Raw genomic sequence first — 114681 nt, 5'->3', positions numbered from 1 at the left:
AACCACGGCATCCTCTTCGTCGGACATGGCAGCCGCGACGCGCAGGCCATCGCGGAGGTGCACCGCTTCGTGGACGCCTACCGCGAGGCCCATCCGGAGCGGCGCGTGGGCCTGGGCTTCGTGGAGCTCACCGAGCCGGCCCTCCCCGAGGCGCTGGATGCCATCGCCTCCGAGGTGCCGGAGGTGCTCGTCGTCCCGCTCTTCCTCTTCACGGCGAAGCACGTGAAGAACGACATTCCGCTGGCGCTCGCCACGGCGCGCAAGAATCACCCGGGCGTGCGCTTCCTCGCGGTGAAGGCCTTTGGCGTCCATCCGGATCTCGCGCAACTGGCCTTCGAGCGCACCCAGGCCCGCACCGGACCGCTCTCCCCCCAGGAGGCGGCGCGCATGGTGGTGGTGATGCTGGGGCGTGGCTCGTCGGATCCAGACGCCAACGGTGACTTCTGCAAGCTGACCCGCCTCTACGCGGAGGGCAGGGGCTTCGCCCAGGTGCAGCCGGCCTTCGTCGGCATCGCGAAGCCCTCGCTGGAGGAGGCGCTGGAGTGGGTGGCCCGGGCCCGACCGGAGCGCATCCTGGTGGCGCCCTACCTGCTCTTCTCCGGGGTGCTGTTGCAGAAGATCCACGCCCAGGTGGCCCTCTTCGCCGAGCGCTATCCCTGGTTGCGCGCCGAGGTGGCACCACACCTGGCGGATGGCAGCATGTCGCCGCTCGTCCAGCACGTGGACCGGCGCATCGAGGAGGCCCTCGCGGGCGGGGTGCCGCTGCCGTGCGATGGCTGCCAGTACCGCGTGCCGCTCACGGGCCTCCAGGAGAACGTCGGAGGCCTCAAGGCGCTGCTCTGGAGCATCCGCCACCGGGAGACGCACACCCAGGCGGCGCCCCATCCGCACGCCCACCGCGCCATGGAGAAGCACGTGCTGGTCTGCGGCAACGCCGACTGCGCCGAGCGCGGCAGCGTGGCGCTGATCGAGGCGCTGCGCCGCAAGCTCAAGGAAGTGGGCAAGGGGCGCACGGTGCGCATCACCCGGACGGCCTGCATGGGCCGCTGTGGCGAGGGGCCCACCGTGGCCGTCTACCCGGATGGCATCTGGTATCGCGGCGTCACGGAGGCGGATGCCCGGGAGCTCGTGGAAGAGCACCTGGTGGGTGATCGCCTCGTGTCCCGTCTGGTCGACAACATCATGCAGTAGCGAGGAGAACACACATGGCCTGTCATGAACTGGCGGCGTTGCGGTTGTCGCTGATGAACATCCTGGGCGTGGAAGACGACGCCGAGCGGCAGCACGAGCTGGCCGAGCTGGGCAGTGCGGCGGAGAAGCCAGGGCCGGTGCGCTCGCTGATGCAGGCGCGCGACATGGCGAACATGCTGCGCTTCTTCGATGCCTCCCTGGTGGAACTGCAGGAGAAGGTCTCCACGACCCGGGCGGATGATCCGAAGATGCCCTACCTGCGCTCGCTGCTCGTGCTGACCAAGTCGGTGGAGCTGGAGCTGCGGCGCCAGAACGAGTCCCTCCAGCGGCTGTGGCGTGACCTCGAGGAGGTGCACGACTTCACCCACGAAATCTACCCGAGGGACTAGCACCATGGCCGTCTCCCGCACCGCTCGCATCCTCTCCTCCGCGCCCGTGGGCGAGCGCGGGAGGCTCCTCCACCTGCAACTTCAGGGCGAGGAGGAACTCGGCTTCACCGGGGGCCAGTACCTCATCTTCAACACCGGCGTGCCGCGCGCCGATGGCAAGGCGCACAAGCGCGCCTACTCGCTGGTGTCGAGCGACGCGGACCAGCGCACCTTCCGCATCTGTGTCTACCGGCTCGCCGGGGGCCCCGGCTCGGCGATGTTGCACGAGGCCCCGGTGGGCGCGGAGCTGCCGTTCAGCGGACCGTGGGGCAGCTTCCTTCCGGATGACTCCACGCCCCGGAGCACGCTGGTGGTGGCCACCGACAGCGGCATCACCGCCGCGCTGGGGCTGGTGCACGGCCGCGCCTTCGCCCCGCAGCGCGAGCGGACCCGGCTGCTGTGGTTCTCCGAGTCGCCCACGGTGTTCCTGCCCGCCGACAAGGCCCGCGAGGAGGTGGAGGCGCTGGGCTGCCACTTCCAGCACCGGGATTGCCCGCCGCCGGGTCATCCGGAACGCATCGCGCACATCCAGGCGCTGGCCCTGGAGGCCGCGCGAGCCCATGTGCCCGAGCGCGTCTACCTCGTCGGGGATGGGGCGGTGTTGAGCCCGCTGCGGCAGGCCCTGGTGGAGTCCGGACTGGCGATGGAGGCCATCCGGATGGAGTTCTTCTTCAACAATCCCTCGAAGAAGGCCGCGGGATGAGCGAGGCACCTCCGCCCCGGGACAAGCGCGGCTCACGCACCGGTTTCACCACCGGGGCCTGTGCCGCCGCGGCCGCCAAGGCGGCCACTCGCGTGCTGGTGCGCGGCGAGCGTCTCACCCACGTGGAGACGACGCTGCCCAACCGGCAGCCGGTGACGTTCGCCCTGCACCGCTGCGAGTCGGACGGGGAGAAGGCCCTGTGCAGCGTCATCAAGGACGCCGGGGATGATCCGGACTGCACCCACGGCGCGGAGATGGTCGCCGAGGTGCGGTTGACGGACGACGACGGCCGGGTGGTGCTCGAGCGGGGCGAGGGCGTGGGGATCGTCACCAAGGAGGGGCTGGGGCTCGAGGTGGGCAGTCCGGCCATCAACCCGGTGCCGCGCCGCAACATCACCGACATGGTGCTGGAGGAGCTGCCCGAGGGGCGGGGCGCCATCGTCACCCTCCACGTCCCCCGGGGCGAGGAGATGGCCCTGCAGACGCTCAACGCGCGCCTGGGCATCCTCGGCGGCATCTCCATCCTCGGCACCAGCGGCATCGTCCGGCCGTATTCCACGTCCGCCTACAAGGCGAGCGTGGTGCAGGCCATCGACGTGGCGCGCACGCGCGGCAACACCGAGCTCGTCTTCACCACGGGAGGCAAGTCGGAGAAGTACGCCATGGGCCTCTTGCCCCACCTGCCGGAGGAGACCTTCATCCAGGTGGGCGACTTCATCGGCGTGGCCATCCGCCATGCCGCCCGGCGCCAGGCGGCGTGCGTCCACATCGTGGGGATGATGGGCAAGCTGTCCAAGATGGCCGATGGGCGCATGCAGACGCACGCGGCCGGCTCCGAGGTGAACATGGAGCTGCTGGCCACCCTGGCCGCCGAGGCGGGAGCACCGGAGACACTGGTGGCCAACATCCGGGGCGCCAACACCGCCCGCCACGTGCTCGAGCTGTGCGCGGCCAACGGCCTCACCCACATCACCGGACTGGTGTGCCAGCGCGTCGTCGAGCAGTGCACCCGTCACGCGGGGGGACCGCTCGAGGTTCGCGCCGTCCTCGTGGATTTCAACGGCACCTTGCTCGGGCAATACCCCGAGAGGAGACACGCGGCATGAACGACATGCGTCAGATGACGACGCTCGGGCGTCGCATCGAAGACGAGAGCTTTTCCATCATCGACAACGAGGCCGGTCCGCATTCCTACTCGCCGGGCGAGTGGCAGGTGGTGCGGCGCATCATCCACGCCACCGCGGACTTCGAGTTCAAGGAGCTGGCCCGCTTCTCGCCCGATGCCATCGCCGAGGGCATCCGCGCCCTGCGTGCCGGCAGCCCGGTGCTGGCCGACGTGAAGATGATCCTCGCCGGCCTCAACGAGGAGCGACTCGCCTCCTATGGCTGCCGGACGCACTGCTTCATCTCGGATGAGGACGTCATCGCCGCGGCGCGCGAGGCGGGCTCCACCCGGGCCATCGAGTCCATGCGCAAGGCGCATCGGCTGGGACTGCTCAATGGCGCCATCGTGGCGGTGGGCAACGCGCCCACCGCGCTCCTGGAGGTGGCCCGGCTGGTGAAGGAGGAGGGGGCTCGTCCGGCGCTGGTGATCGGTGTGCCGGTGGGCTTCGTGTCGGCGGCGGAGTCCAAGGAGGCGGTGCTCGAGTTGTCCGTGCCGCACATCGCGGTGCGTGGCCGCAAGGGAGGCAGCACCATCGCCGTGTCCATCATCCACGCGCTGCTGATGCTCAGCGCGGATGGGGTGAAGGCATGAAGCCGGTGGTGGTGGTGGGCATCGGAGACGACGGTTGTCTGGGTTTGTCGGCGCGCGCGGCCAACGCGGTGGCGCAGGCCCGGGTGCTGGTCGGCGGCAAGCGTCACCTGGAGTTCTTCCCCCAGTTCTCCGGAGAGCGCCTCTCCTTCAGTGGAGGCATCGGCCCGACGCTGGAGCGGGTGGCCGAGCTCGCCCTGGAGAACCAGGTGTGCGTGCTCGCCTCGGGAGATCCGCTCTTCTTCGGCATCGGCGCGCAGGTCGCCCGGAGGGTAGGGGCCGAGCACGTGGAGTTCATTCCCCATCCGTCCTCGGTGCAGCTCGCCTTCGGACGCATCGGCGTGTCGTGGGACGATGCCGAGATCATCTCCGTGCACGGCCGCCCGCGCGAGGGGTTGTGCACGCGGCTGCGCCTGCTGGCCAAGGTGGCCCTGCTCACCGATGGTGAGAACTCGCCCCCGGCGCTGGCCCGCCACCTCCTGGAGCACGGCGTGCGCGGCTTCACGGCCTGGGTCTGCGAGAGCCTCGGCAACCCGGAGGAGCGCATCCGCTGCTTCTCGCTGGACGCGCTCGCGGAGTGCACGGACATCGGGCCCCTCAACGTCCTCGTCCTCCTGCGCACGGATCCGAGCTGGCGCCCACCGCCGCGCATGTCCTTCCTCCACGAGGACGCCTTCGCCAAGCGCATGCCCAAGAAGGGGCTCATCACCAAGCGCGAGGTGCGTCTGCTGTCCCTGGCCCAGCTGGAGATCCGTCCCGACAGCGTGGTGTGGGACATCGGCGCGGGCTCGGGCTCGGTGGGCATCGAGGCGGCGATGCTCGCTCCCAAGGGGAGGGTCTTCGCCATCGAGGTGGACCCGGAGGGCGTGAGCTTGTGCCGGGAAAACGCGCTCGCCCATGGGGTGGACAACGTGCGCGTCATCGCGGGGCGCGCCCCGGAGGCCCTCGAGGGACTGGATGCGCCGGACGCCGTCTTCGTCGGCGGCAGCAAGGGCAGCATGCGCGACATCATCGACGTGGCCTTCAACCGCCTGCGCGAGGGCGGCCGGCTGGTGGTCAACGCCATCACCCTGGACAACGTGGCCGAGGCCTACGCGGCCTTCCGCTCGTACGGAATCACTCCGGACGTGACGATGCTCAACGTGTCTCGCGGCGAGCCGCTCGCGCACTACCTGCGTTACGAGGCGCAGAACCCCATCCACATCTTCGCGGCCACCCGGCCGGCGGCAGCACAGGGAGAAGCAACATGAGTGGCGTGTTGATTGGCGTGGGAGTGGGGCCGGGGGCGCCGGATCTGATGACGCTCCGGGCGGTGAACACGCTCCGCGCGGCGGACGTCATCGCCATTCCCCGGCGCTCCGTCTATGACGAGTCGCTCGCCTGGCGCATCGCCAAGGAGAACGTGGGCGAGGTGCCCGGTCAGGAGCGGCTCTTCCTCACCTTCCCGATGACGAAGGATCCCGAGCGGCTGCGGCCCGCCTGGGAGGAGGCCTACGCGCAACTGGCTCCTCGCCTGGCCGCGGGCAAGAAGGTGGCCTTCATCACGGAAGGGGATCCGCTCGTCTACAGCACCTTCATCTACCTGCTGGCCGAGGTCCCCCAGCGCTTCCCCGGGACGCGCACCGAGGTGGTGCCCGCCGTCTCCTCGATCACCGCCGTGCCCGCGGCGGTGCAGGTGCCCGTGGCGGATGGGCAGGAGCGCATCGCCGTCCTGCCGGCCACCTACGGGGTGGAGGACCTCACCCGCGTGCTGCGCGACTTCGACACCGTGCTGCTGATGAAGGTGAGCTCGGTCATGCCGCAGGTGGTGGAGGCGCTCGAGCGCGAGGGGTTGCTCGAGCGCGCCGTCTACGTGTCGCGGGCCTCCACCGGGCAGGAGAAGGTGGTGCGTGACCTGCGCAGCATCCGCAATGACAAGTGCGACTACTTCTCCATGGTGATGGTGGCGAAGAAGGATCGCAGCGGCGTGCTCGCCGGCCGCTTCGCCCAGGCGGCGGAGGTGGCCCGGTGAGCCTCCCCCCGGCACGCAAGCCCTACGCCGTCTACGCCATCACCCTGCACGGGCTGGGCATCGCCCAGCGGCTCCTCTCGGGGCTGCCGGGCGCGGAGCTGTATGTCTCCGAGAAGCTCATGGCCAAGGCTCCCGCGGGTGCCCTGCCGATGCCCCTGCCCATGGGGCCCACCCTGTCGCGCACCTTCACCGCCTACGACTGCCACATCTTCATCATCAGCGTGGGCGCGGTGGTGCGGATGATCGCCCCGCTGCTCGAGGACAAGAAGGTGGACCCGGCGGTGGTGTGCGTCGATGACGCCGCGCGCTTCTCCATCTGCGTGCTGTCGGGACACGTGGGCCGGGGCAATGCCTTCACCGAGCGGGTGGCCAGCGTGCTCGGCGCCACCCCGGTGGTCACCACCGCCTCGGATGTGCGGGGCACCCTCACGGTGGACATCCTCGGACGGGAGCTGGGCTGGCGACTGGATGATCTGGAGCGCAACGTCACCCGTGGCTGCGCCGCCGTGGTGAACGAGGCTCCGGTGCTCTTCGTCCAGGAGGCGGGCGAGCCCTCCTGGTGGCCGGAAGACAAGCCGCTACCTCCGGGCGTGCGGTACACGCGTACCCTCGATGGGGTGGACCCGGCGGCGTGGGAGATGCTCCTCATCGCCACCGATCGCGACATCCGCGAGACGCACCGCTCCCAGTGGGAGAAGGCCGTCATCTACCGGCCCCGCAGTCTGGTGTTGGGCATCGGCTGTGACCGGGGCACCCCGGAGGAACTGGTGGAGCGGGGCGTGGCCCAGATGCTCGCCCAGGCCCTGCTGTCTCCCGCCTCGGTGAAGGCGGTGGCCACCGTGGACTTGAAGGCCGATGAGCCCGCGCTGCTGGCGTTGTGCCAGAAGCATGGCTGGGCGCTCCAGACGTACCCGGCCGCCGAGCTGGACGCGGTGCCCGTGCCCACGCCGTCGGAGACGGTGAAGAAGCACGTGGGCACCCGGGGGGTGGCCGAGCCCTCGGCGTTGCTCGCCTCCGGAGCCTCCGAGTTGCTCGTCCGCAAGCAGATCTACACCGAGCCCGGCGCCGGACGCTCCATGACGTTCGCCGTCGCGCGCATTCCCCATTCCCCTCGAAAGGAGCTCGTCCATGGCTGAGGGAGGAATCCTGTCCGTCGTTGGCATCGGGCCGGGCGATGGCGCTCACGCCACCCCCGCCGCCCTGGAGGCCATCCGCGATGCCCAGGTGGTGGTGGGCTACCGCACCTATATCAAGCTCGTGCGCCACCTCCTCGAGGGCAAGGAAGTGGTGCAGACGGGCATGACGGAGGAGATCGGCCGCGCCCGCGCCGCGGTGGAACGCGCCCGGGCCGGTGCCAACGTGGCGCTCGTCTCCTCCGGGGATGCGGGCGTCTACGGCATGGCGGGGCTCGTCTTCGAGGTGTTGCGGGAGATCGGTTGGAAGCGCGGGGATGCACCCACGCTCAACCTGGTGCCCGGCATCACCGCGGCCAACTCCTGCGCCTCGCGCGTGGGTGCTCCGCTGGTCCACGACAGCTGCACCATCTCCCTGTCGGATCTGCTCACGCCGTGGGCCGTCATCGCCAAACGCATCGAGGCCGCCGCGTCGTCCGACTTCGTCATCTCGCTCTACAACCCCGCGAGCGGGCGGCGCACCCGGCAGATCGTGGAGGCCCACTCCATCATCCGCCGCTACCGCGAGGGCTCCACCCCGGTGGCGCTGGTGAAGGGCGCCTACCGCGAGGCGGAGAAGGTGGTGATGACCGACCTGGATCACTTCCTCGACTACGAGATCGGCATGTTGACCACGGTCATCGTGGGCAACTCCCACACCTTCTTCTTCGAGGGCTACATGGTGACGCCCCGTGGCTACACGCGGAAGTACACCCTCGAGGGAGATGTGCTCCCGGGGCAGCAGCCGGGCCGTTCACTCGTCGTTCGCGAAGAGGAGGTCTGAACCATGGCGCGTGTGGGACGTCTGGCGGGTGCGTTGCTTGCTTCCACCGAGGGGGCGTTCTTCCTGGTGGGAGATCTCAAGGAGCCGTGTGACTGGGCCGCGGCGGGCTTCGAGCCTCCCGCCCAGCTTCCCGGCGTGGAGTTGCCCTTCGTACGGCTCTCGCCGGTGCGCCCGGTGGAGGTGGCCGCGCCGCTGCTGGTGATGGAACTCGAGGGAGAGGCCCTGGCGCGGCTGCTCTTCGAGCGGCTGGTCATCCGCCGCAACGGCTCGGTGTCGGAGCGGCTGTGGCGGCTGGTGACCGAGCACGAGGCGAAGCCGGAGACGGACGCCCGCTGGCTCGGCCTGGTGCCCGGACATGTCTGGGATCTGGTGCGCGACTCCGTCCTGCGCTGCTCGTGAGGAGAAGACAATGAAGGTCTACATCATCGGTGCCGGACCCGGAGATCCGAAGCTCATCACCGTGCGCGGAGCCGAGCTCGTCGAGCAGTGCCCCGTGGTGCTCTACACCGGCTCGCTCGTCCCGCAGGCGGTCATCGCCCGGGCCCGGCCGGATGCGCGGGTGCTCGACTCCTCGTCCATGACGCTCGAGCAGATCATCGACGTCCTCAAGGAGGCCCATGCCGCGGATCAGGACGTGGCCCGCGTGCACACGGGAGATCCGTCCATCTTCGGCTCCACCGCGGAGCAGATCCGCAGGCTCGTCGAGCTCGGCATCCCCTACGAGATCATCCCGGGCGTCTCCTCCTTCACCGCCGCGGCCGCGGTGCTGGGCAAGGAGCTGACGCTGCCCGAGCTGTCGCAGACGGTCATCGTCACCCGCGCCGAGGGACGTACCCTCATGCCGGAGGGAGAGAAGCTGGAGGATCTGGCGCGCCACCGTGCCACCCTGGCGCTCTTCCTCAGCGCCGGCCTCATCCGCGACGTGGTGGAGAAGCTGCTGCCCTCCTACGGACCGGACTGCCCCGTGGCGGTGGTGCAGAAGGCCACCTGGCCGGATCAGAAGGTGGTGCGTGGCACCCTGGCGGACATCGGAGACAAGGTGCGCGCCGAGCGCATCAACGCGACCGCGATGATCCTGGTGGGCGAGGTGCTGGAGGCGAAGGACTTCGCCAACTCGCGCCTGTACGACCCGACCTTCACCCACCGCTTCCGCAGGGGCACGGACGATGCGCGCTGACCGGCCATTGCGCATTGCCATCACCGGCGCGGCCGGGGTGGGGAAGACGACGCTCGTGAACGCGCTGGCGAGCCGCCTCGGGCTGCCCATCGTCCCCGAGGAGACGCGGGAGTTCGTCCTGCGCACCGGCAAGCGCCTGGCGGAGTTGCCCGTGCCCGAGCGCGCGCAGGTGCTCCGGGAGCTGTGGGCCGTGCGCCAGCGGCGAGAGGCGGAGCGGAGCGAGGGCTTCGTGGCGGACAACTGCGCCACGGACTTCGCCGCCCATGCGCTCCAGCACGGGTGCGCGGAGCTCGTGCCGGAGTTCTTCGAGACTCCGGCGCTCGGGGGGCACTACGACGCCCTCTTCGTCCTCCCCCGGGGCGTCATCCCCTACGAGCGGGACGGCGTCCGCGGTGACAGCCCCATGGACGAGATGCGCTACCAGCTCGTCCTCGAGTCGCTCCTGCGCCGCTCCGTCTCCGCCGCGCGGTTGCACTTCGTTCCGGACGCCTGCGCCTCGCTGGAGGAGCGGGTGCGCTTCTGCGAGGGGGTCCTCGGGCGTGGGCGGGACGAACGCCGGGGCGGTTTCGTGTCCCTGGTGGGAGCGGGGCCGGGAGATCCGGGACTGCTCACCGTGCGCGCGCGCACCCTGCTGCAACAGGCGGATGTGGTGGCCTACGACGCCCTCATCCCCCCGGCGGTGCTCGCGGAGATCGGCCCCCAGGCGGAACGCATCCTCGTGGGCCACCGCAATCAGGGCTCCACCCAGGCCGGCTACCGGCTGCACCCGGCGGTGCTCGAGCGAGCCCGCGCCGGGCGGCACGTGGTGCGCTTGAAGCAGGGAGATCCGTTCATCTTCGGGCGAGGCGGTGAGGAGGCGGAGGAGTTGCTGGAGGCGGGCATCGCCTACGAGGTGGTGCCCGGCATCTCGGCCGCGCTCGGCGCCGCCGCCTACGCCGGCATCCCGCTCACCCACCGGCAGTACGCCTCCGACGTCTCCTTCGTCACGGGGCACGACATCGAGGGGCCTCGCAGCCTCACGCACTGGGAGAAGCTGGGCGCGGCCGGAGGCACGCTGGTGCTCTTCATGGCCACCCGGAAGCTGGAGGCCAACCTGGCCCGGCTGGTGGAGTGTGGACGCAGCCCCCAGACGCCCGCGGCCTACATCGCCGCGGCCACCTCGTCCGAGCAGGTGGTGGTGGTGGGCACCCTGGAGACGCTCGCCGAGCGGGTGCGGGAGCACAACGTGCTGGGGCCGCCGGCCCTGGTGGTGGTGGGCGAGGTGGTGCGGCTGCGCGAGCGCCTCGCGTGGTTCGAGCGACAGGAGCGTGGAACGTGAACGCGAGGCCGACGAAGGGACTGCTGGTCGTCTACACGGGAGATGGCAAGGGGAAGACCACCGCCGCGCTCGGCGTGGTGTTCCGCGCGCTCGGCCGGGGGATGAAGCCCGCGGTGGTGCAGTTCATCAAGGGCAAGTGGAAGACGGGCGAGCGCACCTACGCGGAGACCATCCCCGGGCTCGTCTTCCTCACCATGGGACGCGGTTTCACCTGGGAGAGCGAGGACATCTCCCGGGACAAGCGGGCCGCCCAGGAGGCCTGGGCCGAGGCCCGGCGGCTGATGACGAGCGGTGAGCACGAGGTGGTGGTGCTCGATGAGCTGACGTACGTGCTCAACTACGGCTTCGTCCCCGTGGACGAGGTGATGGAGGCGCTGGCGGCACGGCCCGCCCACGTGCATGTGATCATCACCGGGCGCTCCGCTCCGGAGCCCCTGGTGGCGGCGGCGGAGCTCGTCACCGAGATGCGCAACGTGCGCCATCCCTTCGAGAAGGGCATTCCCGCCCAGGTGGGGCTCGACTTCTGATGGACGGAGCTCCCTTGATTCCCCGGCTGGTGGTGGCGGGCACGTCCAGCGGCGTGGGCAAGACGACCGTCATGGTGGCCCTCACCCGGGCGCTCCAGGCGCGCGGCCTGAAGGTGGCCACCTTCAAGTGCGGTCCGGACTACCTCGATCCGAGCTACCACGCGCGCACCACCGGGGCGCCGTGCCACAACCTCGATGGCTGGCTGATGGGCCGCGATGCCGTCGTCTCCACCTTCCGGCACGCCACTCAGGGCCACGACGTGGCGCTCATCGAGGGGGTGATGGGGCTCTATGACGGGGCCTCGCCGGACTCGGAGGAGGGCTCGGCGGCGCAGGTGGCCAAGTGGCTGGCGGCGCCCGTGCTCGCGGTGGTGGATGTCTCGGGCATGGCGCGCACCATCGCCGCCATCGGCACCGGGTTGGCGGCCTTCGATCCGGAGCTGAAGGTGGCGGGCCTCTTCGCCAACCGCGTGGGCAGCCGCAGCCACCTGGAGCTGCTCCAGCGCGCGGCTCGTGGCACGGCGGTGCCCGTGGTGGGGGGACTGCCCGCCCAGGAGGCACTCGCCTTCCCCGAGCGCCACCTGGGACTGCTCACCGCTTCCGAGGAGAGCATCCCCTCGGGGCACTTCGACGCCTGGGGCACGCTCCTCTCCGAATGGAATGACACGGAGGCCTTCCTTCGCCTCGCGCGAGAGGCCCCGGCCCTGCCGGAGGCACCGGAGGAGGATCGCTCCGAGGCCCCCGTCACCTGCCGCATCGCGGTGGCCCAGGATGCCGCCTTCCACTTCTATTACGCGGACAACCTGCGGCGGCTCGAGCGGCTCGGTGCCCAGTGCGTGCCCTTCTCGCCGCTCGCGGACGCGGCGCTCCCTCCGGACGTGCACGCCGTCTACCTCGGAGGCGGCTACCCGGAGCTGCATGCACAGAAGCTGGCCGACAACCAGTCCCTGCGGCGCGCCCTCTCCGACTTCGCCGCGCGCGGCGGCCCCATCTACGCCGAGTGCGGCGGGATGATGTACCTCAGCCAGGCCATCCGCACCCTCGAGGGCCGGGACTTCCCCATGGTTGGGCTCGTGCCCGGGGTGGCGGTGATGGCGCCCAAGCTCCAGGCGCTCGGCTACGTGGAGGTGGAGACGACGGTGCGCACCGTGCTGGGCGGAGCGGGGCTGCGCTTCCGTGGGCACCAGTTCCGCTACTCCACGTTGGAGGGAGTCCCCGAGCAGGGTGGAGTCCTGCGCATCCGCAAGCGTCGCGGCGGCACCATCCATACCGAGGGCTTCGGCCCGCCCAACGTGCTGGCTTCCTACGTCCACGCCCACTGGGCCTCCAACCCCCTGGTCGCCGAGGGACTCGTGGCCTCTGCGCGCGCCTTCAAGGAGCAGGGGACATGACGGCCGCCCTCGCCACGCTGGAGGGGGAAGCGCCCTCCCTGGAGCGAGGCGGGCGGGTGCTCGTGGTGCGCTTCGCCCGTCCGCACGCCGTCCTCTCGTGGGCCATCCTCAACGGGGGTCGCCGACGCGCCCGGGCGGTGGTGTGGCGGCAGGTGCGTGACGACGATCTCGTCCCGGGCGTGGATCCGCTGGCGCTCCTCACGGCCAGCCTCGGGGAGGAGTCGCCGGAGGAGACGGTGGGCCTGCTCACCTCGCGTGACGTGTCCACCTTCGATGACGTGCACCTCGCGTCCGGTGCGTTCTCGGCGCGCTGCGTGGCCACCGTGGGGCTGGGCAACGCGCTGGCGGCCGGGGATGAGCCCGGGCCCCTGCGGAGCGTGGGCACCATCAACCTGCTGTGCCAGGTGTCCCAGCCCCTCTCGGAGAGCGCGTTGGTGGAGGCCATGGCGCTCGCGGCGGAGGCCCGGACGGCGGCCCTCATGGAGGCGCGAGTGCCCAGCCGCCGCTCGCTGCGAGTGGCCACCGGGACGGGCACCGACTGCATCGTGGTGGCGGCTCCGGAAGGGCCTGGAGGAGAGGAGTACATGGGCAAGCACACCCGGCTCGGCAGCCTGCTGGGAGGCGCGGTGCGAGAGGCCACCGCGCGCGGGGTGCGCCGTTGGCTGGAAGAGCGAGGTGCGCGGTGAGCGGGAAGATCGTCCTGGTGGGCGGCGGCGTGCGCTGTGGCAAGAGCCGCTTCGCGCTCGAGCTGGCACAAAAGCTGGGCACGCGGCGCACCTTCGTCGCCACCTCCGAGCCCTTCGACGACGAGATGCGCGAGAGGGCGCGGCGCCACCGGGAGGAGCGGGTCGGGCTCTTCGAGACGGTGGAGGAGCCGCGCCGGCTGTGCGAGGTGTTGGAAGAGGACACGGCGGACGTGGCGGTGGTGGACTGCGTGACGCTGTGGCTGTCCAACCTCCTGCTTCGGGGGGATGGCGCGGAGACCATTCTCGGCGAGGTGGATCGGCTGGTGGGGGTGCTCCAGCGGCGGCGGAGCGCCACCATCCTGGTGACCAACGAGGTCGGCATGGGCCTCGTCCCCGAGACACCGCTGGGACGCACCTTCCGTGACGTGAGTGGTGGAGCGCACCAGCGCCTGGCGGCCGCGGCGGACGAGGTGTACTTCGGCGCGCTCGGGCTGTTGCTGCGGATCAAGCCGGGCGACTGGGTGGTGGGGGCGGGCGGATGATGGACGGGGGACTGCACGCGGTCCTGGTGCTGGTGGCCGCGCTCGTGGTGGACCTTGCCTGGGGCGAGCCCCCCACGGTGGTGCACCCCGTGGTGTGGATGGGACGCCTGCAACGGCGCCTGCGCCGGCTGGCGCCCCGTGCGCCCGTTCCCGCCTTTCTCCACGGCCTGGTGATGGCGGTGACGGGTCCCGTGCTCTTCGGACTCGGAGCGTGGGCACTGCTCCGCCTCGTCTCCTCCTGGCCCCTCGTGCAACTGGCGCTCGAGGTGTACCTCCTCAAGAGCGCCTTCGCGGTGCGGGCCCTCGCCGAGGCGGGCCTGGCCGTCTTCCGCGCGCTGCGCGAGGGGGATGCGCCCGCGGCTCGCTTCGCCTTGCGCAGCCTCGTGTCGCGCGACACCTCGGGCCTGGAGCCCCCGCTGTTGGCGGCGGCGGCGGTGGAGTCGGTGGCGGAGAACACCTCGGACTCGGTGGTGGCACCGCTGCTCTTCTACGCGGTGGCGGGAGTCCCCGGGGCGCTCGCGTACCGGGCGGCCAACACCCTGGATGCGATGATTGGCTACCGCGGAGAGCTGGAGTGGTTGGGCAAGGCCGCCGCCCGGCTGGACGACGTCCTCAACCTGGTGCCCGCGCGCTTGTCCGCCGCGCTCCTCGTGCTGGCGTGCGCGCTGTGTGGTGCCTCTCCGGCCCGGGCGGTGCTTTCCTGGTGGCGCGACGGCGCCGCCACCGAGAGCCCCAACGCGGGCCGCCCCATGGCCGCGGTGGCCGGAGGACTGGGAGTGGAGTTGGAGAAGGTGGGGCACTACCGGTTGGGAGCCGGAGGACGCCAGCCGGGAGCGGAGGACATCCGCCGGGCGGTCTTCCTCATGGTGGCGGCCTCGTTGCTGGCCGCGACGCTGACGGCCGCCTATGTCTATGGGGAGGGGTTCCGTGTTGCCCTCGCCTCGCCCTGAGTTGTGGCACCTGGAGCCCTCTCCGCATGGCGGGGACGCGGCGCCCGGGTGCGTGGACTTCAGCACGGGCATCTCCCCGCTGCCTCCCCCGGAAGCGGTGCTCGAGGCCGTCCGTGCCGCGGACGTGCGGCGCTACCCGCACCCCACCGGGCTCCCCCTGCGCGAGCGCGTGGCCGGGCTGCATGGGCTGCCGCTCGATGGGGTGGTGGTGGGCAATGGCTCGGTGGAGCTCATCTGGGCGCTGGCTCGCGCCTTCGCCGGACCGGGACGGAGCGCGGTGGTGCTCACTCCCGCCTTCACGGAGTACGCCCAGGCGGTGCGCGCCAGTGGTGCCACGGTGCTCTCCCTGGCCGCCGAGGGGCCGCCCTTCGCGTGGAACCTCGAGGCGTTGCTCGCCATGCTCCGCCGCCACATGCCGTCACTGCTCTTCGTGTGCCGGCCGAGCAATCCCTGCCTCTCCGTCTTCCCGATGGAGGCGCTGCGGGCCGTGGCGGAGGCCTCGCCCGAGACGCTGGTGGTGGTGGACGAGGCCTACCAGCCGCTCTTCGAGGACGTGCCCGCCATGAGCCCGGGCGGCAATGTCGTGGTGCTGCGCTCGCTCACCAAGGTGTTCGCCCTGCCGGGGCTGCGGCTCGGCTATCTGCTGGGAGAGCCACGGCTGCTTCGCGCGGTGCAGGCGTCCCTTCCGCCCTGGAACGTGTCGGTGCCGGCGCTGGCGGCGGGCCGCGTGGCGCTCGACTGTCTCGGGCAGGTGGACGCGGTGAGGGCGGAGGTGTCCCGGCTGCGGGGCGCGCAGCAGTTGCTCCTGGCCGAGGCCGGCGCCCGGGTGGACGCCTCCGGGGGCACGTTCCTCCTGTGCCGGGTGCCCGAGGCTCACGCCTTCGCCACGGCCGCGGCCCAGGCCGGCATCCGGGTGCGGGACTGCACCAGCTTCGGCCTTCCGCATCACATCCGCCTCGGCGTGAGACTCGAGGCGGACCATCCCCTTCTGCGCGCTGCCTGGCGGCGCGCCCGGGAGTCGCTCGAATGAAGGCCCGTACCCTGATGATCCAAGGCACCGCCTCCAGCGTGGGCAAGAGCCTGCTGGTGACGGCTCTCTGCCGCATCTACGCGCGGCGGGGTTTCAAGGTGGCGCCCTTCAAGTCGCAGAACATGGCGCTCAACTCCGCGGTGACGCCGGATGGAGCGGAGATTGGCCGGGCCCAGTACGCCCAGGCCGAGGCGGCGCGAGCGGTGCCGTGCGCGGAGATGAATCCCATCCTCCTCAAACCCGAGACGACGTCGGGCTCCCAGGTGGTGGTGATGGGCCGGGTGCTGGGGAGCATGCACTTCCGGGACTACCACCGGCACAAGCCCGAGCTGCGCGAGGTGGTGGGGCAGGCGTTGGACTCGCTTCGCGAGCGCCATGAGCTGGTCATCATCGAGGGGGCGGGCAGCCCGGCGGAGGTGAACCTCAAGGATCGCGACCTCGTGAACATGTGGGTGGCCGAGCGAGCCGACGCCCCGGTGGCCCTGGTGACGGACATCGAGCGGGGAGGGGCGCTGGCGGCGCTGGTGGGGACGCTGGAGCTGCTCGAGCCCTCGGAGCGGGCGCGGGTGCGAGCCCTGGTGGTGAACAAGTTCCGCGGAGATCCAACCCTCTTCGAGGGCGGGGTGCGCTTCTTGGAGAAGCGGTGCGGCATCCGCGTGGCCGGCGTCATTCCCCACCTGGGAGACACGGGCATCGCCAGTGAGGACTCGCTGGACCTGCGCAAGGGTGAGCCGGAGGCGCGGGGAGAGGCGCTCGTGTGCATCCTGAGACTGCCGCGCCTGTCCAACTTCGATGAGTTCGAGCCACTGGCGCGCGAGCCGGGAGTCGAGGTGCGCTGGTGCGAGCGGCCCGAGGAGCTGGAGGGAGCGCGGCTCGTCATCATCCCGGGCACCAAGTGCACGGCGAACGATCTGGGCTGGCTGCGGCGCACGGGGTTGGCGGGAGCGCTGATGCGGCGGGTGCACGAGGGGCAACCGGTGCTGGGCATCTGCGGTGGCTACCAGATGATGGGCGAGCGCATTTTGGATCCGCTGGGCGTGGAGTCACCGGAGCCGGATGTGGCGGGGCTGGGCCTGCTGCCGGTGGTGACGCGCTTCGAGAAGGAGAAGTCCACCGCGCCGGTGTCCCTGCGGCTCGGGGAGGGGCTGCCCGGGATGCGCGCCGCGGGAGGTGCCGAGGTGCGGGGCTATGAAATCCATTGTGGGCAGGTGACGGTGGCGCCGGGCGCACAACCCTTTGGCCTGCGGGTGCGGCCTGGCGAGCAGGCGAACCAGGTGCCCGAGGGCTGCGTGGCACGGGGAGGAAAGGTGGCGGGCACCCTCGTGCACGGCCTCTTCGAGAACGTTCCGGTGCGGCGGGCGCTGCTGTCGGAGCTCGGCGTGACGACGGCGGGTCTCGCACCGGCCGACCCGTACGAGGTGCTCGCCGATCACTTCGCGAGTGCACTGGATCTCACGCACCTCGACCAGATGGTGGGGCTGTGAGCGCTCGGGACAACGAGACGAGCGCGCGGGCGGTGGAGTCGGCGCGGGGACGTTGGAACATTCCGGCGCCGGACCTCGCGGCGGCCGAGCGCGCACGGGAAAGACAGTCGCGCCTCACCAAGCCCCCGGGCAGCCTGGGGGCACTGGAGGAGGTGGCGGTGAAGCTGGCCGGGTTGCAGGGCACGACCCTGCCTCGGAGCCGGCCCGCGGCGGCCCTGCTCTTCGCGTCGGATCACGCCGTCACCCGTCACGGCGTCTCACCCTATCCGTCGGCCGTCACCGGGGCGATGGTGGAGAACTTCCTTCGGGGTGGCGCGGCCTCCAGTGTCCTGTGCCGGCATCTGGGTGTGCCGCTGCGCGTGGTGGACGTGGGGGTGATGCGGCCGCTGTCGCCCCGTCCCGTCGAGGGCGTCTCCTTCCGGCGCGACCCGGTGGCGGACGAGCCGGGAGGGGACCTGCGGGTGGAGGATGCGATGAGCGAGGCCACCTTCGAGCGCGCGCTGGCGGCGGGAGCGGCGGAGGTGGACACGCTCCCGGACGAGGTGCGCCTGGTGGTGCTGGGAGAGATGGGCATTGGCAACACCACCGTGGCGGCCGCGGTGGCGGCGCTGCTGCTCGGGCGGGAGGCGGAGGAGGTGGTGGGCCGGGGCACGGGCGTGGACGAGGCGGGACTGGCGCGCAAGGTGGAGGTGGTGCGCGATGCGGTGCGGCGGCTCCGGGGCGCGAGTCCCGAGCATGCCGTGCGGTCCGCGGGGGGACGGGACATCGCCGCCCTGGTGGGCGCGGCGGCGCGAGCCATCGAGCGGCGCAAGGCCGTGCTGGTAGACGGCTTCATCGTCTCGGTGGCCATGCTGGCGCTGGAGCGGATGGTGCCGGGAGCGCGGGAGTGGATGCTGTTCGCCCACCGCTCGGCGGAGGCGGGCCACCGGCACGTGCTGGAGGCACTGGGCGCGAGGCCGCTGCTCGAGCTGGGAATGCGGCTGGGGGAGGGCAGTGGCGCGCTGACGGCACTGCCGCTGGTGGACGCCGCGTGCGCGCTTCACGCGGGCATGGCCACCTTCGAGGAGGCCGGGGTTCCAGACAAGGGGCGGGGCTGATGCCGCTGCCTTCCGTGCTTCGGGGCGCCCGTGCGGCCTTCGCCTTCTACACCCGCATTCCCGTGGGAGGCTTTCCCTACGCCCCGGCGGACTGGCAGTGGGCCTCGGGCTGGTTTCCGCTGGTGGGCGCGAGCCTTGGTGGGTTGCTGGCGTTGATCTGGCTGGCCGTCGAGCGCGCGGGGCCGCTGGTGGCCGCCACGTTGGTGGTGGGCGTGGGGATGCTGCTCACGGGAGCCCTTCACGAGGACGGCCTGGCCGACACCGCCGACGCGCTCGGGGGCGCGTACGAGCGCACGCGCCTCTTCGAGATCCTCAAGGATAGTCGCATTGGCACCTTTGGCGCGGCGGCGCTGTGCGTCGTGCTGGTGCTGCGCATCGCGCTGCTGGCGAGACTCGATGAGGCAGCACCCCTGGCGCTCGTGCTGAGCCAGTGCCTGGCGCGCACCCCTCCCATCTGGCTGATGGTGAGCCTTCCCTACGTGTCGAGCGATGCGACCTCACGCAGCCGGAGCATGGTGCGTGTCTCTGGCGCCCAGGCGATGCTGGCCACCGCCTGTCCCGTCCTGCTGATGGGCGCGCTGCTGTGGCGGGGAGGGCTGGAGGCGACCACGGCGTGGGCCCTCCTGGCGGCCGCTGGCCTCACCGCGCTCGTGTGCGGCTGGCGCTTCTGGGTGCGCGCGGGAGGCATCACCGGGGACTTCCTGGGGGCCACGCAGCAGGTGGGGGAGTGTGCCCTGCTGCTCGTCCTGGCGCTGGCACGCGGCGAGGTGGCCTGAGCGAGGTCGTTATAGGGACCGATGAAGATGATGGGGAGCCATGGCTCACTCCTTTGAGTGATTCGGCAGGACTCGGCGGTGATTAGGGTGGCTGCCGCTTGCACCGTCTTTTGTACAGATGGGTCGATTGACCTGAACCTTGGTATGGGGCCTTTCAAACCCCGGTACGATGGAGGGTCGAAGCCCAGACGTGCAGGATCACGGTTGCTTGTTCCCTCACACGCTGAAAGGAAACATCCATGAATACCCAGACGGACTCTCTCACCGAGCGCGCTGGCAAGATTTCTGGCAGCTATCTCACCACCCGGGATGGCACCCAGATCTACTTCAAGGACTGGGGCCCGAAGAATGGCAAGCCCATCGTCTTCTCTCATGGCTGGCCGCTCACCGCGGATGCCTGGGAGGATCAGATGCTGTTCCTGTCGGCGCGGGGCTACCGCACCATCGCCCACGATCGCCGCGGTCACGGCCGCTCGTCACAGCCGTGGGACGGCCACGACATGGACACCTATGCGGATGATCTCGCCCAGTTGACCACCGCGCTCGGCCTCGAGAAGGCCATCCATGTCGGCCACTCGACGGGAGGCGGCGAGGTCACGCGGTATATCGGCCGTCATGGGACTTCGCGAGTCGCCAAGGCCGTGCTCATCGGCGCCGTGCCACCGATCATGCTCAAGACCGACTGGCACCCGAACGGCCTGCCCATCGACGTGTTCGATGGCATCCGCGCCGGAGTGCTCGGTGACCGCTCGAGCTTCTTCAAGGAGCTGAGCGTGGCGTTCTACGGCTTCAACCGCCCGGGCGTGAAGGTCTCGGAAGGGCTGCGCGACAGCTTCTGGATGCAGGGCATGATGGGTGGGCTGAAGGCCGAGTACGACTGCATCAAGGCCTTCTCGGAGACCGACTTCCGCGCCGATCTCGCCAAGTTCGACGTACCGACCCTGGTGATGCACGGCGACGACGATCAGATCGTGCCGATCGACGGCGCGGCGAAGCTCACGGTCTCGCTGGTCAAGGGCGCGCGGCTCAAGAGCTATCCGGGCTTCAGCCACGGCATGTGCTCGATCAACAAGGACGTCATCAACCGCGACCTGCTGGCCTTCATCCAGGAGTAGGGCAGGAGAGGACGTCTCCTGCTTGTTCGACGGGCCGCGCGGATTTCCCCACAGGAGTGAGTGGAGGGCGGCGCGGGTGCTCGATGGTCGGCAGCATGGGCTGGCCTCCTGGCGGATGCGATGGAGGCCACCTTGCGTCGTGCATACCTCTACGATGGGGTAGGTGTACGCGGTATCGACCTGTCGTCTGGCGGACAGCCGCGGCAGCCTCGTTTATTCCTGCGCGAAAAATTCACTGTCATGTGGCGTCCTGAACGTAGCCCTAGCCTTGCAGGTCTTTTCAACTCACGCCTATCCTCCGTGCCCAAGCCACGGCCTAGGTGCTCATGCCCAATCCTCATACGGTTAATGACAAAGATGGTTTGAGTTCCCTGTGGCTCATCGCCAAGCACTACCGGGTCTCGCTCGATGACCTCAAGCAGCGGAACTCGCTCATCATGAACCGGTTCCCAGTTGGACATCCGCGCCATGGATGGTTGAAGCTTGGAGACAAGGTCCTCATTCCCGCGGCACATGGCGGTGGGCGGGCGATGGGGCCGCAGATGAGTTCCAGCAACACACTCATTGACGACAACCCATGGCGGGCCTTCCTCTTCGTTCTGGCGGATGAGGTTCTGCCTTCGGGTAAGCTAGTGAGAAAGGTCCTGGAATTTCCAGGCCCCAGCCAAGCTCAATATATTCAAGCGAATCCAGAGATTTTTGGAATGAAGCCTCCCAATTCCAAGGCGACCTTCTCATTGGGAGAGCATGCGCTGGGGCAAAACCAGAGCAGGTTCCTGTCCGCGAGCACCAGAAGAGGCGGAGCCCCCAATATCGCGGGCCGTCCTGTTTATATTGACATCAAGAAAGCCACGGCCGCCGGGGTGAAGATCCACTCGACAGAGGCAATCCTCGCTGACCTTGCACGGATTCAGAAATCAACCCCCAGTCTCCAGCCTCGCATCGAGAAGCTCAAGACCGTCATTGCCTCCGTAGAGGGGGAGGTTCTGCTGGAGGGGAATATCCCCGCGTCGGCCATCAAGTCGAAAAATGCCATGATGATGACTCGGAGCTTACGAGGGGTCCAGGTCGTTGGAATGGCATTCACGGTCTATGATATAGGAAAAGCCACGTCCAAATCCGTGAAGCAGGGCTCCGTCAAGCCCATAGCGGCGGAGGGTATTCGTCAAGTCGGCGGGTGGGCTGCGGCCGTCGCGGGGGCGAAGGCTGGCGGTCTGCTCGGTGCTGCGGCGGGGGTCGAAACGGGACCTGGAGCCATTCTCACGGGGTTCGCGGGCGCACTCATCGTTGGAACGGCGGGTTATTTTGGAGCGGACTGGGTCGCGGACTTCATTGATGAAAATTAGCGGCTTTCACTCCTGAGACTCATGAAACTGGACCGCCAGATCCGGCGTATCTTCGGACTCAAGAAGCGCTCGGGTCCTCCGCTGAAACATCCCCTGGCCGAGGACGAGACAACCCTGGCCTACGCGGGCTATCCCATGCTGCGGCAGGCTGACTTGTTCTTGACCCTCCCCGTGTTGGAGCGTTGGCGGGCGGAGCGCACGCTTTCATTCCCACCAGGCTGCTGCGTCTGCACACGAACCGCTCATCAGTATCTTCCGGCCTACGCCCATTCGGGCTGGCTGGGTTTTCTCCGCCGAGAACAAGTTCTCACGCGCATTCCTCATTGTGAGGATCATGGGCATGGCGGCGAAGCGCGACTCCTGGTCCTGGTGACGTCTTGGAGTGAACTGGTCTGCCATCTCTCCCTGATTGGACTGAATGAAGTCTTCCTCTCGGAGACTCGGAACCTCAATCAGGGAGGGGACATGCCCCCTCCCTGGCGGGCGTTTCCTGGGTATGAGCCCGCTTCTTCGGGATGGCGGCAGGGCAATGGAGAATATTGGTTTCTTCACGCCTGGTCCCCGTTCTGGAAGAACTTGCCAGAGGTGGAGCGGGAGCAATACCTACGACGCTGGGATGCTCCCACGGAGTGGCGCTCCTGGATGGTGGATGTCGTGTGAGTGCCACCGGTAGATGTCGCACCCGTCGCTCTCCATGCCCAACCAGAGGCCGGCCTCGATTTGGACAGCTCCGTGCGCTAGACCACACCGCACACGGAGCCGCGTCCGAACTCCAGCTTGGGGAAGGAGACGTCAGGTGGTGGCCTCGCGCACCTCGCACACCGGGCAGGAGGACCCCGTCAGGGCGTTGGTACTCACGGGCACGGCATGTCACACCGTGGACCGGCGCACGGGCATGCTCTCACTTGAGGATCTCGTACTGCACGGGGATGACGCCGAGGTCGGTATTGGCGATCTGCGTGAACGCTCCGTAGGTGAGGTCCAGGCACGTCGCGCCGCCAAAGCCTCCGCGATCATTGATGGTCACGGTGACGGACCGGCCCTGGTAGGACACCTTGACCCGGGTGCCGAACGGCAGGGAGTTGTGCGCGGCCTTGAGCGCCATTCGGTGGAAGGGCTCACCGCTGGCGGTCGGCCATCCCTCGGGGATTTCGCCCACCGCTCCGTACCAGGTGGCGTTGCAGGTGGCGAGGGTACTTGCCTGGGAGGCATTGGCGGAGGGCACGAGCAGGGTTCCCGCCAGGCCGAACAGGCCCATGACGGTCGCGGTGACGGCGGTTCGACGAACGAGCTTCTTGTTCATACGGGCCTTCCTCTCTTGCTACCGGGAATCAGGGTGGGTCGGGTCTCGCTGCTTCGAGCAGGGACGCGATGCCGCCTAGGAGCCATCGGCGCATTTTTTCGGGTTTAAGCGCGTGCTTCCGTGAGGGCAGGACACGAACTCCACCTTTTTGCGACGGTGCCGCCATGAGTGTCCGATACTCGCCGCGGGCATGAACTCCCCCTTGTCTTCCTTCCGCCCGTCCACCTCGCGGTGGCTGCTGATGAGCCTGCTGGCCTCCGTCGACGGCTGCGTCAACAACGAACCCCGGCAGCCCGGCGCCGAGTGCTCAGGATGATCGCCGAAGAGGTATGTACCCCGGGGTCACTGCTCCACCGGCTGGCGACGAAATCTCAAGACTGAGGCTGGAGTGGAAGACATCTCCAGGTACTACGAGTTGGCTGCCCCCTGGCCCTTCGAGGACTTCCCCAACGCACGTGGGCGATGTAGCAAAGCACGTCGCGGCGTACAGGCCACGGGAGGTGGAGTTGAAGAACTCTTCTCATGCAACGACCGGCTTCGCTGTCCCGGGGACCTTCTGGGATGGCTACCTCCGCGCTCACCCGCTGAGCAGGCCCGCGGTGGTGCGGCGTCCGTTCCCCGAGCCCCTCACGACACCGGAGGCGCTCTTCCAGGGCCTCACCCTGGCCGCGGCGGATGCACGCGCGGGGAGGCCGAATGAACTCCGGCTCTACCTCGGGGACCCGAAGATGGTCTACCGGCAGACCTCCGAATACCTGGGAGACAGGTACTGGGAGCTGCTGCCCCGGGCGGAGGATGGCTCGCTCGGAGGGTACGCGGAGCGGCTCCGCGCGCGGCACGGCTACACCTGCTTCGCGCTGATGCTCAACAACTGCCAGACGGTCGTGCCGGGGCTCTGGTTCCGCCTGCGGGACTTCTACAGTGGCCTCTTCGAGCGCACCGGCTTCCTCCGGGGCGGCACGGACTGCAATCTGTTCGCGGGGAACTACCGGGCGACGCCGTTCGGTGCCCACACGGATGCCCAGGATGTCTTCACGGTCATCATCGAAGGGCGCAAGAGGCTCCTGGCCTGGCCACCGAAGGTCTTCCAGCAGATGGAGCAGCCGCTGAGCGAGAACCCTCACGACTACCAGCGCTACCGCTCGCGCGCGCGTGTCCTGGAAGGGAAGGCGGGGGACCTCCTCTACTGGCCCCGAGAGTACGGTCACGTCGCGGAGTCGGTGGATGAGGGGCTGGTGACGACGCTCTCCCTGGGGCTGGACCGCGGCTCGACGGCGGCCTCCTGGGTGGAGGCCGCCCTGTCCGAGGTCATCGGCGAAGCCCTGTCCATGGAGGAACAGACCGCGCCGCTGCCCTTCCGGAAGAGCGAGCGCTCCAGGGCCGCACGAGCGCTCCCACGCGACTTCTCCGTGGCGCTCGAGGCCGCCCGGAGCCCGAAGGCGGCACCTCGACTCGAGCGTGCGCTCCGCCTGCGCTGGTTGGGATGGGTGACGGGCCTGGGGCTGAAGCCGCCGCCTGAAGGTCCCGCCCCGGAGCTCGCGAAGAACGACCGGGTGCGGGCGGACGCGGCCCACCCCATCCTCTGTGTCCCCTGGCGCGACGAGCTGCACGTCGCCGCCAACGGGTTCTCGGTGGCACTCCCCGGCGCGAAGGGGCACGCGGCGCTGATCCGCGCGCTGAACCGAGGCAAGCCGCTCGCCGTGGGGGATGCGATCGAGCGCTTCTCGGAGCGCCCGACGCGCGCGATCACGCGGCTGCTCCTGCGCAGGCTGATGGCCTTCCGCGCCATCGAGAAGCTGCCCGCCGGGGAATGAGCGCGCGAGCCGCCACTCAATCCGAGACGTGTGCCGCCAGCGGCTCCATGCTCACGCGCAGTTCCCGGCGGCTCCAGGAGTACGTCAGGCGCTGGCCCACCTCCCTCCAATCGAAGGACACCGCTCCGCGCCGCGCGTCCCGCAGCTCCATGCGGACGCCCCGGCGTGGATCCTCCGCGACGCGATGGCGAACATCCTGGAGGACGAAGGTGACGGCGTCGCGAACGGCCACGCCGAGGTTGACCAGGGTGATCTGCCCCCCGTCCAGCACACGCTTCGAAGGGGGAGGGTGGGGCTCGAGGAACCGCTGCTGTCCTGCTCGCTTCCGCCCGAACGGCTCGGGAGGTGGTGCCAGGTGGAGCAAGGGCCCCCCTTGCGCCTGCCGGAAGAAATACGGCACGTCGAACCGGTGGAGTTGTTCCCACTCCGCTCGGCTGAACCGGCTCCGGCCTCGCGCATGCCCGGCCGGCGATCGTCCGGGAGACAGCAACAGCCGATCCAACTCCTCGACGTACATGGCCGTGGGCTTGACCAGGACGCGGACGAAGCGCCGCCGGGAGGTGCGCTTCAGGAACCGGACGACCTTCGACTGCTCGAGCAGCAGCAGCGTCCAGAGGTCGAACATGCCGCGGAGGTAGGGGAGGAGATAGGCGCCGTAGCCAATGTTTCCCTCCGTATCGGCCACGACGGAGCGAGCCTCCTCGCGGGCCCAGGGCTGTGTCCGTCGTCGCAGGCTCAGCCCGCCACCCCGCGACGGGAAGAAGCACGCCAGCGGGCCTCCGGCGGTACACCACCGCGCCAGACGCTCGAACCCCACATGGTGGTTGCCACGCTCTCTCTCGTCCGAGATCAGCCCCGTCTCCGGGAGCCTGCCGATCGGAGCGAAGAAGAGTTCCAGGTCCACCGGGTAGGGCAATGGCTGTCGTGTCCCCCGCCGGGTGCCCACCAGGACATTGCCCGCGTGGAGATCCGTGGCTCCCATGGCGAAGCACGCGGCGGTGAGTGAACCGGCGTGGTGCCAGAAGCGTTCGGCTTCGGAGGGGGTGAGCCGGCAGCCCTCGAGCCGAACGCTCCCGGACTGTCGGAGGATCCCCCACTGGCGGGGCCGGGGAATCCATTCCTGCCAGCTATAGGCCGACCGGTCGCGGCCCTTGCCCTCGAGAATGCGCATCGTGGGAAGGCGCACGGTGCCGGACGCGGCGGGCAGACGGTTGAGCCACTCGAAGAGCGAGCGCGCGACTCCACCGCGGCCTTCCTGGAGGAAGAGGGCCTCCCCGCCGGCGGGTCGGGGCTTGTAGGCCAGTGCGCCTCCCTTGCGAAAGCGCAGCCGCAGCACGCTCTGCCGCCCGTTGTGCGTCTCCTCGGGGTGGGCCCACAGGCCGACAAGGGGCCCGTGCAAGCCTTCCTGACGAAACACTCCCGCGCGCTCGTCGCGGGCGAGCCGCTCGAGGAAGAGCGAGAAGAACGCCTGGAAGCCCTCCAGCAACGTGCGCAGGCCCGGATGAGGAAGGCCTTCGTCGGCCGCGGCGCACAAGAGGAAGGCGTCGGAGATCAGCGGACCGAACAGCTCCCCGTTGGTGACGGTGAGCAGGCGCGGCGAGAGCAACTCCGGGTGCCGTCGCGCCGCGCGCCGACACCAGCCGCCGAGTTCCTCGAGGAACTCTCGCAGCGGACGAAAGCGGGGCAGTGCCAGCGTGGAGCGGAGGAGCCGGGCGTCCTCCTCGCCCTGAAGGAGCCTCGCGGCTCGAAGCACCCCTCCGGGGCCGCGTTGGGCCACGGGAGGGAAGAAGGAAGAAGCACGGCCCTTTCTCACGGCCTCCACCAGACGGTGGGATTGCGGAGGCAGGGAAGGGGCCGGCCCTGAATGCGACTTCGGAAGCTCCAGCAGCAGGTCAGCCTTCCGGGCCATCGAGCGGCTGGGCTCCACGAGCCGTGTCAGACGCAGTAAATCCGAGCGCAGGACCCACGGGCCGTCTTGGACGAAGGCTGCTTCGTCGTCGTCTTCTCCACCTCGCGCATCATCGCGACGAGCTTCTGCTTGGCCTGCTTCGACGACCGGGGGGCCTTTACCTTCGCATGAGCCTTGGGCATGACAGTCTCCGTGGGACCGCGAGTTGGAGCAGCAAGCATGTTCTCCTTCGTGCACCCCCGTCAAGCGAGCCACGCCGCTAGGGCGGAGAGCCACGTCCAAGTCGGATCAGCGCCCGAAACCCCTGGAGCCTCTCCAGCACGGCTCTCATGTCATCGCGCGTCACGCCTCTCACTCGTCCCGCGCCTGGTGCCCTCGGCGCGCGAGAACGAAACGGCCGCAGAAGCTCTCCGACACGAACCTCGTGTCCCGAGTTCAATGTCTCGAACAGCCGAGCCACGGTCCTCGCGCTTCCCGCCTCGAGCAGCGCATGCCCGTTGCCGGAGCAGATCCAGTGCCCTGCATCCACCTGCTCGAAGAGGATCGGAAACCGCGGGTCCACACGGATGCGGTCTTCATCCTCCAGCCGTCGCCTGCGCGAAGGGAGAGGCACGGGCTCGAAGCCGCCCGCGGTGAGGCGCTTGAGCCAGATGGCCTGGATGTGCCTGCGCGTCTCCCGGGGCCGGCTCACGTCACGAAACGCGTCCACGGCCTCGAGGAGCGCGCGCGGTAGCTCGGGAGAGAGGGGCCCCGCGCGCGTGAGCACGCCGCGCGCCAGGGGTGAGGCGCTCACCTTCGCCAGACGGGTGTTCCGCCACTCCTGCTCGGAGAGCGAGAGTTCGTCGATGGTGCCACGCAGCAGGTCGTCGACGTAGTAGACCGTGGGGTGCTCCGTGCGAGGGATGCCAACGTTCACGCTGGTGGCCACCTCCTCCCCCGCGCTCTCCCCCACGTGGTAGTAGCTCGAGGGCCAATACAGGATGTCCCCGGGTTCCACCTCGGCGACGAACGACTCCTTCAGGTAGGGCACGTAGTCCAGGATCGTGCTCACCGGCGCGCTCCAGGGCTTCTTCGGCCAGAACCGCATCCGCTTGCGTCCCTTCAGCGCGAAGAGAAAGGTCGTGAAGCGGTCCAGGTGGACGCCCACCGGGCTGTGCTCATAGTTGCCGTGGAAGAGCGTCGTGATGGCTCCGGACAGCGGCATGCCGACGCGCCGCCACAGCTCCGAGAAGAAGGCCCGCTCCTTGGACCAGAGGCCGAATCCCGAGGAATACAGGCTCGCGATGATGAGGGCATACTTCCGCGAGCCCAACCGCTCCAGGACGCGGGCCTCATAGGCTTCCAGGGCACCGTCGGACGCTCGCGGGAGCCAGGGCTCGAGGAAGAGCTGCTGCTCCCGGTCGATCGTGAACTGGAGGTTCGAGCGCGAGTCCGTGGAGTAGCTCTGCTTCGAGTAGCTCCGGGTCGCACCGGCCGCCGCGTCGAAGACATCCGCGAGCTCGAAGGGTGACGCGGACGTCCCCTTGTAGAGCACCGGGCGCTTGTTCCAATAACGCCGCACGAAGGTATCCCAGTCGAACCTCTTCGCGACCTCGATCCGCGGCATCCGTCAGGCCCCTTTCTCGGACACGAGCTCGATTCCGCGGAGCGCGAGGAGCGTCTCCAGAAGCTCGCGGATCTCCGTACGCCGGGCCCCTCGCCGCGCCACCCGGCGGAGTTCGCCCACCCGCAGCGCGGCTCCAGACTCCAGCGACTCGAGCACCTGGACGGCCTCGGCGCTGCCCGAGCCGGGGAACACGTGGCCGTTGACGGCCCAGATCCATTGCCCCGAGCTGTCCAGCATCCGCACGATGTGACCGCGTGGCGCTCCTCGAACGAGGGAGGAGTCGTCCAGGGGCTGGAGCTCCCGGGGAGGCGGAGCCGGTTCTAGCCCACAGGCGCTGACGCGACGGGCCCAGATGATGCGCAGCGCTTGCGGGAGATCCGGGCTCCGCGCCACCTCCTCGAATGCACGGGCCGCACGTTCCAGGGGCTCGACCGGGGAGCGGGCCCCCTTCCGGCGGCGTCCCGAGTATTCGAGATAGGGAACCGTGTGATCATGCGCGAGCCGGTGGTCCATGAGCTTCGTGAGCAGCTCCTTGACCACAAGGGTCGGGCGGCTGCCCCGAGCGGGAATCCACAACCGCAAGGCCATGCACGGCTCCCTGCACTCCTCGAGATGGAAGGAGCGCGAGGGCACATACAGGATGTCTCCCGCCTGGGCCTCCAGCGTCGTCGCTTCGGAGAGGTGCCGGTCGAAGCCGACGGTCTCGTTCGGTGGATCGCCCCAGAGCTTCTTCCAGACACGGATCCGCATCCGACCGTGGAGGACCAGGATGAAGACCGAGTGATGGAGTCGCTTCGCGACGCCCTGCGGTGAGCGGGCGAAGTTGCCCACGAGCAAGTCACTGACGATGGGGAGCACGGGGACACCGACGCGCTCCAGCAGGCCCCGGACGAAGTCCCGGACGTCATTCCAGAGGGAGAAGTCGAGCAGGAGCGGCTGCTCGACGAGGAGCTGGAACGCCTTGTGCCCCAGCAGGGCGGAGGCGCGGCGGATGTAGCGCTCCACATCCCGCTCCCGAGCTCCGGGGAGGAGCTTGCCAGGGGCGCGCAGTTGGGCGTTCTCGACGAAGAACCGCACGTCGGGCAGGGCCCTGAAGCGCGTGCCGTGCCGGAACGGCTCGCTCGCCGTGACGAGGCTTCGGAAGGCTTGCGCCGGCGGGACGACGGGATGACCAAGGGAGAGGAGGGCGGGGGCCTTCTCCCAGTTGCACCGCACGAACGTCTCCCAATCGGGTCCGCTTCTCATCGCTGCCTCGTGGGCGACGGCAGATAGGTGCGCTCGAGTCGGCGAGCGTATGCGCGCAGAGGCTCGAGTTCCATCTGTTTGCGTCGCTCGTCGACCTCGGACTCCCTCTCGATGGGGTACGGGACGAGCCTGCCCCTCTGCTTGCGGAACTTCGTCCCGAAGAGCTGTTTTCTGCCTGTCCGCATGCGCAGCACGTCGGTGAGATAGGCCACGTGCCGCGGGGGAACCTCACCTCTCGCCGCGGCCTCCTTGAGCAGACGCAGACACCGTTGTTGGAAGGCCAGGGAGCAGTCGGCATGCTGGATGAGCCGGCTCGCGGCATCCGCCGCCGCACGCCCCACCAGGCTTCGCCCAGGCCACCCGTGGAGCGCGATCACCTCGCGCAGCCAGTCGATCGCCGTGGTGTTCAGCGCCTCGAGCTTGCGCTCGAGTGCGCGATCCTTGAAGCCGGTCGCGACCCATTGGGAACGCAGGACGCTGTCGATGCGGTCGAGCCGCAGCAACTGGGCACGCACCTCGCGGTTCAGTCCGCTGTCCTCCTTGCGTGGCTTCCTGTCACGTCCCGGCGGCTGGTGCCGTTTCGCCGCAGCGCTGCGCATCCCCTGGGAGCTCCTCCGTCATCACCGTTGGACCGGAGAAGATAGCCTACGAGTCCCCCATGGAGGGAGAGGGGGTCTGCCCGGCTGCACTCACAGGGGAGAGGCCTGGTAGGCTCCCCAGCAGGTGATGCTCCCGTCGAGCTTGACCCCACAGGTATGGAATTGTCCCGTGCTGACGTGGAGGAAAGTCCCTGGGGGAGGCAACGCCTCGCCGTAATTGTTCATCCCCCAGCAGGACAGGTTCCCATCGGTCTTCACGCCACAGGCGTGGTGTTCAGCCATGCTGACCTGGGTAAAGGTGCCCGCGGGAGGCAAGTGCTGACCGTAGTCGCTGTTCCCCCGGCAGGTGAGGGTTCCATCGGTCTTCACCGCGCAGAAGACGCTGCCGCCGCTGGCGGCCTGGGTGAAGCGGTCCTCGGGAAAGTTCCAGGTGGAGAAGGGGGCGCGGCACGTCAGGGTTCCGTCAACCCTCAATCCACAGGTGTAGCCGGAGCTGGTGCTGACCTGGATGAAGGGGTTCGGTGGGTCGAAGATACCGTGCAGGCCGGAGTTCCCCCAGCAGGCGATGATCCCGTCGGTCGTCACTCCGCAAGTCCGCTCCCAGCCCGCACTGACCCGAGTGAAGGAGCCGCTCGGGGGCGAGGCCTGTCCAAAGAGGTTGTCTCCCCAGCAGGCCAGGCTCCCATCCGTCTTCACTCCACAGGTATGAGAGTAGCCCGTGCTGACTTGCGTGAACGTGCCCGCCGGAGGCGAAGCCTGGCCCTTCGAATCGTCTCCCCAGCAGACCAGCGATCCATCCGCCTTCACGCCACAGCCGTAATTGATGCCCATGCTGACCTGGGCGAAGACGCCGGTCGGAGGCGAAGCCTGGCCCTCCCAATTGGCTCCCCAACAGGCCAGCGTTCCATCCGTCTTCACTCCGCAGCTGGTCCACCCGTTCGTACTGACCTGGGTGAAGGTCCCGGCGGGTGGCGAAGCCTGGCCCTCCCAATTGGCTCCCCAGCAGGCCAGGCTCCCATCCGCCTTCACTCCGCAGTTGGAATTCCAGCCCGAGCTGAGCTGGGTGAACGTGCCCGTCGGAGGTGTGGCCTGGCCGTCGTCATTGGATCCCCAGCAGGAGAGAGTCCCATCGGTCTTGAGCCCACACGAGTGGATCTGACCCGTGCTGATCTGAATGAACGACCCTTCCGGCGGTAGGGTGTGTCCTTGATAATCTTCTCCCCAGCAAATGGGAGTGCCGTCTATTTTGACGGCACAGTTATGCGCGTAACCCACGCTGAGGGAGGGTCCAAACTTGATGGGTCCAATCGAGAGACCCTGCTCCACGCTCACGTTCTCGTCATCCCCTCCACTGGAGGACTGCGTCGCTTCATTGGTAGAGCATCCCAAGAGCTGAAGTGAGAGGGCCAGGGTTACGAGACCGTTTCCAAACAGGGTGGTTTTCCAAGGAGCACATCTTTTGTCTGGCATGTTCATGGAGCCTTCTTCCAATGGACGAGGTCCACCACCCGGCCGTTTTCCATCCTGTCCGGGTGGGGTCGTGCGCTCCCGACGCGATGCTCATTTTGAAATTCAACGAAAGAGCGCGACCCGGCCCCGGCTTCGGAATGACTTCCCGTGGCCTCCTACGTGACGGCGCGAAGACCTCACCACCGGCCCTGGGAGGCTTTATGGTGGGAGAGCGGGTTCACAGCGCGAGGCCTTCCTTGAGCAGGGCGAGGCCGAACCCCCAGTGGCCGTCCGCCGTGCCGAGCTTCAGCGCGCCGGCCTGCATCCGCTGATAGAACTCGCCGAGCGAGGGCGTGGAGTCGAGCGTCTCCGTGCCGGTGGCCCCCGTGTGTTTCATCTGGCGGGCGAAGTAGAGCTGGAACGCTCCGGCGAGCGCCGCCGCCAGCCGGCGGGTGTAGAGGAAGCGCCTGGGCAGCTCGACGAACTCCTTGCCCTCGTAGGCCGACAGCAGGCGCAGGCTGGTGCCCTCGTCCATGCGCAGGAAGACGGAGAGCACCGCGAGATCGTAGAAGGCGTCCATCGTCCCGGCGGCGGCCCAATCGAGGATCAGGATCTCCTCGCCGTCGTAGATGAGGTTGGTGGGGTTGAGGTCGTTGTGGCCGAGGACCAGGACGCGTTCGTGGAGCAATGGATCCTCGGCGAGCACGAGCCGCACCACGTCGACCGTGAAGCCCGGGAGGGCGAAGCCGGCCAGGAGGCCGTCCCAGATCTGGGCGAGCAGGTCGCGGGGATCGCGCGCGATCGCGTCGGCGGGCAGGGGGAGCGCGTGGATGCGGCGCACGGTGCGGCCAAGCTGGGTGAGCGCGGCCTCGTGGGTGCGCGGGTCCCTGTAGAAGGTACTGAACGAACGATCGGCGACGAAAGCGGTCAGGACCGCGCGTCGCGCCTCATCGACGTGGACGATGCGGGGTGCGAGCCCCGCGTCGGCGGCGAGCCGCTGGATGTGGAGCGCGCCGCGCCAGTCGGCCTCGTTCTCGGCCTCGCCGGCGATCTTGAGCACGAAGGACTGGCCGGAGGCCTCGACGCGGTAGACGGCGGCGCCCGAGAGCCCCGCGGCGATCCGGGTGAGGGTGGTGGTGGATCCTCGGAGGTGCGTGGGCAGGCAGTCTTCGACGGTCATGTTCGACTCCAGCGCGTGGGAGGCGGGGCAGCCGCGCGAGGCGGGGTCCAGACCATGACATGGGCCGAGTGTCCTCCTGCATCCCCTTTTCCCCTGGATTCTGTTGAAGGCGCGTCCCGGTGCGTTAGACACCTCCGGCTCGAACTGGAGGTGGCGCGTGGCCGTGCAAGCTGTCGACATCAAGACCCCAGAGGGAACGCTGGACGCCAGGCTGTATCACCCTGACGGAGAGGGACAGTGGCCGGCGGTGCTCCTGATCACGGACGCCATGGGCATCCGTCCCGCGTTCGAGGCCATGGCGAACCGGCTGGCGGCGGCGGGCTACGTCGTGCTGCTGCCCAACGTCTACTACCGGGAAGGTCGCGCGCCGCTGCCTGGCCTGGCGGAGGGCTCGTTCACGGACGAGGCGGTCCGCAAGCGCATCTTCGGGCTCATCTCCGCGCTCACGCCCGAGCGCGTCAAGACGGATGCCGCCGCGCAGCTCGACTTCCTCTCCGCACAGTCCCAGGTGAAGGGGTCTCGCGTGGGCGTGGTGGGCTACTGCATGGGAGGCGCCATCGCCGTGCGCTTGATGGCCGACTTCCCGGACCGGATCGTCGCGGCGGCCTCGTACCACGGCGGGCGGCTGGCCACGGATGAGCCCTCCAGCCCCCACCTCCTCGCCAGCAAGCTCAAGGGCGAGGTCTATTTTGGCCATGCCGATCAGGACGTCTTCATGCCCGCCGAGGCCATCGCGCGGCTGGAGGCGGCCCTGAAGTCGGCGGGCGTCAAGCATCAATCCGAGCTCTACGTCGGTGCCCGCCATGGCTTCGCGGTGGAGGGCATGCCCGTCTACGACAAGGATGCCTCCGAGCGGCACTGGCAGACGCTGCTCTCGTTGTTCGGCCGGACGCTCAAGGGCTGAGGCGCTCAGTCCCAGGCGAGCAGGAGCTGCTCTTGGTGGCGCACCGGGCCAGGGACCAGCCGGGGCGGTTCCACGATCCGAAGCCCGGGCAGTCTACGGGCGAGCACCTCCAGCATCACCCGGGCCTCCAGCCGGGCCAGGCCCGCTCCCACGCAGACGTGGATGCCCCGGCCGAAGGCCAGGTGCTGCCCCAGTTGGGGCCGCTTGGGGTCGAAGCCCTCCGGCTCGGGGAAGCGCCGCTCGTCCCGGTTCCCCGAGAGCACCACCAGCAGCACCCGCGCTCCGGCCGGGATCGTCACCCCTCCCAGCTCGGCCTGCGTGGCGGTATGGCGGGCCAGGATGGCCATCGGCGTCTCGTAGCGCAGCACCTCCTCGACCACCCGCGGAAGGGTGTGCGGCTCCTCGCGGAGCTGTCGCCAGCGCTCGGGCTGCTCCAGCAGGACGCGTACCGCCATTCCCATCAGGCTGGAGGTGGTCTCGTGGCCGGCGGAGATCAGCAGCATCACCATGGCCGCCAGATCCGCCGCGTCCAGGGTGGTGCCCTCCCTCAGCGACTGGGCCAGCACGGTCAGGCCATCCTCGCGCGGGTGCGCCACGCGCTCGGAGATGAGCTCCGCCACGCAGCGCTGCATGTCCGTCACCCCGCGCACGCACTCGTTCTGCAGCTCCAGCGTCCGGGCCTGGAGCGACAGCATCAGGGTGAGATGGCGGGACCACTTCTTGAAGTCGTCCATCAGCTCCAGCGGCAGGCCCATCCACGCGAAGATGACCCGGATGGGCAGCGGGTAGGCCAGTCGGCTGACCAGCTCCACCTGCCGGTCCTGGGCGAAGCCGTCCACCAGCTCCTCGGTGATGCTGCGCACGAGCGGCTCCAGCGCGGCGAGGTTCTCCTTGGAGAAGAGCCGGGCGACGATCTGCCGGGAGCGCGAGTGCTCGGGGGGATCATCGTAGATCATGGGCATCTTGCGGTAGCCCGCGTCCGCCAGGTACGCCCGGGGCTCGGGCAGGAGTGCCTCGAAGATCTGCGAGTCGAGTTTCGAGGAGAAGCGCTGCGTATCCTCTACGGCGGCGCAGATGTCCTCGTGGCGCGTCACCACCCAGGCGTTCATGGCCTCACTGAAGAAGACGGGCTGCTCGCGCCGGGCCTGGGCGAAGAGGGCCTGCATGTTCTCGTGCTGGGGGGGCGCGAAGGGGTTGAAGGACCTGGCCGAGAAAGGGCAGCCGGATGCGTTCGCGGCCTCTGGACGTGGGGACGACGGGGAACTCATGGCTTCTCCTGGGGTCGGCCCGGCGTGGATGAGAAGAAAGCCGGGCTCGTCTCGGGACGTCAGTATGGACGTGGGTGGCCGCTGCCTGAAACGAGAGAAGAGCCGAAGCCTCGGTTCTTCTCTCCTGGCCGGGGACGGGCTGGTCGCTCGCCGGGAGGACTAGGGGGCGCGTGTCAGCCGCAGCTCCGAGCCCGCGCGATCGGCGGGAATCGAGATGCGCAAGGTGCGCGTCGCGGCGTCGTAGCGGACGGAGGGGGAGCCTCCCCGGGCGAGGGTCGCGGAGGTGCGGGCCTCGGGCCAGTCGTGGACCACGATGTCCACGGTCTTCCACCACGCCGGGTAGCTGCCCGTGGGCCTGGCCAGCGTCACCTTCAGCCCGCTCGTCTCGACCTGGCAGGAGAAGCGCTGCCGCAGCCAGGCGCCCTTCTTGTAGGCGAGGCTGTGGCCGTCATCGAGGTAGAGGTCGCCCTGGCAGTCCGGCCCCGGGTAGACGCGCAGCTCCAGGGGGCCCTGGGGCACCTGCGCCGTGTGCTGCACCAGCGGCTGTAGGGGAAGGATGCTGCCGGCCCGGACGAACACTGGCAGCTCGTCCAGCTTGGGCGTCACCTTCAACGTCGAGGGCGTGGAGGCATTGGTCGGCGCGGTGCCGTTCCGGGTGCCCTCGGCCTTGTGGCCCGTCCAGAAGTCGAACCAGTCACCGGGGGGCAGGGTGACCGGGTACACATCCGGGTTCTCGGGGAAGGGCGGGGGCGCCACCAGCAGGGCGCGGCCGAGCATGAACTCGTGGCCGGCATCGAGGTCCAGCGGATGTTTGTCCTCGGTGGCCGTGGGGAACTCGAGGAAGAGGGGACGCATCATGGGCAGGCCCGTGCGCGAGTTCTCCTCCGCCAGGGTGTAGAGGTAGGGCAGCAGCCGGTAGCGCGTCTCGATGTAGCGGCGGCGCACGGCCTCGGGCGCGGGGCCGTGGGCCCAGACCTCGTGGTCGCCGGTGCCCTTCTCGGCGTGGCCGCGGTAGAGGGGATTGAAGGCGCCGACTTCAAACCAGCGCGTCAGCAGCTCTTCCGGGGGCGTACCCGAGTAGCCCCCGACGTCGACCCCCGCGAGCGAGAAGCCGCTGAGCCCCAGGTTCAAGAGCATGGGCGTGCTCAGGCGCAGGTGGTTCCAGGTGGCGCTGTTGTCTCCCGTCCAGGTGGCGCCGTAGCGGTGGCCTCCCGCGTAGGTGGCGCGGGTGAGGACATACGGCCGTTCCTCGGGCTGGAGCTTCGACAGTCCCTCATAGGTGGCGCGCGCGTTCAGCAGGCCGATGACGTTGTGCACCTCGGCGTGGGTGGCGTTCCGGCTCTCGAAGCCGGGCTCCTCGATGCGGTGCACCGAGTCGAGCGGCAGGGTCTTGAGAGGGGAGAAGACCGAGGGCTCGTTCATGTCGTTCCAGTGGCCCGCCACGCCCTGCGCCACCAGCTCCTTGTACTGCGAGCCCCACCAGTCGCGCGTCTGGGCGCGGGTGAAGTCGGGAAACACCGAGTCGCCGGGCCAGACACGGCCGGCGAAGAGGCTGCCGTCCGGGTTGTGGACGAAGTGGTTGCCGGCGACCCCCGTGTCATATGGCGCGTACCCGGCGTCGGGCACCCGCGCGATGTGCATGTCGGAGATGGTGATCACCCGGAAGTTCTGCTGGCCCAGGTCGCGGATGAGCCCGGGCAGATCCGGGAACTTGCTCTTGTCGGCGGTGAAGGCGCGGAAGCGATCCAGGTAGTCGATGTCCAGGAAGAGCACGTCCGAGGGGATCTGATCGGCCCTCAAGCGCGAGGCGATTTCCCGCACGCGCGACTCGGGCTCGTAGCTGAAGCGGGACTGCTGGAAGCCGAGCGCCCAGCGTGGAGGCAGGGGCGCGGGCCCGGTGAGGAAGGTGTAGCCCTCGAGCACCTTCTTGGGCTCGGGCCCGTGCAGGAAGTAGTACTCGAGCGGGCCACCCTCGGAGCCGAAGGTGTAGGCGTCGTGCCACTGCTTGCCGAAGTCGAAGTGGGTGCGCCAGGTGTTGTCGAGCAGGATGCCGTGGGCGCGGCCGGCGCGAACGGCCATGAAGAACGGAATGCTCTTGTAGATGGGATCGGTCGATTCCTGATGGCGGTAGGCGTCGGTGTTCCAGAGGGTGAAGGCCTGGTCGCGGCGGTCGAGTGGGCCTGCCTTGTCGCCCAGGCCGAAGTAGTGCTCGTCCGCGGGCATCTGCCTGGTGAGCTGGAACCCTCCTCCGAGGAACTGCGTGGGACGGCCCACCGCGTCGGCCGAGAGGAGGTTGCCCTGGAGATCGAGGATGAGCAGCCGCAGGGGATTCTTCTCGACCCGGACCTCCAGCGCCGCCGTGCGGAAGCCCACGGAAGCCTCGCTCTCCGGCAGCGCCTTCACCTTGACGCTCCGAGCACGGGCCTCGCGGAGCACGGCCCACGAGGCGTCTTCCGGCAGGGCCGCCCCCGGGCTGACGCGGATGCGCAGGATGTCGTCACGCAGGGCGGAGATGCGCAGGGTCGCCTCTCCCGCGCGCAGCTCGAGTCCATCGGACAGGGCACGGGAGGAGGTGACGGACGTGAGTGATTGCGGAGCCGCGGGGAGCGGGGCCGCGGTGAGCCAGAGAGCAGCGAGGAGAGGGAGCATGGGGCTGCTGCCTACCAAAACCCCCCATCCCCAAGCACCACGGTTCAGGTGGATTGCCAGGAGGAAAACGCTGCCTCAGATCGGGTGGGCCTCCGCCCCCGGGGCCCGTTCCTCGGGTCGCGGGGTCTGTTGCCGCGCCGGGTGGCTGTGGCTGCCGTGGCTGCGGGCGTACACCTGGGTGAACTCGGCCCCGAGGAAGAGGATCTGCGCGGAGTAGTAGACCCAGAGCAGCACCACCGCCAGCGAGCCCGCCGCGCCGTAGCTCGACGCCACGGCGCTGCGGCCCAGGTACAGCCCGATGAGGAACTTGCCCAGGCTGAAGAGCAGCGACGTCACGGCGGCCCCCAGCCACACGTCCCGCCAGGACACGTGGGTGTCGGGGAGCAGCTTGTACATCATCGCGAAGAGCACGGTGATGACACCGAAGGAGATGAGCAGGTTGACGCCCTGCCACATCACCGTCCAGCCAGGCAGCAGGTTGGAGAACCACGCGCCCAGCGCCGCCAGCACGGCGCTCACCACCAGCGACACCAGCAGCAGGAAGCCAATCACCAGCACCATGGCGAAGGACAGGAAGCGGCTGCGCAGGAAGGCGATGACACCGTTGCGCGGCTTGGGCTTCACGTTCCAGATGTGGTTGAGCGCGTCCTGCAACTGCACGAACACGCCCGTGGCGCCGAAGATGAGGGCGACGAGGCCGATGGCGGTGGCGAGGATGCCTGCTTCCGGCTTGCGCGCGCTGATCATCATCTGCCCGATGACCTCGGCGCTGCCGCGGCCCACCAGGTCCTCCAACTGCGCCTGGATCTGCCCCCGCGCCGCCTCCTCGCCAAACACCATGCCCGCCACGCTCACGGCGATGACCAGCAGCGGGGCGATGGAGAAGAGGGTGTAGTAGGAGAGCGAGGCGGCGAACATCGGAGCGTTGTCCTCGCTCCACTCCGAGACCGCCTGCCTGCCGAGCTTGAAGATGTTCCGGGCGCGATGCGCGATCGTCATGCCCGAGCGTTCAGCACGTCGCGTGCCAGCGCCCGGTGGTCCCGCTCGTGCCTCGCGTCCGAGGGAAGCCCCGCCCCCAGGTCCGAGGACTCTCGCGCGAGGTCGTAATTCTTTCAGGCCTCTTCCAACACTTCGACCGCATCGCCCACGCGCAACACGCCCGTGCGGCGCGCGATGACGTTCTGGCCGAACATCACCTTGTTGCCGTCCTTGCGGTACGTGGCGAGGGTGCGCAGGGGCTGCTGGGCGGGGTCGGGCCGGGCCGTGCGCGTATCCACGTTGACGAAGACGCAGCGGGCGCACGGCTTGACGAGCTCCAACTCCACCTCGCCGATGCGCAGCCGCTTCCAGCGATCCTCGGCGAAGGGCTCGCAGCCGCTCACCACGAGGTTGGGGCGGAAGCGGTTCATCTGCACGGGCTGGGGCAGACGCGTGTTGAGGTCGGCGAGCGAGGCCTCGGTGGCGAGCAGGAGCGGAAAGCCGTCGGCGAAGCCGACCCGGTCCTCGGGCGCGGCGTACTTGGGATCCACCGGACGCTGCATGCGCGTGTCCACGTACACGAGCCGCGCGGGCTCGCGCAGGTACGCGGAGAGCCACCGGTCCGCGTCGTCCCCGATCCAGGCGGCCGAGCAGGTGTCGTCCCAGACGGTGATGTCGAGGCGGGGCGCGTCCGCCGGAGGCACGGACACCACGAGCTCGGGCATGCCGGGCGCCGACAGGTGGAGTCCCTCGGGCACCGGCACGGCCCGCAGGTGCACGAAGCCGGGCAGCTCGCGTCCCGTCATGCAGGAGCCATCCGACCGCACCGCCATCCAGCGGCGATCCTGTTGCAGCCCGAGCGGCTCCACCGTGGCCTGGGTCAGCGGCAGCTCCGCGCAGGACTTGAGCGGGTAGATGGAGAGGGAGGAGAGCGTGAGCACCTGCCCCTTGTGCCCGATTTCACGCCCAGACGCACCTGGATGCCTCCCTACCAGGAGGGCAGGAGGCGTCCGTCCGTCATATTGGCGTTCCCTCCACCTTGACGGAGAAAGGCCCGGGCGGTAATTACCGCGCTACTCCTGCTGTAGCGCGCTTCGCTGGCCGCCGAGGCTCAGGGGCGCGGGTGGGGAATCATCGCCGAGGGCATCGGTCCACGGGGCCGTTGTGCGGCGACACGTACGGCCCGGCCTCGCTCGAGGGGCGGGCCGTTCTTTTTTCCGTCGGGGTCCGCCATGTCCGCGTCTTCCTTGTCATCGCCCGCGTTCTCGCCCGAGGAGCTGCGTGCCACCTCCGAGGAGCTGCTCGACGCCCCCGCCGAGCGGGTGCTCGCGTGGGTGGAGCGGCGCTTCGGGGCCCGTGCGGTCATCGCCTCGAGCTTTGGTGCGGAGGACATGGTCCTCATCGATCTGGCACGAGCCCACGCACCGAGCGTGCGTTTGTTCACGCTGGATACGGGGCGGCTGCCGCCGGAGACCTACGAGGTGATGGACGTGGTGCGCCGCCGCTATGGCGTGGAGATCGAGACGTTCTTTCCCGAGCGCGCGCGGGTGGAGGCGCTGGAGTCCACCAAGGGGTACTTCTCGTTCAAGCAGAGCATCGAGGAGCGCAAGGAGTGCTGCGGCGTGCGCAAGGTGGAGCCGCTCAGGCGCGCGCTGACGGGGCGGGAGGCGTGGGTGACGGGGTTGCGGCGCGAGCAGTCCGTCACGCGCACGGAGGTCCAGGCGATCGAGGCGGACGTGACACATGGTCTGCTCAAGGTGAACCCGCTCGCCCGGTGGACGTCCCGGGAAGTGTGGGCGTACATCAAGGCCCACGGAGTCCCCTACAACGCGCTGCATGATCGCGGCTACCCTTCCATCGGCTGCGCGCCCTGTACGCGCGCGGTGAAGCCGTACGAGGACGAGCGTGCGGGCCGCTGGTGGTGGGAGTCGCCCGACAACCGCGAGTGCGGTCTGCACGTGAAGCGCTGAATGAATTCCAGGATCCAGCTTCGAGTGGTCTCATGAGCACGCCCGTGGACTTTCCCATCTGCCTTCGTCTGGAGGGCCGGCGGGTGCTTCTGGTCGGAGCCGGCACCATCGCCGAGGAGCGGAGCCGGCAGCTCGTCGAGGCGGGAGCCCGGCTGCGCGTGGTGGCGCCGGTGGTGAGCAGCGGCATCCGCCAGCTCGCGGACGCGGGCCGTCTGGAGTTGCTCGAGCGCGCCTGGCGGTCCGGGGATACGCGGGGGCAGGAGCTGGTGTTCGTGGCCACGGATGACTCGCGGGTGAGCGAGGCCGTGGCGGCGGAGGCCCGCGCGAGCGGCGTGTGGCTCAACACGGCGGATGTGCCGGAGCTGTGTGACTTCACGTTGCCGTCAGTGGGTCGGCGCGGGCCCATCGTGGTGGCGGTGTCGACCTCGGGGCAGGCGCCCGCGCTGGCGCGGCTGCTGCGGCAACAGTTCCTGGAGCAGGTGCTGCCCGGGCACGTGCGGCTCGCGCGGCTGATGGGGTGGCTGCGCAGGCGTCTGCCGCAGGGGCCCGCGCGGATGCGGCTGCTCAAGGAGCTGGTGGAGGGTGAGGCGGGGAAGTTGCTGCTGCGCGGGCAGCGCCGGGACGCCTTGGCCCGGGTGCGCGCCGCGATCGAGGCTCTTGGAGAGAAGAAATGAGCCAACACGTCGAGGGCATCGTGTACCTGGTGGGCGCGGGTCCGGGAGATCCCGGCCTGCTCACGCTGCGCGCGGCCCGGCTGCTCGCGAGCGCGGACACGGTGGTGTACGACCGACTCATCCACCCGGAAGTCCTCACGCATGCCCGGCCCCACGCGCGGCTGGTGTTCGTGGGCAAGGAGGGTGGGGGCGAGTCGGTGGCGCAGGAGGAGATCCACGCGCTGCTCATCGCCCAGGCACGGCTGGGCCGCTCGGTGGTGCGGCTCAAGGGGGGAGACCCCTTCGTGTTCGGCCGGGGCGGGGAGGAAGCGCTCGCGCTGGAGGCGGCGGGCATCGCCTACGAGGTCGTCCCGGGTGTCTCCAGTGGCCTGGCGGCGCCGGCGGCGGCGGCCATTCCCGTCACCCACCGGGGCGTGTCGGGCTCGGTGACGTTCGCCACCGCGCACCGCACGGGTCAGGCGCCGGACTGGGCGCACCTGGCCGGCGCGGAGACGCTGGTGCTCTTCATGGCGGGCCGCCGGCTGGAGGAGGTGACGCTCGCGCTCATCGCCGCGGGCCGCGCTCCGTCCACCCCGGCGGCGATCGTGGAGGCGGGCACCTGGGCGCACCAGCGCGTCCTCGAGGCGCCGCTGGCGTCCATCGCCGCGCGTGCCCGGGAGGAGTCCGTGGGTTCTCCCGCCCTGTTGGTGGTGGGCGAGGTCGTTTCCCTCCGGGCCCAGCTGCCCACGCTGGCCAGGACGCGGCCGGGCGGGGCCGGGCCGGAGCCATTTCTCAAGGTCGAGGCGGGACATGAGTGAGACGTTGGCGGCGAGGCACTCGCACCTCGCGGTGCTCGAGGCGGAGAGCATCCACATCCTCCGGGAGACGGCGGCGGAGTTCGCCCGCCCGGTGATGCTCTACAGCATTGGCAAGGACTCGCAGGTGCTCTTGCACCTGGCGCGCAAGGCGTTCCATCCGGCGCCCCTGCCGTTTCCCCTGCTCCACGTGGACACCACGTGGAAGTTCCGGGAGATGTACAGGTTCCGGGACGAGTTCACGGCGCGCCACGGGTTGAACCTCCTGGTGCACCAGAACAAGAAGGCGCTCGCCGAGGGCATCAACCCCTTCGACCATGGCAGCCAGAAGTACACGCACGCCATGAAGACGCAGTCGCTGCTCGAGGCGCTCGCGCTGCACGGTTTCGACGCGGCCTTCGGCGGCGCCCGCCGCGACGAGGAGAAGTCCCGGGCCAAGGAGCGCGTGTATTCCTTCCGTGACCGGCACGGGCAGTGGGAGCCGCGCAAGCAGCGGCCCGAGCTGTGGAACCTCTACAACGGCCGCATCGACGCGGGCGAGAGCATGCGCGTCTTCCCGCTGTCCAACTGGACCGAGCTGGACGTGTGGCATTACATCCTCAAGGAGCGCATCCCCGTGGTCCCGCTGTACTTCGCCGCCGAGCGCCCGGTGGTGAGCCGCAATGGCCAGTGGATCATGGTCGATGACGAGCGCATGCGGCTGCGGCCGGGCGAGAAGCCCGTGCTCAAGCGGGTGCGCTTCCGCACCCTGGGTTGCTATCCGCTCAGCGGCGCCGTGGAGTCCTCGGCGGCGTCCGTCGAGGACATCATCACCGAGATGGTGGAGTCCCGTGTGTCCGAGCGGCAGGGCCGGCTCATCGATCACGACGAGGAAGGCTCGATGGAGCTCAAGAAGCGCGAGGGGTATTTCTAGGATGAGCGCCGAGACTCAGGTTCAAGACAGGACGGACGTCCAGGGCTTCCTCGCCGAGCACGCCGAGAAGGAATTGTTGCGCCTGGCGGTGGTGGGCTCGGTGGACGATGGCAAGTCCACGCTCATTGGCCGGCTGCTCTACGAGTGCAACGGGCTCTTCGAGGATCAGGTGGCGGCGGTGAAGCGCGCGAGCGCGGGCGGTGAGATCGACTTCTCGCTCTTCACCGACGGGCTGCGCGCCGAGCGTGAGCAGGGCATCACCATCGACGTGGCGTACCGCTACTTCTCCACGAAGCGGCGCAAGGTGATCGTCGCGGACACGCCGGGACACCTCCAATACACACGCAACATGGCCACCGGGGCCTCCACGGCCGACGCGGCCGTCATCCTGGTGGACGCGCGCCTGGGCATCCTCCCGCAGACGCGACGGCACGCGTACATCGCCTCGCTGCTGGGCATTCCCTACCTGGCGGTGGCCATCAACAAGATGGACTTGATGGACTTCGACCGGGCGGTGTTCGAGCGCCTGTCCACGGAGTTCGAGGCCTTCGCCCGCACGCTCGGCTTCGAGCAGGTGCGCTTCTTCCCCATCAGCGCGCGCACGGGCGACAACATCACCCAGCCGAGCGCCCGCACTCCGTGGCACGACGGCGAGACGCTGCTCGGGTGGCTGGAGACGCTGCCGCACGAGCGCCGGCAGGAGGACGCGGCCTTCCGCTTCCCCGTGCAGTACGTGCTGCGACCGGACCTGGACTACCGCGGCTTCGCCGGGCAGATCGTCTCCGGCAAGGTGCGCCTGGGGGACGAGGTCGTCGTGTATCCCTCCCGGCGGCGCACGCACATCGCGTCCATCGACACCTTCGACGGCCGCCTGGAGGAGGCCAGCGCGCCCGCCTCGGTGACGCTGCGCCTGACGGACGAGGTGGACATCAGCCGGGGAGACCTGATTGCCCACGCCGAGCAACCGCCACGGGTACTCCAGGACATGGAGGCCATGCTGGTCTGGTTCGGCGAGGAGCGCCTGGACACCTCGCGCCGCTACCTCGTGAAGCACACCTCCAAGTACGTCCCCGCCCACATCGAGCAGGTGCTCTGGCGCAAGGAACTGGAGGACCTGTCCGAGCAGCCCACCCCGACGCTCGGGCTCAATGACATCGCCAAGGTGCGGCTCGTCTGCAAGCGGCCGGTGGTGTGCGATCCCTACCGGGACAACCGCCGCACCGGGGCCTTCATCGTCGTGGATCCGCTCACCAACGACACCGTCGCCGCGGGGATGATCCTCGGCGGCGCGGGCGGGCAGGGGGAGGGGGAAGCGCGCTCCCTCGTCTCCGCTGGCGAGCGGCGCGCGCGCCTGGGCCAGTCCGGAGCGGTCCTCCTGCTCACGGGCACCCCCGAGGTGCGTGACGCCGCGCTCCGCCTGGAGCGCGCCCTCTTCGATCAGGGCCGGCACACCGCCACCGTGCGTGGGGATGCGGAGAACGCCCTCGCGCTGGCCGAGGCGGGCCTGCTCGCCATCCTCTACACCCCGGTTCCCCAGGCGCGTCTGGTCTTGAGGGATCAGCTTCGTGGCGCCGGCGTCCCCTGGCTCGAGTTGGAGCCCTCGGAGGACGTGGACACGCAGGTCAAGCGCGTCCTCGACGCGCAGGAGAAGACGCCTTGAGTGCCTCCGTGAATGCATCCTCCGTCGCCGTCCTGGCCACGCCGCTGGGCGCGGACAAGGGCGCGCTGCTCCAGCGCCTCGTCGAGGGGCTCGATGCCTCGTCGCTCAACTGGCTGAGCGGGTACTTCGCCGGGCTCGCCGCCCGGTCCCTGCCGGTGTCCGTGCCTCAGTCCCAGCCGACGGCCGTGCCCCAGGCCTCCCCCCAGACGCCGGCGACCGTGGTCTATGGCACCCAGACGGGCAACAGCCGGCTCCTGGCCGAGCGCCTCAAGCAGCGCCTGGAGTCCGCCGGGGTCGCCGTGCGCGTCTTCCGCGCCGGGGAGTACCCCACGCGCGAGCTGAAGAACGAGCGGGTGTTGTACGTGGTCATCAGCACCCAGGGGGATGGCGATCCCCCGGATGACGCGCGTGGCTTCTTCGAGTTCGTGATGGGCAAGCGCGCCCCGGCGCTCAACCAGCTCCAGTTCTCGGTGCTGTCGCTCGGGGACTCGAGCTACCCCAAGTTCTGCGAGGTCGGCCGGGTGCTCGACGAGCGCTTCGCGCAGTTGGGTGCCGCGCGGCTGTTCTCGCGAGCCGACTGCGACGTGGACTTCGAGCCGGTCGCCGAGCCCTGGCTGGGACAGGCCCTGGAGCGCGCGCGCACGGAGCTGGGTGCTCCCGTCGCCACCGTCACGCATCTGCCCACCGCGTCCGTCGCGCCCACCTTCAGCCGGGAGAATCCCTATCCCGCCCAGGTGCTGGCCAACCAGCGCATCACCGGCCGCGACGCCCTCAAGGACGTGCGCCACGTGGAGCTGTCGCTCGAGGGCTCGGGCCTGCGCTACGAGCCGGGAGACGCGCTCGGGGTGGTGCCGCGCAATCCGCCCGAGCTGGTGGACGCGGTGCTCTCCACGCTGAAGCTCGACGGCGCCACCGAGGTGTCGCGTGACGGCCGCGCGCTGCCGCTGCACCGCTGGTTGTCCGAGGGTCTGGAGATCACCCGCCTGAGCCGGCCCTTCCTGACGAGCCACGCCTCGCGCTCCGGAGACAAGGAACTCGAGCGGCTGATCGCCCCCGAGAACGCCGCGGGCCTGCGCAAGCTGCTCGACAGCCATCAGGTCATCGATCTGCTCCGGGCCCATCCCGCCGAGTGGAGCGCGCAGGAACTGGTGGGCGCGCTGCGCCGCCTGACGCCGCGGCTCTACTCCATCGCCTCCAGTCAGAAGCGGGTGGGGGACGAGGTGCACCTGACGGTGGCCCGGGTGGACTACGAGGCCTTCGGCATCCGGCACTTCGGCGCCGCCTCTTCCTATCTCGCGACGCGTACGGCGGAGAAGGACGTGGTGGAGGTGTTCATCGAATCCAACGAGCGCTTCCGCCTGCCGACGGATCCCTCGCGGGACATCCTGATGATCGGCCCGGGCACGGGCGTGGCACCGTTCCGCGCCTTCGTGCAGGAGCGCGCCGAGACCGGAGCGAGCGGCCGCAACTGGCTCTTCTTCGGCGAGCAGCACTTCCGCAGCCAGTTCCTCTACCAGGTGGAGTGGCAGGAGGCGGTGAAGAAGGGCGTGTTGCACCGTCTGGACGTGGCGTTCTCGCGGGACCAGGGCCAGAAGGTCTACGTCCAGCACCGCCTGCGCGAGAAGGGGCGCGAGGTCCACGCCTGGCTGGAAGGCGGCGCCTCCCTCTACGTCTGTGGCGAGGCCCAGCGCATGGCTCCGGACGTCCACGAGGCGTTGATCGACATCTACGTGGCCCATGGTGGCAAGAGCCGAGAGGATGCCCGGGCCCATCTCGAAACCCTGCGCGAGCAGCAGCGTTACCTGCGCGACGTCTACTGAGGGAAGATCTCCCATGAGCAAGAACCCGACGAACGCCCCCCTGGCCGAGGTGGAGCACATCAAGGCGCGCAGCCGCCACCTGCGCGGCACGCTGGTGGAGAGCCTGGCCGATCCGCTCACCGGTGCCATCGCTCCGGCAGACACCCAGCTCATCAAGTTCCACGGCAGCTACCAGCAGGACGACCGGGACATCCGCGAGGAGCGCCGGCAGCAGAAACTGGAGCCCGCCTACAGCTTCATGCTCCGTACCCGCCTGCCCGGCGGGGTGTGCACCCCCAAGCAGTGGCTCGTCCTGGACGAGCTGGCGCGCACCCACGCCAACGGGACGCTGCGGGTGACCACGCGTCAGGCGTTCCAGCTCCACGGCGTGCTCAAGGGCGATCTCAAGCCCACCATCGCGGCCATCAACGCCACGCTGCTCGACACGATCGCCGCCTGCGGCGACGTCAACCGCAACGTGATGTGCAATCCCAACCCGGTGGACTCGCGCGCGCACGCGCTGGTGCATGAGTGGACCCAGCGTCTCTCCGAGCACCTGCTGCCCAAGACGCGCGCCTACTACGAGATCTGGCTGGACGAGGAGAAGGTCGCGGGCGGCGAGGAGGAGCCCATCTATGGCTCGACCTATCTGCCGCGCAAGTTCAAGGCGGCCGTCGTGGTGCCGCCCCTCAACGACGTGGACGTCTTTTCCCAGGACCTGGGCTTCATCGCCATCCTGGAGGCCGGGGAACTGGTGGGCTTCAACGTCACGGTGGGCGGTGGCATGGGAGCCACCCACGGTGACAACGCGACCTTCCCCCGGCTCGCGGACGTGATTGGCTTCATCCCGCCCGAGCGCCTGCTCGTGGTGGCCGAGAACGTGGTGAAGGTCCAGCGTGATTACGGCGACCGGACCAATCGCAAGCACGCGCGGCTCAAGTACACCATCGAGGATCGCGGCATCGCCTGGTTCGTGGGCGAGCTGGAGCAGCGGCTCGGCTTCAAGCTGGAGCCCGCGCGCCCCTTCAAGTTCGAGCACAACGGGGACCGCTTCGGCTGGACCGAGGGGTACGACGGCAAGTGGAACCTCACGCTCTTCATCGAGAGCGGCCGGGTGGCGGACCGCGACGGCAGCAACCACCTGACGGGCCTGCGGGAGATCGCTCGGGTGCACCGGGGTGACTTCCGGCTCACGCCCAACCAGAACCTCATCATCGCGGGCATCGCCTCCGAGGATCGGCCGGCCATCGAGTCCCTGGTGGAGGCGCATGGCCTCGCGGGCTACCAGCGCGCGAGCCCCCTGCGCCGCAACGCGCTGGCCTGCGTGGCGCTGCCGACGTGCGCCCTGGCCATGGCGGAAGCCGAGCGCTACCTGCCCGACCTGGTGGGCCTGCTGGAGGCACGCATGGCGGTGCACGGGCTGGAGAAGGACAACATCCACCTGCGCATCACCGGTTGCCCGAACGGGTGTGCCCGGCCCTACCTCGCGGAGATCGCGCTCGTGGGCAAGGCGCCGGGCCGCTACAACCTCTTCCTCGGCGGAGACGTGCGCGGGCAGCGCCTCAACCGGCTGTACCGGGAGAACATCGACGAGGCGGGCCTGCTGGAGGCGCTCGAGCCGGTGTTCGCCGCGTACGCCAAGGACAGGCGGCCGGGAGAAGGCTTCGGCGACTTCACCGTGCGCTCGGGCCTCGTCGCCAGCCCCTCCCGGGAGTTGAGCGGGTAGGGCGGGCCGCCCGGCATGGCACGGCCAACTCCGGGCAGACCTTGCGATTGCACGCATTCGCGGGCATGGGGCTTCGTCAATTCCCAGCGCGCCCGATGTGCGCGGGTCAAGCCCCAGGGCGGTGCGAGGTGACGGTGTTGCAAGCAGGTGCCGAGCGGATGGAGCCTGGCGCGGCTTCTTCCGCGTCTTCGAGGGAGGGATAGCGGTATGGCACTCAATACGGGCTATGCCTACCGGGAACAACTGGGCGAGCGGGTACGGGGAGCGAGCACGCTCTCCTATCTGGTCGGCGCCTACCGTCACTCCTCGGAGGAGGTGTGGCGGGAGCGGTGCTCGCGGGGCGAGGTCCTGTTGGATGACGTCCCCGCGACGGGCGAGGAGCTGCTGAAAGCCGGCCAGTGGCTCGTGTGGAACCGGCCGCCCTGGGAGGAAAAGGAGACGCCGCGCGACTACTCGCTCGTGCACGAGGACGAGGCGATCCTGGCGGTCATCAAGCCGGGCGGCCTGCCCACGGTGCCGGGCGGAGGCTTCCTCGTGAACACGCTGCTCAGCGTCGTGCGCGAGCGCTTCCCGGAGGCGAGCCCCCTGCATCGGCTGGGACGTGGCACCTCGGGCCTCGTGCTCTTCGCGCGCACGCGCGACGCGGCGGCGAAACTGTCCCGAGCCTGGCGCGAGCATGAGGTGGAGAAGCGCTACCGGGCCCTGTCGCTCAACGTGGCCGCCCAGGAGTTCTACGAGATCACCGCGCCCATCGGCGAGGCGGTGCATCCAGGCATGGGCATGGTCCCCATGGCGACTCCAGGCGGAAAGGCGTCCCGAAGCCTGGCGCGCGTGCTCCAGCGGCGCGTGGCGAGCACCCTCTTCGAGGTGGACATCCAGACGGGCCGCTCCCAGCAGATCCGCATCCACCTGGCCTTCATCGGGCATCCGCTCGAAGGAGATCCCGTCTACATCGAGGGAGGCGTGCCGCGCGCCGAGCATCCGGGACTGCTCGGGGATACCGGCTACCTGCTGCATGCGGAGCGGCTGTGCTTCGTGCATCCGCTCACGGGAAAGCGCTTGGAACTCCACGCCTCCATCCCGCGAGAACTGCGGGTGCAGTAGAACTGGCGGAAGCCCGTCAGTGTCTCGTGCGCTCTTGGGTGATGGACACGACCTGGGGCGATTCGAGCGCCAGGAAATCCTCGACGCTCACCGACAGGGCCTCCTCGTGCGAGCCGGCGCGCAGCAGCATGTCCTCCGTCCCCCTCAGCCCCTCATCCAGCAGCACCGGCAACCCATACAGCGTGCCGAAGGGGGGCTCCGCTCCCAGCTCGCATTCCGGAAAGCGATTCGAGAACTCCGCCTCGGTGGCCAGACGAACCTCCTGGGCCCCGAGGGCCTCCCGGACCTTGTCCAAATCCAACGTCTCCGAAGCAGGCAACAGGCAGATCCACAAGTGCTGCTCTGCCTGGATGATGACCGACTTGGCTACGCGGTAGCCCGTCACGTGCACCGACTGCGCCAATTCCTGCGCTGTCACCGCACGCGGATGTCCATGGCGCGAAAAGGGAACATGCTGCTGCTGGAGGAAATGTTGGATGGATTCCGGGATCATGACGGTCTCCTCTTGACCCCTCAAACTTGGAGCGCCCCGGCGCCATCGGCCACATCGAAGCGGACGTGCGCATGCCCAGCCACCACGGGAGCCGAGGCATTGCCCGCCAGGCCCAGGCCCCCTGATGCATCCCGGCTATCCCTCCGGCACCCCGCCCGGACGAGCCGCTACCCAGCAAGAGGGAGCCGAGTCGCTCTGGCGAGGCCGAGTCATTGGAGGAGCTCCGTCCGGAATGGATGGTGTAGTTACCGATGCCAGCGGCGCTCGCTCTTGACGAATTCGTACCACTTGTCCCAATCGACCTGACCCTCCTCGTCGAGCAGCTCTTGAAGGAAGACGTCGCCGTCGGGGGTTTCCGGGTGTTGCGTCTCCTCGTTCTCGGACGTCACCATGCCGTGCGAGCTGTAGAAGATCTCCGCCTTCAGCTCGCCGATGACGGTCATCGAGTGGCCTCGCTCGACCAGCTCCCTGACTTCCAGGGTGTCGCAGACCAGCATGTTGTTGCAGCCCGACTGGCCGACGACGCGGTTGGCACGGAGTGCTCCCGAGACGAAGATCCACCCCGAGGTCCACAGCTCGCTGCAGCGCAGGTTTCCCGCCACGAAGATGAACTGGCGATTCTCGAGATCATGGAGCACCGCCTCGGGGACTTCGAGATCGCCCATCACCAGGTGCACGCCCTCTCGCTCGAAGTCTGGTCGCTCGCCCGGCTCGTACACGAACGTCGGGAGCGCGAGGTACTTCTCGAGGTAGCAGAACGCCTCGGCAGCTGGCTCGAGGTTGGAGACGAGGCGATCCACCAAGGCCTTGGCTTCCGCGTTCTCATTGGCAGGGGGCAGCGTTTTCATGTGTCGCGCAGTACGCGAGGCGCACATCCGGGGTCAAGACTTGACCCTCTCCCGGGAGGCGGCCGGGGAGGGCTGGCCCACCACGTACTCGTTTTCCGCGAATGGGTGGCAGGGTTACGGAGCGGGCTGTGCCGCGGACCATCGCAACGGCACGCCGTCCTCGATCCACGTGCCTGCCGTGACGCGGAAGCGCAGCAGCCGCTCCGCCCCCGAGAAGGCCTCGACCTCGGGCCCATCCCAGACGATCTCGGTCTCACCGGTCAGCGACAGGAGCCCACCGGTGGCGAAGTCGACGAACAACAGACCCGCACGCGGGTTGAGGACCAGGTTGCCAAACGTATTGAAATGAAAGTTGCCGCTGAAGTCCGGGGCCGTCAGGACGGTGCGGCCGTCCTCCTCCGTCACTCGCACGAAGCCGGGCTTGCCACCGCGATGCGAGACATCGACACCTTCGACCGGCTCGTCCCCGCGCGCGGCCGGTGACGCCGTGGCGATGAAGAACGTATCCGCGCGGTCGATGAGCTCGACGCTCGCACCGGACAGCAGCGGGCCTTCCTTCCGCACGGGTCGCGGCTCCGTGACACGGGAGGGCTCGGCCACGAAGGCGGGCTCCCGTGCCTGGATGTACCGCGGGCAATTGCCGAAGCTCTGCTCGACCCGGACGACGAATCGGCCCTCGCTGCTCTCCACCACCGTTCCGTTCATCCGGTTGCGGCGGCGCGTCTCGAGCTGGATACCGAGCAGGCCCAGGGGTGCGCCCGGGAGGAGGTTCTGGCCCAGGGCATCTCCGAAGCCGGGGAACGCGGAGACCACGAGCGTCCGCGGGTCGGGCGAGGCCACGAAGCCCGGTCGGCCCACGAGGAGGGAGGCCCATGGACGCCGCTCACCATCCAGACTGCCCACGAGCAGGAAGGGCAGCTTGCGGAACAGCTCGCGATGCTGCTCCGGCATGGACGAGCGGATGACCTTGCGCCCGGTCTGCTCGAGGCGGGCACGCATCCCGACCCGCTCCTGGACGGCCTGCTCGCCGGCGTGGAAGGGCGATTGCTCGTGGGACCAACCCGGCAGCGGTGCACCGGGGACGTTCTGTGCGGTGTTCTGGGACATGGCACGCTCGATGGCTCAGGCCGCGAATTGCGTCGGTGTCCGCCGCATCGGCACGAAGCCGGGCAACGCCTCGATACGCGCGAGCCACGCCCGGATGTTGCCGTAGGGCTCGAGGGACACGCCACCCTCGGGGGCGTGGGCGGTATAGGAGTAGAGCGCCACGTCGGCGAGGGTCGGTGCCTCCCCGACGAGGAAGCTCCTGTTGGCCAGAGACGGGTCGAGCACCGTGTAGAGCTGGGTGGCGATCGCCTTCGCGCGCTCGGTGTCGAGCTTCGTGCCGAACACGACGGCCAGGCGCGCCGCCGCGGGACCCGACGTGAGCGGCCCGGCCGCGACCGAGAGCCACTGCTGCACTCGCGCGGCCGCGACCGGCTCTCGCGGAAGCCAACGCCCCGAGGGGTCGTACCGCGTCGCGAGATAGACGAGGATGGCGTTGCTGTCGGCCAGCGTCACCTCCCCGTCCTCGAGCACCGGCACCTGACCGAACGGGTTCCTGGCCAGGAACCCGGGGGTCTTGTGCTCCCTCTTGGCGAGATCGACGTCGATGAGCTCCGACGGGAGCTTCAGCAGGGACAGGAACAGCTCGACCCGGTGCGAATGGCCGGACAGGGCGTGGCGATAGAGACGGAGGGGACGGACGGGGACGGTCATGGGCAATGAGCCTCGCTTTCGAAGGGAAAGATGCTCGTTGCCGCCCGCGAGCGGAATGCGCGTCCTTGACAATGAACCGTTCCACATCGCGGAATGATCGTGTGGACCGACTCGAGACCATGCGTGTGTTTGTCGCGGTGGCGGAAGAAGAAGGCTTCGCGCCCGCGGCCCGGCGCCTCGCGATGTCACCGCCAGCCGTGACGAGGGCCATCGCCGCGCTCGAGGAGCGGATTGGCACTCGCCTGCTTCACCGCACGACGCGCATCGTGCGCCTGACGGAGGCGGGCAGCCGGTTCCTCACGGACTGCAAGCGCATCCTTGGGGAAATCGAGGAGGCCGAGGCATCAGCGGCGGGCTCCCATACCGAGCCACGCGGGCAACTCGGGGTGACCGCGTCCATGATGTTCGGGCGGATGTTCGTCGCGCCCATCCTCCTCGACTTCCTGGCCCGCTATCCGCACGTCATGGCGAGAACGCTGCTCGTCGATCGCGTCGTGGACCTCGTGGATGAGGGGTTCGACGTCGCCGTGCGGATCGCTCATCTATCGGATTCGTCGTTGAGCGCGGTCCGGGTGGGTTCGGTGCGGCGGGTGGTCTGCGCCTCCCCCCGGTATCTGGCCGAGCACGGCGTTCCACGGACCCCGGCCGAGCTGTCGCGTTTCGACGCGCTCACGTTCTCGTCCACGGCCTCACAGCAAGCCTGGTCGTTCGCTTCGGGGACGAGAGTCCAGACGGTCAGCCCACCCACGCAACTGATTGTCAACACCGCCGAGGTTGCGATCGCGGCAGCGGTCGCCGGGAGGGGGTTGACCCGGGTGCTCTCCTATCAGATCGCCCCGGAGCTGCTCTCGGGGAAGCTCCAGATCGTGCTCGTGGATTTCGAGCCTCCGCCCATTCCGATCCACGTCGTGTACCTGGAGGGCCGGCGTGCCCATGCGCGGGTGCGTTCCTTCGTCGATTTCGCGGTCGACCGGCTCCGGTCCGAGAAGTCCTTGAACGGGTGAGCTGGCTTGATCATGGGAAGGAGGGAAGTCGTGATGCGTTGGCGTACGCTCCTTGCCGTTCTGCCAGGTCTTTTCCTGGTCCTGCCATTGGCCTGGGTCATCTATACGGCCATGCTGGGAGGATTGCGGTCGGCTCCCGCGGCGAGGCTTGTCCCGATGCTCTCGCCCGGAGAGCGCCAGCGTCTGATGACCTACGAGCGCCCCTGCGCGGGCCGCAAGGACTGCGAGCCACCGCTCGCCTGCTTCTTCAATGCACGGTCCATGTGAACGGGGCCTCCTCTGCCAGGACCGCCGGTGTGGCCGGCCGTGCCGGGTGGAAGAGCCCGGGAGCTGTCCGGAGGGATTCTTCTGCCGCGAGGGCCTCGATGGGCCTTCCTGCCTGCCCACGTGTGAGGGCCGTACGTGTCCCGAGGGCCAGGACTGCATCCGGCCCAACAGCGAGGAGGGCGTGTCGGTCTGCACGCAGGTGTATGGCCAGAACTGCCAGGAGACCCCCTGTCCCGAGGGCCAGAAGTGCCATATGTGGAACACCTACGGCCACCCCCGCGAAGCCTGGGGGACGTGTCTCATCCGTTGTGGTGAGGAGCACACGCCTGCCTGCCCCGAGGGCTTCGTCTGCCAGATGAGCTATTGCAGGAAGGCCTGTGACCCGGCCGTCACCGAGGTCTGCGGCCCTCATTACAAATGTGACCGTTACTACGAGAAGTTCGCCTGGACGTGCGAGCCGGACATGTGAGGCACGCGAGGGCAGCTCTCTACTGGCGCCGGAGACGGTGTCCCGGAGACGGTGTCCGGAGAAGGAGCGCCGAGTGGCCGGGCCTCACGTGTCTGCCGCAATTGCTGGGGCCGGCGCGGCGAGTGTTCCAGTGGTTCAATTGGACAAAACGCTGGAACCTTTGACACCCTCTCGGAGCAGGCGCTCAAGCTTGAAGAGAGGAGGCAGGGCGGCGACGGCGGCTGCCCTGCCCGGGATGCGCTAATGCGACGTGTTGAGGAGGACGCTGCTGCTACCGCCGGTGTAGTTCGCGGTGACGATGTCGCGCTTGCTGTCGCCGTTGAGGTCGCCCACCGCCAGGAAGAAGGGGCCGGTGCCCACGGCGAAGTTGGTGGCGGACTGGTGCGTGCCGTCGCCGTTGCCAAGGAGCACGCCCACGGCGTTGGAGCTGTAGAGGGTCCCGGCGATGTCGGCTCGGCCGTCGCCGTTGAAGTCGGCGATCTCCAGGTCGCCAGCACCGTTGGCCACGGGGTAGGTGATGGCGGACTGGAGCGTGCCGTCGCCATTGCCAAGGAGCACGCCCACGAGCTTGTCGTTGAAGAGGCTGGCGGCAACGTCGGGCTTGCCGTCGCCGTTGAGGTCGCCCACCGCCGCGACCTGCACGAACCTGCCCCCCAGTGAGGTCGTCGCCGCCGACTGGAACGTGCCATCGCCGTTGCCGAGCAGCACGCCCACGCTCCTGCCGTTGTAGTTGCTCGTGACGAGGTCGAGCTTGCCGTCGCCGTTGAGGTCGGCCGCGGCCACGGAGCTGGGAGTGCCGGGCATGGAATAGGTGACGGCGGTCTGGAACGTGCCATCTCCGTTGCCGAGCAGGATGCTGACCGTGCTGCCGACGAAGTTGGCGGTGGCGATATCGCGCTTGCCGTCGCCGTTGTAGTCCGCCACCGCCACGCCGTTCGGGTCGTTGCTGTTCACGTTGTAGTCGGCGCGGCTCTGGAACGTGCCGTCACCGTTGCCGAGCAGGATGCTGACGTAGTGCGTCGAGCCGGTGCCGCCCCCCACGGCGAGGTCGGCGTTGCCATCGCCGTTGAAGTCGGCGATCGCCACGAACTTGGGGTTGCTGCCCACCGCGAACGTGCTGGCGGCCCCGAACGTGCCGTCGCCGTTGCCGAGCTGCACGCTCACGAGGGCGGAAGTGATGAGGGTGAAGGCGACGTCCGGCCTGCCGTCGTTGTTGACGTCGCCCACGGCCACGCCGTAGGGCCGGGTGCCGGCGGGGAAGTCCTGGTGGCTCTGGAAGTCGAGGACCGGCGCGCGGCATATCCCGGCGTCGCAGAACCCGCCGCTGCAGGCCGTCCCGTCGTCGGCGGTGGGGTTGGAACACTGGCCGGTGGCGGGATCGCAGGTGCCGGCCACGTGGCACTGGTCGCTGGCGGTGCAGACCACGCCGGCGCAAAGGTCGGTGCAGACGCCGTTCTGGACGACCAGATTCTCGCAGCACGGAAGTGTCGGATCCCACGGGGAACCCGCGGGTAGGCAGCCGCCGCCCTGGCAGGTGGGATCGTCAACGGCCACATAGTCGCCGGTGTGCTGCGAGTGGTCGTTGACGCACGCCTGCTCGCTGATCTCGATGACGGTGTAGGGCTTCTTGGTGGAGCGGGTCTTGTGGCAGATGCGGACCTTGCCTTCGACGCCGAAGTATTCGCACTGCGCGGCGGTGAGGGGGGCGTCGGCCGAAACGACGTGCGCGTCATTTTCTTCGACAGAGGTCACGCTGCAACCGCCGATGAGGCCGAGCAGACCGGCCCCCGTGAGAATGACGAGGAGAGAAGAAGACATACGTTTCATTGATTTCCCCCTGAAGACACACCACGGCCTCGCACGGCTTGCGCGGAGACCGCGGGCATCCAATAGATTGCTGTTGAGTGCGGGTTGCTCTTGCTTCACCCGCAGAACGAGAGATTACAGCATTCATGGCAATTTTGACAAATACTGCATCATGACCGCGGTCGGATTCCTGCCGATCCGGCACAATGACCGCGGTTTTCGCACAACGAAGCTCGTGCAGGCTCCGGCGCGAACCCATCACGTTCGACGTGAGGCCGGACGCGCGTCGGCGGCGACGAATGGTTTGTGAATGAAATGAATGGAGCGGCGGGGCTCAGCGCGCGCTGGGGGAGCGCTTCGTCGTCGGCCCCGCGGGCCCGCGCGAGGCTGCGAGGGTATCCGACGGGCTCTCGTCGAAGAGCTTCTTGTATTCGACGCTGAATCGCCCGCCGGACACGAAGCCGAGCGAGGCCACGACGCCGGCGACGGTCGTCCCTGGCGCGCCTGCGAGCAGCCTTTGTCGCGCGATCTCGAAGCGACGGCGGCGGAGGAACGCACCCGGCGGCATCCCCCGAGCCGCGATGAACGCAGCGCGAAGCGAGCGCTCCGGCACCCCGACGGCAGCGACGATATCGGCCAGGGAGATGGGCTCGCCTGCGTGCGCCTCGATGAACTCCTCTGCGCGACGCACGGAAGCAGGCGCCGCGCGGCGCGGGGGAGCTTCGAGGAGGCTCGATGCGCTGTGACGCGTGCCCGTGAGGAGCGCTGTCAGGAGCGCGTCCCGCAGCGAGGCCACGAGGAACGACGAGATGGAAGGCAGCTCCAGGCCCTCCGCGAACAACTTCAGGATCGGACCGACCCCGGCGACCGACGTGAGATCCAGCGCGACGTCGAACACGAGCGGCCCGCGGAGCTCCCGGCCCGTGAGCGCCGTGAAATGGGACTCGAGTGTGGCGCGCTCGAGCGCCACGGAGCGACCCTGGTAGGCCGGCGGGCACTCCAGCGTGACGGGGCGCTCCGGCGAGAGTACCGCGCTGCGCCGCTCGGGCTCCAGCTCGTAGGGCTCGTTCGCGTGGAGCCCGTGGGCCTTGCCGTGCAATGCGCCCGTGATGAGGTAGCGCCCGAGGACCCGAGGAATCGTGCACCGGCCGCCGGTGGGCCAGATCCCGTGGACGAAATGAATCGACCCGCAGGTGATGACCTTCAGCTCGCACGAGAAGGCAAGTCCCCGTGAAGGCTCCAGCTTCGACTCCGAGTAGATGCCACTGAAGACGGCGCGCGCCTCCTCCAGATCCGCCATGTGGTGGACGCGGCGCTCGGGGACCAGCCACACGTCCGTCTTGCGCATGTGCTCCGAAGACGGAGCCGCCTGTTTATTCGGCGGCTCCGAAGCAGGTGGTCGCAGCATGTTCATCCAGGACCGCTCTCCGTCCATCGTTCATCGCCGCCGGCCATGACTCCCCCCCGCCGACCTTGCAGGAACCACCATGAACCTTTGAGCGACTGTATCAGGTTCGATAAAGGCATTGCCTCATGCTCAAGAGATAGCATTCACTACTATACATCTTGAGTTTGACAAAGACCTACTCAATTGGGCACGGCGTGCACGTGGGCGGCATGAGTGCTGCAACGGGGTCCGGGCAACGGCGGCAAAACCCCTCGCTCAATTAGACATTGACCACAACAATTGAGGCCGATAACCTACACGGAACGCCACCACTCGATACCAATGAGTGGCACGTGCGCAATGAGGGGGAGCAAATGGCAGACTACCAGGTTCAAGTCAAAACGGGTGATGTCCACAATGGCGGCACAAACGCCAACGTATTCATCACCTTTCACGGCAGTGACGGTACCAGTGGTCCCTACGAACTGGACACGCCCGTCGAGAACAACTTCGAGCAAGGCAACCTCGACGCGTTCACCCTGCAAGTCGACAACGCCGGGAAGCTCCAGAGCATCAACATCCAGATGGACGACACCGGAACGGCCAGTGGCTGGTACCTGCAATGGGTCAGGGTCACCGATCCCAGCAACACCCAGTACTGCTTCCCCTACAACGGCTGGATGGGCGGCGGCGACGGACCGCTCGAGGTCAGTCTGACGCCATCCGACATGGGCAACTGTTCCTGACCCCATCACCGAGCAGGCCCCCGCGCCCGCGGCGCACCGCCGCGGGCGCCCACCACTGGCCCAGCGGAGTGCACGCGGGGGAGGGGGATGGACTGGCCGTTGAGGATGTTCCAGGCGGAGAGTCCCTATTCCGTGTTTGTCGCGTACGCGGAGGACAGGCGGCCGGGAGAAGGCTTCGGTGACTTCACCATGCGCTCGGGCCTCGTCGTCACCCCGGGCTCCTCCCGTGAGGTGAGGCGCATCCGCCCATCCATCAGCCACCCGTCGGGCGGGCCCAGCCATACCATTCTCATCCGACGTGCTGGGGCGGATGGATGCGTCATGACGTCTGACAGAGGGCTGGCATAGGCTGTCCCCGTTCACGCTTCAACGAAAGGACCGTCCGTGAAGGCTTCCTATACCCTCAGCCACCCCGTGCTCCCGCAGGGAGCTGCCTCCAAGATCGATCTGCTGGTGACGTTCTCGGCGGAGGACGCCGCGGCGGCCACGCGGCGCTCGCTCAACCTGAGCGTGGTCATCGACCGCTCGGGCTCCATGGCGGGGGCGCCGCTCAAGCACGCGCTCCAGGCCTCGCGCGAGCTGGTGGAGCGCATGGGCCCCGAGGACTCGCTGTCCATCGTCACCTATGACGACGCGGTGGCCACGGTGCTCGCCCCCACCAAGGTCACGGACAAGGCGGCCATCGGCAAGGTGCTCTCCCAGGTGCGCGCGGGCGGGTGCACCAACCTGAGCGGCGGCTGGCTCAAGGGCGTGGAGCACGTGAGCAGCCAGAAATCCGACGAGCGCATCAACCGCGTGCTGCTGCTCACGGATGGGCAGGCCAACGCGGGCGTGCGGGATCCAGGCCAGCTCACGAACATGGCGCGCGAGAAGTCCAACGCGGGCATCATCACCACGACTTTGGGCTTTGGCGCCAACTTCAACGAGGACCTGCTCATCGGCATGGCCAACGCCGGCGAGGGGCACTTCTATTACATCCAGTCGCCCGAGGACGCGGCCGGGGTGTTCGGTATCGAGATGGAGGGCCTGGGCTCGCTGGTGGCGCAGAACCTGGAGGTGGTGATCAAGCCGGCCGCCACGGTGAAGGTGGCGAGCGTGCTCAACCGCTACCGCTTCGAGTCGCGGGGGCAGGAGGTGGCGGTGGGGCTGGGGGACGTGTACGCCGCGGAAGCGCGGCAGTTGGCGGCGGAGCTGTCGGTGGAGGCCTCGTCGGCGGCCGGGCCGGTGACGCTGGCCACGCTGGCGTACCGGGCGCAGGTGGTGGTGGACGGCAGCGTGCGCGAGGTGGTGGGGGAGATTCCCATCGTCGCGCGGCTTGCCTCGGGGATGGACGTGGCGGTGTCCCCGGACAAGAACGTGCTGGCGCAGACGAGCCGCCTGCGTATCGCGCGGGTGAAGGATCAGGCCATCGAGCTGGCGGACAAGGGCGAACTGGCCTCGGCGGGCAAGCGCCTGCGCGAGATCATCTCCGAGGTATCGCAGTACCTGGACAAGGCGTCGTATGAGATCGCGGAGGAGATGGAGCAGCTGGCGCACTACGCGCAGCGGCTGGAGTCGAGCAAGTACGACGCGGTCATCCGCAAGGAGTTGAGGGATCAGTCGTACCAGGCGGGCACGCGCAACCGGGGGGACCTGGCGTTGCGCGGGACGGCGGGAGGCTCGGCGGACAGCCTGGAGGCGGTGAGCGACGCGGGGGGCGGCATCGTGCTGGAGTGCGTGCGCGAGGGCGGCAAGCTGCGCGTGCACGCGACGTCCGCGGGGTATGACCCGGGCTTCAACGTGCAGTTCCCCCGGAGCGTGCGCGAGGAGGGCGTGCGCTACGTGGTGGAGAAGCTGGAGACGAGCGGGGACGGCACGTTCTACCGGGTGGGTGGGAGCATCAAGCGGCTGGTGGTGCCGGGACAGGAGCGGGTGGCGCGAAGCCAGGACGCGGCGACTTCGGCGAGGAAGGGCAAGCCCTCGGCGTCGAAGGTGACGGCGGGCTCGGCGGCGGACCTGCCCACGACGAACTCGGTGGGCACGGGCGTCATCGTCCAGTGCATCAAGGAGGGGAGCAAGCTGCGCGCGCGTGTGGTGTCGGACGGGTACGACCCGGATCTCAACATCCGCTTCCCGCGCGACATCCGCGAGGAGAACGTCCTCTACGTGGTGGATGAGATCATCACCATGGCCAACGGCACCTCCTACATCGCCTGCGGCGACATCAAGCGGCTGGTGCAGTAGGCGTGCTCCTCAGCGCACCAGCCGTTCGAGCCAGTTCACACCCACGACGGGCACAGTGAAAAACGCTCCCGTGGTCCTGTCCCCAAGGGGTTTCCTTGGGGAAGGAGTCCTCCGCCCGGCGTTGTGACGGACGCCCGGGTCCCCGGATCACCACTGCTTCGTGGCGCACTCTTCCTGATGTTTCTCGAAACTATGGGTCAACCGAAGTGGGCGACCTGGGCGTCTCACGAACAGGGACATAGCACTGGCCCTGGTGCTCATAGAACTGGCCGCAGGGTGGCCGTTGCTCCATACGACTCCAGCATCCGCCATTGATCTCCACCTGCCCACCAGGGGGCGGGGTACACGGCGGGGCCTGCTGGCGCTCCAGACGCTTCGGCGGCATGGGCACGGCGACGGCGCCGCCATCACGAGTCAACCAATCGGTCGCGATGTCCTCGGGCATGGGCCGCTCTCGCGAGGGAGCGACGCGAATGGGTTTGGGAGGGAGCGAGAGCACGCCCCAGAGCGCGATGCCCACGGCGAGTGCCTCCAATGCGCGTGGTGCCCACGTGGGTGGCATGCGCCACGCCGAGCGCACCCTCTGCCCTCGAGTGGGCTTGATCCGCAGCACCACACGCAGGGCCACAAAGACGGGCACCACAGTACCCAGATGACTCGCGCATTCGACGGAGAAGAGGATGATTCCCAGCCTGCTCAAGCCCTGGTGTCCAGCACCGATGAAAACTCGGGTCCACTCCCGCTTTTTTCTGAGGGTCATATTGATGGGGTGACTTAGCGCGTAGTGCGAGTGCTCGTCCATGGTCCACGCTGGTGGACGCCGTACCGGACCTTCATCGCAGCGTTCCGGGAGGCGGCGGCTCGCTGGGGACGGGGGATTTCTCAGCGCCCCTTCCTCCTTCCCTCCGCGGGTGGTGCCAGGTCGCGTCGCTCGAATTCTTTGACACCCTCTCGGGGGCGTCCACGAACGGGAACGCCCGTTCGAGAAGGTTTTCACTGGAATTCAAGCAAGACCTGGAAGCATACTCTTCCTCGAACCCCCGACGCCATCTGCTTCGAGGAGAACGACATGTCGCTGCCCCCACCGCGCGCCCTCGCGCTCACGCTTTCGTTGGCTCTCGCCTCCGCCACCTCCGCCCCCGCGGCCTCGGGCGCATGGGAAGGCCAGACCTACAACGGAAATGCACCGGGGCTCGAGTCCAATCCCCTCAAGGGCTTCGTGCCGTTCGGAGCGGCCACCAATGGCTTCCCGTACAGCATGGAGTGGTATTATCTGCCATTGAACTCACTGATGACGGGAGGCAGCTCTTCGTCGGGGACCTACTCGTATAACTGGGCCGGGCTCGACAGTGCGATGGCGGCGGCGGCCAGCCGGGGCAATCAGATCGTCTTTCGCATCTACCTCGACTACCCGGGCCAGGCCGTGGCCACGCCCCAGTTCCTGATCAACGAGGGCCTGCCCATGCGGTCCTACTCGGACTATGGGAACTCGAGCAGCAAGGCGCCGGATTGGAATAACGGCAATCTGATCAAGGCGCTGGAAGCTTTCATCGGCGCGCTCGGCCAACACCTCGATGGGGATGCGCGGGTCGCCTACGTGACGGCGGGCCTGTATGGGTACTGGGGCGAGTGGCACACCTACCCGCAGGACTCGGACACGTCCGATGGCAAGCCGAACTGGGAGATGTCCCAGGCGAACAAGGATCGGCTGCTGGCTCGGTACAAGTCCGCCTTCACCCGGACTCACGTGCTGGTGCGCGACCCGTTGGCCAGCGCGACCTACAAGAATGACTTCGGCTACCACGATGACTCGTTCGCCTATGAGACGCTGCCAGGTGTGAGCTGGCACTTCTGGCCCAAGATGCAGAGCGCCGGCCTCTCGGAGAACTGGCGCCGCCGGCCGATGGGGGGAGAGCAGCGGCCGGAGATGCAGCCCACGATGTGGAACAGCTGGCCCAATCCGGTGGAGTACTACTACGGCACGCCCACCGAGAACGAAGAGACCGCGATCAAGACCACACATGCCACGTGGCTGCTCAACAACTGGATGTTCAACAACGCGCTGAACTCCACGCAGTGGAACAACGCCCTCCGGGCGCAGAAGCTGCTGGGATACGAGCTGTTCGTCTCCTCGGTCCGGCTGCCCAACCCCACGACATCCACCCCTCTGTCCGTGGACATCAACCTCGAGAACCGGGGAGTCGCCCCCTTCTATTATGACTGGAAGTTGGAGTTCATCGTCTTGAACGCGTCCAACACCTGGCTGAAGACCCTGGGGACGACCCAGGTGAACCTGCCCGGGATCCAGCCTGGAAGCGCGGCCTCCACGAAGAGCTTCAGTGCGTCCCACGGGCTGAGCGCGGGCACCGGCTACAAGCTGCTCATGCGGGTCGTGAATCCGATGACCAATGGCAAGTCCGTCAGCTTCGCCAATGCGAAGCAGGGCCAGGACTGGGGGGGCTGGTTGACTTTGGGTTCCTTCGACGTGACGAAGTGAAGACAGGACCCGGAAGGGAGAGTGACCCCGGCCCGAGTCTCGCAACGCGGGCCGGGAGGCGCTCAGGGGTTGTCAGGGAGTGATGTGGATCCACCCTCCGAGCAGGGAGTTGTTGTCCTCGAGGAGCTCCGGGATGTCTCCATGCGGATCCACCACGGCGCCCAGGCGGAAGGTGCGTGTGTCGGGCGAGCCCATGGGGGGGAGGATGACGGGTCCGTAGGTGGAAACCGTGGTGCATCCGCCCGGCGCGAGCGGCGGCACCCACGCGTCACCCACGAGGGCATCCTCGAGAGGCCCCGAGAAGGGCACCTGGAGATGCTCGTCCTCGGACAGGAGCAGGAGCACGTGGGTGCTCATCACCCGGGTCCCCTGGTTGCATACGGTCACCTCGGCGCTCAGGGGGTGGTGGAGTCGCGCGCTCTCGGGGCCCGTCACCGAGGTGATGACGAAGTCCGCCCCGGCGGCCACGCGCGCCACGTAGCCCGGATGCGTGTTGTTGTCCTTGAGGATCTCGAAAACGTTGGAGGTATCCAACACGGCGCCCACGTGAAGCGTGCGCGTGTCGGGCGGAAACACCGGCGGAACGCTTCCGGTGGACGACAGCGTGGCGCACGTCCCGCTCGGGATGGAGGTGGACACCGGAGTGCCCAACATGAAGTCCCCGGGCCCGGAGGACGAGGGGAGGTCGAACCGCTCGTCCTCGGACACGAGGAAGAGCACGCGGGCGTAGTCGACCGCGTTCCCCTGATTGCAGACGGTCACCTGGGGGGTGATGGGCTGTCCGAACTCCATGACGGCGGGGCCCGTCACCGAGGTGATGACGAAGTCCGCCGCGACGCCCAGTCCCAGGAACTCACCCGGGTACGCGTTGTTGTCCTCGTGGAGCTCCGGGGTTGAGCCGTCCGGATCCACCACGGCGCCCAGGTGGAGGGCCCACCCCCAGGCGTACGCGGGGGCCGAGGGAGGACGTTGGGCGGTGCCGGAGATGGACACGGTGGTGCATTGGCCGGCGGCGAGCGATGTCACGGGCGCGTCCCCCAGGAGGAGATCCTCGGGAGGCTCGGTGGTCGAGGGAACGCGGGGGTGCTCGTCCTCGGAGAGCAGCAGGGCCACGCGAGTGGTCCCGGACCGGGAGCCCTGGTTGCAGACAGTGACCTGGGCGGTGAGGGTCTGTCCGGGCTCCACGCTCTTGGGACCCGTCACCGAGGTGATGACGAAGTCGGCCTGGTCACCGCTTTCCGTGAGCGGGCTGACGCGCGTGGTGCCGTTGGCCGGGCTCTCCTCTCCGAAGGAGGAGACCTCCGGGGGCTGGCATCCCGCGAGGGTCATCAACGCAAGGGCACCCAGGCCCGCCTTCATCCGATGTTTGTTCATGGTGTCTGTTTCCTTTTCCGGGGAGTGGAATGCGCGGCTCCAATCCAGCTCGAGCCGCGTCGCACCAGACGCGCATGCTGAACGGCTATTCATTCATGGACACGAAAAAACAAAACCAGGAGCGCACGAACACCTCGAGCCTCCTCCAGTTTATATGTTTGTCTTCATGGGGACATGTGCCAGAAGTCACGGTCCCGAGGCGGTGGGTGTCTTTCAGCGGCTCCTTGCTGGCCAGTAGGCTCGCGGAGGAACTCGGCCTGCTGCCCAGGGTTGGAACCGCTGTCATCACCTGATGACTCCAGTCACCATGGACGAGCGGTGGTTGGGTGCATCCCCCCTCGGAATCCGCCCGAAAACAGAGCCTTCCACGGCTGGCACGGCGAATGCTCTGGAGCGGAACGTCCCTGTCCTCCCTCAGGTTCGCCATGTCCTCCATCTCCGGTACCCGCTCCCCCCAGTCCTCCTATCCCGTCGCGGGGAACAACTCCGCCTCCTCCGCCCCCAAGGAGGAGAAGAGCGGCTTCCTCGACAAGAACCAGCCCAAGAACCAGGTGGGCAAGCAATGGGGCGACGACGTCTTCGACCCGAAGAAGGACCCCCGCCAGGTGTCCCAGAGCAATACCAGCACGGGCCAGGTGGACGGCAACCACGGTGGCAACTACGTCGAGTGGCAGCGAGACGTGGCGGAGTTCAAGACGGGCACGGGCTTCAGCGCGGAGGGAACCGGCGCCGGGTTCGAGGCGAGCGCTCTGGAGGTGCAGGGTGACGCGAACTACGTGTTGATGCCGACCAAGATTGGCGCCAGCGCCGGCGCCGAGGCCAACCTCGCGAGCGTGCGTGGGGACGCCGGCTTCGGCAAGGATCTGGACGCGCTGGGTCTGGGCAAGGTCGACGGCAAGGTGTACGGCGGCGTCCATGGCGAGGCGCTGGTGGGTGCCAACGCGGACGCGAAGGCCTCGATCGGCAAGGACGGCGTCGAGGTGGGCGCGGGAGCGCTCGCGGGCGCCGAGGCGAGTGGCACGGCCAAGGGCGAGTTCGGGCCCGTGGGCGGCTCGGTCACGGGCAGCGCCATCGCCGGCGTGGGCGGCGCGATCAACGGCAAGGCCAGGTTCGAGGATGGCAAGCTCACCATCGGCGCCAGCGCCAAGGGCGCGCTGGGCGTGGGCTTCGGCGTCGGGACGTCGTTCACCATCGACTTCAACAAGGTGAAGAACACGGCGGACAACATCACCGGCGGCAAAGCCAGCGAGGCCGTCCACACCGTCACGGATGGCGCCAAGGGCGTCACCGACAAGGTGGCCGAGGGGGCCAAGGATCTGGGCAAGGACATCAAGAAGGGCTTCTCGAGCATCTTCGGCATCTAGGTCCCCAGCCCGTTCACGTGTCACCGATCTGGCGAGGCCCGTGGGCCACGCGGGACTTCGGTGCGCCCGCTCAGGCCGCGAACGGCTGAAGCTAGACGGACTTCTGGGCCACGAGCCGGTTGAGCGGGTACTTGCTCCAGATCTGGACGGCGTGGGCCTTCTCGTCGTACTTGAACACCAGCTTGCCGTACTTGGTCTTCGTCTCGGACCCCTCAATGATGCTGACCTTGGCCCGCTGGTGCCGGAAGTCGATGGCCGCCCGCTGCTGGGGGAGGAGATGGGTCTGCTTCAGTTGCGCGGCCTTTGATTTGAGCACGGGGATCAGCTCCTCGCTCTGCTCGGCCGAGTAGAGCAGCTCGATGTACTCGGAGAAATCCACGGAGCCGAGGGCGGCCTCCGGGTCGTTGCCGAGGGCCTTGGCCAACTCGTCTCGCTTGATGATGTTGGAGACCAGGCGCTCGGACTCGACCTTCGAGTGCCCCGAGAGGTCATCGAAGGAGAGGGCCCCGGTGCGGGCGGTCATCGTGACCTTCATCTGCTTGCACAGCAGGCAGTAGAACTGGAAGGCGAAGCTGGTGGTGAGGTCCGGCCCGGAGCGGGTGCCCAGCTGCTCGGGGGCGTGGGACTCGAGGTAGTCCTTGGAGCGGCCGCCGTAGCACATCACCAGCGTGAGCTTCAGGGGCGTGGACTTGTAGCGATCCTCCACCAGCATCATGAAGAGCTCGTAGAGCTGGAGGTAGGAGATCTTCACCGTCCCCGACAGCAGCTTGCAGCTGCCGTGGGTGACGTCATCGTAGTTGCCGTGGATGCTGAGGAAGATCTTGTCGACCCCCGCGTTGAGCGCGGTGTTGACCTGCTGCTTGATGCGGTTGAACTCGGGAGTCCCCTTCTCGAAGTCGGGGTTCTTGGCCGACAGGAAGGAGCGCACCTCGCCGTAGCAGCGCCACACGTCCACCTCGGTCACCGTGGACGGACCGTAGATGAGCTTGGAGAGGAAGGTGTCCTTCCCCGGGTACTTCTTGCGCAGCGCCTTGAGGGCCGTTTCGTTCGCGGTTTCCTTCTCGCCAGCCAGGTTGAGGAAGAGGATTTTCATGAGCGTCCCTTTCCCCGAAATCCTAACATACCACAGGCCTATCCTTCCTATGCTTGTTGGCGAGAGGTGCCGAGTTCCTTGATGGCTTCCGCCAGCTCGCCTCGGTTCAGAAGTCCCATCAACCTGTGCCCGCCAGCGTTCACAGACCTGAAATCAATCCCCGAGCCGCGTGCAAGCTCGACACTGTGCTGGTGCGGAACAGTCTCGTCGGACGGATCATGGAAGACCACGATGGGCATCTGCATGCTGCGAGCCCGGATGCGTGCCATCTTGTCCGCGGAGTCTGTCTGTCCCATCCACTCGCAGGCCTTCAGGACCGCGGGGGCCAGCAGGAGGGTGGGGCCGCTCCACTCCCCCAGGATGATCAGCTCCGCTGCAATGGCACCGCCCCAACTGGAGCCCACGACGACGTCCGGTTTCTCATGTCGCACCGCCGCGCGTTGAACCTCGACGCATGCGGCAAAACTCCGTGTGAACGCCTTGGCGACGAGCGCTCTGCCGCGGACCGCGCCCCAGAGCAGGCCCAGGAGAATCGTCGCGATGAGCCCGCGCGCCGATGAGCCCACGATGCACAGGGCCGAGAGAATCCCGACGCCGGCACTGGCGAGCCACGTCTCCGGTACGCGGAGCAGTTGGCGGACGACCGAGTTCCGCCTCTTGAATTGCAGGACCGCCATCTGCATGTCGGGCGCCACCACGTCGAACCCTTGTTCGCGGAGAAGGCGGACCTTGCTCCCCTGAGGATGGCTTTCGAGACCGTGGATGAAGAGCACTCGGATGGGGGACATACCGGTTCACGGCATTGAGCAAGAGCAGGAAGGCAGGCCGAGTATAGGCGGAATGGGGGCCGTGTTGCCGGGCTGCGAGCCGGTGCAGGAGGGAGGAGGAGAGGGCTGGTGCGGCGCGATGCATCAGCCCCTCCCGGGCGGTCGCGGGCTGGGGCAGGATGCCCGGTATGGCACGGATCGCCGTACTGGGAGCGGGTGGAGTGGGCAGCGCGACGGCACGGTTCCTCGCTCGCGAGGGACACGTCGTCACCGTCGTGGAGCAGTTCTCGCCCGATCATGATCTGGGCAGCTCGTATGGCTCCTCGCGCATCATCCGCAAGACGTACCCGGATGGCTTCTACACGTCGCTGATGCGCGAGGCCTACCCGCTCTGGGCGGAGCTGGAGCGCGAGGCGGGGGAGAAGCTCTTCGCGCGCACGGGTGGCCTGTTCTTCGCCCCGGTGGGGCACCCGGACCTGACCGCCATCCGCCGGGCACTCGCGGACAACCAGGTGCCTTTCGAGGAACTGGATCCCACCGCGTGCGCGCGGAAGTTCCCCGGCTTCCGGCTGCGCGAAGGGGAGGTGGGGGTATTCGAGCCCGAGGCGGGCTTCCTCCGTGCCTCCGCGTGCGTGCGCGCGCAGCTCCGCCTCGCGTCGGCGCATGGGGCGCAGGTGCGCGCGGGCGTGCGGGTGGCGGCCCTCGAGCCTCGGCCGGGGAGCGTTGCCCTCGTGCTCGCGGATGGCGAGGTGCTCGAGTTCGACCGGGTGGTGGTCTGCGCGGGGCCCTGGACCGCCCGGCTGCTGGCGGGCTTCGTCCCGTTACCGTTCACGGTGACGCGGCAGGTGTACTGCCACTTCGAGCCGACGGAGCCGCTCGCGCGGTTCAGCGCGGAGCGCTTCCCGGTGTGGATCGACTTCGGCACGAACTTCTACGGCTTCCCTCACGACGAACACCTGCCCGGCGTGAAGGTGGCGCTGCACGAGTCGGGTACGCCCACCGAGCCCCACCAGGTGGATCGGGAGGTCCACGAGTCTGACCGCGAGCCCCTGCGCCGGGCCTGCGCGCAACACCTGCCCGGGTTGTCGCCGCGCGTGGCGTTCGAGAAGGTGTGCCTCTACACGATGACGCCGGACCACGACTTCGTGGTGGACCGTCTGTCCGGGGAGCCCCGGGTGACGGTGGTGGGGGGATTGAGCGGGCACGGCTTCAAGTTCACCGTGCTGCTCGGCCGGATCGCGGCCTGGATGGCCACGGACCAGCAGGTGCCCTGGGGCCTGTCGCGCTTCGCCCTGGCCCGCTTCGTGTGAGCCCGCGTGCGGTTACGGGGCCTTCTTCTCGGGAACTGGAGCGGGGGCCTTCGCCGAGGTGGCGTCCACGCTGACGAGCTGCCGCTCGTTGCCGACGATCTTGTAGGAGACGCGGACCTCGTCGCCTTCCTTCAACTCGGAGATGGTCGCGGGCCGGGCGTCCTTGACGATCTTGGACTGCGCGTCCACCTTGAGGCGGTCCATCTTGCGGTTGGCCTTGCTGGGGATCCGGATCGTGAGGCTGTCACCCGACACGGACTCGACCTTCCCGATCTCCTCTTGCGTCTTGGCGCCGGACTTGTCCGCCGCCTTGGCGGCGTCGTACTCCTTGTTCATCCGGTGGGCTTCGTCGATCTCCGCGTCCGTCGCGCCCTGTTGGGTCTTGGCCGCTTCCGACCCCTGCTGCTGCGGCGCGTTCTTCGCCTCCGCCGTCGGATAGCCCACCATCACTCCGAGTGCGGCCACCGTCATCACCATCAGCTTGCGCATGTGTCCTCCCTTTCGAGCAACCACCGCATGAGGGTTTGCCAGTCATGCGGAGGGATGTCTTTCGCGCTCGAGGGTGATGCGGAGGTTCCGGGTGAACAGTTCGCCGGGCCGCTCGCGGAGCGGGGAATCATCCAAGTGGTCAAAAAGGTTTGACCAGATGGAAGAATTCCTCCTCCTTCTTCACGCTTTACCCGAGTTGCTTCTGGGTGGAGACTCCCGCCATGACGACGACCACCGCTGCTTCGCTTCCGTCCTACGATCTGTTCACGCCGGAGATGATGGCCAACCCGATGCCCACGCTGCATCGGATCCGCGCCGAGAATCCGCTGGTCTGGAGCCCCCAGCTCAATGCCTATGTGCTCACTCGCTACGCGGACATCCTCGCGGCGTTGAAGGACCGGCGTCTGGCCTCCTCCAACATGGCGAACTGGATGGATCTGCTGACGCCGGAGCAGCAGCAGGAGCTGCTTCCGGTGCGCCAGTCCATCCAGTTGTGGATGGGCCACACCAACGAGCAGGATCACCTGCGCTTCCAGCTCCTGCTCAAGCGCTACTTCACGCCCGGCACCGTGGATGCGCTTCGCCCGCGCGTGCGCCAGCTCACCGAGGAGCTGCTCGACGCGGCCGAGCCCCGGGGCGGCATGGACGTGGTGGAGGAGCTGGCCTACCCGCTGCCCGCCAACGTCATCGCCGAGATGCTGGGCATGCCCACGCGCGACCGGGAGAAGCTGCAGGCGTGGTCGCGTGACATCACCGCCCTCTTCCAGCGCTCGGACATCCACCAGCTGCGCCGCTCCCAGCGCAGCGTCCTGGAGATGCAGGACTACCTGCGTCCCCTGCTCGAGGAGCGCCGCCGCGCGCCCAGCGAGGATCTCATCAGCGTGCTGCTGGCCGCCTCGAAGGAGGGCACCCTGAGCGAGGAGGAGATCGTGTCCAACTGCGTGCTCCTGCTCTTCGCCGGGCACGAGACGACGGCCAACCTCATCGCCAACGGCCTGGTGCTGCTCTTCGAGCACCCCGACCAGTTCGAGGCCCTCAAGGCGCGGCCGGAGCTGATGGCCACGGCGGTGGAGGAGATGATGCGCTGCGATGGTCCCGCGAGCGTGATCTCCCGGGTGAGCATCGAGCCGGTGGAGGTGTGTGGCCGCTCGTTCCCCGCGGGCCAGACCTTCTACCTGGCCCTGGGGGCCGGCAACCGCGACCCCGAGGTGTTCCCGGACCCGGATCGCTTCGACATCACCCGCAAGCCCAACCGGCACCTGGGCTTCGGCATGGGTGCCTTCTACTGCCTGGGCGCGGCGCTGGCGCGCATGGAGGCGGATGAGTGCTTCCGCATCCTGCTGCGCCGCTTCCCGAACGTCCGGCCCGCCTACCAGCAGCCGGACTGGCAGGTGTCGCCGCCCCTGGGCCACAACCTGAAGTCCCTCCAGGTGAAGTTCTAGGAGCACGTGGGCGTAACGCGGCTCGGCCTCGTGGGTCGAGCCGCGCGCCTCTCGGACGTTGCCGCCACTCACGTGAGAGCAGACCCCTGCCTGGGCGCGGGCCGGGGACGCTCGCACTGCTCACGTTGACACCACTACCCAGTGGTGTTAATCAGGGTGACACCACTGGGAAGTGGTGTTGAGCCGGGGAGTCGGCGACAGCGTCCGGGAGCGACAGCGGTGAAGACAGGGACAGAGGTGGAGGCTTCGAGCACGGACCTGGCGAGCCTCGGGCTCAACGCCTACGAGAGTGGCGTCTACCTCGCGTTGCTCTCCCGGAGCGGCCAGGGCTCCACGGAGCTCGCCGAGCGGGCGCGGGTGCCGCGGCAGCGCATCTACGACGTGCTCCGCTCGCTGGAGGCCAAGGGCCTGTGCGTCGCGCGTGACACCACCCCGCGCACGTTCTTCCCCACGGATCCGACGACGGCCCTGCCCGCGCTCAGCGCGAAGCGAGCCATGGAGCTCGAGCGCGAGCGCGAGCGGACGGCCGCGGTGGCCCTGGCGCTGGCGGCGCAACTGGGCCCCCTCTTTCAGTCAGGGAAGGGGGAGAACGATCCGCTGCAGTATGTCGAGGCCCTGGCCGACCCCGCGCGCATCGCCGTGCAGGCCATCGCCTTCGCGAGCGCGGCGAAGCACCACGTCCACTCGCTCATCAAGCGCCCCCTCATCCTCTCCTCGGAGCAGAACCGCCACTTCCTGCACGTCCCGCTCGAGCGAGGCGTGCGCTACCGCGCGCTCTATGAGCGAGAGGCACTGGACGATCCGGAACTGCGCGAGTGGATGGGCACGCTGAGCAAGAAGGGGCAGCGGATCCGGGTCGTCCACACCCTGCCGGTGAAGATGCAGGTCTTCGACGACGAGGTCGCGCTGCTCTCGATGCAGGACCCGGTGGGCGGTCCGCCCAGCTTCACCGCCGTCGCCCTGCGCCACCGGGGCGCCGTCGCCCTGCTGAACCTCGCCTTCGAGCGGCTCTGGGACGAGGGCACCCCCTACGAGGACCTATGACCCCCATGGGAGATGAGCACATGAGAACCGAGCACACGAGTACTACGTACGTGGGAACCGAGTACGTCGAGGGCTACCGGCCGGGCCTCCTGGGCCGGATCGCCGAGCTGCACGGCATCTACTACGCCAAGGCCTGGGGCTCGGGCGCCGAGTTCGAGGGAATGATGGCGCAGGAGCTGCGCGAGTTCCTCGCGCACTACCAGGCCGGCCGCGACCTCCTGTTGACGGCCCACCTCGACGGCCGGCTCGTCGGTTCCATCGCCGTCGAGGGCTCGCAGACGGATCAGCCGGGGGCGCGCCTGCGCTGGGTCATCGTCGAAGAGGCGTACCACGGCCGGGGCATTGGCAAGGAGCTCGTGCGGCGCGCGCTGGAGTTCTGCCGTGCCGCGGGCTTCTCGCGCGTCTATCTCTGGACGGTCGAGGGGCTGCCTCAGTCGCTTGGGCTTTACCTGAACGCGGGCTTCCGCATCGTCGACCGCCTCCCCGACGACCGCTACAGCGTTCCGCTCGTGAACCTGCTGCTGGAGCGCGACCTGCCCTGAAGGGTGGAGGGCCTTTAGGGGCACCACTTTCAAGGTCATGTGGAGGGTGCTACCATAGCGGTCAGGTGGGGGCATGAGCGCCCATCTGAGCGGAGGTGGGTCCGAGATTTCGGACGAGCAAGACCAACTCCAGCTCGCCCTTTCGCCGAGGAGAGAGAGCGTGGCCCTGGAAGCCATCGTGGAGCGTTTGTCGAAGCGCAGTCCTGTAACAGTCATGGTGCGCCAGGCGCTCCAGTATGCGTTGGATTCGCAGTGGGTTGACACGTTGTTCGAGGAGCAGCGCGACAAGCAATACACACGCGAGTTGCTCTTCTCCACAGTGGTGGATTTGATGGGGCTGGTTGCGGTGGGATTGCGGCCCTCCCTCCATGCCGCGGCGCAGGCGGACGAGAACCTGCCCGTCTCATTGGCTGCGCTGTACGACAAAGTCAATCGCACGGAGCCTCACGTGGTACGCGCCCTGGTGCAAGGAAGCGCGGAGAGATTGATGCCGGTGGTGGAGCCCATGAAGAAGAAGGAAGAGTGGGCGGCGGGCTACCAGGTGCGCGTGTTGGATGGCAATCACCTGCCAGCCAGCGAGAAGAGGCTCAAACCCTTGAGAGAATTCCGGGGAGCGGCCCTACCCGGGCAGTCCTTGGTGGTGTATGCGCCCGAGATGGGGCTGGTGGTGGATGTCCTGCCCGCGGAGGATGCGCATGCGCAGGAGCGCGCCTTGATGGGGCCGGTATTGGAGCGAGTGCGTGAGGGGGAGTTATGGCTGGCCGACAGGAACTTCAGCACGAGCAGGATTCTGCGCGCGGTGCATGAGAAGCAGGCCGCCTTCATCATCCGAGAGCATGGAGCGTCCCCCAGTCCAACTGAGTTGGGAGAAAAGCGGGAAGTAGGACGCGGGGAGACAGGACGTGTCTTCGAGCAGGCCGTGCGAGTGGAGGGGGAGAAGCCGTTGGAGTTGAGACGGATTGAAGTGCATTTGGAAGAGCCGACGGAAGACGGAGAGACAGTCATCCGGCTCCTGACGAACGTGCCAGAGGAGAAACTGAGCGCGGTGGAGGTAGCGGAGTTGTACAGGAAGCGCTGGAAGATAGAAGGAATGTTTGGAGAGTTGGAAGCAGTGCTCGAGAGCGAGGTGAGGAGTCTGGGAAGGCCGAAAGCGGCGCTGCTCGCCTTCGGGGTGGCGGTCCTGGCCTACAACGCGTTGTCGGTGGTGAAGTCAGCAGTGGAGGCCAGTCATGACTTGGAGGCAGCCAAGATACAGATATCCACCTATTACATCGCAGCCGAAGTGAAGTTCGCCTACGGTGGAATGATGTTGATGGTGGAGCCGGAGGACTGGAGTGGGCAGGAGGCACAGTCCGCGGAGCAGTTGAGCGCGACCCTACTGGAACTGGCGAAGAAAGTGAGGGTTGCTACGCTGCGCAAACATCCCCGAGCCGCCAAGAAGAAAGTGAAGAAGGGCTATGTACCGGGAGAGGTGGCGCGCAAACACGTGGCAACAGCGCGCGTGCTCAAGGGAGAGAAACTCTCCTGAGCAGGAGACAGGAAGGCGAGGAACAGAAAGAAGCCAAGAGGATAGAGAGTCGAGCGTCCAGAGTCGTGCGCTTCATGGGAGAGGAGTGTCTTGATGAAGGCCTGTTCTCCGTGGCTCGCCACTCCCACCCTGACTTATTTGCTGGCGAGAAACGTCTGCCTTTCGACCTTGAAAGGGGTGGCCTTTAGGGGGCGGGCCGGTATCCCTGGAGCACGGAGGCATCCGCGGGGTTGAAGGCGTCCGCGGGGTCTCCCGTCCAGTCGGCACGGGGGGCCCGGAGCGGCACCGGGGACGCGGCCGCCCCGTCGCACAGCCGGCTGTTGACCCACTCCAGGGTGGTGCCGCCCTCCTTGGAGGCCACGCTTCCACAGGCCGTGGCGTCCGAGGCGATGGAGTTCACGATCTTCACGCGCGCCGCGGGGGTGGCGTTGTTCTCGAGCACGATCTCACTGCCCGCGTTCGCGTAGAACGTGGAGCCGTACACCTCCACGTAGCCCTGGGACCACAGGCCCGCGGTCGAGTAGGTGTCGTGCTTCTGGGCGAAGGCGCTCAGCACGTTGTTCAACGTCGTGGGCTGGGCGCTGTCATTCCAGAGGCGGAAGTTGCGCTTGTTGCGCAGCGCCACGCAGTTCTCGTAGTAGGCCGCCTGGGACTTGTCATCCCAGCCACCATCGGTGTTGTCGAGCGCGGCCGAGTTCAAGAAGGAGATGCCGAAGGCCGAGCGCTCCAACGAGAAGCCGTCCCCGTTCTGGTAGTCGCCGGTGGAGGCGGTCGTGAACGTGTTGTTCCGGGCGGTGACGCGGTTGAACACCACGTCATGGGTGGGCAGGGTGGGATCCGCGGGATTCTCGATGGAGACGCCGAAGGGGTAGGCTTCCGTCGGCCAGGTGGAATCGCCCAGCGTGGCATCCGCGAGGAAGTCCTCCACGAGCAGGTCGGACACGTCCTCGATGAAGCGGATTCCGCGCTTGGTGTACTTCCGGGCGTCGGACCGCGACACCTTCGAGTCCGAGACGTGGCTCAAGGCGAGACCTTCTCGAATCTGGCTCAGGTGCAGCTCGCTCAGCTGGAGGTGGGACGAGGTGTCGGCCCGGACGCCGTAGTAGTAGTTCTCGGCGCTCAGCCGCTCGATGTCCCAGTAGTGCGCGCCCGTGAACCGCAGGAACGCATAGCTCTTGCTGGAGGCGCCCGGATTGGCCGGATTCCACTGCCCCTTGAAGACGGGCAGCCCCTGGCCCAGGTCCACCCCCACCACCTTCTTGTGCAGCGCGTCCGTTCCGCTCGTCGTGAGCGAGAAGGAGAAGGGTGTACTGCTCTGGTAGACACCTCCCGCCACGTACAGCGTGTCCCCGGGCTGGAGCGTCTGGTTCAGGGTGGTCTGGAGTTGATCCGCCGAGAACGCCTGGCTCCAGCTGGACCCATCCTTGGCGCCAGCACCCGAGCGGCTCAGGTAGAAGGCCCGGCCGGCGAGCCGCGCCGAGCCGAGCTGTCTCACGTAGAGGTCTCCTCCGACGAAGGTCAGGCGCAGCACGTGCGTGCCCTGGGGGATGTCGATGGGCACCGGCACCTTGTAGCTCTGGAAGGTCCCGTGGCCGCCCGTGGCCGGAAGGGTGACGGGGACTTCGTTCGCACCGTCCCAGCCGATGCGGACCGCTCCCGTGCCGCTCGGAAGCGAGTAGGAGAGGGCGAGCTCGTAGCGTCCGCCCTGCGCCACGTTGACCGTGTACTCCAGCCATTCACCCGGAGAGGTGCGGACCTCGTAGGTGCCCGAGCCCCGGATGCCGATGTCCACCGCCTCGTCCGGCCGGTAATACGCATGGGAATTGACCGAGTCGGAGTCGTGATAGGCCACGCCCTCTCCGCCCTGGTCGAAGTCCTGGGCCTTGATCACCCCTGGAAAGCCATTGGCTCCAAACGGCGTCTGGCTCTGCGCGGCGCTCGTCGCCCCGGACAGACACAGACACAGGGCAAGCAAGCGGGGACGTGCCCCCGGATGAACGCTCCTCGAGATGAACGGCATGGAAGACCCTTTCACACTCCGTGAAATCCAGGAACTCCGCGACAGAAATTTTCTTCCGTATTAAGCGGAGTACCATGATTTCTAGCTGAAGGGGGATCTTCTTATACAGACGTCATCTAGAACGGAGGGGGTGGCTCGTCCGCCGAGCCATCGATGATCTTCTTCGCCATGGCGAAGGAGAAGCCCGCGCGGGCCATGGCGGCGAGATCCCGCTGCCGGTTGTCCGAGCGGGTCTTCGGGTCGCGCCGGAAGGGCCCCAACCGCTTCTTGCGCGCCCAGATGCGCGCGGCCTGCTCCTCGGACACCTCCGCGGAGGCCTCGGCCACCTTCTGCTCGACGACCTCCTTGGCCACGCCCTTGAGCTTGAGCTTCTGGGCGATCACCCGGGCGCTGCGGCCCGAGGCGCGCAGCGAATGGGCCTTCGTCTCCGCATAGGCCTGGTCGTTGACGAGCCCGTTGCGCACGAGCTTCTCCACGAGCGCGTCCACCCAACCGAGCGCCTCGGTGCGCTCGCCGCCGTGGAAGCGCAGGGACCTGTCCACCCTGCGCACGAGCACGGTCTTGAGCTGGCTCATCGTCGCCGAGTACCGCTTGAGGTAGTGCAGCGCGGCGTTCTCCAGGTAGCGCGGAGACACCTTCCGGGGCTGCTTCCGCTTGCCCTGGAGCTGGCCTCGCTCTCTTCCCGTCGACTCATCCATGAGGGGGGATGTAACACCCCGGTCCGACCCTGGGATATGGCTCGTTCGCCGGGCGATCCGGCGTGCGGCTACTCGTAGAAGTCGGGGGCCCGGGGGCGTGGATGCACGTCGTTGGGGTCATGGAAGAGGACGAGGTTCGGGGCAGACGCAGATCGTCGTCGAACACGGTCGGGTTGCCATGCGCCCCCATGGCATGGTCGTACTCGCGCCGCTGCATGGCGACCCCCAGCCGCGCGAGCTGGGGCAGCAGCTCGTGCTCTGGCAGGACGATGGGGGCCGACACCGAGCCCGGAGCGGTCAGGAAGCGCTCGCTTCCGTCACTGTCTTCCACGCCTTCATGGCGAGCCGGGCCGTGGCCCGCAGGTCCTCGCGGGTCGCACCATCACGGGCCTGGATGGACATCGCCTGCTGGACGCCCGCGTAGAACCGGGCGATGGGTATCGGCTCCACGCTGCGTGAGAGCTCACCTTCGGCCATGGCACGCTCGAGACGCTCGCGGATGCGCTGGAGGATATGGGCACGTTGCTCCACGAGGAGTGCCTTCAGCTCGGCATGGCCCTCGTCTCCCGCGGAGGCGAGCGTCACCATGCATCCCAGGGGTTTTCCTCGCCTGGGTAGGACCTCGGCGGAGCTGAGCAGCAAGGCCTCGATCGCGTCGTACGCGGTCGGAGCCTCGAAGAACCCGTCCCAGACGAAGGGACCATAAGTCACCTGGTACTGGCGTATGGCCTCCTCGTAGAGGGCTTCCTTGCCGCCGAACGCCGCATAGAGGCTGGGTGAGTTGATCCCCATGGCGGCGCACAGCTCCGCGATGGACGTCGCGGTGAAGCCCTTGCGCCAGAACAGCTCCATCGCGGCGCACAGCGCCTTCTCCCGGTCGAACTCTCTTGGGCGGCCACGCTTGGGCGCCTTCTTTTCTGTAGTGGTCGGCACAGAAACCTCTTGACGTTCGTACCTTCTCCGAGCATTTTGTGTCGACCATCACAGAAAGGGAACACCATGTCGAAGCTTGCTGGCAAGAGGGCGCTCGTCACCGGAGCGAGTCGTGGAATCGGTGCCGCGATCGCGCGAAGGCTCGCGGCGGAGGGCGCGGACATCGCATTCACCTATCAGCGCTCGGCCGAAGCGGCCCAGGCGCTCGCACGAGAGCTCGAGGGGCTCGGGAGGAAGGTCATCGCGATCCAGGCCGACAGCGCCGATCCCGCGGCTGTTCAGCGTTCCGTCTCGGCGACGGTCGAACGGCTTGGCGGCCTGGACATCCTCGTCAACAACGCGGGCATTGCCCGGGGGGGTCCGCTCGAGGAGATGACGCTCGAGGACATCGACGCGCTTTTGAACGTGAACATCCGGGCGGTCGTGCTGGCCACGCGGGCGGCGATTCCACACCTGCCTCGCGGCGGTCGCATCATCAACATCGGCAGCAATCTCGCCGAGCGCGTGGCCTTCGGTGGCGTCACGGTGTACTCCATGACCAAGTCGGCGTTGATTTCGCTGACCAGGGGCCTGGCTCGAGACGTGGGGCCACGGGGAATTGCCGTGACCCTGGTCAACCCGGGCTCGACCGACACCGACATGAACCCGGCGAACGGACCGAGAGCCGAGAAGCAGCGCGGACTCAGCGCCTTGGGGCACTATGGCAAGTCGGAGGACATCGCGGCCGCGGTCGCATTCCTCGCCGGGCCGGACGCCGCCCATGTGACGGGTACCAGCATCACGGTCGATGGGGGACAGAACGCCTGATCCAGTCCGATGTACAACATGCCCTTGGCGGAGAGCACCAGGTTGCCAGTCTTCCGGTAGGGCGTGTGTCTCGAGATCAATCTCGCGGCGAGGTAGCCAGCCCTCACGCAAATGCACAGCCGCATGCTGATCCCTGCTTGGAGCCCGTCGTTCTGGAGCATAATGAACGCCGAGCCACCATCCAGGAGTCACTCTCTTGTCTGAACCCACACTTCGCACCCTGCGCGGCCGTCTTCTGTGTCCCGAGCAAACCAATGCACGCTTCGAGCTGGTTCCAGATGCGTTGATTGAACTGGATGCGCATGGACTCATCCAGTCGGTGCGGGCCGCCCCCAGCGACTGCCGCATCCCGGAAACGCACCCCGGGGCTGTTCTCCTGCCCAGCTTCATCGATACACACATCCATTTTCCTCAAACGCGGATGCTCGGCAGCGCCAGTGGCCCATTGCTGCAGTGGCTGGAGCGGTCGGTGTTTCCAGAGGAGGCTCGCTTTGGTGAGCGGGCCTACGCCGAGCAGGTGGCCAGAGAGTTCTGTGATGCCCTCATCGCCCAGGGCACCACCTGCGCCGCCATCTTCAGTTCCAGCCACTTCGACGCCACGGATGCGCTGTTCGCCGAGCTGGATCGGCGCGGCCTGCGAGCCCTCGCCGGAATGACCCTGATGGACAGGTCCGCTCCGGCGATGCTGCTCCACGAACCGGCCTCCGCCCTGGACGCCTGCTCCGTCCTGATCGACCGCTGGCACGGCCACGACAAGAACCGGCTCCGTTTTTGCGTGACGCCCCGATTCGGGCTGAGCTGTACCCCGGAGTTGCTGCGGGGGGCCGCCCGGCTGGCCGAACGTCACGGCCTGTGGATTCAGACCCACCTGGCGGAGAACCGGGACGAGGTGCACGCCACGGCGGCGGCCTTTCCCTCCTCGCGCGACTACCTGGGCGTGTACGAGGACCACGGCTTGGTGGGCAATCACTCCCTGTTCGCCCATTGCGTGTGGCTGTCGGAAGGAGAGTGGGAGCGAATCGCGCGCCACGACGCCGTCGTCGCGCACTGCCCGGACAGCAACTTCTTCCTGAACAGCGGATGCATGCCGTTGCGACAGGCGACCCGCCGGGGTATCCGGGTGGGTCTGGCCACGGACATGGGGGCCGGGCGGACCTTCTCGATGCGTCGGGTGGCCGCGAGCGCATATGACGCGGCGCTCGTCCTCCAGGCACCGGTGTCACCGGAGGAACTGCTGTGGCGCGCCACCACCGGAGGAGCGCTCGCGCTGGGGCTGGGTGGACAGGTGGGGCGGATCGCACCTGGCTACGAGGCGGACCTGGTGGCGCTGAACGTCCCCGCGCACGTAGGGCCAGAGGGGCTGTTCGACGCGTTGTTGTTCCAACATGACGCAGGTCCCGTGCGCGCCACCTACGTCCGGGGCCAACGATTGACGCCGACCCATCGGAGCAATGACTAGCAGGGGAGGAGACAGCGACCGGCCTGTCTCCATTTCCCGCGTGGGCGGGTACACTCCGCGTGACCTACAGCGGGGTGTAGTTCGGGGCTTCCTTGGTGATCTGCACGTCGTGCGGGTGACTCTCGCGCACGCCGGAGCTCGTGATGCGGATGAAACGCCCGTTCTTGCGCAACTCCTCGATGTTGCGGGTGCCGCAGTAACCCATGCCAGCGCGCAGACCGCCCACGAGCTGGAAGATGGTGTCCGAGACAGGGCCGCGGGACGGCACGCGGCCTTCAATGCCCTCGGGTACCAGCTTGGGGCCCTTCTCCTGGAAGTAGCGATCCGGAGAACCATCCCGCATGGCGCCCAGGGAGCCCATCGCCCGGTACACCTTGAAGGAGCGGCCCTGGTAGATCTCCGTGTCGCCTGGCGATTCATCCGTTCCGGCGAAGACCGAGCCCATCATCACCACATGGGCGCCCGCCGCCAGGGCCTTGACGATGTCTCCGCTGTACCGCACGCCACCGTCGGCGATCACCGGCACGCCATACTGGCTGGCGGCGCGGGTGCTCTCATAGACGGCCGTGATCTGGGGCACGCCGATGCCCGCCACCATGCGGGTGGTGCAAATCGATCCAGGGCCCATGCCGACTCGGATCGCGTCCGCGCCCGCCTCGCACATGTCTCGTGCCCCGTCATAGGTTGACACATTGCCGCCAATCACCTGCAGCTTGGGATGTCTGTGCTTGATGCCAGACACCGTCGACAGCACGCCCTGAGCCTGACCGTGGGCGCTGTCCACGACCACCACGTCCACCCCGGCCTCCACCAGCGCGTCCACCCGCTCCATGTACTGGGGCGTCGCTCCGACGGCGGCCGCCACCAGCAAACGGCCCCGGGCGTCCTTGGCCGCATTCGGATACTTGCGGACCTTCTCGATGTCCTTGATGGTGATCAGCCCCTTGAGCATGCCGCGCGAATCCACCAAGGGCAGCTTTTCCACCTTGTGCTTGCGCAGGATGTCCTTGGCCTGCTCCAGGGTCGTTCCCTCGGGGGCCGTGACGAGATGCTCCTTCGTCATGACGGCGGAGATCGGCTGATCCCAGTTCTCCTCGAACCGGACGTCCCGGTTCGTGATGATGCCCACCAGCAACCCGGTGCGATCCACCACGGGCACACCGGAGATGTGGTACTGGCCCATCAGCTCCTGCGCCTTGCGGATGGCATCTTCCGGATTGCACGAGATGGGATCCCGGATGACGCCGTTCTCGGAACGCTTGACCTGGTTGACCAGTTGGGCTTGCCGCCCCACATCCATTGACTTGTGCAGGACTCCAATGCCACCTTCACGCGCCAGGGTGATCGCCATCCGGGCCTCGGTAACGGTGTCCATCGGCGAGGAGACGAGCGGGATGCTCAGGCGGATCTCCCGGGTCAGCAGCGTGCTCACATCGCAATCGCGCGGCAGCACATCCGACTTCGCGGGCAACAAGAGAACGTCGTCGAATGTCAAAGCCTCTGGACCGAACTTCTGGTCGAAGTCCACCGAATTCACCTCCGAAAAGTAGGGTTCAACATTCCGACAGATCACCCACCACAGGTGGTGAGTCGAGGATTCACGGCCGGCCTTTTAGAGGATGCCGACTGACTCGTCCAAGGACACCAAGAATACCATTATAAATAAAATAGATATCCGACGTGAAAAAATTTAAATTGACAGGTGTTCACGAGGCCGCGAGTGTTCAAAATCCAACACTGGCGCGCGGGCGCTTGACGCCAGGGCTCCGATGATCGCGTTGCGCTGGTGGGCTTGGAGAGCTTTCCGAGCCAGAGCGGAAACGATACACTGCCCGTCCTTTTTTCAGGAGCCACCGTTAAATGTCAGACCATCGTGAGAAGACTTCCGCTGAGGGGGAGCGATATTGGGAGGTCGGGTACGGCAATCCCAACGTCTCCACCATGGGAGGGCCCAGCTCTGAAGTGATCGAGATGGCGGCCGCTCTTCAGCCGGGGGCCAACGTGCTCGACCTGGGCTGTGGAGAGGGGCGCAACTCCCTCTACCTCGCCACCCAGGGCTTCAAGGTCACCGCGGTGGATTTGTCAAAGAACGCCATCGCCAAGCTCAATGACATGAGCGAGCGTGCGGGCGTCACTGTCAAGACAATCGTCGCGGATCTGATGGAGCTGGAGTTCACCGAAGAGTACGACGCCATCCTGGCACATGGGCTGCCCGCGTGGATGAAGCGGGAGGACTGGCAGACGCTGCTCACGCGTGCGAGGGAAAAGACCCGGCCCGGTGGGTTCAACATGAGTTCCGCCAAGTACTTCACCCCCGAGTACCCGGAGGCGGAGGAGTTCAGGAAGAGCGGGTTCCCCCATTCGGTGGGCCCCCTGGAACTCAAGCACTTCTACTCGGACTGGGAGATCGTCCGGTACGACCGCTATGTCAAGTGGGAGCGCCACCCCGGGGTGCCAACCCACCCCTATCCCATGGACAAGCTGGTGGCGCGCAAGCCGGGCAATCCCTCCGCGCCCCCCGCCAGGGTCCAGCTCGTTCCCATCAAGGACAAACAGCTGCCCGAGGAGATCCTCTCCAAGCTGGAAGTGGGCATGAGTCTCGAGAAGGTACTTGGCCTGTGCGGCGAGCCGGATGCGGTGGAAACCTTCGTCGCGGAAGGTCTGCAGTACGGCGTCTTCACCCGGGAGTCGACGAGCGGATACGTGCTCCGCTTCTACTTCTTCGGAAGGACCATGCTCGAGATCGTTGATGGGCGGATGCGGTCACGCAACGACTATTTGTCGGAGCCCATGCGCATCCATTACTGAGCCCGCGGGGCGGGCCCCGGCGGAGGCTCCGGGGCCGTTTCCCCGGGGAGGAGGGGCCCGGACTCCTGGGCGGGGCCGACCCCGCACCACGCGACGGGCCACTCATTGCATCCCGGGGAAGATGATGATACGTGGGGCCATGCAGCCCTCGCACTCCGCCTCGTCGCTTCTCGGTAGTAATCGCAACTACCGCAACCTGTTCATTGCGCACACGCTCAGTGTACTGGGTGACTGGTTCAACCAGTTCTCACTCCTGGCCATTGTCTACCTGAAGACCGGCTCGAGCGCCTACGTGGGGCTCACCCTGGTCTCCAGCGCCTTGCCTGCCCTGTTGCTCGGGCCGTTCATCGGGGCGTTGGTGGATCGGAGCGATTGCCGCCGGGTGATGATCATCAGTGACGTCGCCCGAGTCCTGCTCGCCGCCACATTCATCCTCACGGTCGACTGGGTGTGGTCCATCTACCCATTGCTGGCATTGATGTCTCTCTTCGAGACTGCCTTCTCCACGGCGCGCAACGCCATCATGCCGAGCGTCGTGGACAAGCCGCAGCTCCCCATCGCCAATGTCCTGATGAACGTGGCGCGAGGCATGATGGCCTCGGTGGGCGCGGCCCTGGGGCCGATCATCTCGGGCCTCATCGGTCAGAACGGCGCGTTCTGGCTGAACTCCGCGTCGTTTGCGCTGTCCGCGCTGCTCATCTCGCGGATTGTCCTGAATGCCCCGGCCCAGGCCCACTCCCGCCGCTGGTCGCGGGAAGATCTGCTCGCGGGGTACAGGTATGTGCTGTCCAACCCGATCGTCCTGGGCGTCTTCATCACGGGGGTTGCCTGGTCCCTGCTGGGTGGAGCCTACTACGTGCTGCTCACCGTCTACGGCGCCGGGGTGCTCAAGGGCGGCTCCTCTGGCATTGGCGTGATGTATGGAGCACAGGGCTTCGGCTCGGTGGTGGGCGGACTGCTGGTGCTGCGCTTCCTCGTGCATGACGAGGTGCGTGCCATCCGCCTCTTCTCCTGGGGGAAGATCGCCCAGGTGCTGGTGTTCTTCGGGTTCTTGTTCGCTGGAGAGCTCTGGACGGGTGCTGCCTTGATCCTGTTGATGCGGACCATTGGCGGACTGCTGACGCCCTACGACACGACGCTGATCCAGGCGTACACACCCCATGAGCTGCTGGGTAAGGTGTTCGCGGCGCGCAGCACCTTCGTGGAGTTCGCCACGCAGCTGTGCACCTTCGTCTTCGGAATCTGGCTCTCGTTCTACAATGAGCCCCGGATCACCGGGGCTGTCTTTGGCCTGGGCTCGCTGGTGCTGGCCGTTACCGGCTTCGTCATCCTCAACTCCCGGGCCTCGCGCGACATGGCCGCCCAGAGATTGGAACCAGGCTAGGCGGGAACCCCGGCTCCGGGCGGCGACTCGGACTGCCTCCGAGCGCCCCCGGAACCCGGGCACGAATGCCACGTCCTACTTGGCCTGGTACTCGCGCTCCATGCGCAGCATGCGCTCGGAGAAGAACAGGCTGGCCAACAGGCTGCTGAACTTGAAACCCAGATCGGTCAGGCTGATGGTCCCGGCGCTGGAGACACGGATGCAGCCCAACTTCTCCATCGCCCCCAGCTCGTCCGGGAAGTCCTGGCGCAGCGGACGGCCGAAGCGCTGCTCGTAGGCGGGCATGCTCAGGTTGCTGAGCGTGAGGTTCAACACCACGAAGCGTCGCCGTTGCTCCTCTTCATCCAGGATGTTGCCCTGCTCGATGGCGAAGCCATCGCCGAAGTCGGTCTTGATGAACTCCTCGATGATCTGGTTGGTCTCGGCGCGGCCCACGGCATAGTCGGTGCTGTAGTGGTAGCGGCCCACGTAGCTGCGAGCGCCCGTACCGATGCCGATCAGCGGTACGCCCTTGAAGTCCAAGCTCTCCTGCAGGTACGCCTCCTGCCGCTCGCCCAAGAGCGTGAAGCGGGTGAACGACTCCTGGCGGTAGCCAAGATCGCGCAGCTTCGCCACGTTCTCGTCGTAGATGTCGTACTTCATCTCGTCGGTGAAGAACGACTCATCGCTCTGGTCCAGTTGCTTCTTGATGTGGGTCAGCGGCCGGGCCACGACCGGATACAGGGAGAGCGTGGTCGGCCTGAACTCGAGAACCTGATCCAAGCTCTGCTTCCAGGTCTCCCGCGTCTGACCGGTCAGGCCATAGATGAGGTCGAGGTTCATGTGATCGAACCGGGCCCTGATGTTGCGGATGGCCTCGACCGCGGTCTCCACGGGGTACGGCCGACCGGAGTGCGCCAGTTCCCGCGGATGCATGCTCTGCAAGCCCATGCTGATGCGATTCACCCCGGCGGCCTTCAGGCAATCCAGGGTCTCGGGCGTCATGCTGTCCGGGGCGCCCTCGACGCTGATCTCCGCATTGTCCGCCACCTTGGGGAAGTGCCGACGCACGGTCGAGAAAATCCGCTCGAACTGGTCCTGCGTCAGCATCGTCGGTGTGCCACCCCCAAAGTAGATGGAGCTCACCTGCCGCCCGCCGGCGAGCCCGCCATACATCGCGAGCTGCTGACACACCTTGTCGATGTACCGGTCGATCATCGTGGGATCATGCCGGGTGGTCAGGAAGAGCGTGCAGTAGGTGCACCGGTAGCGGCAGAAGGGGATGTGTATATAGATGTTGACCTCACCCTCCCGCGGCTCGTCCGCCCAAACCTCCTTGATGGGAATGGGTCGCTCGAAGCGACGATACGTGCGCTTCGACGGGTAGCCGTACACGTAATTGGGCAGAACATAGGTGTTGATGCCCTGTGCCAATCGCTCGTGCACGTTGGCGGGTGCTTTCTGCTCCTGCATTGTAAATTCCTCCCCCGGGACCCGATGCGGTGCCATGGTTCGAGGTCCGATGATTACAGTTACAGGCTCGACTGTTCAAGCTCGAAAACCCGCAAATCGGGGCCGGGGCACGGTCCGCTTGTCCCAAACCGCTGGATGGAGGCCCCTCCGCCTGCGTCATGGCGGTGGACACCCCAAAGGGCTTATGAGCGGGCAGGCCCCATCCACCAGGAGAGGATATCCAGGCGTCAGCCTGTGCTGACCTCTTCGGCCACGCCCGGTCGCTTGCAGCCGGGCTTCATGCAGAGCTCCACCGCGACCCGGGACTCGGGAAGCTGAAGTCCAAGCGCGTGGGGCGAGAGGTGGAGCAGCTCCGAGGGGTGCTTGCACCTCACGCCGAGCTGGAGTTGCTCCGGGTCCTCGTAGAGGCCAGCGTAGCCACCCAGTTTCACGGCCCGGGGCTCGAGCAACCCGTTCTGCTCGAGGAACAGGCGGTAACGCTTCTCGTCGAAGCCCTTCTTCACGAGCTTCCGCGCCTCATGGACATCCGGATAGTCCACGAAGTGCGTGGGCGCTCTCGTCCCCCTGGGGGCGCCTGCTTCCACGCGGACCTGAAGCTTGTCGGACGTGGGCTCCTCGTGAGCACATGCGTCACACTCGTAGATGCGGACCGTCCGAGCACTGAGCGTCTTGGTCAGCGTGGGGATGCGCAGCTCCGCTTTTGGAGCGATGGACGCACCGCACTCCGGGCAGCGCACCTTGGGCGTCTTCACCCGGTGGACATCGATCGCCCAGGCGTCATGACCCTCGATTCCCCTCGGCGCTGCCACCTTCTCCTCGCGGAAGCGGGCGAGCCCCGCTGGAAGCCCCTTCTTCGCGACCTCTTTCAGCGCGCGCTCGAGCTCCTCATCCGGGAGTGGCCACAACTGCAACTTCCGCCCCTCCTCCTTCCACGCGAGCACCTGCCGGGCGAGCCAGCCGAGTTCCACGGCAGCGGGCTTCTTCTCGTCCACCTCCGCCGCTCGCTGAAGGAGGGAAGAGAGGGCGTCCGCGAGGCCTCGACGCTCCACCAGTCGGAGAACATCCAGCCAGCGGCCGAGCCCAGCCTTGGAGGCGAGCCCTTCCTTCTCGGCTCGAGCAAGCAGCGTGCGCTTGCGGCTCGCGGGCACGCGCTCGGGTGCCGTGCGGAGGACGGCTCGGAGTTCCCACTCCTCGGTCCCCACTGGCGCCTTGCCCGCAACCGCGAGCAGGACGTTCATCCGAGGGCCGAGGGTCGTGAGATCCACACGTGTCTCGCCCGCCGCGGCAGCCGCGGTGAACCAGCCGGGCTGGGTGCGCTCCACGTCACGCAGGGCCCTGAGGGTGTCTTCCCGTTCGGCCACGAGCCGCTCCAGTGTCGGGCGGTCCGCGTCTTGTGCCCGCTCCATCGCATGCTCCACCCAGTCGCGAAGGTCTTCACCACGGCCCAGCGGATACTTCCGGGGCCAGCTCGAGGCCTCCGCGAAGAGCGCCTTGCGCCGTTCGAACTCCTCGGGGGAGAGCAGGGTGATGCCCACGTCGCGGAGAATCCCGGGGGTCCCCAGCGCCTGCTTCGCGTTCTGGGGATACAGCTCGGCGAAGCCCCCGAAGCTGTCTTCCGGGTCCGGATAGAGCCCCAACGCATGGAGCCGCTTCCGCGCGGAGGAGATCGCCTCTTCCCAGTTCCGGGGAAGCGCATCCGTGCGGAGGGGCTCCTTGAAGCTTCGCCCGCAGGCATTGCAACGCGTGGCCGTACGCTGGACCGGCGAGCCGCAGCCGCACTCGAGCCCCCGCTCAGCGGGTGCTCTCGGTGCCATGGACGCGAGCTTCTTCGCCTCCTCGCGCAGCCCCTTCTGGATGAAGCGGTAGTCGGCCTGGACGTGCGAGGCCTCGGGCTCGGCCTCGACGAACTTCCTCCGCTTGCCGTCCCACACCTGACACGGGATGGCATTGCCCTCGAGAGGGAAGCGGGCCCACTCCGCGTGCGCGCCTTTCGCCGCCGCGGCCGCGGCGAGGCCCGCCACCTGTGCGGCGATGGACTCGATGTCGCTCGCCGCCACCACGCCTTGCAGCTCCACGAACCAGTCGCTCAAGGCGGCCACCTGGAACGCGGGCCGCTCCTTGAGTGCTTCGAGGAGCTCCCCGACGGACTGCCCATCCTCGAGCTTCAGCTTCGGCCAGGCTTTGCGCGCCGAGCGTCCAGGCTTGGTGAAGTTCAGCCGCGCCGCGATGCCTTCATACGGATTCGCCATGGCCCCTCCAGGATGAGGAGGGCCACCGCGTCAAGAACCGGAGGTCCCGTCCTCTTCAGAAACTGTAGCCCATGCCGAACTGAACGCTGCGCGGTGGCCCCACCAGGCTCGTGGGCTTGCCGAAGTTCGGGTTCACGGGCTCTTCCGCCGGTGGAATGAACCCGTCGTATCCGCCGAAGTTCCTGGTGTTGAAGAGGTTGAAGCACTCGGCGAAGGCGCTGATCCGGTGGCCCCCCTTGGTGAGCGTGAAGTCCTTGGCCAGCCGGACATCCACCTGGCTGAACTGGAGGAGGCCCTCCGCCCGGCCTCCATTGGTGCGGAGCACGAACTCGGTGGGATCGAAGCCCCTGGACGCATCGGAGATGGTGTAGGGCAAGCCGCTTCCCAGGGTGATCAGCGTGGACAGCTTGAAGTCCAGGGGCAATCCCACGATGCCGGAGAGCACGAGCCGATGGCGCTCGTCATTCCAGGTGGGGGTGATGGGGCTGTCCTTGACGGTCGGGTAGTCGAAGTTGAATTCCGACCCACGCTCCCGGGCGACACCCAAGGTGTAGGCCAGGGAGGCCCCCCACTGAAAGCCCCCCGCCGAGAGCTCGCTCGAATAGGGCTTCTCCGCCGAGATCTGCACGCTGCTGTAGTCGGCGGTCCGGTCGTCCACCGAGATCATGACGGTGCCGAAGCCACCCGGCACGGGCAGGTAGTCGCGGGAGCCTGTCGACAGGCGGTTGGCGGGATAGAAGCCAATGCCATTCTGGCTGCGGATATGCGTGAGCGTCACCGAGGTATTGATCGGGCCCACCTGTTGCCGGACGCCCGCGCTGAACTGGTCGCTGAACTGCGGCCTGGTGTCGTTCTCGAGCAGGTAGATCTCCGGGGCGGGGGCCACGCCGCTGTCGATCAGTGAATTGAGTCCCGCCCGGCTCATGTACTCGGGCCGCCAGGCGATGGTCGGCAGCCCGTTGCGGGGGGCTCCATCCGCCGAGAAATAGAACGTGCGGACCTGGTACTGAAGGCGAAGCCGCTCGTCCACGCCGGTGTTGAACAGGGTGCGATCGTAGTAGCGCCCGGCGCCGGCGAAGAGAACCGTGTGGCCGTTGCCCATCACGTCGAAGGCCGCGCCGAGCCGTGGCTGCACCGCGCCCAGGAAGACAGGGCGCTGCTTGCCGTTGGTCAGGTAGTTGTCGACGGGGAAGAAGTCGGGCCCATTCGTCCGCGCGACGGTCTGCGCGAGCTCCTCCACCGCCGCGCGGACCTCCGCGGGCGTCACGTAGTCGTTGTTCAGGGGGTTGGTCTCGACATCCCAGCGCAGGCCCACGTTCAGGGTCAGCCTCTTGGCGATCTCCCAATCGTCCTGGAGGTACACGCCCACCTGCGTGTTGTTGGCCGCCGCCCTCGGGTCACCGACGCCATAGGCGGCTTCGGCCGGGAAGTCGTAGCTGAGGCCGTTCTCGGCATCCTGACGGAAGCGGAACACGGGGTTGCCGTACTGCGTGCGCTCGATCTGGTAGTGCTGGAAGGAGAGCTTGGCGCCCGCCTTCACCACGTGCTGGCCGGCCCAATCGAAGTTCGCGAACGTCGTGTCGTTGCGCAACGTGAATGCCTGCTGGCGGATGTCCTGGCTGGTATCTCGGCCGCCGATCCGGATGACGCCCTCGTATTCCTGCCCGACCGAGCCAGAGGACGTGGCGGTCGGGTGCCAGCGCGAGTCGAGGTACTGAAGCGTGGCCTCGTTCGTCAGCGAGCCGAGCCGCAGTTGATGCCTGGCCGAGGCGGTGATGACGTCGTTTCGCACGTCCTCGGCGCTCTCGAAGCTCGACTGACCACCGAAGTTGCGGACGTCGGTCTCCCTCCTGAGGCTGGCGCTGACATCCACGGTCTGGTTGTCCGCCGGCCTCCAGGTCAGCTTCGCGAAGCCGAGGTGCTCCCGGAAGGGGCTGGTGAAGCTGCCCTGGAACTGGCCGAACCGGCTCAGGTTTTCCTCCGTCGGATTGCCGAGCGTCACCACGTTCACGCGGTTCTGCACGTTGCCTTCATAGGTCGCGAAGAAGTGCAGCTTGTCCTTCACCACGGGTCCCCCCAACGCCGCCCCGAACTGGGAGCGCAACTCGTCGGGCCGCACCAGCTCGCCACGCTGCACGGCGAAGTAGTCCCGCGCCATCAGCGCCTGGTTCTGGAAGTTGAAGAGGAGGTCGCCATGGAATTCGTTGCCGCCCGAGCGCGTGATCGCGGAGATGATCGCGGAGTTGGCCTGCTCGTACTCGGCCTTGTAGTTCTGCGTGATCACGCGGAACCCGCTGACCGCGAGCTGGGGGAAGGGGTTTCCGCGGCTCGAGTCCTGACCGACCAACCCGCCTTGGATGACGTTGTTCTTGAGACTCACGCCATCCACGAACACGTTGGTGCTGCTCGCCGCGAGCGCGCCAGACGAGAAGTTCTTGTTGAACTCATCGTTGGAGACGCGAACGCCGGGCGCGAGGGCCGCGAAGTTGAGGAAGTTGCGGTTGCTCTGGGGCAGGTTCGCGATCTGCTCGCGGCTGACGTTGGTGGCGACCTCGGAGGTCGAACTCTCGGGCGTCTTGCCTTGGACGAACAGGGTCTCGCCCTGGCCGAGATCCAGGGCCGTCTCCTCCTCGACGTTGATGTTCAGGTCCACCGTCTGGCCGACCTGGACGGTGACCGTCCGGTAGACCTCCTTGCCGTCGGGCCGGATGACGGTGATGACATACTCACCGGGCGCCAGGCCGGTCAGGAAGAAAGAGCCATCCGTGCGCGCGATCCCCTTCGTCGCGAAGCCGTTCTGGGTGTTCACCGCGAGCACGGTCACGCCGGTGGCTGGTCCGCGGAGCGAGCTGAGGCCGACCCGGATGGCCGCTGTCGTCCTCTGCGCGAGCGCTGGCGCGGCCGTGAGCAGGACGGTGAGTCCCAACACGCTCCAGATGTGCATGAATCGCGACACCCGCGCACTGCGGACGCGAGCATCGCGAGCCATGTCCTTGATGATGTCCTCTGAGTGGTCCCGCGAGATTCTGGTCATTCTGCTGCGCCATCTAGACTCATCTCCGCTGGGTGTAAACGGCTACACGGTGAGGAAGGTCCCCTCAGGGTGAAGCAGTGTGTGCTTTGACGCAGTGTGCTCAAATTGGGACCCCTAGGAGCCGCTCCTGACCCCGGCACGAGGCCGGGGCCGGGGCCGGTGGACGCTCCGGCGAACCGTTACCGCTTCTCCGGCAGCAGGGTGTAGTCGGGGAAGTTGCCGAAGAGGCGCTCGCCAGGGGGTCCTTCCGTCACGGCCTGCACCAGGTAGGCGCCTCCCACGAAGCAGCCCTGCCAGGACTGGCCGATGCCACCGAAGGACTCCTCCCGGTCGCCGCGGGAGCGGGTGGTGTTGAGGCCCACCTTGAAGGCGCGCAGCTCGGAGGCGATGCGCCGGGCCGTCTCGGGCTCATCGCAGGCGAGCGAGGCCACGAGCGCTCCGTTGGAGACGTTCATCTCCGTGATGAGCTCCTCCTCCGTGTCCACGACGACGATGGAGTCCACCGGGCCGAACGGCTCGTTGTGATAGAGGCGGCAGTTCCTCGGCACATGGAGGAAGGCGCAGGGCCCGAGGTAGGCCGACACGTCCTGGTCCGGCAGGAACAGGCCCGGCTCCAGCCGGCCCTTGTACAGGGGAATGGCCCCCTTGGCCTCGGCCTCGCTCATCATGGCGTGCAGCTCCTCGACCTTCCCGCTGTTGATGAGCGGACCGAAATCCACCGAGGGGGGCTCCGCCCGTGTCTCGCCGAGCAGCGGGTGGCCCACCTTCAATGACGTGAGCACCGGCAGGTACATCTCGAGGAAGCGGGGCACCAGGCCGCGCTCCACCACGAACCGAGGGTAGGCCGTGCAGCGCTGCTTGCCATACTCGAAGCCCTTCTTGAGCTGCCTGGCCAGTTGGTTCCAGTCGCTGAAGCGCCAGATGCCGTAGGTGTTGACGCCCTCCATCTCCAGCATGTACCGCTTCTTGCGGTCATAGAGACTCGCCGCGATGTCGCGCCCGGTGGCCTTGCCGCCCACGAAGGACAGGCAGGCGATGTGGGGATCTCTCACCAGGGCCTCGCTGAGCTTGCCTCCCGAGCCGCTCACCAGCGACATCGGAAGCCCGCAGCGACGGGCGAAGGACATGGCGAGGGTGAGGGCCAGCAGCCCTCCATCGGTGGGTGACTTGGCGATGACGGCGTTGCCCGCGAGCGCCTGGACCAGCGCGGCGTGCATCAGCACGGACATGGGGTAGTTCCACGAGGCGATGTTGGAGATGAGCCCGAGCGGCTTGCGGCCCTTCATCATCGAATCGATGTTCTCCACGTACCACTTCACGCCGGTGATGCACCGCTCCACGCTGACGCGCGACTGGGGAACGGGCTTGCCAATCTCCCACGTGAGAAGCAGGGCGAGCAGCTCATGGTTCTCGCGCAGCATCTCCAGGCAGGTGCTCACACGCGCCTTGCGCGTGTCGAGGCTCACCCGTGCCCACTCCCTGGCCTCGGCGGCCGCGGCGGCCACCGCGTGCGTGGCGGTGGGCAGATCGATCATGGGCAGCAACCCCAGTTGGGAGCCATCCACCGGAGAGAGATAGGGCTTGCCGTGGCCCGGATTGCCCCACTCCCGAGCAACCAGGTTGAGCACGCGGCCCTGGCTGTCGAACGCCTCGGGTGCGAGCGCGCGCAAGCGCGACAGCAGGAGGGACCACTGAGCGGAAGCAATCAAGGACTTGGGCACGGAGCACCTCCAGGACGCGGCGCGATCGAGACGGATGGCTTTACGCTCAGTCCGACGCCGTGCGTCAGAGTTGTGACGTGTGTCCGTACGTCGCAAGAAGCCCCCGTGGGCGATGGCGGCGAGGCCCCTCACGAAGGAAGGGGCGGCCTGGCACATCGTGATTCAGGGGGGCGACCAGGGCAGCGGCTGCGTTCCCGGTCGCGCGCGGGCCTGGGATGGAGCCGCTTCAGGCGGTGCGCCCGTTCTGCTCGAGGTGACTCACCAGTCCCATCAATCCCAGCACATAGCTCTGTTTTCCAAACCCACCCACCTGCCCGATACACACGGACGCGATCACCGTATGCCCGCGGAAATCTTCTCGGGCGTGGATGTTGGACAGGTGGACCTCGACGGTGGGCAGGGCCACCGCGCTCAGGGCATCTCGAATGGCGATGCTGTAGTGGGTGAAGCCTCCCGGGTTGATGAGGATTCCCCGGGCGCTCTCCATCGCTGCCTGGATCTTGTCGATGATGGCGCCCTCGTGGTTGCTCTGGAAGAACTCCAGCTCGACCGAGTGCCGCCGTGCGACCTCCGTCAGCGCGTGGTTGATCTCCGCCAGGGTGTCGGAGCCATAGATGTCCCGCTCTCGTCTTCCGAGCAGATTCAGGTTCGGACCATGGATGACCAGGATTCTCGCCACGGTGTCTCCTTCTCGAGGACCCGTGGGTGCCGTACTACGGAGACGCCGGGAGGAACCATTGCCCCTGGGGCGGAGGGACTCGTCCGCTCAGCGGGGCGAGCGGACCTTCCGGGCACGCACGGCTTCCGTGCCCCCGAGCGAGTCGAGCGCGCTCGCCAGGAGCTTGCGTGCCTCCTCCACCGCGCGGCTCCCATGCTCTCGTCGCAGACGCTCCTCGAGCCCGGCCCGCGCCGCACGACTCTTGTCGACGGCCGCCTGTCCACGTGAGGACAGGCGCACCCGCCGGACGCGCGCGTCCTCGGACCGCGTCTCCTCGACGTAGCCCAGCTTCTCGAGCTCGGCGATCGTCTTCGACGCGGCCTGCTGGGTCACCTCGAGCAGCGCAGCGAGCTCGCTGATCGATCGAGCACCTCCCAGCAGGTGCTGGAAGACGAACCCATGCGCGTGGCGCAGGCCCGTGAAACCCGCCGCGTGGATCTCCTCGAGCACGAGGTCGTTCACCCTCATTCCCACGAAGAGGGCGAGGTGTCCCAGATCCAGCGACTCGGGCTGCACGGGGGCGGCTTCCTGGCGGCGTGGCATGGGGAGACTCTTGCATTCACAACCCAGGTTGTGCAACATGGGTTGTACAACCTGGGTTGTGAAAAAGAAGGGAGAACACCATGTCCACGACGAATCTCGACTTCGCGCGCCGCTACCTCCGTGCCATCGAGGAGGGGGCGACCGGAGAGGCGCTGAGCGCCTTCTTCCACCCCGAGGTGACGCAGCGTGAATATCCCAACCGGCTCGTCCCCCAGGGGGCCACGAGGGATTTGAGGGCCCTGCTCGAGGCCGGGGAGCGGGGCCAGAAGGTGATGTCCGCCCAGCGCTACGAGGTGAAGAACGCGTTGGCGCTGGGGGACCAGGTGGCCCTCGAGCTCGAATGGAGCGGCACGCTGAAGGTGCCGGTGGGCTTGCTGCCGGCGGGAGGCACGATGCGCGCCTCGTTCGCCGTGTTCCTCACCTTCCGCGACCACCGCATCTACTCGCAGCACAACTACGACTGCTTCGAGCCGTTCTGAGTGTCCCGGTGAGGCGCGCTCGCGGCTCAATGGCCTGCCGCGGTGGGACCCGAGCCGCCCGGCGGAGCGGGCTCCCGAGCGAGCAGCGCCGGCAGCTCGTGCCCCTCATGCCTCGCGCCGTGTTTTCCGGAGAGGGAGCGCGGGCGCTCCGCGGAGCGCACGCTGTAGCGCGAGGAGGGCCGTTGCGCCGGCAGGAGCGGGGGCCGGGGAGGGAGGATGAAGTCGGAGAGGGAGCGGATGCCCCCCGTGAGGATCGCGCACGCCAGGCGCAGGAACCCCACCGGGGCGAGTCCTCGTGCATGCACCGCCGCGGAGAGGCCCAGTGAGAAGCTCACGGCCAGGTTGAACACCCCGACCAGGAGGATGCCTGTCACCGCCCAGAGGAAGGACGGCTCCAAGAGCCGCTCGGCACCCAGCGTCACGCCGGCGAAGGCGAGCGTGCCGGCACTGAGCGTGACGTGCCGTACGTCCAGCGGCAGGCCGAAGAACCGGCACACCGCGGGGGTCATTCCCAGCAGCAGGCCGAGGCTGACATTGGCGCCCAGACCGCACGCGTGGTGCGCGATGGCCCTGCTCAGCCCCTGGGCCCGGGCCTCGCCCAGCCAGGCGCGCAGCCCGTGGTGGCGCGCGAGTGCCTCGGGCAGGCGCCGGTAGTGCACCCAGTTCTCCAGCCAACCTCCGAAGACGCTCGAGCACCACAACAGCACGCCCGTGAAGGCGGCGTAGAGGAGCGTGGCGCTCTTGAACGGGTGGAGTGAGCGCACGACGTACTCCGCCTCGTGGACCTCCAGCAGGGGTTGGCCCCGGATCGCCTGGAGCACCCACCCCACGAGGGTGACGGTGGTCACCACCGCGCCGATGTTGCCGAAGACCGCGGCCAACTGGGAGCGGGTGATGCAGGCCAGCTGCTCCACCAGGCTGCGCATACCCTTGTCGCCTGCCTTCACGTCCATGGAGGCCGCCAGGGCCGCGGCGGTCATGGACGGCTGCTTGGTGGCCAGGGCGAAGCCGAGCAGTTGGATGAGCAGGAAGCAGACCGCGTAGTTGGTGGCGGCGGCCAGTCCCTCGAAGAAGAGCGGCAGCGCCGCGAAGGTGATGGTCAGCTTGAGCGCGGCGGTGCCCGCGGTGAGAAATCCTCCTCCCGCTGCCGCGCTCACCATCCGGTGGTACTCGTCCTGGGTGGTGGTGATGTAGTGACGGCCCACCTTGCCCGTGTGCTCGAAGATGCGCCGCGAGATGCTGCGCACGCCGCTGCGGAAGAGCTCCACCACGCCGCGCTCCCGCGCGTGCGCCTGGAGCAGGGAAGAGAGCAGCCGGGTGGCGGCGCGGGGCAGGGAGCGGGGATCCTCGGGAGCGAGCAGCCAGAGCAACGACTCCAGCCGATCGAGCGTGTGGCCCAGCTGCTCGAGCCGGTAGACGAGATCGATACACACCGCGTGTTCATCCATGTGGCCCAGCACCTGCCGCGTGGTGGCCCGGCAGCCGGCGATGGCCTCGGCGCAGGCCCTTCGTCTGACGTCCACCGTGGACGCCTCCGCGCCCGCTCGTACCGCCATTCGCAGTGCCTCGCACGCGCGTGGCAGGTGGACGAAGGGAGACCGCTCGAGGGGCGCTGGAGCGAGCCGTGACAGCACGTCGCTCGCCAGCCCGCGGGCACTCACGCGCGCGGCGAGGATGACCACCGCGTCCTCCACCGCCGCCTTCAACGGCGCGAAGGACTCCGCCCCCAGCAGGGAGCAGAGGGCCTCCACGTGCTCCTTGGACAGCTCGTCCAGCCAGGACTGGCCCTTCTCACCCGGGAGCAGGTGCCATACCAGCGCCGCCAGGTCCCGCTCGTCCGGTGCGACGGGCACCAGCCGCTGTCCGAGCCGCGTCAAGGCATCCTCCATGAGGCCCCGGCCCGCGGACAGGCCCGGATCGGTGAGCAGTCGCAGCATCGACGTCTCCGAGAGGACCGAGGCAAAGACACCGCGTACGGCCTTGCTCCACGCGGGGGCCTGACCGAGCACCTCCAACAACAACCGCAGACGTGCCGAACCGGCGGACTCCACGGGAGCCAGCCGGCCGTGCCGTGGCGGCGTGGCGCCTGGCCCCTGGAGCCAGCCAGCCAGCTCCTCCATCCAGGCCATGCGCGTCGCGAGCGGCGCCTGGGGGCGGGCAGACGTCAGCAGCGCATGCAACTCGCGCAGCTTTTGATTCGTCTCGGGGTTGCTCGGGTAGTGGGCGAGCAATTGCTCCACCGACGGCGAGGTGAGGACAGACTCAGGTGTCGAGGCGTGAATGGGATATGCGAGCATTGTGGGTTTTGAATTCTGTCCTTGGATCAACAGAATGTGAAACAGCGCGCTCGCGCCTGCCTGTTGTCCTGACGTTCTTCAGCCGCCGATGAGCTTGTCCCGGTGACGTGGGCGGTAGAGTTCCGCTATCAACCTCCGGGGTGAAGCTCCCAGCTCGCGGCCCCAAGGGCTGACCTCGCAAGGCGCGGGGCCGAATCCGGGAAGGATGTATTCAAAGACATAGAAAGGCTGTCCTTGCGACAATGAGCGCAACTCCAAGGAGAGCGCACATGTCGAAGCAAGGAATCCTTCGCATGGCGGTGTCGGGTGCCACGCTGTGGTAGGGGGGTTGTGGTGACGTCGGTCCACTGCGGCACTCGGCTTCGTGCCAGGGCTTCGTGGGCTGTTGAGCCCCAGCCGCGGGCCAGGGACTCCCGTGGAGTCTCCGGCCCCGCACGAACCCGCCTGAAGCGATTCAGTCGAACGCACATGGACTGCGCGCGTAATGGTTGCATTGACAATCAATTCGTGTATAATCCAATCACCGGGCGTCTGGGTCGGACCAGACTTCATTTCTCGAGGGACTGTCTGAACTGAGGACAGTCGTTGTGAACGGGCGGAAACATTTGAAAGCAGGCTGTTTTTCGCCACACCTGCAAAGTTCCCATACATTTTGGAGCGGGCCGGGTGAGACATCCATGTGCCACTCGGCCACGAGTGAAAAGCCTTCATGGCAGAGACTTCAATGATTCATGGGTTGGCCCGATAACTGCTTGAGCGTCCTGTGTCCGACGGCACCCCCGCCTTTGGACAGGAGGACCTCCCCTTGGTTCGCACTCGATTCCTTGCCGCCGCGCTGCTCGCTCTTCCCCTCGCCGCCTGCGAGGTCGACAACTCGCAGCTCCCCGACGGCGCCCAGAAGTTCGACGAGGCCGCTGATTCCCTCGGCGATGTGCAGGCCTCGCTCGCGGCGCTGCCCTCCGCCAGGGTCGTCGGCGCGGAGAATGACTTTCCCTTCATGATCAGCGGCAAGCTGGGCACCGCCAGTAGCGCCGTGCAGGGACTCGCGGTACGTGACGCACACAGCCGTGTGAGCGGCGCGCTGCCTGGGATTGCCGCCGTGTTCCGTTTGAATGCCGCGGATCTCGTGGCGAAGCGCTCGCGCGTGGATGAGCAGGGCGTCACCCACCTCCGCTATGGCCAGATGAAGAATGGCCTGCGGGTGGTGAACGAGGAGCTCCTCATCCACGTGGCGTCGGACGGCACCATCACGGGCGCCAACGGGACGGCGCGCGACGGGGAGATCGTCTCCTCCAAGCCGGGCATCTCCGCGGAGGCCGCCGGGTTCGCCGCCGTGAACAACACCGAGGGCAGCCACCTGTCCGCCGGGCGCGCCGAGCTGGTGTACGTGCGCTCCGAGGGCAAGCTGCGTCTGGCCTACGAGGTGGCGCTGAAGGGCGAGGGTCGTGAGCTGCCCATCGACGAGTTGATCTACGTGGACGCGTACCAGGGATCCATCCTGCGGCGCGATTCGAAGATCCACACCGCGCTCAACCGCAAGATGTACTCGGCCAACAACGGCACCTCCACCCCGGGTACGCTCAAGCGCTCCGAGGGCCAGGCGGCCATCGGTGACACCCACGTCGACCAGAACTACCTGAAGCTGGGTGGCACGTACGATTGCTACAAGAACAACTTCGGCCGCGACTCGTACAACAACGCGGGTGCCACGCTCACCAGCACGGTGCACTACAGCACCAACTACGTGAACGCCTACTGGAACGGCACCCAGATGGTGTACGGCGATGGCGACGGCGTGAACTCGACCATGCTCGGTCTGTCCGCGGACGTGACCACGCACGAGCTCACCCACGCGGTGACCTCGAGCGAGTCCAACCTCACCTACTCGGGTGAGTCCGGTGGCCTCAACGAGGCGATGAGCGACATCTTCGGCGCCTACTGCGAGAGCTACGCCTCGGGCACCTGGGCCACCACCAACGCGGTGTTCATGGTGGGCGATGACATCTGGACCCCGGCCACCCCGGGTGATGCCCTGCGCTACATGTACGACCCGGCCAGGGATGGTGCCTCGCTGGACTACTGGACCAGCAGCGCGGGCAGCGTGGACGTGCACTACAGCTCGGGCATCGCCAACCTGGCCTTCACGCTGCTCTCCAAGGGCGGCACGCACCCGCGCGGCAAGTCCACCACGGTCGTCCCGGCCATCGGCGTGCAGAAGGCCGGCGCCATCTTCTACAAGGCCAACGTGGACCTGATGACGCCCAGCACCACCTTCGCCCAGGCGAAGACGTACACCGAGCAGGCCGCCACGACGCTCTACGGCACGGGCTCGGCGGAGGTCGCGGCCGTGACGGCGGCCTGGACGGCCGTGGGCGTGGGCGTGGTGGTGCCTCCCCCGACGTCCTCCCCGCTGACCAACGGCGTGGCCGTCACCGGCCTGTCGGCCTCCACGGGCGCGGCGAAGTACTACTACCTGGACGTTCCGGCCAGCAAGGCGTCGACCTTCGCCCTCAGCGGCGGCACGGGTGACGCGGACCTGTACGTGAAGGCGGGCTCCACGCCGACCACGTCCTCGTACGACTGCCGTCCGTACCTGACCGGCAACGCCGAGACGTGCTCCATCGCGGCGAAGACCGCGGCCACCCGCATCTACGTGATGGTGTACGCGTACTCCTCGTACGCGAGCGTCTCGCTCAAGGGTACCTACTGAGTCAGGCCCTCGCCCGGGCGGGGGAGGGCGCCTCCTTCGAGGCGTCCTCCCGCCGCCCGGCGCAGGTGAAGTCGCAGGCCCCTCACCGGGCGGTGGACCAGGACAGCGCCTCGCTGGCGATCAGACGCCGAGGCGTCCTGGCGGGCCGGTGAGCGTCAAGCGCGTCTGGAGTCCGAGCCGAACGTCGTGACGAAGACGATGGCGCGTAGGGCGTGGGTGTGAGGCGCGACATTGTCCTGTCCATGGAACAGTGTGTGCAATCGCTCCAGCTTCTGGGTGAAGAGTTCGAGATGTATATCCATTTCACCGGTCGCTGACCGGGGCACAGCCCAGCGGGGTTGGACGCCCTCTCTTGCGCCATCACGGCGCATCAGGAACACACCGAGGACAAGACCATGAGCAAGCCCTACAGCCGTCTCGACATCAACAACGCGGCGGTTCTTCTGGTGGACCATCAGGCCGGTCTGCTGTCGCTGGTCCGCGATTTCAGCCCGGACCAGTTCAAGAACAACGTGCTCGCCCTGGCCGACCTCGCGGCCTACTTCAAGCTTCCCACCATCCTGACGACCAGCTTCGAGGACGGCCCCAACGGTCCGCTGATGCCGGAGCTGAAGGAGAAGTTCCCCAAGGCGCCCTTCATTCCGCGCCCCGGTCAGATCAACGCCTGGGACAACGAGGACTTCGTCAAGGCGGTGAAGGCCACCGGGCGCAAGCAGCTCATCATCGCGGGCGTCGTGACGGAAGTCTGCGTCGCCTTCCCGACGTTGTCGGCCATCGCGGAGGGCTTCGAGGTGTTCGTCGTGACCGATGCCTCCGGTACGTTCAACGAGGTGGTGCGCCACTCCGCGTGGAACCGGATGTCCGAGGCGGGCGCGCAGCTCATGACGTGGTTCGGCGTCGCCTGTGAGCTGCACCGCGACTGGCGCCGTGACGTCGAGGGTCTGGGGACCCTGTTCTCCAACCACATCCCCGACTACCGCAACCTGATCACCAGCTACAACACGTTCAAGGCGGCCAATGCCGCGCCCAAGGCCATCCCTTGAGGATGCTGCGCGGAGTCAGGGCGGGGGAGCGGGTGGCTCGGCGGCCCGAGGGGGCTGGATCAAGGGCCAGGCCCGCTTGAGGGTCACGGCGGCGGAGGCGGCGAAGGCCGCCTTCACGCAGTCCCCGGGGAGAAAGAGCAGGGAGCCCCACGCGGCCTTGGGAAGCGGCAGCCCCGCGGAGGCCGCCAGCCAGGGGATGCCCACGGCGTAGATGACGCCGACTCCCCCCAGCATGTTGATGGCGAAGGCGAGCGGCACGGACAGCCGGTGCCAGGCGCGCTCGGTGAGCCAGCCGATGACGAAGGCCGCGGGGATGAAGCCCACGAAGAAGCCGCCCGTGGGACCCGGGTAGACGGCGAGCCCGCCATGGCCTCCGGACAGCAGGGGCAGCCCCGCGGCCACGAGCAGGTGGAAGAGCAGCAGGGACAGGCCCGCCTTGCGTGCCCCCAGTGTGGAGCCGGCGAGCATCACGCCCAGCGTCTGCGCGGTGATGGGCACGGGGATGACGGGCAGGGTCAGGGGGGGCAAGAGCCCCAGCGCGGCCACCAGGGCGGCGAACAGGGCGACATGGACGAGATCGCGGGTCTTCACGAAGGATCCTCGGCGTCGAAGCCGCGCGCGTCGATGGCCTCGGCGAGCGCGTCGGCGGTGCGCAGGGTCTTGACGAGCAGGGGGACGAGCACGGCGAGGGGGTGGTGCTCCAGGCCGCGAGCGCGCTGGGCCTCGCGCACCTCGTGTACCCAGGTGGCCACCAGGGGGATGAAGCGCAGGGTGAGGGCGAGCAGCAGGCCCAGGCGCGCGGGACTCACCCCGAAGCGGGCCAGGGGACGCAGGGCTCGCTGGAGCGTGTCGAGCTGATCCGAGGCGCGCGTCGTGAGGGAGACGAGCATCGCGAGCAGCACCAGCACCGCGAGTCGCAGCACGGCCCGGGTGGCGGTGTCCCAGCCGGACAGCACTCCCTGCAATACGAAGAGCGGCAGGAGCACCCAGGCGGACAGGGGGAGGAGGAAGGCGAGTTCGCGCGGGCCCAGGCGCGCGAGCGCGTAGAGGCCGAGCGTGGTGGCGAGCGCCGCCGCGAGCACGGGCGGAGAGGAGAAGAGCAACAAGGTGATGGCCGCCCCGAGCAGGCCGAGCATCTTGGCGCCCGCGGGGGTGGAATGCACGGGGGAGGCGCGGTGGACGTAGAGGCCGAGGCTCACGCCATGCTCCGCACGTAGGCGTCGAGGGCGGTGGCGGGCACGTCGTCGTGGACGACTCGGCCCTCGTCGAAGACGAGCACGCGCTCGAAGTCGCGCAGCAGCTCCAGATCATGGGAGACGACGATGGTCGTCTGGGGCAGCTCGTGGATGGCCTGGGCGAAGCGGCGCCGGTTGCGCAGGTCCAGCAGCGTGGTGGGCTCGTCGAAGACGATGTAGCGCGGCGCCATGACGAGCACGCCGGACAGGGCGAGCAACTGCTTCTGGCCGCCACTGAGCAGGTGGGCCGGATGGTGGCGCAGCGCCTCCAGGTCGTAGCGGCGCAGGGCGGTGGTGACCCGCTCGGCGATGTCGGCGGGGGACAGCTTCAGGTTCTTCAGCCCGAAGGCGAGATCCTCCTCGACGGTGGGCAGGACGATCTGATGGTCCGGATTCTGGAAGACGAAGCCCACCTGGCGGCGCACGGCACGTGCGTGCGTGCGGGTGTCGAGCCCATCCACGAGCACGCGGCCGCGCTCGGGCACCAGCAGGCCATTGAGCAGCCGCGCGAAGGTGCTCTTGCCGGAGCCGTTGCCGCCCACCACGCCGATGCGGCGCTCGGAGAGGGTGAGGTCGAGGCCCCGGAGCACGGGGCGCTCGCCGAAGTGGTGGTGGACGGCGTGAAGCTGGATCATCGCGGCGACGGAAGGCCGCACTCTATAGCGCCTTTTGGGCGCCAGGAGGGGATCAGGTGGGTGAGGGGGCGAGCCGCACCACCCTGCTCGGGACGCGGGCGGTTGGAGCCCCTTCGCGTTGAATGCCTTGCGGAAGTGGCATTCAAGTGAGCAGTAGTGGGCAGTTGGATCACAGGGTGATGCCTGGGCTCCCCCCGTCATTGCATGTTCCAGGGTTGAACCGTCCATCAGGTGCGCTGTGATCGAGTGCCGGTGGAGCGTCTTGTTGAAGGGTTGAACCCGTGACTTCACGCTGCTCGCCGCTCACTCTGGGTGTAGCCTCTTTTGAAATGCCGGTGGACGAGCGCCAACGCCTCGAAGCCCTGACCCGCTCGGGGCTTCTCGATACTGCTCCCGAGCCCGATTTCGACGACATCGTGCGGCTCGCCGCCGAGTCGTGTGGAACGCCCATTGCCCTCATCAGCCTGTTGGACCGGGATCGGCAGTGGTTCAAGGCGAACGTGGGTCTGCAAGGGGTGGAAGAGACGGATCGGAACATCTCCTTCTGCACCCATGCCATCGAGGGGGAGAGTCTCTTTCTCGTCGAGGACGCGCGGGCGGATGTGCGCTTCGCCACCAACCCGCTCGTCCAGGGGTTTCCCTTCATCCGCTTCTATGCGGGCGCCCCCATCCAGACGGAGGATGGCTACAGCCTGGGCACCCTGTGCGTCATTGATTCGCGGCCCCGGACGCTCAGTGACTCCCAGCGTCACATCCTGCTCGGGCTCAAGCGGCAGGTGGAGCTGTTGCTGCGCCTGCGCGCCCAGATGCAGAAGATGAGGGAGCACAACGAGGAGCTGGAGCGCACCCAGGAGAAGATGCGCCAGCTCAACGCGACGCTCGAGGCGGAGATGCGCGAGCGCCAGCGCTTCGAGACCCGGCTGCGCGAGAAGCAGGCCCTGCTGCGCAGCATCCTCACCCACATTCCGTACTCGGTGTTCTGGAAGGACCGCGACAGCACCTACCTGGGCGCCAACCCGCAGTTCGCGCGGGACATGGGCGTGGCGTCTTCCGAGGAGCTCGTCGGGAAGACGGACTTCGAGCTGTCCCTGCCGCGCGAGCTGGCCGAGAAGTACCGCCAGGATGACGCCGCGGTGATGGAGTCCGGCGTGCCCAGGCTGTCCTTCGAGGAGCCCCTGCGGCTGCTCGGCGCGGCGGAGGGTTCCTGGGTGCTCACCAGCAAGGTGCCACTCAAGAACGAGGATGGCTCCGTGCGGGGCATGGTGGGCATCTACGCGGACATCAGCGAGCGCCGACGTCAGGAGGCGGCGCTGCGGGAGGCCAAGTCGCTGCTGGAGCGCTACGCCGCGAGCCTGGAAGCCCAGGTGCACGAGGCGCACGAGCGCAACAACTACCTGATGGAGCACTCGGGCGAGGCCGTCTTCATGCTGCATGAGGACGGGCGCGTGCTGCACGTCAACCCCGTGGCGGAGCGGCTGTTGGGCATCTCCGAGGAGCGGCTGCGGGGCACGGTGCTCGAATCGCTGTGTCTGGAGAACGAGCGCGAGACCCTGCGGCAGGCCCTGAGGGATCTGCTCGCCTGCGGCACGGTGCGCCTGGAGAACCAGGGGCTGCGCTCGGCCACGGGCGAGCGCGTGGTCCTGAGCATCACCGCCTCGCTCCAGGTGACGGGAACGCACCGGCGGATGCTCCTCGTGTGCCGGGACGTCACCGAGAAATGGCGGCTGGAGCAGCAGTTCATCCAGAACGAGCGGCTCGCGTCCATGGGCGCGCTGGCGGCGGGCATCGCCCATGAGATCAACAACCCGACGGCCTACGTGCTCTCCAACCTCACCTATCTCCAGGAGTGCCGTGACGAGCTGGAGGCGACCCTGTCGTCGATGCCGGGGCTGCCGCCGCGCGTGGGGGAGACACTCGCGGAGGTGAGGGACATCCTCTCCGAGTCGCTGACCGGAGGTCGGCGCATCCGGGACATCGTGCGCGACATGCGCTTCTTCTCCCATACGGCGGGAGAGGAGGTGGCGCCCGTGGACCTGCATGCGTGCCTGGACGTCGTGTTGCGCATGGCCCACGCCGAGTTGAAGCACACGGCGCGGGTGGAGAAGCACTACGCGAGCGTGCTGCCGCTCGTCCCCGCCAGCGAGGGCCGGCTGAGCCAGGTCTTCCTCAACCTGGTCATCAACGCCGCGCACGCCATGCGCTCCGGGACGCCAGCGCACAACCTCCTCCGGGTGAGCACCGGGGTGGAGGGCGGTTGGGTGCGCATCGATATCGCCGACACCGGTACGGGCATCCCCCCCGAGGTGCTGCCCCACATCTTCGAGCCCTTCTTCACCACCAAGCCCGCGGGCGCGGGCACGGGGCTCGGACTGTCCATCAGCCAGTCCATCATCCAGAAGATGGGGGGGGAGATCCGGGTGCGCAGCGAGCTGGGCCGGGGCACCACCTTCGTCCTGCTCCTGCCGATGAATGGCCGGGGGACGAGCGAGCCCGCGCACGACTGAGTTGGAGGCCGGGTGTCCGCCAGGAACGTGGTGTTGCTGTTCTTCACGGCCGTCTGCTTCGCGGGGGGCGGCATCTTCATGAAGCTCTCGGAGGGGGTTTCCCGCCCCGTGCCGACGCTGGCCTTCCTGGGGCTCTTCGTGCTGGGGGCGGTGCTCCAGGCGTTCGCGCTGCGCCAGGCGGACCTGGGCGTCGTGTACGTGGCGGTGCTCGGACTGGAGGCGGCCTTGACGCTCGTCTTCAGCGTGGCGCTCTTCCACGAGAGCCTGTCACCCAGGCGGTTGCTGGCCGTGCTGCTCATCCTCTGCGGCGTGGCGTTGCTGCGCGGTGACTAGGGAGCGTGGTAGAGCGGCGCCCGTCCCATGTCCGAGCACGAATCCCTGCGTCTGCGCCAGCTCTCCGCTTCCGTCTTCTCCACCATGGACGAGGCGCGCCAGCGCAAGCTCGCCACTGGCGCCGACGTCCTCAACCTGTCCATCGGCAGTCCGGATCTGCCTCCCGCTCCCCATGTCATCGAGGCCCTCGCGCGGGCGGTGCGGGAGCCGGGCCACTACGGCTACCCGCTCAAGGATCTACCGGCCTTCCGGGAGGCGGTGGCGTTCGCCTATCAGCGCCGCTTCGGCGTGACGTTGGATCCTGGCACCGAGGTGCTGGGGTTGACCGGCTCGCAGGAGGGCCTGGCCCACATCACCCAGGCGTTCACGGATCCCGGAGATCTCGTGCTGGTGCCGGATCCGGGCTACCCCATCTACACGGCGGGGCCCGTGCTGGCGGGGGCGCGGCTGCATCCGGTGCCCTTGAAGGCCGGGCATGGCCACCTGCCGGACCTCGAGGCGCTGCCGGAGGACGTCAAGCGGCGTGCCCGGCTGTTGCTGCTCAACTACCCGAGCAACCCGCTCGCGGCCATCGTCCAGCCGGGGTTCTTCGAGAAGGTGGTGGCCTTCGCGCGCCGCTACGGCACGGTGGTGCTGCATGACGCGGCCTACAGCGAGCTGGCATTCGACGGGTACCGGCCGCCGAGCTTCCTGGAGACGCCGGGCGCGCGGGAGGTGGGCCTGGAGTTCAACTCCCTGTCCAAGACGTACAACCTGGCGGGAGCGCGCATCGCGTACGCGGTGGGCAACGCGCGGCTGCTCGGTCTGCTCGCGCAGGTGAAGGCCCACCTGGACTATGGGCTGTTCCGTCCCATCCAACTGGCCGCGGTGGCCGCCCTGACGGGGCCCCAGGAGAGCGTGGTCGAGCTGTCGGCCACCTACCAGCGGCGCCGGGACGTGCTGGTGGACGGGCTCGTGCGCGTGGGCTGGGACGTGCCCAAGCCCCGAGCCACCATGTTCTGCTGGGCACCCATCCCCCGGGGATTCGAGTCCAGTCTCGCCTTCTCCATGGCCCTGCTGGAGCGGACGGGGGTCACCGTGGTGCCCGGCAGTGGCTTTGGCGCGATGGGCGAGGGGTATGTGCGGCTCGCGCTCGTGCAGAGTGAGGAGCGCCTGGCGGAGGCCGTCGAGCGGGTGGCGCGCTCGGGCCTGCTGGCTCACGCGAGCATGTAGCGGTAGAGCCCCTCGGCGACGCAGGCCGGCTTGGACTCGCCCTCGATCTCGATGGTGGCGATCATGAGGGCCTCGACCCCCTTGGGCAGGTCCTTGAGCTCCTTCAATTCGAGCGCCAGCCGGTAGCGGGCGCCGGACTTGAGGGGGGCGGGGAAGCGCACCTTGTTGAGGCCGTAGTTGAGCACGAGCGAGAAGCCACGGACCTCGAGCACCTCGAAGAACAGGCCAGCGATGCGCGAGACGGTGTAGTAGCCATGGGCCACGGGCACGCCGAAGGGCGACTCGCGCGCGCAGCGCTCGCGGTCCAGGTGGATCCACTGGAAGTCGCCCGTGGCCTCGGCGAAGCGCGCGATGTCCGCGTCCGTGAGCGTCTTCCACTCGGAGTGGCCGAGCTTGCGCCCCACCGCCGCTCGCAGTGCCTCGAGTCCTTCGATGATGGTCTTGTCCGACATGGGCCGTGGTCCCTTTCCGTGCACTCGGGTGGATTCAAAGCAGAGATGGAGGCTTCAGGCGTCGCTATTTTTCGGAGGAGTGTCCTGGCGTCCGGTTTGTGGCTGAATGGGCAGATCGAGGGTGAACGTGGCGCCCTGACCGGGTCCGGCGCTGCGAGCGAGCAGCGAACCGCCCATCTCCTGCGCCGCCAGGGCACTGGAGTGCAGGCCGAAGCCGTGTCCGCCCTCGCGGGTGGTGAAGCCATGTTGGAAGATGCGCGTGAGCATCTCGGGAGGGATTCCCACCCCATTGTCCTGCACGGAGAGCTGGATCCGCTCGGCGCTGGGGCGTTGCAGGCGTAAGGTCACACACCGCTCCTCCTCGGGTACGGACTCCATGGCGTACTTGGCGTTGCTGATGAGGTTGACGAGGATCATCAACACCTTGTGCTTCTCGGTCATCACCGGGGGGAGCGCTTCGAACTGGCGTTCCACCCGGACGGAATGGCGGCCGAGCGCGGCATGGTTGATGCGCAGGGCATCCTCCACCAACTCCGCCAGGTCGACCGACTCGTAGAGGTGCTGGGGAGTCCGGGCGTACTGCTGCTGCAACTTGACGATGGCGCCGATGTGCTCGGTGTACCGGTTGACGTCGTCGAGCAGGGTATGGATTTCCTGGCGCTCCTCCTGCATGTGCTTGCCCAGCCGGCTGAGGAAGGGCAGCACGCCGCGGCCGCGCTCGTCCTGGGTGAGGAAGGTCGCGAGGTCTTCCTGATGCGCCGCGAACAGGCCCGCCACGCGCTCCACGCTCTCGAGCTTGAGTCCCGCGAGCCGCTCACGGGCCATCAGCGCCGAGGTGTGCACGCTGTTGAGCACGTTGCCCACGTTGTGCAGGACGTTGGTGGCGACCTCGGCCCGGCCCACCTGCCGCGCGGTGTCGACCAGTTGCCGGTGGACCGACTGCAGCTCCCGGGTGCGCGACTCCACGCGATGTTCCAGCCCCTCGTTGGCCTGCCGCAAGGCCTCCTCCCGCCGCTGCAGCTCACTGGCCATGTGCTGGAACGCGTGGGCGAGCCGTCCCAGCTCGTCGTCGCGGGAGAGATCCAACCCGACCTGGAAGTCACCGCCCGCCAGCCGGTCGGTGGCCTGGGTGAAGGCCAACAAGGGGCGGGAGATCTGCTGCTTGAGCACCCAGTACATGATGCCGAGCTCCAGCAGCAGCGACAGCACGCCGAACGCCAGGATGTAGCGCGCCACGCCCATGGCGGTCGAGGAGACGGCCTGCTCGGGCAGGATCGTCACGAAGATCCACCCGGGCCCCTTGAGCCGGGCCGTGGCGGCGTACTCATGGGATTTGGGCAGGCTCTTGATGGTTTGTTCGGGCGAGTGTCGGATGGCCTCCAGGATGGAGTTCACGTGCTCCTGGAACGGAGCGGGGTTGAACTCGGCGAGCGAGGTGCCCGACGCGCCGGTGTTCATCTTCATCGCGGGGTGGGCGAGCAGCTCCCCATTGTCGCGCAGGAGCATGTTGTAGGCGCTCGGCAGATGCTCGTTGATGGTGCGCTCGAGCAACTGTTCGATGAGGATGTCGTGGGTGAGGGTCGCGGTGTGCTGGCCGTCCATGTCGACGGGCGTGGAGGCGGAGACGGTCCACGTGTGGGCGACGGGGTCCGCGATGATGCCGGTCCAGACGGTCTGGCGGAGTCGATCCTTCTCGGGCGTGCTGAGGGCGTAGAAATCGAACTCGGTGACGTTGAACGAGGGCGTGGCGTCCTGGCACCAGGTGGGTTGGGCGGGCCAGTAGAGCACCACCGCGCCGCCGGGAAACGAGATGTACGTGTCCGTGAAGCGCACGTGGAAGGCGGGACCGTACTGCGAGAGCACGTCGTGGGCGGCCAGGAGCGAGCGCTGCAACTGCGCGTCGACGTTCAATCCCTGGGGGATGAAGAGACAGGGCATCCGGGTGCCATCGAAGCCCTCGAGCCGGTTGCGGGTCGAGCCGTCGGGCAACTGGACGAACAGCCGGTCGAACGGAGCGCGGGGATCCTGCTGGCGCCAGTAGCGGACCCGCTCCTCGAAGACCTGCTTGAGCAGGGCGTGGTTGTCCTGGGCGAGCACGAAGATGCTCTGCTCGCGCTGCACGCGCTCGAGGACGCCGCGCTCCAATTGGACGAGCGATTCGGTGCGCAGGGCATTGAAGATGTGGAGGTAGCTGAAGACGGTGGTCAGCGCGATGATGATCGCGATGCGCACGCCCATGTGGATGAGCGTCGAGCGGGCCAGGGAGGAGGGCGGGGGAGCAGAGGGCGGCGGGGGCATGGAAGAGGAGGGGCGTCACCCCCAGGGGGGCGCATCTGCGGGGAGTTCCGCCGGGCTTCGGGGCTCGGCGGCTCCTGGGCGCGGCTTAGGGCTCATCGCCGTCGAGAACCCCATTGAGGTTCCGGTCAATCCCGATGCGCTGCCCGGAGCCGGGAGGGACACAGGTATAGGTGAGGGCGCCACGGGTGATGGAGACGAGCTGGCGGAGGGCTGCTTCGGAGAGCGGGGGCAGGGCCGCGTGGTCGGGCTTGAACCTGCCGTTGCGCAGGTAGAAGAAGCCCACGGGTCTGGAGGCCAGTTGTCCCTTGGCGACCAGATCGCACTCCCCCACATGGGCACGGGCCATCAGCAATTGGAGGCGGGAGAGCGCCGCGGCCGGGGATGCGTCCGTGAGGGTCACCTGCTGGCCGACGATGGGAGCGAGGTTGCTCTCGAAGGCGAGCATGTACAGCTCCATGTTCGTCTTGGCGGCGAGCCCCTCGGGCGTGTTGGGGATGCCAGCGGGGTTGTCGGGGATGCGGTCGAAGCCACTGTTGAAGCGGAACAGGGTGGGGATGGCTCCATCGCTGTTGAAGCCGAAGCCGCGGATCTGATCTCCGAGGAAGGGATCTGCGGGCTGGAGACCGAAGGGGAAGCCGGCGCCGAACATGCCGACGCGCTGGTAGAGGTTGCGCAGGTGGGGCACCTTGGGGAAGAGCGGCTCGGCGTCGAAGGACGAGCTGCCGTTGGTGCCGAAGAAGCCGGCGAAGGCGCCTTCCTGGGGGTTGGCGGTGGGGTCGAGCTGGTGGCAGCTGCCGCACGGGCCATGGAAGAAGCTCGTGGTGTTGAAGAAGAAGTCGCTTCCTGCCTGCTGCTGGGGGGTGAGGGAGTTGTCCAGGTTGCGGATGGGGTTGGGCGGGTAGGTGATCTGGAGGACGAAGTCGGAGAACTGCCTCATCTCCGCCGGGGTGAGCTGGGCGGAGCGTCCGAGCAGGTCCATGAAGGCGGGGTTGAACTTCTTGAATGCCGCGGCCTCATCGAGCGCACCGCTGTTGGGCTGGGCGTTGGGGGCGTCGTTGCCGCCGGTGCGGTCGCCACGCCAGTGCATGGGCCCGTGGTTGGCCATGCCGCGCAGGCTCTGGGTGAGCAGGGGGCCCTTGAGCGGATGGAAGCCAGGATCCTGACCGAAGGTGGGGTCGGTGCCGAACTCGGGCAGCACGGGCACGATGGGGTTGGGGTTGTTCGCCACGGCGGCATCCGGGTTGCCGAGGTCCCAGGCGAGGCTGTCGAAGTCGCCGAAGATGTGGCAGCTCGCGCAGGACGAGTCGCCATGACTGGAGCTCTTCCTGGCGTCGTAGAGGAAGGGGCGGCCGGCCACCACGCTCGGCGGCTCGGGGTTGAACATGGGCAGATGGGCGATTTCCTGCTTCGTGGCGGTGTTGACGACGGAGATGGCGTTGTCGAAGCGCGTCAGCACGTACATGCGCCCGCGGGCCTCATCGAGCACCAGGCCCGTGGGGCCGCCACCGCTCAAGGGGATCTGGTTGGCGGGGCCAGGCACGAAGGTATCGGCCTCGAGCGCGGCGGTGGAGTAGACGCCGAGCTTCGAGGAGCCGAACGCGGCCACGTACAGGGTGGTGCCGTTGGAGCTCACCGCCATGCCGAGCGGCTGGGCGAGGCTCTTGTCGTTCTCGGCGTTGGGAAGAGCGGCGCAGCAGGCGGCGTAGTTGATGTGCTTGTTGAGGTGCCTGGGCGCGACGCCCGAGGAGCCGAGCACCGAGATGCGGCTCTCGTGCAGGTGGCCGCGCAGGCTGCTGCCGGCGAAGGTGCCCGGCCCCTCGAAGCGCAAGTCATTACGGGCCTCGGTGTTGCTCACGTACACCTTGCCGCTCACCGGGTTGACGGCCATGTTGAACAGGATGGTGCCCACGCCGGAGTAGTAGCCGGACGGGCCCGAGAGCTGCGCCGGGGGATTGGCGGTGGCATCGATGACGAACACGTCCTTGTCCGGCAGGGAGAAGCGCACCTTGTCGGTCCAGGTGCGGTTGAGCACGTCGCGCCAGTTCGTGCCGTCGAACTTCACGAGGACGGAGACCTCGGGTCCCCGCAGCCCCTGGAAGTTGACGTTGGGGCCGGGAACACCGCCCAGCGCCTCACCGCCATTGGGCACGAGGCTCTCGTGAATGACCGAGCTGCGGTTGCCCGAGTGGAAGACGGCGGCGTAGACGCGCGAGCCATCGGGAGTCACCGCGAGCGCGCGGGGCGTGTCACCGAAGAGGGTGAGGATCGACAGTGGGTTGCCCCCGAGAGATGAGCCTGTCCTGTTGGCATCGAAGACCCAGACATCGGCCCGGCCGATGCCCGGCGTGGTCAACTGAGGGTCGAAGGGCACGTTCTGGCCGCGGTGTGCGGCGGTGATGAAGGCGCGGCTCCTGCCCGGTCCGGCGAAGACGATGTCGCGAGGCTCGTCACCGACGAGCAGGGTCCGTACCACGGCGCCGTGGGTGTTCCTGTCGTCGAGCCGCACGATGCTCACGCTGTCGGACAGATGGTTGACGACCCATACCTCTTCATCGCTCCGGGCGGCGACCGCGACCGGCTCGAGGCCAACGGGAATCGACACGAGCGGCACGAGACCCGAGGGCTTGAGCTGGAAGACCTCGAGGCGGTTGTCGGGGGTATTGACGGCGTAGAGGAACCGGCCGCTGGGTGACAAGGCGAGGGGCCGCACCTGCCCGCTCTCGAAGAGAGTGAATGGCGCGGCGGATGCCGCGGTGCTCGCCGCCATGAGCAGGAGCCACGTCACGGCGAGGGCCGCTTGCGACACGACAAGAGGAACAGCCTTGATGCGAGCCACCATGCGGCCACCTCGCGAAGGATGCGAACCGTACGATTCCGGGGACGGTGAAAAGACGAAGATACACTGATTCACCGAGCGCTCGATTCCATGTCAGGGCAGTGGGGGAGGGTGAAGCGCCTTGAGCCGGTGGTCGCTGTGCCCTAATGATGACGGCTGTCGCGGCTTCGAAGGACCTTCTCCCAGAGACGTTCGACCCACGAGCGCACCATGCATCGCACCGTGCTGAGCATCTTCATTTCACTGTGGGTCCTGTCGCCGGGGACGGCGCGAGCGGAGGACGACGTCCTGACGCGGTTCCGGGATTGGTTCTCGGGCATTGGCAAGCCGAAGCCGCCGGTGGAAGAGGACCTGGGGGCGCGCAATACCTTCACCATCAATCCCCTGGCGCTCTCGCACTCACAACTTGGGATCGAGTACGAGCGGGCCTTCGGCCGCGGCTTCTCGTTGTACGTGGCGCCGGAGTTCGCTTACGGCCGCACACCGGAAACCTGGAGTCTGGGTTTGTCGGGGACTCTGGGTATCCGGCTCTTCGTGCTGGGCACTGCGCCGAGTGGCATCTACTTCGGCCCCGAACTGAGCGCGAACTACCAACTTCGCTCACAGGATCGGGTGCGACGCAGGGGGATTGGGGTGGGGCTGGGCGGGAGCGTGGGCTGGACGCTGGTGTTGTTCAATCGGTTCACGCTCGCCGCGGGCTTCTCGGCCCAGTACCGCTCCATTCCCGATCTGGAGTCCCCGACGGGGGAGGGTGCTCTCCGGGTGGAGATCGTGCCCACGCCTCGTCTGGCATTCGGCGTGGCGTTCTGAGGCCGGTCACGCGTTGCGCACGAGCTTGCCGAAGGGGGCGAGGGCGAGCAGGGCGAGCTTGACGTGCTGGATGGCGAAGGGGATTCCGATGAGGGTCACGGCGAGCCCCAGGGCAAGCCCGATGTGGCTCAAGAAGATCCACACGCCAGCGACGACGATCCAGAAGACGTTGAGCACGCAGCCCAGGGAACTGGCGCCTGGCACGTCGACGATGTCCTTGCCGAACGGGAACAAGCCGAGCCCGGCGAGCTTGAAGCACTGCACTCCAAAGGGGATGCCGACGATGGTGAGGCAGAGCAGGAGCCCACCGAGCAGGTACTCGAGCGCGATGATGAATCCACCACCGAGTACGACCCACAGGAGATTGAGGAGCAGTCGCATGGAGTAGGAGCTTAGCGCGTGGGTGCACACCGATCGATGGGGCACATATATATGAGAGTGCGCCTTACGAGCGCTCGCCTCTACGCCTGTGGCGAGGATGAGGCTGGAACATTCGAGATGTTGTGTTCTCCAACCTCCATCCCGATGCGAAGGTGGAGTTGACTCTCGGAACGAAGGTGGTAGAAGCCTTGACCCCTCGGCACGGCGACGTTGCGCAAGCGACATCGCGGTGACGAGGGGATGAAGACCGGGGAGGAAGGCAGTTGACTCCCTCGGGGCGAGGCGATAGAAGCCGCGCCCCTCGGACGGGAAGGCGAAACCGCACTGGCGGTGGGGACCTCCGGCCGACGCAGCAAACAGAGCGAAATAAGAAGTCGACGCAGCGGTGTTGACTCGAAACGCGGTGGTGGTAGAAGCCGCCTCCCCCGAAGCCGAAGAAGTCGCGCAAGCGACAAAAGACGGCGGACGGGAAAAACGAGTCGACGAAGCGAGTTGACACGACGGGCGGAACGGCAGTAGGTTCCGCGCCCCACGAAAGAGAAAAGCAGCTCTCCTTCGCGGTGAACCGAAAAAGCGAAGCGGCAACGGCCGCTTGACAGCCGAAACGGTTCAGAATAAAAGAGCAGCCCCCGCGGTTGAAAGCGGTGGAATCGAGAAGTACGTTAGCACAGCAGGACAGCCGGTACAAGCGGCTCGGTCTTTGAAAACCAGATAGCAAACCCAAAGAAGACAGATTGCGGAAACCGCAGTCAATTCTTGAGACGGGTTCCGCGGCGAGTCGGCGTGAGTCGATTGGCAGGAACCCCGATGAACACAGCGAAGTCAGGTGTCCCCTTAGCCGGGCCCTGGCCAAGCCGGTTCAACCCTTCAAAAAATTCAATTGGAGAGTTTGATCCTGGCTCAGAACGAACGCTGGCGGCGTGCCTAACACATGCAAGTCGAGCGCGAATGGAGCAATCCTAGTAGAGCGGCGCACGGGTGCGTAACACGTGGATAATCTGCCTGGGTGTCTGGGATAACCAGTCGAAAGATTGGCTAATACCGGATAAGCCCCCGGGAGCTTCGGCTCTTGAGGGAAAAGGTGGCCTCTGTATACAAGCTATCACATCCAGATGAGTCCGCGGCCCATCAGCTAGTTGGCGGGGTAATGGCCCACCAAGGCGACGACGGGTAGCTGGTCTGAGAGGACGATCAGCCACACTGGAACTGAGACACGGTCCAGACTCCTACGGGAGGCAGCAGTGGGGAATTTTGCGCAATGGGCGAAAGCCTGACGCAGCAACGCCGCGTGTGTGATGAAGGTCTTTGGATTGTAAAGCACTTTCGACCGGGACGAAAACCCCTGGGCTAATACTCCAGGGCTTGACGGTACCGGGAGAAGAAGCACCGGCTAACTCTGTGCCAGCAGCCGCGGTAATACAGAGGGTGCAAGCGTTGTTCGGAATTATTGGGCGTAAAGCGCGTGTAGGCGGCTTTGCAAGTCGGATGTGAAAGCCCTCGGCTCAACCGAGGAAGTGCGTTCGAAACTGCAGAGCTTGAGTACCGGAGAGGGTGGCGGAATTCCCCAAGTAGAGGTGAAATTCGTAGATATGGGGAGGAACACCGGTGGCGAAGGCGGCCACCTGGACGGTCACTGACGCTGAGACGCGAAAGCGTGGGTAGCAAACAGGATTAGATACCCTGGTAGTCCACGCCGTAAACGATGAGAACTAGGTGTCGTGGGTGTTGACCCCCGCGGTGCCGTAGCTAACGCATTAAGTTCTCCGCCTGGGAAGTACGGTCGCAAGACTAAAACTCAAAGGAATTGACGGGGGCCCGCACAAGCGGTGGAGCATGTGGTTTAATTCGACGCAACGCGCAGAACCTTACCTGGTCTTGACATCCTCGGAAGGCCTCAGAGATGAGGCGGTGCCCGCAAGGGAACCGAGAGACAGGTGCTGCATGGCTGTCGTCAGCTCGTGTCGTGAGATGTTGGGTTAAGTCCCGCAACGAGCGCAACCCTCGCCTTTAGTTGCCGCGCAAGCGGATCTCTAGAGGGACTGCCGGTGTTAAACCGGAGGAAGGTGGGGATGACGTCAAGTCCTCATGGCCTTTATGACCAGGGCTACACACGTGCTACAATGGCCGGTACAAAGCGTTGCCAACTCGCGAGAG

97 protein-coding genes, 1 rRNA gene and 1 pseudogene (2 of these 99 cut by a window edge) are annotated in these 114681 nt (G+C 67.6%); 57 read left to right on the top strand and 42 right to left on the bottom strand.

Annotated features, from left to right (window positions below; all coding sequences use genetic code 11):
• The 24 genes from CYFUS_RS31540 to CYFUS_RS51090 form a co-directional block, all read left to right on the top strand.
• Positions 1-1191: the 3' portion of a CbiX/SirB N-terminal domain-containing protein gene (locus tag CYFUS_RS31540; protein ID WP_095988594.1), read on the top strand. 18 nt of this gene lie to the left of the window's left edge; 1191 of the gene's 1209 nt are visible here — the last part of the coding sequence; its start codon lies off the left edge, out of view; its stop codon occupies positions 1189-1191.
• A 14-nt stretch (positions 1192-1205) separates the two neighbouring features.
• A complete protein-coding gene (locus tag CYFUS_RS31535) occupies positions 1206-1580 on the top strand; it encodes a DUF3209 family protein (RefSeq protein WP_095988593.1) in 375 nt (124 codons plus the stop codon).
• Positions 1581-1584: 4 nt separating this feature from the next.
• A complete protein-coding gene (locus CYFUS_RS31530; protein WP_095988592.1) occupies positions 1585-2322 on the top strand; it encodes an FAD-dependent oxidoreductase in 738 nt (245 codons plus the stop codon).
• Positions 2319-3428 carry a cobalt-precorrin-5B (C(1))-methyltransferase gene (locus CYFUS_RS31525; protein ID WP_095988591.1) on the top strand — a complete coding sequence of 370 codons (1110 nt, stop codon included), beginning with the start codon at positions 2319-2321 and terminating at the stop codon, positions 3426-3428. Before CYFUS_RS31530 ends, CYFUS_RS31525 begins: the two co-directional genes overlap by 4 nt.
• On the top strand, positions 3425-4078 hold the full coding sequence (locus CYFUS_RS31520; protein ID WP_002628304.1) for a precorrin-8X methylmutase: 654 nt from the start codon (positions 3425-3427) through the stop codon (positions 4076-4078). The genes CYFUS_RS31525 and CYFUS_RS31520 overlap by 4 nt, the downstream gene beginning before the upstream one ends.
• Positions 4075-5325: a precorrin-6y C5,15-methyltransferase (decarboxylating) subunit CbiE gene (gene cbiE / locus CYFUS_RS31515; RefSeq protein WP_095988590.1), complete on the top strand. Its 1251-nt coding sequence runs from the start codon at positions 4075-4077 to the stop codon at positions 5323-5325. Before CYFUS_RS31520 ends, cbiE begins: the two co-directional genes overlap by 4 nt.
• Positions 5322-6086: a precorrin-2 C(20)-methyltransferase gene (cobI, locus tag CYFUS_RS31510; RefSeq protein ID WP_095988589.1), complete on the top strand. Its 765-nt coding sequence runs from the start codon at positions 5322-5324 to the stop codon at positions 6084-6086. Before cbiE ends, cobI begins: the two co-directional genes overlap by 4 nt.
• A complete protein-coding gene (locus tag CYFUS_RS31505) occupies positions 6083-7222 on the top strand; it encodes a cobalt-precorrin 5A hydrolase (protein ID WP_095988588.1) in 1140 nt (379 codons plus the stop codon). Before cobI ends, CYFUS_RS31505 begins: the two co-directional genes overlap by 4 nt.
• Positions 7215-8042 carry a precorrin-3B C(17)-methyltransferase gene (gene cobJ, locus CYFUS_RS31500; RefSeq protein ID WP_095988587.1) on the top strand — a complete coding sequence of 276 codons (828 nt, stop codon included), beginning with the start codon at positions 7215-7217 and terminating at the stop codon, positions 8040-8042. The genes CYFUS_RS31505 and cobJ overlap by 8 nt, the downstream gene beginning before the upstream one ends.
• 3 nt (positions 8043-8045) lie before the next feature.
• Positions 8046-8441: a precorrin-3B C(17)-methyltransferase gene (locus tag CYFUS_RS31495; RefSeq protein WP_095988586.1), complete on the top strand. Its 396-nt coding sequence runs from the start codon at positions 8046-8048 to the stop codon at positions 8439-8441.
• A 10-nt stretch (positions 8442-8451) separates the two neighbouring features.
• A complete protein-coding gene (gene cobM, locus CYFUS_RS31490; RefSeq protein ID WP_095988585.1) occupies positions 8452-9219 on the top strand; it encodes a precorrin-4 C(11)-methyltransferase in 768 nt (255 codons plus the stop codon).
• Positions 9209-10537, top strand: a complete 1329-nt coding sequence (gene cobA / locus CYFUS_RS31485; protein ID WP_095988584.1) for a uroporphyrinogen-III C-methyltransferase — start codon at positions 9209-9211, stop codon at positions 10535-10537. The genes cobM and cobA (CYFUS_RS31485) overlap by 11 nt, the downstream gene beginning before the upstream one ends.
• The gene (gene cobO, locus CYFUS_RS31480; RefSeq protein ID WP_095988583.1) at positions 10534-11064 is read left to right on the top strand and encodes a cob(I)yrinic acid a,c-diamide adenosyltransferase; all 531 of its coding nucleotides are present in this window, start codon (positions 10534-10536) and stop codon (positions 11062-11064) included. Before cobA (CYFUS_RS31485) ends, cobO begins: the two co-directional genes overlap by 4 nt.
• Positions 11064-12455 carry a cobyrinate a,c-diamide synthase gene (locus tag CYFUS_RS31475; RefSeq protein WP_095988582.1) on the top strand — a complete coding sequence of 464 codons (1392 nt, stop codon included), beginning with the start codon at positions 11064-11066 and terminating at the stop codon, positions 12453-12455. The genes cobO and CYFUS_RS31475 overlap by 1 nt, the downstream gene beginning before the upstream one ends.
• Entirely contained in the window at positions 12452-13141 is a 690-nt protein-coding gene (locus tag CYFUS_RS31470; protein ID WP_095988581.1) for an adenosylcobinamide amidohydrolase, read from the top strand. Before CYFUS_RS31475 ends, CYFUS_RS31470 begins: the two co-directional genes overlap by 4 nt.
• Positions 13138-13683 carry a bifunctional adenosylcobinamide kinase/adenosylcobinamide-phosphate guanylyltransferase gene (gene cobU / locus CYFUS_RS31465; RefSeq protein WP_095988580.1) on the top strand — a complete coding sequence of 182 codons (546 nt, stop codon included), beginning with the start codon at positions 13138-13140 and terminating at the stop codon, positions 13681-13683. Before CYFUS_RS31470 ends, cobU begins: the two co-directional genes overlap by 4 nt.
• A complete protein-coding gene (gene cbiB, locus CYFUS_RS31460) occupies positions 13680-14633 on the top strand; it encodes an adenosylcobinamide-phosphate synthase CbiB (protein WP_232536928.1) in 954 nt (317 codons plus the stop codon). The genes cobU and cbiB overlap by 4 nt, the downstream gene beginning before the upstream one ends.
• On the top strand, positions 14611-15663 hold the full coding sequence (locus CYFUS_RS31455; RefSeq protein WP_157758778.1) for a pyridoxal phosphate-dependent aminotransferase: 1053 nt from the start codon (positions 14611-14613) through the stop codon (positions 15661-15663). Before cbiB ends, CYFUS_RS31455 begins: the two co-directional genes overlap by 23 nt.
• On the top strand, positions 15660-17147 hold the full coding sequence (locus CYFUS_RS31450) for a cobyric acid synthase (protein ID WP_095988578.1): 1488 nt from the start codon (positions 15660-15662) through the stop codon (positions 17145-17147). Before CYFUS_RS31455 ends, CYFUS_RS31450 begins: the two co-directional genes overlap by 4 nt.
• The gene (gene cobT, locus CYFUS_RS31445) at positions 17144-18244 is read left to right on the top strand and encodes a nicotinate-nucleotide--dimethylbenzimidazole phosphoribosyltransferase (RefSeq protein ID WP_232536927.1); all 1101 of its coding nucleotides are present in this window, start codon (positions 17144-17146) and stop codon (positions 18242-18244) included. Before CYFUS_RS31450 ends, cobT begins: the two co-directional genes overlap by 4 nt.
• The gene (locus CYFUS_RS31440) at positions 18244-19020 is read left to right on the top strand and encodes an adenosylcobinamide-GDP ribazoletransferase (protein ID WP_095988577.1); all 777 of its coding nucleotides are present in this window, start codon (positions 18244-18246) and stop codon (positions 19018-19020) included. The genes cobT and CYFUS_RS31440 overlap by 1 nt, the downstream gene beginning before the upstream one ends.
• Before the next feature lie 239 nt (positions 19021-19259).
• Complete coding sequence (locus tag CYFUS_RS31435; RefSeq protein WP_095988576.1) at positions 19260-20135, top strand: alpha/beta fold hydrolase; 876 nt, start codon at positions 19260-19262, stop codon at positions 20133-20135.
• Positions 20136-20461: 326 nt separating this feature from the next.
• Positions 20462-21481 carry a LysM peptidoglycan-binding domain-containing protein gene (locus tag CYFUS_RS31430; RefSeq protein ID WP_157758777.1) on the top strand — a complete coding sequence of 340 codons (1020 nt, stop codon included), beginning with the start codon at positions 20462-20464 and terminating at the stop codon, positions 21479-21481.
• Between the two features lie 21 nt (positions 21482-21502).
• Entirely contained in the window at positions 21503-22141 is a 639-nt protein-coding gene (locus tag CYFUS_RS51090; RefSeq protein WP_157758776.1) for a hypothetical protein, read from the top strand.
• Between the two features lie 241 nt (positions 22142-22382).
• On the opposite strand, the gene CYFUS_RS31420 is transcribed toward CYFUS_RS51090, so the two are convergent.
• Complete coding sequence (locus CYFUS_RS31420; RefSeq protein WP_095988573.1) at positions 22383-22784, bottom strand: septal ring lytic transglycosylase RlpA family protein; 402 nt, start codon at positions 22782-22784, stop codon at positions 22383-22385.
• A gap of 506 nt (positions 22785-23290) precedes the next feature.
• Between CYFUS_RS31420 and CYFUS_RS31415 the strand changes: the two genes are divergently transcribed.
• Positions 23291-24598 (top strand): JmjC domain-containing protein, encoded by a 1308-nt coding sequence (locus tag CYFUS_RS31415; protein ID WP_157758775.1) that lies wholly within the window; start codon positions 23291-23293, stop codon positions 24596-24598.
• A 16-nt stretch (positions 24599-24614) separates the two neighbouring features.
• Here CYFUS_RS31415 and CYFUS_RS31410 read toward each other — a convergent pair whose 3' ends face one another.
• The 8 genes and pseudogenes from CYFUS_RS31410 to CYFUS_RS31385 form a co-directional block, all read right to left on the bottom strand.
• Positions 24615-26507: a DUF4135 domain-containing protein gene (locus tag CYFUS_RS31410; protein ID WP_095988571.1), complete on the bottom strand. Its 1893-nt coding sequence runs from the start codon at positions 26505-26507 to the stop codon at positions 24615-24617.
• Positions 26508-26533: 26 nt separating this feature from the next.
• Complete coding sequence (locus tag CYFUS_RS51885) at positions 26534-26689, bottom strand: hypothetical protein (RefSeq protein WP_198316203.1); 156 nt, start codon at positions 26687-26689, stop codon at positions 26534-26536.
• 77 nt (positions 26690-26766) lie between these two features.
• A complete protein-coding gene (locus CYFUS_RS31405; protein WP_095988570.1) occupies positions 26767-28113 on the bottom strand; it encodes a JmjC domain-containing protein in 1347 nt (448 codons plus the stop codon).
• A 3-nt stretch (positions 28114-28116) separates the two neighbouring features.
• Complete coding sequence (locus tag CYFUS_RS31400) at positions 28117-29358, bottom strand: JmjC domain-containing protein (RefSeq protein ID WP_095988569.1); 1242 nt, start codon at positions 29356-29358, stop codon at positions 28117-28119.
• Positions 29355-29957 (bottom strand): DUF6624 domain-containing protein, encoded by a 603-nt coding sequence (locus CYFUS_RS31395; RefSeq protein WP_232536926.1) that lies wholly within the window; start codon positions 29955-29957, stop codon positions 29355-29357. The genes CYFUS_RS31400 and CYFUS_RS31395 overlap by 4 nt, the downstream gene beginning before the upstream one ends.
• 90 nt (positions 29958-30047) lie before the next feature.
• A complete protein-coding gene (locus CYFUS_RS31390) occupies positions 30048-30875 on the bottom strand; it encodes an RCC1 domain-containing protein (protein ID WP_232536925.1) in 828 nt (275 codons plus the stop codon).
• Positions 30876-31058: 183 nt separating this feature from the next.
• A pseudogene (locus CYFUS_RS54675) lies at positions 31059-31427 on the bottom strand (hypothetical protein); the annotation flags it as partial.
• A gap of 217 nt (positions 31428-31644) precedes the next feature.
• Positions 31645-32586 (bottom strand): phosphotransferase, encoded by a 942-nt coding sequence (locus CYFUS_RS31385; protein WP_157758774.1) that lies wholly within the window; start codon positions 32584-32586, stop codon positions 31645-31647.
• Positions 32587-32743: 157 nt separating this feature from the next.
• On the opposite strand from CYFUS_RS31385, the gene CYFUS_RS31380 reads away from it, so the two are divergent.
• Complete coding sequence (locus tag CYFUS_RS31380) at positions 32744-33490, top strand: dienelactone hydrolase family protein (RefSeq protein ID WP_095988566.1); 747 nt, start codon at positions 32744-32746, stop codon at positions 33488-33490.
• A gap of 5 nt (positions 33491-33495) precedes the next feature.
• On the opposite strand, the gene CYFUS_RS31375 is transcribed toward CYFUS_RS31380, so the two are convergent.
• The 4 genes from CYFUS_RS31375 to CYFUS_RS31360 all read right to left on the bottom strand — a co-directional run bounded on the left by CYFUS_RS31375 (position 33496) and on the right by CYFUS_RS31360 (position 39326).
• On the bottom strand, positions 33496-34758 hold the full coding sequence (locus tag CYFUS_RS31375) for a cytochrome P450 (protein WP_095988565.1): 1263 nt from the start codon (positions 34756-34758) through the stop codon (positions 33496-33498).
• A 159-nt stretch (positions 34759-34917) separates the two neighbouring features.
• Entirely contained in the window at positions 34918-37407 is a 2490-nt protein-coding gene (locus tag CYFUS_RS31370; RefSeq protein WP_095988564.1) for a glycoside hydrolase family 31 protein, read from the bottom strand.
• A 75-nt stretch (positions 37408-37482) separates the two neighbouring features.
• Positions 37483-38406 (bottom strand): YihY/virulence factor BrkB family protein, encoded by a 924-nt coding sequence (locus tag CYFUS_RS31365; protein WP_095988563.1) that lies wholly within the window; start codon positions 38404-38406, stop codon positions 37483-37485.
• 113 nt (positions 38407-38519) lie between these two features.
• The gene (locus tag CYFUS_RS31360; protein WP_095988562.1) at positions 38520-39326 is read right to left on the bottom strand and encodes an MOSC domain-containing protein; all 807 of its coding nucleotides are present in this window, start codon (positions 39324-39326) and stop codon (positions 38520-38522) included.
• 291 nt (positions 39327-39617) lie between these two features.
• On the opposite strand from CYFUS_RS31360, the gene CYFUS_RS31355 reads away from it, so the two are divergent.
• The 8 genes from CYFUS_RS31355 to CYFUS_RS31320 all read left to right on the top strand — a co-directional run bounded on the left by CYFUS_RS31355 (position 39618) and on the right by CYFUS_RS31320 (position 49025).
• A complete protein-coding gene (locus CYFUS_RS31355) occupies positions 39618-40355 on the top strand; it encodes a phosphoadenylyl-sulfate reductase (protein ID WP_095988561.1) in 738 nt (245 codons plus the stop codon).
• A 32-nt stretch (positions 40356-40387) separates the two neighbouring features.
• On the top strand, positions 40388-41029 hold the full coding sequence (locus CYFUS_RS31350; RefSeq protein ID WP_095988560.1) for a precorrin-2 dehydrogenase/sirohydrochlorin ferrochelatase family protein: 642 nt from the start codon (positions 40388-40390) through the stop codon (positions 41027-41029).
• Complete coding sequence (cobA, locus tag CYFUS_RS31345) at positions 41026-41826, top strand: uroporphyrinogen-III C-methyltransferase (protein WP_095988559.1); 801 nt, start codon at positions 41026-41028, stop codon at positions 41824-41826. Before CYFUS_RS31350 ends, cobA (CYFUS_RS31345) begins: the two co-directional genes overlap by 4 nt.
• A complete protein-coding gene (cysD, locus tag CYFUS_RS31340) occupies positions 41819-42736 on the top strand; it encodes a sulfate adenylyltransferase subunit CysD (protein WP_071905285.1) in 918 nt (305 codons plus the stop codon). The genes cobA (CYFUS_RS31345) and cysD overlap by 8 nt, the downstream gene beginning before the upstream one ends.
• Before the next feature lies 1 nt (position 42737).
• Positions 42738-44396, top strand: a complete 1659-nt coding sequence (locus CYFUS_RS31335) for a GTP-binding protein (protein ID WP_095988558.1) — start codon at positions 42738-42740, stop codon at positions 44394-44396.
• On the top strand, positions 44393-46216 hold the full coding sequence (locus CYFUS_RS31330) for an assimilatory sulfite reductase (NADPH) flavoprotein subunit (protein ID WP_095988557.1): 1824 nt from the start codon (positions 44393-44395) through the stop codon (positions 46214-46216). Before CYFUS_RS31335 ends, CYFUS_RS31330 begins: the two co-directional genes overlap by 4 nt.
• Before the next feature lie 13 nt (positions 46217-46229).
• Positions 46230-47921: an assimilatory sulfite reductase (NADPH) hemoprotein subunit gene (gene cysI / locus CYFUS_RS31325; RefSeq protein ID WP_095988556.1), complete on the top strand. Its 1692-nt coding sequence runs from the start codon at positions 46230-46232 to the stop codon at positions 47919-47921.
• 207 nt (positions 47922-48128) lie between these two features.
• Positions 48129-49025 carry an RluA family pseudouridine synthase gene (locus CYFUS_RS31320; protein ID WP_095988555.1) on the top strand — a complete coding sequence of 299 codons (897 nt, stop codon included), beginning with the start codon at positions 48129-48131 and terminating at the stop codon, positions 49023-49025.
• A 16-nt stretch (positions 49026-49041) separates the two neighbouring features.
• Here CYFUS_RS31320 and CYFUS_RS31315 read toward each other — a convergent pair whose 3' ends face one another.
• The 4 genes from CYFUS_RS31315 to CYFUS_RS31300 form a co-directional block, all read right to left on the bottom strand.
• On the bottom strand, positions 49042-49518 hold the full coding sequence (locus tag CYFUS_RS31315) for an aminoacyl-tRNA deacylase (protein ID WP_095988554.1): 477 nt from the start codon (positions 49516-49518) through the stop codon (positions 49042-49044).
• A gap of 245 nt (positions 49519-49763) precedes the next feature.
• Positions 49764-50318 carry a hypothetical protein gene (locus CYFUS_RS31310; RefSeq protein WP_157758773.1) on the bottom strand — a complete coding sequence of 185 codons (555 nt, stop codon included), beginning with the start codon at positions 50316-50318 and terminating at the stop codon, positions 49764-49766.
• A gap of 162 nt (positions 50319-50480) precedes the next feature.
• Complete coding sequence (locus CYFUS_RS31305) at positions 50481-51473, bottom strand: pyridoxamine 5'-phosphate oxidase family protein (protein ID WP_232536924.1); 993 nt, start codon at positions 51471-51473, stop codon at positions 50481-50483.
• A gap of 15 nt (positions 51474-51488) precedes the next feature.
• Positions 51489-52124, bottom strand: a complete 636-nt coding sequence (locus tag CYFUS_RS31300) for a glutathione S-transferase family protein (protein WP_095988552.1) — start codon at positions 52122-52124, stop codon at positions 51489-51491.
• Between the two features lie 5 nt (positions 52125-52129).
• On the opposite strand from CYFUS_RS31300, the gene CYFUS_RS31295 reads away from it, so the two are divergent.
• Together CYFUS_RS31295 and CYFUS_RS31285 are read left to right on the top strand one after the other, a co-directional pair.
• The gene (locus CYFUS_RS31295; protein WP_232536923.1) at positions 52130-53128 is read left to right on the top strand and encodes a LysR family transcriptional regulator; all 999 of its coding nucleotides are present in this window, start codon (positions 52130-52132) and stop codon (positions 53126-53128) included.
• 448 nt (positions 53129-53576) lie between these two features.
• Positions 53577-53864 (top strand): hypothetical protein, encoded by a 288-nt coding sequence (locus CYFUS_RS31285; RefSeq protein WP_157758772.1) that lies wholly within the window; start codon positions 53577-53579, stop codon positions 53862-53864.
• 240 nt (positions 53865-54104) lie between these two features.
• Here the strand turns inward: CYFUS_RS31285 and CYFUS_RS31280 are convergent, their stop codons facing one another.
• Together CYFUS_RS31280 and CYFUS_RS31275 are read right to left on the bottom strand one after the other, a co-directional pair.
• Positions 54105-55682, bottom strand: coding sequence for an FG-GAP repeat domain-containing protein (locus tag CYFUS_RS31280; protein ID WP_157758771.1), 1578 nt, complete (start codon positions 55680-55682; stop codon positions 54105-54107).
• Between the two features lie 322 nt (positions 55683-56004).
• Complete coding sequence (locus CYFUS_RS31275; RefSeq protein WP_198316199.1) at positions 56005-57018, bottom strand: AraC family transcriptional regulator; 1014 nt, start codon at positions 57016-57018, stop codon at positions 56005-56007.
• Between the two features lie 413 nt (positions 57019-57431).
• Here CYFUS_RS31275 and CYFUS_RS31270 point away from each other — a divergent pair, with 413 nt between their 5' ends.
• The 3 genes from CYFUS_RS31270 (at position 57432) to CYFUS_RS31250 (ending at position 62523) form a co-directional block, all read left to right on the top strand.
• Positions 57432-57803, top strand: a complete 372-nt coding sequence (locus tag CYFUS_RS31270) for a PLAT/LH2 domain-containing protein (protein WP_095988546.1) — start codon at positions 57432-57434, stop codon at positions 57801-57803.
• A gap of 384 nt (positions 57804-58187) precedes the next feature.
• Complete coding sequence (locus CYFUS_RS31260) at positions 58188-60026, top strand: vWA domain-containing protein (RefSeq protein ID WP_095988544.1); 1839 nt, start codon at positions 58188-58190, stop codon at positions 60024-60026.
• Positions 60027-61095: 1069 nt separating this feature from the next.
• Positions 61096-62523: a DUF4832 domain-containing protein gene (locus tag CYFUS_RS31250; RefSeq protein ID WP_095988542.1), complete on the top strand. Its 1428-nt coding sequence runs from the start codon at positions 61096-61098 to the stop codon at positions 62521-62523.
• A 72-nt stretch (positions 62524-62595) separates the two neighbouring features.
• Here the strand turns inward: CYFUS_RS31250 and CYFUS_RS31245 are convergent, their stop codons facing one another.
• Positions 62596-63897 carry a CARDB domain-containing protein gene (locus CYFUS_RS31245; RefSeq protein WP_198316198.1) on the bottom strand — a complete coding sequence of 434 codons (1302 nt, stop codon included), beginning with the start codon at positions 63895-63897 and terminating at the stop codon, positions 62596-62598.
• A gap of 425 nt (positions 63898-64322) precedes the next feature.
• Between CYFUS_RS31245 and CYFUS_RS31240 the strand changes: the two genes are divergently transcribed.
• Entirely contained in the window at positions 64323-65261 is a 939-nt protein-coding gene (locus CYFUS_RS31240) for a hypothetical protein (protein ID WP_198316197.1), read from the top strand.
• 91 nt (positions 65262-65352) lie between these two features.
• Here CYFUS_RS31240 and CYFUS_RS31235 read toward each other — a convergent pair whose 3' ends face one another.
• Both CYFUS_RS31235 and CYFUS_RS31230 read right to left on the bottom strand, forming a co-directional pair.
• Positions 65353-66354, bottom strand: coding sequence for a hypothetical protein (locus tag CYFUS_RS31235; protein WP_095988540.1), 1002 nt, complete (start codon positions 66352-66354; stop codon positions 65353-65355).
• Between the two features lie 47 nt (positions 66355-66401).
• Complete coding sequence (locus CYFUS_RS31230) at positions 66402-67142, bottom strand: alpha/beta hydrolase (protein ID WP_095988539.1); 741 nt, start codon at positions 67140-67142, stop codon at positions 66402-66404.
• Positions 67143-67309: 167 nt separating this feature from the next.
• Between CYFUS_RS31230 and solA the strand changes: the two genes are divergently transcribed.
• On the top strand, positions 67310-68431 hold the full coding sequence (gene solA / locus CYFUS_RS31225; RefSeq protein ID WP_095988538.1) for an N-methyl-L-tryptophan oxidase: 1122 nt from the start codon (positions 67310-67312) through the stop codon (positions 68429-68431).
• A 12-nt stretch (positions 68432-68443) separates the two neighbouring features.
• Here the strand turns inward: solA and CYFUS_RS31220 are convergent, their stop codons facing one another.
• On the bottom strand, positions 68444-68920 hold the full coding sequence (locus CYFUS_RS31220; RefSeq protein ID WP_095988537.1) for a hypothetical protein: 477 nt from the start codon (positions 68918-68920) through the stop codon (positions 68444-68446).
• A gap of 221 nt (positions 68921-69141) precedes the next feature.
• On the opposite strand from CYFUS_RS31220, the gene CYFUS_RS31215 reads away from it, so the two are divergent.
• The 4 genes from CYFUS_RS31215 to CYFUS_RS31200 all read left to right on the top strand — a co-directional run bounded on the left by CYFUS_RS31215 (position 69142) and on the right by CYFUS_RS31200 (position 73476).
• Entirely contained in the window at positions 69142-70362 is a 1221-nt protein-coding gene (locus CYFUS_RS31215) for a cytochrome P450 (protein WP_095988536.1), read from the top strand.
• Between the two features lie 219 nt (positions 70363-70581).
• Entirely contained in the window at positions 70582-71406 is an 825-nt protein-coding gene (locus CYFUS_RS31210; protein ID WP_095988535.1) for a TrmB family transcriptional regulator, read from the top strand.
• 20 nt (positions 71407-71426) lie between these two features.
• Positions 71427-71948, top strand: coding sequence for a GNAT family N-acetyltransferase (locus tag CYFUS_RS31205; protein WP_232536922.1), 522 nt, complete (start codon positions 71427-71429; stop codon positions 71946-71948).
• Between the two features lie 214 nt (positions 71949-72162).
• Positions 72163-73476 (top strand): IS4 family transposase, encoded by a 1314-nt coding sequence (locus tag CYFUS_RS31200; RefSeq protein WP_095992346.1) that lies wholly within the window; start codon positions 72163-72165, stop codon positions 73474-73476.
• A gap of 184 nt (positions 73477-73660) precedes the next feature.
• Here the strand turns inward: CYFUS_RS31200 and CYFUS_RS31195 are convergent, their stop codons facing one another.
• From CYFUS_RS31195 to CYFUS_RS31185, 4 genes are all read right to left on the bottom strand, one after another.
• Complete coding sequence (locus CYFUS_RS31195; RefSeq protein ID WP_157758770.1) at positions 73661-75451, bottom strand: carbohydrate-binding protein; 1791 nt, start codon at positions 75449-75451, stop codon at positions 73661-73663.
• 161 nt (positions 75452-75612) lie between these two features.
• The gene (locus CYFUS_RS31190; protein WP_095988532.1) at positions 75613-76194 is read right to left on the bottom strand and encodes a regulatory protein RecX; all 582 of its coding nucleotides are present in this window, start codon (positions 76192-76194) and stop codon (positions 75613-75615) included.
• Positions 76187-76525 (bottom strand): hypothetical protein, encoded by a 339-nt coding sequence (locus tag CYFUS_RS51085; RefSeq protein ID WP_157758769.1) that lies wholly within the window; start codon positions 76523-76525, stop codon positions 76187-76189. Before CYFUS_RS51085 ends, CYFUS_RS31190 begins: the two co-directional genes overlap by 8 nt.
• Positions 76492-77127, bottom strand: a complete 636-nt coding sequence (locus CYFUS_RS31185; RefSeq protein ID WP_095988531.1) for a TetR/AcrR family transcriptional regulator — start codon at positions 77125-77127, stop codon at positions 76492-76494. The genes CYFUS_RS51085 and CYFUS_RS31185 overlap by 34 nt, the downstream gene beginning before the upstream one ends.
• A 66-nt stretch (positions 77128-77193) precedes the next feature.
• Here CYFUS_RS31185 and CYFUS_RS31180 point away from each other — a divergent pair, with 66 nt between their 5' ends.
• Both CYFUS_RS31180 and guaD read left to right on the top strand, forming a co-directional pair.
• A complete protein-coding gene (locus tag CYFUS_RS31180) occupies positions 77194-77934 on the top strand; it encodes a 3-oxoacyl-ACP reductase family protein (RefSeq protein WP_095988530.1) in 741 nt (246 codons plus the stop codon).
• A gap of 196 nt (positions 77935-78130) precedes the next feature.
• Positions 78131-79393, top strand: a complete 1263-nt coding sequence (gene guaD, locus CYFUS_RS31175; RefSeq protein ID WP_095988529.1) for a guanine deaminase — start codon at positions 78131-78133, stop codon at positions 79391-79393.
• A 64-nt stretch (positions 79394-79457) separates the two neighbouring features.
• On the opposite strand, the gene guaB is transcribed toward guaD, so the two are convergent.
• Positions 79458-80921 carry an IMP dehydrogenase gene (gene guaB / locus CYFUS_RS31170; protein ID WP_095992345.1) on the bottom strand — a complete coding sequence of 488 codons (1464 nt, stop codon included), beginning with the start codon at positions 80919-80921 and terminating at the stop codon, positions 79458-79460.
• A 332-nt stretch (positions 80922-81253) separates the two neighbouring features.
• Here guaB and CYFUS_RS31165 point away from each other — a divergent pair, with 332 nt between their 5' ends.
• Entirely contained in the window at positions 81254-82201 is a 948-nt protein-coding gene (locus CYFUS_RS31165; RefSeq protein WP_095988528.1) for a methyltransferase domain-containing protein, read from the top strand.
• A gap of 139 nt (positions 82202-82340) precedes the next feature.
• Positions 82341-83585, top strand: a complete 1245-nt coding sequence (locus CYFUS_RS31160; RefSeq protein ID WP_157758767.1) for an MFS transporter — start codon at positions 82341-82343, stop codon at positions 83583-83585.
• Positions 83586-83660: 75 nt separating this feature from the next.
• On the opposite strand, the gene CYFUS_RS31155 is transcribed toward CYFUS_RS31160, so the two are convergent.
• The 6 genes from CYFUS_RS31155 to CYFUS_RS31130 all read right to left on the bottom strand — a co-directional run bounded on the left by CYFUS_RS31155 (position 83661) and on the right by CYFUS_RS31130 (position 93302).
• The gene (locus tag CYFUS_RS31155) at positions 83661-85037 is read right to left on the bottom strand and encodes an STM4012 family radical SAM protein (protein ID WP_095988526.1); all 1377 of its coding nucleotides are present in this window, start codon (positions 85035-85037) and stop codon (positions 83661-83663) included.
• 227 nt (positions 85038-85264) lie between these two features.
• Complete coding sequence (locus CYFUS_RS31150) at positions 85265-87286, bottom strand: hypothetical protein (RefSeq protein WP_095988525.1); 2022 nt, start codon at positions 87284-87286, stop codon at positions 85265-85267.
• 55 nt (positions 87287-87341) lie between these two features.
• Positions 87342-90275 (bottom strand): TonB-dependent receptor, encoded by a 2934-nt coding sequence (locus CYFUS_RS31145; RefSeq protein ID WP_095992344.1) that lies wholly within the window; start codon positions 90273-90275, stop codon positions 87342-87344.
• Between the two features lie 224 nt (positions 90276-90499).
• A complete protein-coding gene (locus tag CYFUS_RS31140; protein WP_095988524.1) occupies positions 90500-92041 on the bottom strand; it encodes an aldehyde dehydrogenase family protein in 1542 nt (513 codons plus the stop codon).
• 226 nt (positions 92042-92267) lie between these two features.
• Entirely contained in the window at positions 92268-92720 is a 453-nt protein-coding gene (aroQ, locus tag CYFUS_RS31135) for a type II 3-dehydroquinate dehydratase (RefSeq protein ID WP_095988523.1), read from the bottom strand.
• 87 nt (positions 92721-92807) lie between these two features.
• Entirely contained in the window at positions 92808-93302 is a 495-nt protein-coding gene (locus tag CYFUS_RS31130) for a MarR family transcriptional regulator (protein WP_232536921.1), read from the bottom strand.
• 80 nt (positions 93303-93382) lie between these two features.
• On the opposite strand from CYFUS_RS31130, the gene CYFUS_RS31125 reads away from it, so the two are divergent.
• Positions 93383-93781, top strand: a complete 399-nt coding sequence (locus CYFUS_RS31125) for a nuclear transport factor 2 family protein (RefSeq protein ID WP_095988521.1) — start codon at positions 93383-93385, stop codon at positions 93779-93781.
• Between the two features lie 26 nt (positions 93782-93807).
• Here the strand turns inward: CYFUS_RS31125 and CYFUS_RS31120 are convergent, their stop codons facing one another.
• A complete protein-coding gene (locus tag CYFUS_RS31120) occupies positions 93808-96078 on the bottom strand; it encodes a site-specific recombinase (RefSeq protein ID WP_095988520.1) in 2271 nt (756 codons plus the stop codon).
• Between the two features lie 805 nt (positions 96079-96883).
• On the opposite strand from CYFUS_RS31120, the gene CYFUS_RS31115 reads away from it, so the two are divergent.
• Both CYFUS_RS31115 and ycaC read left to right on the top strand, forming a co-directional pair.
• Positions 96884-98788 (top strand): M4 family metallopeptidase, encoded by a 1905-nt coding sequence (locus CYFUS_RS31115; RefSeq protein WP_095992343.1) that lies wholly within the window; start codon positions 96884-96886, stop codon positions 98786-98788.
• Positions 98789-99183: 395 nt separating this feature from the next.
• On the top strand, positions 99184-99831 hold the full coding sequence (gene ycaC, locus CYFUS_RS31110; protein WP_095992342.1) for an isochorismate family cysteine hydrolase YcaC: 648 nt from the start codon (positions 99184-99186) through the stop codon (positions 99829-99831).
• A gap of 15 nt (positions 99832-99846) precedes the next feature.
• Here ycaC and CYFUS_RS31105 read toward each other — a convergent pair whose 3' ends face one another.
• Genes CYFUS_RS31105 through CYFUS_RS31095 form a run of 3 tightly spaced genes read right to left on the bottom strand, consistent with a single transcriptional unit; the run spans position 99847 to position 101722 of the window.
• A complete protein-coding gene (locus CYFUS_RS31105) occupies positions 99847-100422 on the bottom strand; it encodes a biotin transporter BioY (RefSeq protein WP_095988519.1) in 576 nt (191 codons plus the stop codon).
• Positions 100419-101030 carry an energy-coupling factor transporter transmembrane component T family protein gene (locus tag CYFUS_RS31100; protein WP_095988518.1) on the bottom strand — a complete coding sequence of 204 codons (612 nt, stop codon included), beginning with the start codon at positions 101028-101030 and terminating at the stop codon, positions 100419-100421. Before CYFUS_RS31100 ends, CYFUS_RS31105 begins: the two co-directional genes overlap by 4 nt.
• Positions 101027-101722 carry an energy-coupling factor ABC transporter ATP-binding protein gene (locus tag CYFUS_RS31095; RefSeq protein ID WP_198316196.1) on the bottom strand — a complete coding sequence of 232 codons (696 nt, stop codon included), beginning with the start codon at positions 101720-101722 and terminating at the stop codon, positions 101027-101029. Before CYFUS_RS31095 ends, CYFUS_RS31100 begins: the two co-directional genes overlap by 4 nt.
• 308 nt (positions 101723-102030) lie before the next feature.
• Here CYFUS_RS31095 and CYFUS_RS31090 point away from each other — a divergent pair, with 308 nt between their 5' ends.
• Genes CYFUS_RS31090 through CYFUS_RS31080 form a run of 3 tightly spaced genes read left to right on the top strand, consistent with a single transcriptional unit; the run spans position 102031 to position 105750 of the window.
• Positions 102031-104205 carry a PAS domain-containing protein gene (locus CYFUS_RS31090; protein WP_095988516.1) on the top strand — a complete coding sequence of 725 codons (2175 nt, stop codon included), beginning with the start codon at positions 102031-102033 and terminating at the stop codon, positions 104203-104205.
• 12 nt (positions 104206-104217) lie between these two features.
• Positions 104218-104538, top strand: coding sequence for a DMT family transporter (locus CYFUS_RS31085; RefSeq protein ID WP_095988515.1), 321 nt, complete (start codon positions 104218-104220; stop codon positions 104536-104538).
• Between the two features lie 27 nt (positions 104539-104565).
• Positions 104566-105750, top strand: coding sequence for an aminotransferase class I/II-fold pyridoxal phosphate-dependent enzyme (locus CYFUS_RS31080; protein WP_095988514.1), 1185 nt, complete (start codon positions 104566-104568; stop codon positions 105748-105750).
• On the opposite strand, the gene CYFUS_RS31075 is transcribed toward CYFUS_RS31080, so the two are convergent.
• The 3 genes from CYFUS_RS31075 to CYFUS_RS31065 all read right to left on the bottom strand — a co-directional run bounded on the left by CYFUS_RS31075 (position 105735) and on the right by CYFUS_RS31065 (position 111339).
• Positions 105735-106202 (bottom strand): MaoC family dehydratase, encoded by a 468-nt coding sequence (locus tag CYFUS_RS31075; protein WP_095988513.1) that lies wholly within the window; start codon positions 106200-106202, stop codon positions 105735-105737. The genes CYFUS_RS31080 and CYFUS_RS31075 overlap by 16 nt on opposite strands.
• Before the next feature lie 54 nt (positions 106203-106256).
• The gene (locus CYFUS_RS31070) at positions 106257-108500 is read right to left on the bottom strand and encodes a sensor histidine kinase (protein ID WP_095988512.1); all 2244 of its coding nucleotides are present in this window, start codon (positions 108498-108500) and stop codon (positions 106257-106259) included.
• Positions 108501-108585: 85 nt separating this feature from the next.
• Positions 108586-111339: a YncE family protein gene (locus CYFUS_RS31065; RefSeq protein ID WP_095988511.1), complete on the bottom strand. Its 2754-nt coding sequence runs from the start codon at positions 111337-111339 to the stop codon at positions 108586-108588.
• A gap of 207 nt (positions 111340-111546) precedes the next feature.
• Here CYFUS_RS31065 and CYFUS_RS31060 point away from each other — a divergent pair, with 207 nt between their 5' ends.
• A complete protein-coding gene (locus CYFUS_RS31060) occupies positions 111547-112146 on the top strand; it encodes a hypothetical protein (RefSeq protein WP_095988510.1) in 600 nt (199 codons plus the stop codon).
• A gap of 6 nt (positions 112147-112152) precedes the next feature.
• On the opposite strand, the gene CYFUS_RS31055 is transcribed toward CYFUS_RS31060, so the two are convergent.
• Positions 112153-112527, bottom strand: coding sequence for a YccF domain-containing protein (locus CYFUS_RS31055; RefSeq protein ID WP_095988509.1), 375 nt, complete (start codon positions 112525-112527; stop codon positions 112153-112155).
• Between the two features lie 877 nt (positions 112528-113404).
• Between CYFUS_RS31055 and CYFUS_RS31050 the strand changes: the two genes are divergently transcribed.
• Positions 113405-114681, top strand: a 16S ribosomal RNA gene (locus tag CYFUS_RS31050) (it continues 259 nt past the right edge of the window).

Source organism: Cystobacter fuscus, assembly GCF_002305875.1.
GTDB classification, from domain to species: Bacteria; Myxococcota; Myxococcia; order Myxococcales; family Myxococcaceae; genus Cystobacter; species Cystobacter fuscus_A.
Note: the sequence above shows the minus strand (reverse complement) of the source record. Positions and strands in the feature narration are given on the sequence as shown.

Coding starts and splice junctions, on each gene's coding strand:
- CYFUS_RS31055 (WP_095988509.1), bottom strand. CDS start 112,527: ATGCGACTGCTCCTCAATCTCCTGTGGGTCGTACTCGGTGGTGGATTC.
- cbiE (WP_095988590.1), top strand. CDS start 4,075: ATGAAGCCGGTGGTGGTGGTGGGCATCGGAGACGACGGTTGTCTGGGT.
- CYFUS_RS31235 (WP_095988540.1), bottom strand. CDS start 66,354: ATGAAAATCCTCTTCCTCAACCTGGCTGGCGAGAAGGAAACCGCGAAC.
- CYFUS_RS31375 (WP_095988565.1), bottom strand. CDS start 34,758: ATGAGTTCCCCGTCGTCCCCACGTCCAGAGGCCGCGAACGCATCCGGC.
- CYFUS_RS51885 (WP_198316203.1), bottom strand. CDS start 26,689: ATGCCCAAGGCTCATGCGAAGGTAAAGGCCCCCCGGTCGTCGAAGCAG.
- CYFUS_RS31320 (WP_095988555.1), top strand. CDS start 48,129: ATGGCACTCAATACGGGCTATGCCTACCGGGAACAACTGGGCGAGCGG.
- CYFUS_RS31420 (WP_095988573.1), bottom strand. CDS start 22,784: ATGAACAAGAAGCTCGTTCGTCGAACCGCCGTCACCGCGACCGTCATG.
- CYFUS_RS31530 (WP_095988592.1), top strand. CDS start 1,585: ATGGCCGTCTCCCGCACCGCTCGCATCCTCTCCTCCGCGCCCGTGGGC.
- CYFUS_RS31335 (WP_095988558.1), top strand. CDS start 42,738: ATGAGCGCCGAGACTCAGGTTCAAGACAGGACGGACGTCCAGGGCTTC.
- CYFUS_RS31305 (WP_232536924.1), bottom strand. CDS start 51,473: ATGTCCCAGAACACCGCACAGAACGTCCCCGGTGCACCGCTGCCGGGT.
- cbiB (WP_232536928.1), top strand. CDS start 13,680: ATGATGGACGGGGGACTGCACGCGGTCCTGGTGCTGGTGGCCGCGCTC.
- CYFUS_RS31475 (WP_095988582.1), top strand. CDS start 11,064: ATGGACGGAGCTCCCTTGATTCCCCGGCTGGTGGTGGCGGGCACGTCC.
- CYFUS_RS31365 (WP_095988563.1), bottom strand. CDS start 38,406: ATGACGATCGCGCATCGCGCCCGGAACATCTTCAAGCTCGGCAGGCAG.
- CYFUS_RS31130 (WP_232536921.1), bottom strand. CDS start 93,302: ATGCCACGCCGCCAGGAAGCCGCCCCCGTGCAGCCCGAGTCGCTGGAT.
- CYFUS_RS31215 (WP_095988536.1), top strand. CDS start 69,142: ATGACGACGACCACCGCTGCTTCGCTTCCGTCCTACGATCTGTTCACG.
- CYFUS_RS31230 (WP_095988539.1), bottom strand. CDS start 67,142: ATGTCCCCCATCCGAGTGCTCTTCATCCACGGTCTCGAAAGCCATCCT.
- CYFUS_RS51090 (WP_157758776.1), top strand. CDS start 21,503: ATGAAACTGGACCGCCAGATCCGGCGTATCTTCGGACTCAAGAAGCGC.
- CYFUS_RS31440 (WP_095988577.1), top strand. CDS start 18,244: ATGCCGCTGCCTTCCGTGCTTCGGGGCGCCCGTGCGGCCTTCGCCTTC.
- CYFUS_RS31450 (WP_095988578.1), top strand. CDS start 15,660: ATGAAGGCCCGTACCCTGATGATCCAAGGCACCGCCTCCAGCGTGGGC.
- CYFUS_RS31430 (WP_157758777.1), top strand. CDS start 20,462: ATGCCCAATCCTCATACGGTTAATGACAAAGATGGTTTGAGTTCCCTG.
- CYFUS_RS31470 (WP_095988581.1), top strand. CDS start 12,452: ATGACGGCCGCCCTCGCCACGCTGGAGGGGGAAGCGCCCTCCCTGGAG.
- CYFUS_RS31395 (WP_232536926.1), bottom strand. CDS start 29,957: ATGCGCAGCGCTGCGGCGAAACGGCACCAGCCGCCGGGACGTGACAGG.
- CYFUS_RS31270 (WP_095988546.1), top strand. CDS start 57,432: ATGGCAGACTACCAGGTTCAAGTCAAAACGGGTGATGTCCACAATGGC.
- CYFUS_RS31075 (WP_095988513.1), bottom strand. CDS start 106,202: ATGTCGGACAAGACCATCATCGAAGGACTCGAGGCACTGCGAGCGGCG.
- CYFUS_RS31405 (WP_095988570.1), bottom strand. CDS start 28,113: ATGCCGCGGATCGAGGTCGCGAAGAGGTTCGACTGGGATACCTTCGTG.
- CYFUS_RS31120 (WP_095988520.1), bottom strand. CDS start 96,078: ATGCTCGCATATCCCATTCACGCCTCGACACCTGAGTCTGTCCTCACC.
- CYFUS_RS31165 (WP_095988528.1), top strand. CDS start 81,254: ATGTCAGACCATCGTGAGAAGACTTCCGCTGAGGGGGAGCGATATTGG.
- CYFUS_RS31275 (WP_198316199.1), bottom strand. CDS start 57,018: ATGCGCAAGACGGACGTGTGGCTGGTCCCCGAGCGCCGCGTCCACCAC.
- CYFUS_RS31200 (WP_095992346.1), top strand. CDS start 72,163: ATGGTGCGCCAGGCGCTCCAGTATGCGTTGGATTCGCAGTGGGTTGAC.
- CYFUS_RS31350 (WP_095988560.1), top strand. CDS start 40,388: ATGAGCACGCCCGTGGACTTTCCCATCTGCCTTCGTCTGGAGGGCCGG.
- cysD (WP_071905285.1), top strand. CDS start 41,819: ATGAGTGAGACGTTGGCGGCGAGGCACTCGCACCTCGCGGTGCTCGAG.
- cysI (WP_095988556.1), top strand. CDS start 46,230: ATGAGCAAGAACCCGACGAACGCCCCCCTGGCCGAGGTGGAGCACATC.
- ycaC (WP_095992342.1), top strand. CDS start 99,184: ATGAGCAAGCCCTACAGCCGTCTCGACATCAACAACGCGGCGGTTCTT.
- CYFUS_RS31535 (WP_095988593.1), top strand. CDS start 1,206: ATGGCCTGTCATGAACTGGCGGCGTTGCGGTTGTCGCTGATGAACATC.
- CYFUS_RS31355 (WP_095988561.1), top strand. CDS start 39,618: ATGTCCGCGTCTTCCTTGTCATCGCCCGCGTTCTCGCCCGAGGAGCTG.
- CYFUS_RS31150 (WP_095988525.1), bottom strand. CDS start 87,286: ATGGCGAATCCGTATGAAGGCATCGCGGCGCGGCTGAACTTCACCAAG.
- CYFUS_RS31240 (WP_198316197.1), top strand. CDS start 64,323: ATGTCCTCCATCTCCGGTACCCGCTCCCCCCAGTCCTCCTATCCCGTC.
- CYFUS_RS31435 (WP_095988576.1), top strand. CDS start 19,260: ATGAATACCCAGACGGACTCTCTCACCGAGCGCGCTGGCAAGATTTCT.
- cobA (WP_095988584.1), top strand. CDS start 9,209: ATGCGCGCTGACCGGCCATTGCGCATTGCCATCACCGGCGCGGCCGGG.
- CYFUS_RS31280 (WP_157758771.1), bottom strand. CDS start 55,682: ATGTCTTCTTCTCTCCTCGTCATTCTCACGGGGGCCGGTCTGCTCGGC.
- CYFUS_RS31245 (WP_198316198.1), bottom strand. CDS start 63,897: ATGAACAAACATCGGATGAAGGCGGGCCTGGGTGCCCTTGCGTTGATG.
- cobJ (WP_095988587.1), top strand. CDS start 7,215: ATGGCTGAGGGAGGAATCCTGTCCGTCGTTGGCATCGGGCCGGGCGAT.
- CYFUS_RS31400 (WP_095988569.1), bottom strand. CDS start 29,358: ATGAGAAGCGGACCCGATTGGGAGACGTTCGTGCGGTGCAACTGGGAG.
- CYFUS_RS31410 (WP_095988571.1), bottom strand. CDS start 26,507: ATGGCCCGGAAGGCTGACCTGCTGCTGGAGCTTCCGAAGTCGCATTCA.
- cobM (WP_095988585.1), top strand. CDS start 8,452: ATGAAGGTCTACATCATCGGTGCCGGACCCGGAGATCCGAAGCTCATC.
- CYFUS_RS31090 (WP_095988516.1), top strand. CDS start 102,031: ATGCCGGTGGACGAGCGCCAACGCCTCGAAGCCCTGACCCGCTCGGGG.
- CYFUS_RS31385 (WP_157758774.1), bottom strand. CDS start 32,586: ATGACCGTCGAAGACTGCCTGCCCACGCACCTCCGAGGATCCACCACC.
- CYFUS_RS31065 (WP_095988511.1), bottom strand. CDS start 111,339: ATGGTGGCTCGCATCAAGGCTGTTCCTCTTGTCGTGTCGCAAGCGGCC.
- CYFUS_RS31070 (WP_095988512.1), bottom strand. CDS start 108,500: ATGCCCCCGCCGCCCTCTGCTCCCCCGCCCTCCTCCCTGGCCCGCTCG.
- CYFUS_RS31155 (WP_095988526.1), bottom strand. CDS start 85,037: ATGCAGGAGCAGAAAGCACCCGCCAACGTGCACGAGCGATTGGCACAG.
- CYFUS_RS31525 (WP_095988591.1), top strand. CDS start 2,319: ATGAGCGAGGCACCTCCGCCCCGGGACAAGCGCGGCTCACGCACCGGT.
- CYFUS_RS31190 (WP_095988532.1), bottom strand. CDS start 76,194: ATGGATGAGTCGACGGGAAGAGAGCGAGGCCAGCTCCAGGGCAAGCGG.
- CYFUS_RS31495 (WP_095988586.1), top strand. CDS start 8,046: ATGGCGCGTGTGGGACGTCTGGCGGGTGCGTTGCTTGCTTCCACCGAG.
- CYFUS_RS31160 (WP_157758767.1), top strand. CDS start 82,341: ATGCAGCCCTCGCACTCCGCCTCGTCGCTTCTCGGTAGTAATCGCAAC.
- CYFUS_RS31080 (WP_095988514.1), top strand. CDS start 104,566: ATGTCCGAGCACGAATCCCTGCGTCTGCGCCAGCTCTCCGCTTCCGTC.
- solA (WP_095988538.1), top strand. CDS start 67,310: ATGGCACGGATCGCCGTACTGGGAGCGGGTGGAGTGGGCAGCGCGACG.
- cobA (WP_095988559.1), top strand. CDS start 41,026: ATGAGCCAACACGTCGAGGGCATCGTGTACCTGGTGGGCGCGGGTCCG.
- CYFUS_RS31180 (WP_095988530.1), top strand. CDS start 77,194: ATGTCGAAGCTTGCTGGCAAGAGGGCGCTCGTCACCGGAGCGAGTCGT.
- CYFUS_RS31300 (WP_095988552.1), bottom strand. CDS start 52,124: ATGACCGTCCCCGTCCGTCCCCTCCGTCTCTATCGCCACGCCCTGTCC.
- CYFUS_RS31370 (WP_095988564.1), bottom strand. CDS start 37,407: ATGCTCCCTCTCCTCGCTGCTCTCTGGCTCACCGCGGCCCCGCTCCCC.
- CYFUS_RS31315 (WP_095988554.1), bottom strand. CDS start 49,518: ATGATCCCGGAATCCATCCAACATTTCCTCCAGCAGCAGCATGTTCCC.
- CYFUS_RS31125 (WP_095988521.1), top strand. CDS start 93,383: ATGTCCACGACGAATCTCGACTTCGCGCGCCGCTACCTCCGTGCCATC.
- CYFUS_RS31220 (WP_095988537.1), bottom strand. CDS start 68,920: ATGCGCAAGCTGATGGTGATGACGGTGGCCGCACTCGGAGTGATGGTG.
- CYFUS_RS31520 (WP_002628304.1), top strand. CDS start 3,425: ATGAACGACATGCGTCAGATGACGACGCTCGGGCGTCGCATCGAAGAC.
- CYFUS_RS31205 (WP_232536922.1), top strand. CDS start 71,427: ATGAGAACCGAGCACACGAGTACTACGTACGTGGGAACCGAGTACGTC.
- CYFUS_RS31145 (WP_095992344.1), bottom strand. CDS start 90,275: ATGGCTCGCGATGCTCGCGTCCGCAGTGCGCGGGTGTCGCGATTCATG.
- CYFUS_RS31060 (WP_095988510.1), top strand. CDS start 111,547: ATGCATCGCACCGTGCTGAGCATCTTCATTTCACTGTGGGTCCTGTCG.
- cobI (WP_095988589.1), top strand. CDS start 5,322: ATGAGTGGCGTGTTGATTGGCGTGGGAGTGGGGCCGGGGGCGCCGGAT.
- CYFUS_RS31250 (WP_095988542.1), top strand. CDS start 61,096: ATGTCGCTGCCCCCACCGCGCGCCCTCGCGCTCACGCTTTCGTTGGCT.
- CYFUS_RS31295 (WP_232536923.1), top strand. CDS start 52,130: ATGAGCCTCGCTTTCGAAGGGAAAGATGCTCGTTGCCGCCCGCGAGCG.